The sequence below is a fragment of the Halobellus captivus genome (genome assembly GCF_003697845.1).
Taxonomy (GTDB): Archaea; Halobacteriota; Halobacteria; order Halobacteriales; family Haloferacaceae; genus Halorubrum; species Halorubrum glutamatedens.
The window spans coordinates 1-111,416 of record NZ_RDQE01000005.1 but is presented as its reverse complement, the minus strand read 5'-3'; the positions used below and the strand labels follow the sequence as shown (position 1 = coordinate 111,416).

General features: G+C 65.9%; 108 protein-coding genes, 1 tRNA gene, 2 pseudogenes and 1 CRISPR repeat array (1 of these 112 running past the window's edge). Of the genes and pseudogenes, 65 read left to right on the top strand and 46 right to left on the bottom strand.

The features are described 5' to 3' along the window. Together EAO78_RS07355 and EAO78_RS07350 are read left to right on the top strand one after the other, a co-directional pair. Window positions 1-496: the 3' portion of a DoxX family protein gene (locus EAO78_RS07355; RefSeq protein ID WP_122105207.1), read on the top strand. 29 nt of this gene lie to the left of the window's left edge; only the last 496 of its 525 coding nucleotides appear in the window; the start codon falls outside the window, past its left edge; the stop codon is at window positions 494-496. Between the two features lie 13 nt (window positions 497-509). Beyond that, on the top strand, window positions 510-800 hold the full coding sequence (locus tag EAO78_RS07350; protein ID WP_122105206.1) for a hypothetical protein: 291 nt from the start codon (window positions 510-512) through the stop codon (window positions 798-800). A 107-nt stretch (window positions 801-907) separates the two neighbouring features. Here the strand turns inward: EAO78_RS07350 and EAO78_RS07345 are convergent, their stop codons facing one another. From EAO78_RS07345 to EAO78_RS07335, 3 genes are all read right to left on the bottom strand, one after another. Beyond that, window positions 908-1,546 (bottom strand): class I SAM-dependent methyltransferase, encoded by a 639-nt coding sequence (locus EAO78_RS07345; RefSeq protein WP_122105205.1) that lies wholly within the window; start codon window positions 1,544-1,546, stop codon window positions 908-910. A gap of 82 nt (window positions 1,547-1,628) precedes the next feature. Then, complete coding sequence (locus EAO78_RS07340) at window positions 1,629-3,773, bottom strand: type II secretion system F family protein (RefSeq protein ID WP_122105204.1); 2,145 nt, start codon at window positions 3,771-3,773, stop codon at window positions 1,629-1,631. Next, entirely contained in the window at window positions 3,770-5,464 is a 1,695-nt protein-coding gene (locus tag EAO78_RS07335) for a type II/IV secretion system ATPase subunit (RefSeq protein WP_122105203.1), read from the bottom strand. The genes EAO78_RS07340 and EAO78_RS07335 overlap by 4 nt, the downstream gene beginning before the upstream one ends. Window positions 5,465-5,630: 166 nt before the next feature. On the opposite strand from EAO78_RS07335, the gene EAO78_RS07330 reads away from it, so the two are divergent. After that, window positions 5,631-6,098: a DUF5793 family protein gene (locus EAO78_RS07330; RefSeq protein WP_122105202.1), complete on the top strand. Its 468-nt coding sequence runs from the start codon at window positions 5,631-5,633 to the stop codon at window positions 6,096-6,098. Between the two features lie 36 nt (window positions 6,099-6,134). On the opposite strand, the gene EAO78_RS07325 is transcribed toward EAO78_RS07330, so the two are convergent. Together EAO78_RS07325 and EAO78_RS07320 are read right to left on the bottom strand one after the other, a co-directional pair. Further along, window positions 6,135-7,085, bottom strand: coding sequence for an SAM hydrolase/SAM-dependent halogenase family protein (locus tag EAO78_RS07325; RefSeq protein WP_275263150.1), 951 nt, complete (start codon window positions 7,083-7,085; stop codon window positions 6,135-6,137). Then, window positions 7,082-7,600 (bottom strand): nicotinamide-nucleotide adenylyltransferase, encoded by a 519-nt coding sequence (locus EAO78_RS07320; RefSeq protein ID WP_122105201.1) that lies wholly within the window; start codon window positions 7,598-7,600, stop codon window positions 7,082-7,084. Before EAO78_RS07320 ends, EAO78_RS07325 begins: the two co-directional genes overlap by 4 nt. Window positions 7,601-7,768: 168 nt before the next feature. Between EAO78_RS07320 and lonB the strand changes: the two genes are divergently transcribed. The 20 genes and pseudogenes from lonB to EAO78_RS07215 all read left to right on the top strand — a co-directional run bounded on the left by lonB (window position 7,769) and on the right by EAO78_RS07215 (window position 31,218). After that, on the top strand, window positions 7,769-10,093 hold the full coding sequence (gene lonB / locus EAO78_RS07315; protein WP_122105200.1) for an ATP-dependent protease LonB: 2,325 nt from the start codon (window positions 7,769-7,771) through the stop codon (window positions 10,091-10,093). A 111-nt stretch (window positions 10,094-10,204) separates the two neighbouring features. After that, window positions 10,205-10,987, top strand: a complete 783-nt coding sequence (locus EAO78_RS07310) for a CBS domain-containing protein (protein ID WP_122105199.1) — start codon at window positions 10,205-10,207, stop codon at window positions 10,985-10,987. Between the two features lie 102 nt (window positions 10,988-11,089). After that, window positions 11,090-12,286 (top strand): arginine deiminase family protein, encoded by a 1,197-nt coding sequence (locus EAO78_RS07305; protein WP_122105198.1) that lies wholly within the window; start codon window positions 11,090-11,092, stop codon window positions 12,284-12,286. 51 nt (window positions 12,287-12,337) lie between these two features. Then, the gene (locus EAO78_RS07300) at window positions 12,338-12,580 is read left to right on the top strand and encodes a hypothetical protein (protein ID WP_122105197.1); all 243 of its coding nucleotides are present in this window, start codon (window positions 12,338-12,340) and stop codon (window positions 12,578-12,580) included. 48 nt (window positions 12,581-12,628) lie between these two features. Beyond that, window positions 12,629-13,048 carry a hypothetical protein gene (locus tag EAO78_RS07295; protein ID WP_122105196.1) on the top strand — a complete coding sequence of 140 codons (420 nt, stop codon included), beginning with the start codon at window positions 12,629-12,631 and terminating at the stop codon, window positions 13,046-13,048. A gap of 94 nt (window positions 13,049-13,142) precedes the next feature. Next, window positions 13,143-13,403: pseudogene (locus tag EAO78_RS07290) on the top strand (NOP5/NOP56 family protein); the annotation flags it as partial. A 513-nt stretch (window positions 13,404-13,916) separates the two neighbouring features. Further along, entirely contained in the window at window positions 13,917-14,723 is an 807-nt protein-coding gene (gene cas6, locus EAO78_RS07285; RefSeq protein ID WP_122105195.1) for a CRISPR-associated endoribonuclease Cas6, read from the top strand. Beyond that, window positions 14,710-16,863, top strand: coding sequence for a type I-B CRISPR-associated protein Cas8b/Csh1 (gene cas8b, locus EAO78_RS07280; protein WP_122105194.1), 2,154 nt, complete (start codon window positions 14,710-14,712; stop codon window positions 16,861-16,863). Before cas6 ends, cas8b begins: the two co-directional genes overlap by 14 nt. A gap of 1 nt (window position 16,864) precedes the next feature. Then, window positions 16,865-17,947, top strand: coding sequence for a type I-B CRISPR-associated protein Cas7/Csh2 (cas7b, locus tag EAO78_RS07275; RefSeq protein ID WP_122105193.1), 1,083 nt, complete (start codon window positions 16,865-16,867; stop codon window positions 17,945-17,947). Window positions 17,948-17,949: 2 nt separating this feature from the next. Beyond that, window positions 17,950-18,747 (top strand): type I-B CRISPR-associated protein Cas5b, encoded by a 798-nt coding sequence (cas5b, locus tag EAO78_RS07270; RefSeq protein ID WP_122105192.1) that lies wholly within the window; start codon window positions 17,950-17,952, stop codon window positions 18,745-18,747. After that, window positions 18,747-21,380, top strand: coding sequence for a CRISPR-associated endonuclease Cas3'' (locus EAO78_RS07265; protein WP_122105191.1), 2,634 nt, complete (start codon window positions 18,747-18,749; stop codon window positions 21,378-21,380). The genes cas5b and EAO78_RS07265 overlap by 1 nt, the downstream gene beginning before the upstream one ends. Further along, the gene (locus tag EAO78_RS07260; RefSeq protein WP_122105190.1) at window positions 21,377-21,925 is read left to right on the top strand and encodes a CRISPR-associated protein Cas4; all 549 of its coding nucleotides are present in this window, start codon (window positions 21,377-21,379) and stop codon (window positions 21,923-21,925) included. The genes EAO78_RS07265 and EAO78_RS07260 overlap by 4 nt, the downstream gene beginning before the upstream one ends. Window positions 21,926-21,927: 2 nt before the next feature. Continuing rightward, a complete protein-coding gene (cas1b, locus tag EAO78_RS07255) occupies window positions 21,928-22,923 on the top strand; it encodes a type I-B CRISPR-associated endonuclease Cas1b (RefSeq protein ID WP_122105189.1) in 996 nt (331 codons plus the stop codon). Window position 22,924: 1 nt separating this feature from the next. Next, window positions 22,925-23,185, top strand: coding sequence for a CRISPR-associated endonuclease Cas2 (cas2, locus tag EAO78_RS07250; RefSeq protein WP_122105188.1), 261 nt, complete (start codon window positions 22,925-22,927; stop codon window positions 23,183-23,185). A 104-nt stretch (window positions 23,186-23,289) separates the two neighbouring features. Then, window positions 23,290-26,660: a CRISPR direct-repeat array (repeat unit 30 nt; unit sequence GTTTCAGACGAACCCTCGTGGGGTTGAAGC). A gap of 78 nt (window positions 26,661-26,738) precedes the next feature. Beyond that, window positions 26,739-27,053, top strand: a complete 315-nt coding sequence (locus tag EAO78_RS07245) for a hypothetical protein (protein ID WP_122105187.1) — start codon at window positions 26,739-26,741, stop codon at window positions 27,051-27,053. Window positions 27,054-28,320: 1,267 nt separating this feature from the next. Then, window positions 28,321-28,530 carry a hypothetical protein gene (locus tag EAO78_RS07235; protein WP_122105186.1) on the top strand — a complete coding sequence of 70 codons (210 nt, stop codon included), beginning with the start codon at window positions 28,321-28,323 and terminating at the stop codon, window positions 28,528-28,530. Between the two features lie 215 nt (window positions 28,531-28,745). Next, on the top strand, window positions 28,746-29,099 hold the full coding sequence (locus EAO78_RS18670; RefSeq protein WP_343032408.1) for a hypothetical protein: 354 nt from the start codon (window positions 28,746-28,748) through the stop codon (window positions 29,097-29,099). Between the two features lie 52 nt (window positions 29,100-29,151). Then, on the top strand, window positions 29,152-29,613 hold the full coding sequence (locus EAO78_RS07225; protein WP_122105185.1) for a hypothetical protein: 462 nt from the start codon (window positions 29,152-29,154) through the stop codon (window positions 29,611-29,613). A gap of 53 nt (window positions 29,614-29,666) precedes the next feature. Continuing rightward, window positions 29,667-30,122, top strand: a complete 456-nt coding sequence (locus EAO78_RS07220; protein WP_122105184.1) for a hypothetical protein — start codon at window positions 29,667-29,669, stop codon at window positions 30,120-30,122. A gap of 4 nt (window positions 30,123-30,126) precedes the next feature. After that, window positions 30,127-31,218, top strand: coding sequence for a tyrosine-type recombinase/integrase (locus EAO78_RS07215; RefSeq protein ID WP_122105183.1), 1,092 nt, complete (start codon window positions 30,127-30,129; stop codon window positions 31,216-31,218). A gap of 23 nt (window positions 31,219-31,241) precedes the next feature. Here EAO78_RS07215 and EAO78_RS17670 read toward each other — a convergent pair whose 3' ends face one another. Beyond that, window positions 31,242-34,055 carry a TrlF family AAA-like ATPase gene (locus EAO78_RS17670; protein WP_136516490.1) on the bottom strand — a complete coding sequence of 938 codons (2,814 nt, stop codon included), beginning with the start codon at window positions 34,053-34,055 and terminating at the stop codon, window positions 31,242-31,244. Between the two features lie 113 nt (window positions 34,056-34,168). Between EAO78_RS17670 and EAO78_RS07205 the strand changes: the two genes are divergently transcribed. Together EAO78_RS07205 and EAO78_RS07200 are read left to right on the top strand one after the other, a co-directional pair. Then, window positions 34,169-35,089, top strand: a complete 921-nt coding sequence (locus tag EAO78_RS07205) for an NOP5/NOP56 family protein (protein WP_122105181.1) — start codon at window positions 34,169-34,171, stop codon at window positions 35,087-35,089. Beyond that, window positions 35,082-35,720 (top strand): fibrillarin-like rRNA/tRNA 2'-O-methyltransferase, encoded by a 639-nt coding sequence (locus tag EAO78_RS07200; RefSeq protein WP_122105180.1) that lies wholly within the window; start codon window positions 35,082-35,084, stop codon window positions 35,718-35,720. Before EAO78_RS07205 ends, EAO78_RS07200 begins: the two co-directional genes overlap by 8 nt. Window positions 35,721-35,751: 31 nt before the next feature. Here EAO78_RS07200 and EAO78_RS07195 read toward each other — a convergent pair whose 3' ends face one another. Then, window positions 35,752-36,060 carry a transcription initiation factor IIB family protein gene (locus tag EAO78_RS07195; RefSeq protein WP_122105179.1) on the bottom strand — a complete coding sequence of 103 codons (309 nt, stop codon included), beginning with the start codon at window positions 36,058-36,060 and terminating at the stop codon, window positions 35,752-35,754. A gap of 107 nt (window positions 36,061-36,167) precedes the next feature. On the opposite strand from EAO78_RS07195, the gene EAO78_RS07190 reads away from it, so the two are divergent. Next, a tRNA-Leu gene (locus tag EAO78_RS07190) sits at window positions 36,168-36,252 on the top strand. 260 nt (window positions 36,253-36,512) lie between these two features. Here EAO78_RS07190 and EAO78_RS07185 read toward each other — a convergent pair. Both EAO78_RS07185 and EAO78_RS07180 read right to left on the bottom strand, forming a co-directional pair. Then, the gene (locus EAO78_RS07185; RefSeq protein WP_122105178.1) at window positions 36,513-36,830 is read right to left on the bottom strand and encodes a 2Fe-2S iron-sulfur cluster-binding protein; all 318 of its coding nucleotides are present in this window, start codon (window positions 36,828-36,830) and stop codon (window positions 36,513-36,515) included. Window positions 36,831-36,836: 6 nt separating this feature from the next. Further along, complete coding sequence (locus tag EAO78_RS07180; protein ID WP_122105177.1) at window positions 36,837-38,240, bottom strand: selenium-binding protein SBP56-related protein; 1,404 nt, start codon at window positions 38,238-38,240, stop codon at window positions 36,837-36,839. 145 nt (window positions 38,241-38,385) lie between these two features. Between EAO78_RS07180 and EAO78_RS07175 the strand changes: the two genes are divergently transcribed. From EAO78_RS07175 to EAO78_RS07155, 5 genes are all read left to right on the top strand, one after another. Continuing rightward, window positions 38,386-39,102 carry a helix-turn-helix domain-containing protein gene (locus EAO78_RS07175; protein WP_122105176.1) on the top strand — a complete coding sequence of 239 codons (717 nt, stop codon included), beginning with the start codon at window positions 38,386-38,388 and terminating at the stop codon, window positions 39,100-39,102. A 103-nt stretch (window positions 39,103-39,205) separates the two neighbouring features. Beyond that, on the top strand, window positions 39,206-41,599 hold the full coding sequence (mutL, locus tag EAO78_RS07170) for a DNA mismatch repair endonuclease MutL (RefSeq protein ID WP_122105175.1): 2,394 nt from the start codon (window positions 39,206-39,208) through the stop codon (window positions 41,597-41,599). A gap of 86 nt (window positions 41,600-41,685) precedes the next feature. Next, complete coding sequence (locus tag EAO78_RS07165) at window positions 41,686-42,846, top strand: thiolase family protein (protein ID WP_122105174.1); 1,161 nt, start codon at window positions 41,686-41,688, stop codon at window positions 42,844-42,846. Further along, window positions 42,843-43,298: a hypothetical protein gene (locus tag EAO78_RS07160; protein WP_122105173.1), complete on the top strand. Its 456-nt coding sequence runs from the start codon at window positions 42,843-42,845 to the stop codon at window positions 43,296-43,298. The genes EAO78_RS07165 and EAO78_RS07160 overlap by 4 nt, the downstream gene beginning before the upstream one ends. Before the next feature lie 88 nt (window positions 43,299-43,386). Beyond that, a complete protein-coding gene (locus EAO78_RS07155; protein ID WP_136516489.1) occupies window positions 43,387-44,127 on the top strand; it encodes a hypothetical protein in 741 nt (246 codons plus the stop codon). A gap of 35 nt (window positions 44,128-44,162) precedes the next feature. On the opposite strand, the gene EAO78_RS07150 is transcribed toward EAO78_RS07155, so the two are convergent. Continuing rightward, on the bottom strand, window positions 44,163-45,182 hold the full coding sequence (locus EAO78_RS07150; RefSeq protein ID WP_122105171.1) for a lysylphosphatidylglycerol synthase transmembrane domain-containing protein: 1,020 nt from the start codon (window positions 45,180-45,182) through the stop codon (window positions 44,163-44,165). A 170-nt stretch (window positions 45,183-45,352) separates the two neighbouring features. Here EAO78_RS07150 and EAO78_RS07145 point away from each other — a divergent pair, with 170 nt between their 5' ends. Genes EAO78_RS07145 through EAO78_RS07135 form a run of 3 tightly spaced genes read left to right on the top strand, consistent with a single transcriptional unit; the run spans window position 45,353 to window position 48,311 of the window. Continuing rightward, a complete protein-coding gene (locus tag EAO78_RS07145) occupies window positions 45,353-46,219 on the top strand; it encodes a hypothetical protein (protein ID WP_122105170.1) in 867 nt (288 codons plus the stop codon). Window positions 46,220-46,229: 10 nt separating this feature from the next. Continuing rightward, the gene (locus EAO78_RS07140; RefSeq protein ID WP_122105169.1) at window positions 46,230-47,216 is read left to right on the top strand and encodes a glycosyltransferase family 4 protein; all 987 of its coding nucleotides are present in this window, start codon (window positions 46,230-46,232) and stop codon (window positions 47,214-47,216) included. Beyond that, window positions 47,217-48,311, top strand: coding sequence for a glycosyltransferase (locus tag EAO78_RS07135; protein ID WP_122105168.1), 1,095 nt, complete (start codon window positions 47,217-47,219; stop codon window positions 48,309-48,311). A 36-nt stretch (window positions 48,312-48,347) separates the two neighbouring features. Here the strand turns inward: EAO78_RS07135 and EAO78_RS07130 are convergent, their stop codons facing one another. From EAO78_RS07130 to EAO78_RS07120, 3 genes are read right to left on the bottom strand one after another with little or no spacing between them, the layout of a single operon-like run. Further along, complete coding sequence (locus tag EAO78_RS07130) at window positions 48,348-49,145, bottom strand: metallophosphoesterase (RefSeq protein WP_122105167.1); 798 nt, start codon at window positions 49,143-49,145, stop codon at window positions 48,348-48,350. Continuing rightward, window positions 49,145-50,794 carry a hypothetical protein gene (locus EAO78_RS07125; protein ID WP_122105166.1) on the bottom strand — a complete coding sequence of 550 codons (1,650 nt, stop codon included), beginning with the start codon at window positions 50,792-50,794 and terminating at the stop codon, window positions 49,145-49,147. Before EAO78_RS07125 ends, EAO78_RS07130 begins: the two co-directional genes overlap by 1 nt. Next, entirely contained in the window at window positions 50,791-52,065 is a 1,275-nt protein-coding gene (locus tag EAO78_RS07120; protein WP_122105165.1) for a Single-stranded DNA binding protein, read from the bottom strand. Before EAO78_RS07120 ends, EAO78_RS07125 begins: the two co-directional genes overlap by 4 nt. A 112-nt stretch (window positions 52,066-52,177) precedes the next feature. Here EAO78_RS07120 and EAO78_RS07115 point away from each other — a divergent pair, with 112 nt between their 5' ends. Next, window positions 52,178-52,519, top strand: coding sequence for a DUF7510 family protein (locus EAO78_RS07115; RefSeq protein WP_122105164.1), 342 nt, complete (start codon window positions 52,178-52,180; stop codon window positions 52,517-52,519). Between the two features lie 50 nt (window positions 52,520-52,569). On the opposite strand, the gene EAO78_RS07110 is transcribed toward EAO78_RS07115, so the two are convergent. Further along, window positions 52,570-53,598: a glycosyltransferase family 4 protein gene (locus tag EAO78_RS07110; protein WP_122105348.1), complete on the bottom strand. Its 1,029-nt coding sequence runs from the start codon at window positions 53,596-53,598 to the stop codon at window positions 52,570-52,572. 128 nt (window positions 53,599-53,726) lie between these two features. Next, complete coding sequence (locus EAO78_RS07105; protein ID WP_122105163.1) at window positions 53,727-54,005, bottom strand: DNA-directed RNA polymerase subunit L; 279 nt, start codon at window positions 54,003-54,005, stop codon at window positions 53,727-53,729. Between the two features lie 430 nt (window positions 54,006-54,435). Here EAO78_RS07105 and EAO78_RS07100 point away from each other — a divergent pair, with 430 nt between their 5' ends. Beyond that, window positions 54,436-55,200: an enoyl-CoA hydratase/isomerase family protein gene (locus tag EAO78_RS07100; RefSeq protein ID WP_122105162.1), complete on the top strand. Its 765-nt coding sequence runs from the start codon at window positions 54,436-54,438 to the stop codon at window positions 55,198-55,200. Window positions 55,201-55,238: 38 nt separating this feature from the next. Here EAO78_RS07100 and rdfA read toward each other — a convergent pair whose 3' ends face one another. Continuing rightward, window positions 55,239-55,895 carry a rod-determining factor RdfA gene (rdfA, locus tag EAO78_RS07095; RefSeq protein ID WP_122105161.1) on the bottom strand — a complete coding sequence of 219 codons (657 nt, stop codon included), beginning with the start codon at window positions 55,893-55,895 and terminating at the stop codon, window positions 55,239-55,241. 148 nt (window positions 55,896-56,043) lie between these two features. Here rdfA and EAO78_RS07090 point away from each other — a divergent pair, with 148 nt between their 5' ends. After that, window positions 56,044-57,822, top strand: coding sequence for an archaea-specific SMC-related protein (locus tag EAO78_RS07090; protein ID WP_122105160.1), 1,779 nt, complete (start codon window positions 56,044-56,046; stop codon window positions 57,820-57,822). Between the two features lie 155 nt (window positions 57,823-57,977). Here the strand turns inward: EAO78_RS07090 and EAO78_RS07085 are convergent, their stop codons facing one another. Next, entirely contained in the window at window positions 57,978-59,297 is a 1,320-nt protein-coding gene (locus EAO78_RS07085; RefSeq protein ID WP_122105159.1) for an RNA-guided endonuclease InsQ/TnpB family protein, read from the bottom strand. A 196-nt stretch (window positions 59,298-59,493) separates the two neighbouring features. Here EAO78_RS07085 and EAO78_RS07080 point away from each other — a divergent pair, with 196 nt between their 5' ends. From EAO78_RS07080 to EAO78_RS07065, 4 genes are read left to right on the top strand one after another with little or no spacing between them, the layout of a single operon-like run. Beyond that, window positions 59,494-59,991 carry a hypothetical protein gene (locus EAO78_RS07080; RefSeq protein ID WP_122105158.1) on the top strand — a complete coding sequence of 166 codons (498 nt, stop codon included), beginning with the start codon at window positions 59,494-59,496 and terminating at the stop codon, window positions 59,989-59,991. Continuing rightward, window positions 59,988-61,490, top strand: a complete 1,503-nt coding sequence (locus EAO78_RS07075; protein ID WP_122105157.1) for a UbiD family decarboxylase — start codon at window positions 59,988-59,990, stop codon at window positions 61,488-61,490. Before EAO78_RS07080 ends, EAO78_RS07075 begins: the two co-directional genes overlap by 4 nt. Then, window positions 61,487-62,935, top strand: a complete 1,449-nt coding sequence (locus tag EAO78_RS07070; RefSeq protein WP_122105156.1) for a UbiD family decarboxylase — start codon at window positions 61,487-61,489, stop codon at window positions 62,933-62,935. Before EAO78_RS07075 ends, EAO78_RS07070 begins: the two co-directional genes overlap by 4 nt. Next, window positions 62,932-63,900: an MBL fold metallo-hydrolase gene (locus tag EAO78_RS07065; RefSeq protein ID WP_122105155.1), complete on the top strand. Its 969-nt coding sequence runs from the start codon at window positions 62,932-62,934 to the stop codon at window positions 63,898-63,900. The genes EAO78_RS07070 and EAO78_RS07065 overlap by 4 nt, the downstream gene beginning before the upstream one ends. Here the strand turns inward: EAO78_RS07065 and EAO78_RS07060 are convergent. From EAO78_RS07060 to EAO78_RS07050, 3 genes are all read right to left on the bottom strand, one after another. Then, window positions 63,864-65,306: an OB-fold domain-containing protein gene (locus EAO78_RS07060; RefSeq protein ID WP_122105154.1), complete on the bottom strand. Its 1,443-nt coding sequence runs from the start codon at window positions 65,304-65,306 to the stop codon at window positions 63,864-63,866. The two genes, EAO78_RS07065 and EAO78_RS07060, sit on opposite strands and share 37 nt — an antisense overlap. Further along, complete coding sequence (locus EAO78_RS07055) at window positions 65,303-66,472, bottom strand: thiolase domain-containing protein (RefSeq protein ID WP_122105153.1); 1,170 nt, start codon at window positions 66,470-66,472, stop codon at window positions 65,303-65,305. Before EAO78_RS07055 ends, EAO78_RS07060 begins: the two co-directional genes overlap by 4 nt. Before the next feature lie 88 nt (window positions 66,473-66,560). Further along, entirely contained in the window at window positions 66,561-67,670 is a 1,110-nt protein-coding gene (locus EAO78_RS07050) for an NAD(P)-dependent alcohol dehydrogenase (protein ID WP_122105347.1), read from the bottom strand. A gap of 232 nt (window positions 67,671-67,902) precedes the next feature. Here EAO78_RS07050 and EAO78_RS07045 point away from each other — a divergent pair, with 232 nt between their 5' ends. After that, window positions 67,903-69,354, top strand: a complete 1,452-nt coding sequence (locus tag EAO78_RS07045) for an aldehyde dehydrogenase family protein (RefSeq protein WP_122105152.1) — start codon at window positions 67,903-67,905, stop codon at window positions 69,352-69,354. A 49-nt stretch (window positions 69,355-69,403) separates the two neighbouring features. Here EAO78_RS07045 and EAO78_RS07040 read toward each other — a convergent pair. Further along, window positions 69,404-70,677: pseudogene (locus EAO78_RS07040) on the bottom strand (RNA-guided endonuclease InsQ/TnpB family protein). Window positions 70,678-70,733: 56 nt separating this feature from the next. Here EAO78_RS07040 and EAO78_RS18600 point away from each other — a divergent pair. Beyond that, window positions 70,734-70,865, top strand: a complete 132-nt coding sequence (locus tag EAO78_RS18600) for a hypothetical protein (RefSeq protein ID WP_275263148.1) — start codon at window positions 70,734-70,736, stop codon at window positions 70,863-70,865. 145 nt (window positions 70,866-71,010) lie between these two features. Further along, on the top strand, window positions 71,011-72,165 hold the full coding sequence (locus EAO78_RS07035) for an acyl-CoA dehydrogenase family protein (RefSeq protein ID WP_122105151.1): 1,155 nt from the start codon (window positions 71,011-71,013) through the stop codon (window positions 72,163-72,165). 54 nt (window positions 72,166-72,219) lie between these two features. Here EAO78_RS07035 and EAO78_RS07030 read toward each other — a convergent pair whose 3' ends face one another. The 6 genes from EAO78_RS07030 to EAO78_RS07010 form a co-directional block, all read right to left on the bottom strand. Continuing rightward, window positions 72,220-73,062, bottom strand: a complete 843-nt coding sequence (locus EAO78_RS07030; RefSeq protein WP_122105150.1) for an enoyl-CoA hydratase/isomerase family protein — start codon at window positions 73,060-73,062, stop codon at window positions 72,220-72,222. A gap of 159 nt (window positions 73,063-73,221) precedes the next feature. Continuing rightward, on the bottom strand, window positions 73,222-73,386 hold the full coding sequence (locus EAO78_RS18125) for a PaaD-like zinc ribbon domain-containing protein (RefSeq protein ID WP_203227846.1): 165 nt from the start codon (window positions 73,384-73,386) through the stop codon (window positions 73,222-73,224). A 3-nt stretch (window positions 73,387-73,389) separates the two neighbouring features. Then, window positions 73,390-74,154 carry a Phenylacetic acid catabolic protein gene (locus EAO78_RS07025; RefSeq protein WP_122105149.1) on the bottom strand — a complete coding sequence of 255 codons (765 nt, stop codon included), beginning with the start codon at window positions 74,152-74,154 and terminating at the stop codon, window positions 73,390-73,392. After that, window positions 74,151-74,366 carry a phenylacetic acid degradation PaaB family protein gene (locus EAO78_RS07020; RefSeq protein WP_122105148.1) on the bottom strand — a complete coding sequence of 72 codons (216 nt, stop codon included), beginning with the start codon at window positions 74,364-74,366 and terminating at the stop codon, window positions 74,151-74,153. The genes EAO78_RS07025 and EAO78_RS07020 overlap by 4 nt, the downstream gene beginning before the upstream one ends. Further along, the gene (locus EAO78_RS07015; RefSeq protein WP_122105147.1) at window positions 74,363-74,755 is read right to left on the bottom strand and encodes a metal-sulfur cluster assembly factor; all 393 of its coding nucleotides are present in this window, start codon (window positions 74,753-74,755) and stop codon (window positions 74,363-74,365) included. The genes EAO78_RS07020 and EAO78_RS07015 overlap by 4 nt, the downstream gene beginning before the upstream one ends. 2 nt (window positions 74,756-74,757) lie before the next feature. Next, window positions 74,758-75,678 carry a Phenylacetic acid catabolic protein gene (locus EAO78_RS07010; protein WP_122105146.1) on the bottom strand — a complete coding sequence of 307 codons (921 nt, stop codon included), beginning with the start codon at window positions 75,676-75,678 and terminating at the stop codon, window positions 74,758-74,760. 167 nt (window positions 75,679-75,845) lie between these two features. Here EAO78_RS07010 and EAO78_RS07005 point away from each other — a divergent pair, with 167 nt between their 5' ends. Both EAO78_RS07005 and EAO78_RS07000 read left to right on the top strand, forming a co-directional pair. Beyond that, window positions 75,846-76,340, top strand: a complete 495-nt coding sequence (locus EAO78_RS07005) for a GNAT family N-acetyltransferase (RefSeq protein WP_122105145.1) — start codon at window positions 75,846-75,848, stop codon at window positions 76,338-76,340. A 6-nt stretch (window positions 76,341-76,346) separates the two neighbouring features. Then, entirely contained in the window at window positions 76,347-76,631 is a 285-nt protein-coding gene (locus EAO78_RS07000; RefSeq protein WP_122105144.1) for a 2Fe-2S iron-sulfur cluster-binding protein, read from the top strand. A 697-nt stretch (window positions 76,632-77,328) separates the two neighbouring features. On the opposite strand, the gene EAO78_RS06995 is transcribed toward EAO78_RS07000, so the two are convergent. The 3 genes from EAO78_RS06995 to EAO78_RS06985 all read right to left on the bottom strand — a co-directional run bounded on the left by EAO78_RS06995 (window position 77,329) and on the right by EAO78_RS06985 (window position 80,757). Continuing rightward, window positions 77,329-78,951 carry an acyl-CoA synthetase gene (locus tag EAO78_RS06995; protein WP_122105143.1) on the bottom strand — a complete coding sequence of 541 codons (1,623 nt, stop codon included), beginning with the start codon at window positions 78,949-78,951 and terminating at the stop codon, window positions 77,329-77,331. Between the two features lie 149 nt (window positions 78,952-79,100). Further along, window positions 79,101-79,871 carry a CoA-transferase subunit beta gene (locus tag EAO78_RS06990; protein ID WP_122105142.1) on the bottom strand — a complete coding sequence of 257 codons (771 nt, stop codon included), beginning with the start codon at window positions 79,869-79,871 and terminating at the stop codon, window positions 79,101-79,103. Beyond that, the gene (locus EAO78_RS06985) at window positions 79,861-80,757 is read right to left on the bottom strand and encodes a CoA transferase subunit A (RefSeq protein ID WP_122105141.1); all 897 of its coding nucleotides are present in this window, start codon (window positions 80,755-80,757) and stop codon (window positions 79,861-79,863) included. Before EAO78_RS06985 ends, EAO78_RS06990 begins: the two co-directional genes overlap by 11 nt. A gap of 108 nt (window positions 80,758-80,865) precedes the next feature. On the opposite strand from EAO78_RS06985, the gene EAO78_RS06980 reads away from it, so the two are divergent. From EAO78_RS06980 to EAO78_RS06950, 7 genes are all read left to right on the top strand, one after another. After that, window positions 80,866-82,110: an ABC transporter substrate-binding protein gene (locus EAO78_RS06980; protein ID WP_122105140.1), complete on the top strand. Its 1,245-nt coding sequence runs from the start codon at window positions 80,866-80,868 to the stop codon at window positions 82,108-82,110. A gap of 66 nt (window positions 82,111-82,176) precedes the next feature. Continuing rightward, on the top strand, window positions 82,177-83,055 hold the full coding sequence (locus EAO78_RS06975; RefSeq protein ID WP_122105139.1) for a branched-chain amino acid ABC transporter permease: 879 nt from the start codon (window positions 82,177-82,179) through the stop codon (window positions 83,053-83,055). Beyond that, on the top strand, window positions 83,055-84,134 hold the full coding sequence (locus EAO78_RS06970) for a branched-chain amino acid ABC transporter permease (protein WP_122105138.1): 1,080 nt from the start codon (window positions 83,055-83,057) through the stop codon (window positions 84,132-84,134). The genes EAO78_RS06975 and EAO78_RS06970 overlap by 1 nt, the downstream gene beginning before the upstream one ends. A gap of 31 nt (window positions 84,135-84,165) precedes the next feature. Beyond that, window positions 84,166-84,918, top strand: coding sequence for an ABC transporter ATP-binding protein (locus EAO78_RS06965; protein ID WP_122105137.1), 753 nt, complete (start codon window positions 84,166-84,168; stop codon window positions 84,916-84,918). A gap of 1 nt (window position 84,919) precedes the next feature. After that, a complete protein-coding gene (locus EAO78_RS06960) occupies window positions 84,920-85,633 on the top strand; it encodes an ABC transporter ATP-binding protein (protein ID WP_122105136.1) in 714 nt (237 codons plus the stop codon). A 2-nt stretch (window positions 85,634-85,635) separates the two neighbouring features. Further along, complete coding sequence (locus EAO78_RS06955; RefSeq protein ID WP_122105135.1) at window positions 85,636-86,427, top strand: enoyl-CoA hydratase/isomerase family protein; 792 nt, start codon at window positions 85,636-85,638, stop codon at window positions 86,425-86,427. Between the two features lie 132 nt (window positions 86,428-86,559). Continuing rightward, complete coding sequence (locus tag EAO78_RS06950) at window positions 86,560-87,090, top strand: MaoC family dehydratase (protein ID WP_122105134.1); 531 nt, start codon at window positions 86,560-86,562, stop codon at window positions 87,088-87,090. An 18-nt stretch (window positions 87,091-87,108) separates the two neighbouring features. Here EAO78_RS06950 and EAO78_RS06945 read toward each other — a convergent pair whose 3' ends face one another. The 7 genes from EAO78_RS06945 to EAO78_RS06915 all read right to left on the bottom strand — a co-directional run bounded on the left by EAO78_RS06945 (window position 87,109) and on the right by EAO78_RS06915 (window position 92,463). Next, the gene (locus EAO78_RS06945; RefSeq protein WP_122105133.1) at window positions 87,109-87,936 is read right to left on the bottom strand and encodes an enoyl-CoA hydratase/isomerase family protein; all 828 of its coding nucleotides are present in this window, start codon (window positions 87,934-87,936) and stop codon (window positions 87,109-87,111) included. Then, window positions 87,936-88,820, bottom strand: coding sequence for a 3-hydroxyacyl-CoA dehydrogenase family protein (locus EAO78_RS06940; protein ID WP_122105132.1), 885 nt, complete (start codon window positions 88,818-88,820; stop codon window positions 87,936-87,938). Before EAO78_RS06940 ends, EAO78_RS06945 begins: the two co-directional genes overlap by 1 nt. A gap of 91 nt (window positions 88,821-88,911) precedes the next feature. Further along, on the bottom strand, window positions 88,912-89,313 hold the full coding sequence (locus EAO78_RS06935; protein ID WP_122105131.1) for a universal stress protein: 402 nt from the start codon (window positions 89,311-89,313) through the stop codon (window positions 88,912-88,914). A 474-nt stretch (window positions 89,314-89,787) separates the two neighbouring features. Beyond that, window positions 89,788-90,429, bottom strand: coding sequence for a 30S ribosomal protein S3ae (locus EAO78_RS06930; RefSeq protein ID WP_122105130.1), 642 nt, complete (start codon window positions 90,427-90,429; stop codon window positions 89,788-89,790). Further along, on the bottom strand, window positions 90,426-90,803 hold the full coding sequence (locus tag EAO78_RS06925; RefSeq protein ID WP_122105129.1) for a KEOPS complex subunit Pcc1: 378 nt from the start codon (window positions 90,801-90,803) through the stop codon (window positions 90,426-90,428). Before EAO78_RS06925 ends, EAO78_RS06930 begins: the two co-directional genes overlap by 4 nt. After that, complete coding sequence (locus EAO78_RS06920) at window positions 90,800-91,960, bottom strand: exonuclease RecJ (protein ID WP_122105128.1); 1,161 nt, start codon at window positions 91,958-91,960, stop codon at window positions 90,800-90,802. The genes EAO78_RS06925 and EAO78_RS06920 overlap by 4 nt, the downstream gene beginning before the upstream one ends. 35 nt (window positions 91,961-91,995) lie before the next feature. Further along, window positions 91,996-92,463: a 30S ribosomal protein S15 gene (locus EAO78_RS06915; protein WP_122105127.1), complete on the bottom strand. Its 468-nt coding sequence runs from the start codon at window positions 92,461-92,463 to the stop codon at window positions 91,996-91,998. A 345-nt stretch (window positions 92,464-92,808) separates the two neighbouring features. Between EAO78_RS06915 and EAO78_RS06910 the strand changes: the two genes are divergently transcribed. Continuing rightward, window positions 92,809-93,492: a PHP domain-containing protein gene (locus tag EAO78_RS06910; protein WP_122105126.1), complete on the top strand. Its 684-nt coding sequence runs from the start codon at window positions 92,809-92,811 to the stop codon at window positions 93,490-93,492. Further along, window positions 93,489-94,682, top strand: a complete 1,194-nt coding sequence (locus tag EAO78_RS06905) for an asparagine synthase C-terminal domain-containing protein (RefSeq protein WP_122105125.1) — start codon at window positions 93,489-93,491, stop codon at window positions 94,680-94,682. The genes EAO78_RS06910 and EAO78_RS06905 overlap by 4 nt, the downstream gene beginning before the upstream one ends. 325 nt (window positions 94,683-95,007) lie before the next feature. On the opposite strand, the gene EAO78_RS06900 is transcribed toward EAO78_RS06905, so the two are convergent. Further along, window positions 95,008-95,703: a uracil-DNA glycosylase family protein gene (locus tag EAO78_RS06900; RefSeq protein ID WP_122105124.1), complete on the bottom strand. Its 696-nt coding sequence runs from the start codon at window positions 95,701-95,703 to the stop codon at window positions 95,008-95,010. Window positions 95,704-95,983: 280 nt separating this feature from the next. On the opposite strand from EAO78_RS06900, the gene EAO78_RS18120 reads away from it, so the two are divergent. Together EAO78_RS18120 and psmB are read left to right on the top strand one after the other, a co-directional pair. Next, a complete protein-coding gene (locus EAO78_RS18120) occupies window positions 95,984-96,157 on the top strand; it encodes a hypothetical protein (protein ID WP_203227845.1) in 174 nt (57 codons plus the stop codon). A 181-nt stretch (window positions 96,158-96,338) separates the two neighbouring features. Beyond that, complete coding sequence (psmB, locus tag EAO78_RS06895) at window positions 96,339-97,070, top strand: archaeal proteasome endopeptidase complex subunit beta (protein WP_122105123.1); 732 nt, start codon at window positions 96,339-96,341, stop codon at window positions 97,068-97,070. A 131-nt stretch (window positions 97,071-97,201) separates the two neighbouring features. Here the strand turns inward: psmB and EAO78_RS06890 are convergent, their stop codons facing one another. Next, entirely contained in the window at window positions 97,202-97,945 is a 744-nt protein-coding gene (locus EAO78_RS06890; RefSeq protein ID WP_122105122.1) for a protein sorting system archaetidylserine synthase, read from the bottom strand. Window positions 97,946-98,069: 124 nt separating this feature from the next. Here EAO78_RS06890 and EAO78_RS06885 point away from each other — a divergent pair, with 124 nt between their 5' ends. Both EAO78_RS06885 and EAO78_RS06880 read left to right on the top strand, forming a co-directional pair. Continuing rightward, the gene (locus EAO78_RS06885; protein ID WP_122105121.1) at window positions 98,070-99,206 is read left to right on the top strand and encodes an SPFH domain-containing protein; all 1,137 of its coding nucleotides are present in this window, start codon (window positions 98,070-98,072) and stop codon (window positions 99,204-99,206) included. Between the two features lie 75 nt (window positions 99,207-99,281). Next, window positions 99,282-99,884 carry a winged helix-turn-helix transcriptional regulator gene (locus EAO78_RS06880; protein WP_122105120.1) on the top strand — a complete coding sequence of 201 codons (603 nt, stop codon included), beginning with the start codon at window positions 99,282-99,284 and terminating at the stop codon, window positions 99,882-99,884. A 28-nt stretch (window positions 99,885-99,912) separates the two neighbouring features. Here EAO78_RS06880 and EAO78_RS06875 read toward each other — a convergent pair whose 3' ends face one another. From EAO78_RS06875 to EAO78_RS06865, 3 genes are all read right to left on the bottom strand, one after another. Beyond that, window positions 99,913-100,167: a DUF7123 family protein gene (locus EAO78_RS06875; protein WP_122105119.1), complete on the bottom strand. Its 255-nt coding sequence runs from the start codon at window positions 100,165-100,167 to the stop codon at window positions 99,913-99,915. A 167-nt stretch (window positions 100,168-100,334) separates the two neighbouring features. Beyond that, window positions 100,335-100,868, bottom strand: coding sequence for a DUF84 family protein (locus EAO78_RS06870; RefSeq protein ID WP_122105118.1), 534 nt, complete (start codon window positions 100,866-100,868; stop codon window positions 100,335-100,337). A gap of 20 nt (window positions 100,869-100,888) precedes the next feature. Beyond that, on the bottom strand, window positions 100,889-101,653 hold the full coding sequence (locus tag EAO78_RS06865) for a cobalamin-binding protein (protein WP_122105346.1): 765 nt from the start codon (window positions 101,651-101,653) through the stop codon (window positions 100,889-100,891). Between the two features lie 257 nt (window positions 101,654-101,910). On the opposite strand from EAO78_RS06865, the gene EAO78_RS06860 reads away from it, so the two are divergent. The 3 genes from EAO78_RS06860 to EAO78_RS06850 are packed head-to-tail and all read left to right on the top strand — an operon-like array spanning window position 101,911 to window position 104,075. Then, window positions 101,911-102,882: a transcription initiation factor IIB gene (locus tag EAO78_RS06860; protein ID WP_122105117.1), complete on the top strand. Its 972-nt coding sequence runs from the start codon at window positions 101,911-101,913 to the stop codon at window positions 102,880-102,882. Window positions 102,883-102,931: 49 nt separating this feature from the next. Further along, complete coding sequence (locus EAO78_RS06855) at window positions 102,932-103,339, top strand: hypothetical protein (protein ID WP_122105116.1); 408 nt, start codon at window positions 102,932-102,934, stop codon at window positions 103,337-103,339. A 25-nt stretch (window positions 103,340-103,364) separates the two neighbouring features. Further along, window positions 103,365-104,075: a type I 3-dehydroquinate dehydratase gene (locus EAO78_RS06850; RefSeq protein ID WP_122105115.1), complete on the top strand. Its 711-nt coding sequence runs from the start codon at window positions 103,365-103,367 to the stop codon at window positions 104,073-104,075. Between the two features lie 5 nt (window positions 104,076-104,080). On the opposite strand, the gene purN is transcribed toward EAO78_RS06850, so the two are convergent. Then, window positions 104,081-105,685, bottom strand: coding sequence for a phosphoribosylglycinamide formyltransferase (gene purN, locus EAO78_RS06845; protein WP_122105114.1), 1,605 nt, complete (start codon window positions 105,683-105,685; stop codon window positions 104,081-104,083). Window positions 105,686-105,853: 168 nt separating this feature from the next. Here purN and purB point away from each other — a divergent pair, with 168 nt between their 5' ends. Beyond that, on the top strand, window positions 105,854-107,302 hold the full coding sequence (gene purB, locus EAO78_RS06840; protein ID WP_122105113.1) for an adenylosuccinate lyase: 1,449 nt from the start codon (window positions 105,854-105,856) through the stop codon (window positions 107,300-107,302). Between the two features lie 39 nt (window positions 107,303-107,341). Here purB and mce read toward each other — a convergent pair whose 3' ends face one another. After that, window positions 107,342-107,728, bottom strand: a complete 387-nt coding sequence (mce, locus tag EAO78_RS06835) for a methylmalonyl-CoA epimerase (RefSeq protein WP_122105112.1) — start codon at window positions 107,726-107,728, stop codon at window positions 107,342-107,344. Between the two features lie 130 nt (window positions 107,729-107,858). On the opposite strand from mce, the gene EAO78_RS06830 reads away from it, so the two are divergent. Beyond that, window positions 107,859-108,662, top strand: coding sequence for a formate/nitrite transporter family protein (locus EAO78_RS06830; protein WP_122105111.1), 804 nt, complete (start codon window positions 107,859-107,861; stop codon window positions 108,660-108,662). 85 nt (window positions 108,663-108,747) lie between these two features. Continuing rightward, entirely contained in the window at window positions 108,748-109,062 is a 315-nt protein-coding gene (locus EAO78_RS06825) for a YbjQ family protein (RefSeq protein ID WP_122105110.1), read from the top strand. A 75-nt stretch (window positions 109,063-109,137) separates the two neighbouring features. On the opposite strand, the gene EAO78_RS06820 is transcribed toward EAO78_RS06825, so the two are convergent. Together EAO78_RS06820 and EAO78_RS06815 are read right to left on the bottom strand one after the other, a co-directional pair. Next, window positions 109,138-109,599, bottom strand: coding sequence for a hypothetical protein (locus EAO78_RS06820; protein ID WP_122105109.1), 462 nt, complete (start codon window positions 109,597-109,599; stop codon window positions 109,138-109,140). Beyond that, a complete protein-coding gene (locus tag EAO78_RS06815) occupies window positions 109,596-111,272 on the bottom strand; it encodes an acyl-CoA mutase large subunit family protein (RefSeq protein ID WP_122105108.1) in 1,677 nt (558 codons plus the stop codon). Before EAO78_RS06815 ends, EAO78_RS06820 begins: the two co-directional genes overlap by 4 nt. Between the last annotated feature and the right edge of the window lie 144 nt (window positions 111,273-111,416).

Below are 111,416 nucleotides of genomic sequence, written 5' to 3'. Positions count from 1 at the left end.
GACGGACGTCGAGTTCGCGCTGGACGGCCCGTGGACGGCCTACTGGGTCGCGTTCCTGCGCGTCGCCACCGGCTGGTGGTTCTTCCACGCCGGCGTGACGAAACTCATCGAGGACGGGCTCGCGTACACCTACGGCCCGGCGTACATGCAGGAGATGACGGGCACGGCGCTCGGCCCCATCCCGGTCTGGATGGGGAACAACCTCGCGTGGCTCATCGAGCCCGGCGTCCCGCTGTTCGAGACGCTGATCGGGCTGGCGCTCATGGCGGGGGCGCTCACCCGCCTCGCCGCGTTCGGCGGGGTGATCTTCATGGTCCTGTTCTGGGTCGGCAACGCCGGCTTCGGCAACGGGGTGGTCAACGGCGACTTCATGGGCCTGCTGTTGTTCATGACGGTGATCGTGTTGGCCGCCGGCCGGTACTACGGACTCGACGCGGTCCTCGAGCGCACCGCGTTCGTCAAGCAACGCCCGAAGCTGCGGTACCTGCTCGGCTGAGAGGTGACATCCAATGACCGAACCAGACATCATCGACAGGGCGGCGATGGCACTGAGTGCCGGACTGATGCTCACGGGGATCGTCGTGCTCGGCGTGGTCGAGATCCTCGCCGGCCAACCCTACAGCCCGGTCCCGATAACCAACGACGCCGGCGAGGTCGTCGCGACTCCGCTCGTCGACCCGACGCTCCGGACGGGGCTCGTCCTCGCCGGTATCGCCGTGCTCGGCCTGTACGCGGCCTACAGGCTCGTGACGCCGATGCCGGAGGAAACGACGACGCGGAAGGAAGTGCCGGCCGACTGATCCGAACCGGGTCGGATCTCCGATCCCGTTTTCCGACGCTTCGACGGACGTCCCGAGCGACGCCTTCCGTGAGCCTGAAGGACGCCTTCTGCGACCTGAACGACGCCTCACGCGACCGGATCCGGCGCTCGGACGGTTCCGTAGCAGTTCCCGCTCGAGACCTCGACGTCGACGGCGACCAGGTCGCTCTCGGCGAGGTCCGCGGCGAACTCCTCTGGGTCGTATATGTGGAAGTACCGCGGGACCGTCTCGCCGCCGGGGAGCGTCCAGTCGACGGTCGTGTCGAACCCCTCCTCGCGGTCGAACCCGTCGTGAGCGGTGCTCCACGCGCTCACGAGCGCGACGCCGTCCGACCTGAGGACCCGAGCGAGTTCGTTCAGGCTCCGGACTCGCTCGGATCGCGGCGAGAGGTGGTGCAGCGTGGCGACGTACACCGCCAGATCGACCGCGTCCGCCCCGATCGGGAGGGCCGCGGCGTCGCCGTGGACGAACGTCGCCCGATCGTCGAACCCCCGGTCGCGCGCCCGACGACCCGCCTCCCGGAGCAGCCCTCGACTGAGGTCGACGCCGACCGTGACCGGCGCGTGATCGGCCAGGAGTTCGGTGTGGCGTCCGTTCCCGCAGCCGACGTCGAGCGCACGGTCGCCGGTCCGTCCCTCGAGGAACGCCTCGACCTCCGGCCAGGCGTACTCCCGCGTCTTCGAGAAGTGCCCGGCGATCCGGTCGTACGTCGACTGCGGGTCCATACTCGTCGGTCGAGCGCGAGGAATATAGCTCCGATGTCCTCGGTACCGCAGTCGGCTTCGGAAGTCTCCGATCTCCTCTCGCTCACGGACTCCCCATCGCCGCGAAGGCGACGAGCGTGAGAACGAGGAGGATCGCGGCGTGTTTCGCGCCGTCCCGGGCGGAGCCTTCGCCGAGCTGGCCGGCGACGATCCCCGAACACAGCGCCTGGATCGCCGCCGAGTGGAAGAACAGGCGCTCGTAGGCGTCCGCGTCGATGTCGCCGAGGCCGGCCGCGATCCCGCCGCCGGCTCCCGCTCCGACGCCGGTTCCGGACCCCGTGGCCGCCCCCGAGACCGACGCCCCCTCGACCGCGGGGATGAACGACACCGAGAGCGCGGCGATCACGCCGAGGAACACCAGAAACGAGATGTAGATGACGATGAGGTACGTCAACATCACTTGCCGCCGCTCGCGCCGGAGCGTCCACGTCGCCCGCGCCTCGTCGGCCGCGATCCGGAGCACCGGCGCGACGTCGCCGCTCGCATGCATCGCGTTCGTCACGAGCACGACCGCCCGCGACGTCATCGGCGAGGCGACCCGCCGTTCCATGCGGTGGAGCGCCGAGGTCACGTCGGCACCCCAGTCCATGTCCCGGCGGGTGCGCTCTAGGTCGACCGTCAGCGCTTCGAGGTCCGTTCCGGCCACGCGGCGGATGCTCGCCACGACGGAGGTCCCCGCCTCGTTGACGCTGGCGAGCCGATCGAGGAAGTCGGGTATCGCCCCCTCGATCCGGCGTACTCGGCGTTTTCTGACCTCGTAGACGACGGCATAGGTCGCGAGGACGAACGCGGACGCGGCCACGATCGGTGCGTCGATCCGTGCGACGAACTCGGTCGGACTCCCGGGGGACAGCGGATGGACGGCCGCGATGACCCCGAGGATCGCGACCGGAACGGCGACGGCGAGGACGGCCTCGGGCGACCGCAGGACGTGTTCGACCGGCGAGTTCGCCCACGCCCGGACCGAGCGGAACCGGTCGTAGGCTCGGAGCCGCTCGCGGCTCGCCTGCCACCCGTCGGAGACGATCCCCCCGTCCGAACGGGTGGACGCCGCCGTCGCCGCGGACCTGCTCGAGGATCGGTCGTCGCGATCGCCGCCGTGACCGGCACCGCGACCGTGCGGCGTCTCGGACGTCCGAACCTGCTCGGTGCCGCCGATCCCCTGCGTGATGCTGTCGACGTACACCGCGAATCCGAACGTCGCAAGCGGGATCGCGACGTAGACGACGACGCGCAGGAGCGGGAGCGTGTCCTCTAAGACGAGCCCGATCACGACGAGGATGGTGATGAAGAACAGCGGGCCGGCGACGAGGGTCGTGACGTACGCCTCCGCGAACGTCGAGAGCAGCTCGAGGTACTGCTCCTGTTTGGTCTCCGCCTCCTCCTGGTACCGCTCGTACTGGTCGTTGAGGAACGCCGACAGCGACCGACCGGTTCCGAGGACCGACGCGAGGTTCTCGGCGAACTCGGAGAGGTCGTCGCTCGGCGTCCGCCGCGCGGTGTGTCGGAGCGCGGTCAACACGTCGGTTCCGAACGCGTTCATCTCGCGGACCGCGACCGACAGCTCCGTGGCGGCTTCGCCGTACACCGCCTCGTTCTCGGCGAGCGTATCCATCACCCGGGGGAACGCCATTCCCGACCGCGAGAGCGCGTACACGAACGCCACGGTCCGCGGGAGGGTTGCGTCGATCCTCGCGGCGCGGGCGGTCGCCCGCTGGCTCAACAGCATCCAGCGGGCGTAGTACGCACCGACCGCGAGCGCCGCGCCCACGGTCGCCGACGCGACCACGAGGAGGACGAACAGCCCGGGGAGGCCGACCTCCGTCAGCCGCGTCACCCCGGCCAGGAAGGACAGCTGGGCCGGGAGGAGTTCGCTCAGGCCGTCGCCGCCGACCTCGAGCGCGGTCAGGGCCGCGGCGGCGAGGTACACGCCGCTCACGCTGCCGGCGACCCCGAGAACGCCGGCGTACAGCAGGGTTCGTGAGGCGTACTCCCGATGGGTTCCGCCGACGTGCGCGGCGCGCATCAGGTCGCGTTCGCGCCGTCTGCGGTCCCGCCCGGCGACGTAGTCGCCGAAGAGCGACAGCGCCAGTCTAGTGACCACCAGATCTGCCTTCGGAGACGCCCGTGACGCCGCGAGCGCGAGACAACAGGCGACGGCGACGACGAGCGGGAGATACGCGATCATCCGTCGCCGATCCCGTCTCGATCGGGGCCCTCGCCGTCTCCGTCGGAGAGATCGGGCCCCTCGCCGTCTCCGTCGGCGACGTCCGCCCGTTCCTCGAGTCGTTCCATCACCCGATCGGCGTCCGCGTAGTACTCGTTGACGAGCGCCGTGAACCGCTTGTATCCGTTCACGCCGAGCCGGGAGAGCAGTTCGAGGAACCGCTCGCGCCGGTCGACCTCCCGAAGCAGCTCGGACCGGTTCCAGCCCCGTTCCGTCTGTATCTCCTCGAGAAGTATCGAGTCGTTGCGGCGGAACTCGTCGGTCCCCGCGCGCCACTCGAACGCGGAGGAGTAGTCGAGCTCGCCGGTTCGCTGGTCGATCCCGCCGATCTCGCCGATCGTCTTCGCCCGCCGAACCCGCTGGTCCTCCGAGCGCGTCAGCGTCTGGACCGAGAGCATGTCGAGCGACTGGACCATCGCGCGTGGAACGTTGATCGGCTCGTTCTCGAGCCGGTTGATCACGGTCTCGATCGAGTCGGCGTGCATCGTCGAGAACGTGGTGTGTCCCGTGTTCATCGCCTGGAACAGCGTGATCGCCTCCTCGCCGCGGACCTCGCCGACGATGATGTACTCCGGACGGTGTCGGAGCGCCGACCGAAGCAGGTCGTACATGTCGATGTCGGTCCCCTCGTAGCGTCGCTCGCGGGTGACCGATGAGAGCCAGTTGTCGTGGTACAAGGAGAGCTCGCGGGTGTCCTCGATCGACAGCACCTTCGCCCGCGGCGGGATGAACATCGAGACCGCGTTCATCGAGGTGGTCTTCCCGGAGGCGGTCCCGCCCGCGAAGATGAGGCTCTTGTTGTGCTCGATACAGAGCCAGAAGTACGCCATCTGCTCGATCGAGAACGTCCCGTACTCGACGAGGTCGATCGGGGTGAACGGCTCGTCGGCGTACTGGCGGATGGTGAACGCCGACCCGCGCGGCGTCACCTCCTCGCCGAGCGCGAGTTCGGCGCGAGACCCGTCCGGGAGCGTGGTCTCCACCATCGGGTCGCCGACGGAGACGTGCCGGCCGGACTGCTGGGCGAGCCGGATGACGTAGTTGTCGAGCTCCGACTTCGGGAACGAGACGTTCGTCTCGATGTCGGTGTACTCGTCGTGATAGACGAAGATCGGGAGGTCGTACCCGTCACAGGAGACGTCCTCGATGTGGTCGTCGTTCAGGAGGGGGTCGACCTTCCCGAACCCGCGGAAGTCGCGGTAGAGGTAGTACGCGAGCGAGTGGAACGTGTCCATTCCCGCGTCGACGCCGTATCCCTCGAGCAACGACTCGAGCTCCGTCCGGAGCGTCTCCTCGTCGGTTCGACCGGTTCCCTCGCGGTAGAGGAGGGGGTCCCGGATGTCGTCGGCGACGCGGTCGAGCAGGTCACGCTCGAAGCCGTCGAGGTCGGGTTCGACCGCGTAGTAGCGATGTTCGCTCTCGATCTCTTCGTAGGTGATCACGACGTACGCGTACGGCGCGTTCACCCAGTAGCGGTCGACCTCGCGCTCGTCCGGCGGCACGGTGAACGAGGCGAGCGGGCCGTCCTCGCCCGGCCTGAACGGACGAACCGCGAGCTCCGACCCCTGGAGCATCTCCCACGTGCGCCGGAGTCGCTGCCGGAACGCCTCGACTGCGTCCCCGAACTCCTCCGCGCGAGCGTCCCCCGCCATTCTCTCGTCCCCGTATACACGGTGCCGCGGTTTAAAACGCACCCGTCGATTATCAGCGACGAGTTCGGCGGTTCGCGGTCGCCGAGCGGGGTCCGTCGGCCCGTGCTACGCACCGGGAAGCGCCCGTTACGTTGATACGGCATGACCGCTAAGTGTCGGACAGGAAATGCGGCGTGACTACTTCGAGTTGACCGTCGAGGGCGTCGGGGACGACGCCGGCGAGCCGACGACCCCGCGGGTCCGCATCGACTTTCACGGACCGGAGGGACTGCTACGCGACCGGCTCTCGAACGCGGACGGCGACCTGCTCTCCGCGGACGAGATCGACGTGGCCTTCCGGCTCCGCGAGCCGCTCGAGGTCGGCACCGCCGAGGGCGTCGTGGGCGTGACGAACCGGTTCACGGGCGACTTCGTCCTCGAACTCAACGAGACCGCCGACGACGTCCTCCCGTTCATCCGCGCCGCGCGAGAGTCCGTCGACGCCGGGGACGGCGACGACGCGCGCTACCGCGTCGACATCGACCTCGACGGCGATCGGCTCGTGAGCTACGACAAGGAGACGTTCCTCGTGTACGACCACGAGGGGAACCTCCTCCGGAGCGAGAGCCTGATCCCCTCGGGCGTCGAACTGTAGGTCGCTTCGTCCGCCGGTTCATCGGCCCGATGGTGCCTACTCGAACTCGAACGCGACCGCGTCACGGGGCGAGAGCCCGAACGCCTCCGACCCCCGGCCGTCGTTGACGTCGCACTCGACGTAGCCGTGGCTCCCCACCGTGACGAGCCGGTCGCCGACGGGCACGTCCGCGAACGTCTCGCCGATCGGGACCGACTCGCCGTTCACGCTTACCCGCTCGCGACCGCGAACGTACTCTCCGGGAACGTTGGTGATCGCGTTCCCGAAGTCGTCGACGACGACCACTTCTCCCTCGACGACCACCTCCCCCTCGATGGCGACGGGCTCCACGTCGAGATCGGTATCCGTGGCGGCTCCGTCGCCCTCCTCGCCCTTCCGGATCGTCGGTTCGGGGATCTCGACGTCGACGTAGTCGTCCGTTCGGTCCAACCAGTCGGCGTCGTCGAGGGTCCGACGGACCGTCCGGGCGGTGACGGTCGACGCGTCCGACCCGTCGAGTTCGTCGACGATCGTCTCCCGGAGGTCCGCGGCCGCGGGCGCGAAGACGTCGCGCCCGTGGAACGTCGAACTCGCCGGGTCGAAGCCGTCGATCCGGTACACGTCGACGTCCCCGTCGTCCCTCCCATCCTCCTCGGTCTCACCGTCCCCGTTCCCTCCGGCGGCGGCCAGCGCCCGCGCCGGCGGCAGCGCGAGCCCGTTGTCGGGAGCGACGATCGCGTGTGCCCCGGCGCGAACGGCGAGCGCGGCGCGGTCGGTCCCGACGCCCGGGTCGACGACGGCACAGTGGACCGCCGGCGGGAACTCCGGGAGGACGAACCGTAGCCAGAAGGCGGCCGCCAGGGGATCTCCCCGCGGGAGATCGTGATCCACGTCGAGTATCTCGGCGTCGCTCCGTCGACGGACGACGCCCTTCATCGCCGCCGGATACGGCGAGCCGAAGTCGGACGCGAGCGTGAGGGGGAACCTCCCCGGGGCGGTCCGAGTCACTCGCCACCCGTCGCGTCGGTCTCGGCGATGCGTCGGATCCGCTCGACGCCGTCCACTTCCTCTATCACTTCGACGACGGCCTCGGGGACGAGTTCGACCCAGTCGCGGCCGCGGACCATTCGCTCGCGGAGCTCCGCGCCCTCGAGGACCTCCCGCCGGAACATCGGCGATCCCTTGACCTCGACGCCGGCCTCCTCGAAGAGCCGGACGACGAGCGGGTTGTTCGAGTACGCCACGTCGAACCGCGGGGTCATGCTCCGGACGTGGCTCACCCACACCGAGTTTCGGTCGAGGTCCTCGATGGGGACGACGTAGGTGGTGACGTCGAGGTCCTCGACGGCCTTCGTGACCATCATCACGCGCTCTCCCGCGGTGAACGGGTTGCGGGTCGTGTGCGAGTCGCCGGCGGAACCGATCCCCAACACCAGCTCGTCGACCTCCTCGGCTATCTCCTCGACCATGTGTCGGTGGCCGTCGTGAAACGGCTGGTACCGCCCGATGTAAAAGCCCCGCATGGATACACGATGCGACGGCTGGATTTATAAACCTCGTGGGACCGGAACGCCGACGTATACGGGCGTTATATGCCGATATCGGCGGTCTAACGCGTTGGGGAGCGATGGTCGCGGGGAGAAAGTATATCAGTAGCCGACCCTTCCGTCCCGATAACGGATACCGATTCTATGAGCAACGAGAAGGACACGAACGACCCGCCGGAGGAGGACGCCGCGCCCCCCGACGACTCCGCGCCCGACGGGGCGGGCGAGGACGTCCGAAGTCCGTCCGGGAACGGCGAGGACGCCCCCGACGAGGAGCGTCGGGGCCGCTCCGGAGACGAGGCGGACCACACGGAACCCATCGACGACGGGTTCCGAGAGCCCGAGGTCGCTCCGGTCACGGGAGACGACCCGGCCGACGGGAGCGAACCCGAGGACGATCTCGAGAACGACGACCTCGAGAACGACGACCTCGGAAAGGGCGATCTCGAGAACGGTGACCGCGAGGACGACCAGGCGATCGTTCCCGGCGACGGGGGGATCGACTCCGAAGACGGCGGGATAGACGACCTCGGGAGCACCGTCGAGGTCGAGGGTGCGGAGATCGATGAGGACCCCGACGAGGACGACCTGCTCGGGGGACTCAAGATCGACACCACCGCGGAGATATCCATCCCCGACCGGCTCGTCGACCAGGTGATCGGCCAGGAGCACGCCCGCGACGTGATCATCAAGGCGGCCAAACAGCGCCGTCACGTGATGATGATCGGCTCGCCCGGGACCGGGAAGTCGATGCTCGCGAAGGCGATGTCCGAGCTCCTCCCCAAGGAGGAGCTCCAGGACGTCCTGGTGTACCACAACCCCGACGACGGCAACAAGCCGAAGGTCCGGACCGTCCCGGCCGGCAAGGGCGAACAGATCGTCGACGCACACAAGGAGGAGGCCCGCAAGCGCAACCAGATGCGGTCGCTCCTCATGTGGATCATCATCGCCGTCGTGCTGGGCTACGCGCTAATCATCGTCGGCCAGATCCTCGTCGGCATCATCGCCGCCGGGGTCGTCTACCTCGTCTTCCGCTATCTCAACCGCGGCTCCGACGCGATGATCCCGAACCTGCTCGTGAACAACGCGGACACGAAGTCCGCGCCGTTCCGTGACTCGACGGGCGCACACGCCGGCGCGCTGCTCGGCGACGTCCGGCACGACCCGTTCCAGTCCGGCGGGATGGAGACGCCGAGCCACGACCGCGTCGAGGCCGGCGCGATCCACAAGGCGAACAAGGGCGTGCTGTTCATCGACGAGATCAACACGCTCGACATCCGCTCACAGCAGCACCTCATGACGGCGATCCAGGAGGGCGAGTTCTCGATCACGGGCCAGTCCGAGCGCTCCTCGGGCGCGATGGTCCAGACGGAGCCCGTCCCGACGGACTTCGTCATGATCGCGGCCGGGAACCTCGACGCGATGGAGAACATGCACCCGGCGCTGCGGAGCCGTATCAAGGGGTACGGCTACGAGGTGTACATGGAGGACACCATCGAGGACACCCCGAAGATGCGCCGGCAGTACGTGCGCTTCATCGCCCAGGAGGTCACGAAGGACGGCCGTCTGCCGGAGTTCACGGCCGAGGCGATCGAGGAGGTCATCCTCGAGGCGAAGCGGCGCTCCGGCCGGAAGGGACACCTGACGCTTCACTTCCGGAACCTCGGCGGGCTCGTCCGGGTCGCCGGCGACATCGCCCGCGGCGAGGACGCCGACTTCACCACCCGCGAGCACGTGTTACAGGCCAAAGGGCGGTCCCGCTCCATCGAACAGCAGCTCGCCGACGACTTCATCGAGCGCCGGAAGGACTACGAGCTCCAGGTCTCCGACGGCTACGTCGTCGGCCGCGTCAACGGCCTCGCCGTGATGGGCGAGGACTCCGGGATCATGCTCCCGGTGATGGCCGAGGTCGCGCCCTCGCAGGGGCCGGGCGAGGTCATCGCCACGGGTCAGCTGAAGGAGATGGCCCAGGAGTCGGTCTCGAACGTCTCGGCGATCATCAAGAAGTTCTCCGACGAGAACATCTCGGAGATGGACATCCACATCCAGTTCGTCCAGGCGGGCCAGCAGGGCGTCGACGGGGACAGCGCGTCGATCACCGTCGCGACCGCGGTGATCAGCGCGCTGGAGAACGTCGGCGTCGACCAGAGCCTCGCGATGACCGGCTCGCTTTCGGTCCGCGGCGACGTGCTTCCGGTCGGCGGCGTCACCCACAAGATCGAGGCGGCCGCGAAGGCCGGCTGTACTCGGGTGATCATCCCGCAGGCGAACGAGCAGGACGTGATGATCGAGGAGGAGTACGAGGACATGATCGAGGTCATCCCGGTGAGCCACATCAGCGAGGTGCTCGACATCGCGCTGGAGGGCGAAGCCGAGAAGGACTCGCTCGTCTCCCGGCTCAAGTCGATCACCGGCTCGGCGCTCAAGGACCAGGGCGTCTCCGGGCCCTCCAGTCCGAGCCCGCAGTAGTCGGTCGTCGCCGGCGGGTCCCGCGTCGCGGTCGACGGTTCCGCGGTCCATCCGTCGTCGGCCCCTGCCGGTCCCGCCCCTTTTTGTACGGTCGAGGACGTACGAACCGTCATGACCGGAAAGCCGACGGTCGGCGAGTACATGACTCGGGACGTCGAGACGGTCAGCCCCGACGACACCGTGGCGGCCGTCGCGAAGCGGATGGTCGAGACGGCCGGTCACAAGGGATTTCCCGTCACGCAGGGGCGAACCGTCGAGGGGTTCGTCTCGGCGGGTGACCTGCTCCTGGCCGACGACGACGCCCCGGTGTTCACGGTGATGTCCGAGGACCTGATCGTCGCCCATCCCGACATGAAGGTCACCGACGCCGCCCGCGTGATCCTGCGGTCGGGGATCCAGAAGCTCCCGGTCGTCGACGACGCCGACAACCTCGTCGGGATCATCTCGAACGCGGACGTCGTTCGCTCACAGATCGAGCGGGCGACTCCCGGGAAGGTCGGCAAGCTGATGCGAACGCTCGAGCAGATCCACGGCGTCGAACTCGATGAGGAGCGCCGTGAAGTCCGCCTCGAGGACCTCACGCCCACGCAGGCGCGGGTGTACGCCGACGAACTGGAGGGCAGACAGTACGAGCTCGAGCGGGGACTTGCCGAGCCGCTCGTCGTCATCGACAACGGCGGCGTCCTCCACCTCGCGGACGGACACCACCGCGTGATGGCCGCCCACGAGATGGGGATCGAGTCGATGGACGCGTACGTCATCGTCACGAGGACCCCGGTGGACCTCGGGATGGCCAAGACCGCGAAGAAGGAGGGATTGGAGTCGATACGCGACATCGACGTGGTGGATTACGCGCGCCACCCGCTCGTCGAGACGACGAAGCGGCTCCAGTGACGGCGACGCGGCTCCGTCGACGTCGAGGGTGACTCACGACGGCGACGCGGCTCCGATGACCGGCTCCGGGAGCTTTTTCGAGCCCGGTGACGACTCGACACCATGTCCGAGTATTCGGTGCGCGCGGAGTGGGAACGGCTCTCGGCGGTCAGGGTGCACACGCCCGGGCTCGAGCTGTGGTCCGGAAGCCTCGCGCCCGAGGCGAACCTGTTCGAGGACCACGTCCCTCCCGAACAGGCGCGACGCGAGCACGAACAGCTCGTCGAGACGCTGGCGTCGACCCACGTCGAGGTCCACCGTCTCGCCGACGACCTCGCGGCCGGGGACGCGCTCGACGACCTGACGCGGGACGTCCTCGAGGACGGCGGCGTCGACCGGGTCGACGACGTGCTCTCGACGTTCTCGCCCCGAGAGAAGCTCCAGGTCGTCCTCTCCCGGCCGAGTCTCACGCCGGAGACGACGGCGGACGGCGGGACCGACGGGGCGTCGATGACGCTCGACGCGCCGATCTCCAACGTCTACTTCCAGCGGGACACGACGATCGTCGGGGACCAGGGGCCGATCCTCTGTCACATGTCGAAGCCGATCCGGCGGCGCGAGGAGCCGATCGTGAAACGTGCCTGGGAGGCCATCGGGGCGGAACCGTGCTACGAGATGACGGGCGAGCCGCTGGAGGGCGGCGAGTTCATGCCCGCCGGCGAGTTCGCGCTGCTCGGCGTCTCCGCCGAGGTCGACGGCGAGGAGCACGTCATCCGGACCAGTTACGAGGCCGGCGAGCGCCTCATGCGCGAGGGCGCGGTCTCGTACGACGAGTTCGGACTGGTACGTGCCCCGCTGGAGGCGGACCGGCGACTGCGGCGGGATCGCGGGCTCGGCTCCCGAGTCATGCACCTGCTCGGCTGGTTCAACATCGCCGCCGAGGGGCTGGCCGTGCTCGACGCCGACCTGGCCGAGGCGGCCGAGGTCGACGTCTACCGCAAGGACGGTGACGTCTACGAACACAGCCACGCGACCTCGACGCTGGAGTACGTACGCGACGAGAAGGGGTTCGACGTGATCGACGTCGCCGACGGCGAGCGGTGGCCGACCAACTTCCTCGCGATCGACGACGGCACCGTGATCCCGCTCTACGAACCCGACGAGGAGGGGACGTATCGACCCGAGGACAACCCGACCATCGAGGCGCTCCGCGACCGGGGAGTGGAGGTCCTCCCCGACGGCGTCGGGATCCCGCGGGCGGCGCTCACGAACGGAGCCGGCGGCCTCCACTGTATGACGACGCCGATCGCGCGAGAGTAGCCGGCCGATCCGACGGACACCTTTTTGTAAACGAACCGAGTAGTTCGACCCATGGGACGAATCAGAACTGCGGTCTCACGGGCGAAGTACGCCGCCGTCGGAGCGGCCGTCGGCGCGGCGATCGGCGGACTGGTGAATCGAAACGCGGCGAGCACCGGTGGCGCGCTGGGCGGGCTCGCCGGGGCGACCGTCGGAGAGATCCGGGCCGGCGATTCCAGGCTCTTCGAGGGCGTTCTTTCCGGAAACGACGAGACGGACGATGACGTGGACTTGGAACCGCCGTCCGACGACTAAGGTCGCCGACTCGGGACCGTCGCCGAGGGATCCCCCACTATCGACGCAATGAATCCCCGTCGCTGGACGCCGTTCACGTTCCTCGCGCCCGACCGCTACGTCGACCGCGGCGAGCGGTGGGCGGAGTTCGATCTCGAGGAGTGGTCACGATCGGAGTACGACTGGACGCAGGACCCCTGGAACGGATTCCGGGATTTCGCCCGCCGCCCGCACGAGTGCGTCGAGGCGGGGCGCGGCGACTGTGAAGACTACGCGCTCGTCGCCCTCTCCTGGGCGGTCGCACACGAGCGCGAGGGGGTCGGCATCGCGTTCTGTTGGGACCTCCCGTACCCCTGGCCGCGACACGTGATCGCCTTCGACGACGAGCGCGTGTACTCGTCGGGCGATATCGTCGAGACGAGCGTCGACGAGTGGGTGGCCGACTCCAAGTACGCGTTCTCGGTCAGGCGACACGTGAGCGTGGAGTGACCGACGAAGTCACGGGCGGGGGCGGCGAGGGTTCTACCGAACGAGCACCGACACACCGGGATACCTATACGAGTTCGCCCGCAGTGCTCCGAGTATGACGACCGACGAGAGCGACGCGGGCTGGTTCGCGTCCGTTCCGCCCGACGACCCCGCTGCCGCCCGCGACGCGATCGAACGCGGGAGCGCGGCGTCACCCGCGGACTGGCCGCGTCTCGCCGTCGAGTCCGGCTTCGCGGACGACGTCGACGACTACTACGACCGGCTTCACGAGGCGAGCCTCCACGCCACCCGCGAGGCCGTCGCGGAGCGCGAGCGCGCGGACGACCAGCAGCTGATCCATGCGGTCCGCGCCCTCTGGACGATGGCCAGAATACTAGTATAGATAATTCCGATTAGCTCTATTGAAATATCAATCGGTTAATAGAATCCAGCATAAATCGCCAAGTACAGCAAGCCGAACGGTCTGTTCCACATAATTCAGGAAGGCGTCTCATAGTGATTACTGCGAATAGTTTCTGGACGGTGTCGAAAGACGTCATTTCAACAGCTCTCACCAAAGATGCAGATCGTCACAGCGGTAAAGACTCGAAGTAATCACTATCGGTCATGCTCAACCGCCATTCTTCAGGAATTCAACCCGAGAAGTTTTGCTTCCCGTTAGGGGTGTGCCTAAGTAACTGGCCGTAGAACTCCGGTCGTATTCATCACGGGCACTAGCAACTGATCTAAGCGAGTTAGTTTTACAGTCCATAGACGACCCGTGTGTAGATTTACTTTCACTGACCTTTGCGTCCCTTTTTGTATTCGTTGTTTGAATGATAGGCCGTATGCTTTCCCGCTACAGAGGTGAGTCATCCGGGTGCGTATAATGGCACATCTGTCCGCACGCGCGGATGCCGCTTACCAGAACGACTACCACCACAAGCTGCGCAGCCGTCTCTGGGACGCACTTGAGGGGACCACCTACGGCGAACGACACGACGACGGCGAGCCGCCAGGGTTCGCCTACTCAAACCCGTTTCCCCCCTACGACATGGAGGAGGGTGACGACCGTAAACTGTTGGTCGCTTCGCCAGAGGAGGAGCTACTGGCTAACGTCGCTGCCGATCTGCTTGAAGAGCCGGAGCTGAACATCGGTGAGATGCCGTTCCACGTCGATGACGTGACTTCGCTCGACCCCGATGTTGGCGAACCAGGCACGCGAGGGACGATCGAAACCGGCACTGGCCTCTTGGTTCGGATTCCGCCGTGGCGATGCGAGGAGTACGGGATCGACCATCCCGGCGGCGACACTGCCGTGTTCTGGCGACCAGAGCACTCGATGGAGCCACTGCGTAAGCAGCTGGAGGACAACCTCGATCAGAAACACGACCGCTTCGCCCACGACCACCTGCCGGGGCCGAGCGATGTCGATGGCGATCTGTTCGACGGCTACGAACTCATCAAGACGTTCGCCGTTCCGGTGACCGTCACCGAGGGTCAGGAGATGACCTACGTCCTGAGCAAGTGGGAGTTCTCCTATACGGTTCGGGACGATCATCATCGCCGGCACCTCAATCTCGCGTTGGATTGCGGGCTTGGTGAACGGAACTCGCTGGGACTCGGGTTCGTGAATATCACGGAGAAAACGCGACCAGGCGAGAGCGAACTGGAGGGAGCCGATGCTTTCGCCTGATGAGTTTCGGGAGAAGTACCCAGCAGAGGTATTAGAAGACGAACTTCCGAACTCGCCAATCGGGTCACTTCGAGATCTACAATACCTCTACGGTAAGCTCTACACGCTCGCCACGACAGGTGGCGGCGAGTACGCACCGTATCTCACGCCCGACGCAGCTAGCGATCTCGTTGACACCGATGATAGCCTAATCGTCGTCCGGGTGGACATGTCAGGTGACGAGCCACGGCTGGCTGCTGATCTCGATCCAGTGCTGATAACGAGGTACTCTGACGACCTGATTCAGCAGGTTGGCCACTGTAAGTATTCGGCAGCCGCCGGAATTGATCATAGCGTGACCCACCAAGCCGGTCAGGACAGTGACCCAGAAAAGCTGGCACGCTACGCGAAAGAACGGCTGACAAGGTGGGCTGTCGATGAAGTCGTGACGAAAGCAGCCGACGACCACACCGATGGATGGATTATCGAACGATTAGCTGAACTCGGTGAGGACGAGACCATACTCGAAACGATCGAAGAGACGATCACGCGGAAGCTCGGCGGCGAATCGGCCACATCGCTGTTAACGGTCCAAGTCAAAACCGCGTCGGACGGAGACTACCAGTGGCCCGGTGATCTCGACGTGTTCAACGAGGCGATGCGACAGCGGAAGCTTGCAAAGCTCGTCACGAAGAATAAGGCAGACGATTCGTCGGGAGATGCGACCGACCTCGTTACGGGACTGCCCGCTCGGACGGTCGGAACTTCTGAAGATCCGCAGAACTACTTCCTCGGCAAACAGCTGGAAAAATTCCCTGGACTCGACATCGAAGAAGCGTGGCGTTCACATCCGATTTCGGAGGACGCCGCAATCACCGTGATGAATGCCGGGACGTTCGTCGAAGCCTGTACCTACCGGACGTTCGGCGCGAAGGTGTACTACCTGCCATACGTGTTCGGTCGACTGACAGCCAACAAGGTACATCGGCTGTATGGACTGCTATACCATGCAGTGGAAAACGATGATACAACACCAATCGAAGATGCCTACAAAGATGAACGGGATGCTGATATCAACACCCGAGACCTTCGGTTCTACATTTCGGCAGTCATGCCGCACCAAATGTCTCGATACGACGTGTTCGGCGAGACGCTAAACGGACGTCTCCACTACCCGAAAGAACTCGCGTTTACTCACAACCGTCTTGTCGAAAGTGTCTCGGCATTCAATATGAAATCTGAGGCGGAGTGGACCGCACCGCTTCCAACAAACGAGAAGTGGGGGCTGCTCTCAACGAGCGATGAACAGTTACACGCCGTCTCGACAGGCTGGTACTTCTATCAGACGTTCTCCGAACGCGACGATGACGAAGCCGATGCAGACGATCCACGAATTAAGGCACTCATCAGTGTTCTGAGTGGCGAGCCGATTGCAGTCGACATGCTCCTCGAAGAGTACGTCAACCGAATCGTTGACGAGCAGACCGATGACGACGAACACGAGGGTTTCCCGTCATTTTTGATCGCCAGCCAGTTCGCGCAACTCTGTGCGCTGGCAGACAACGAACTTCAGCTATTGAGACCGACCGATCCGAGTAACGAACCGATTGCACACGAACCAACCTATGACAGATACATCATGCCATCACTAGATGAAATACCAATCGCGGATGGGGGCCACCCTGCCGCACCGAAACTCGAATCGTTCATCAACGAAACGCCTGCACTGTCGCCAGCCCATGACGACGATCCGGATTCCGTGACGAGCCAACGCCGCGGGGCGTTCCTACTCGGCGCACTCGTTGGCGACATCGGAAGTTATCAAGAATATAGCGAAGATCGGTCGACGACACTCGTTGACCAGTATCCAGTCAAATCGATCACTCGATCCCGAATCAAGAAGGTAACACAGGAGACTGTCGCTAAGACGTTGACCTATACGCGTCAGGAAAAGAAACAGCAAGGGAATTATCCCGGCACGAAGGCGGATCACATCGTCGATCGGCTTCGGGATACAATCCTCAAACCCGATCCGGAAGAGTGGGAGATCGAAACCGACGATCTCCGCTTCTACTACGCCCTTGGGGTGACGTATGGAATGAACGACCACCCGTGGAACCGGGACGAAAGCGATGTAGACGAAATCGAGGAGGAACACTAACATGTCCGACACACCTGATCCAGTAACGAACCGCTCAGAAATCGTCTTCCTGTACGATGCCGTTGATGCAAATCCAAACGGCAACCCACTGTCCGGTGCTAACCGGCCGCGAATCGATCCACAAACCCAGCAAGCAATCGTTACCGACGTTCGCCTGAAGCGGTATCTCCGCGACCAACTCGACGATGACGGCCACGGCGTCTACATCCGAAACGTACAGGAAGACGGCGATCAGTACACACGCGGGCAGCTCCTCGAAAATCGGCTCAAGGCTGTCGAGCCCGACGACTACGATCTCGATGATGACGAGGGAGCCGACGAGTTCCGCGACGACGTGTTCGGGGAGTTCCTGAATGAAAGCGTCGACGTGCGATACTTTGGTGCGACGATGTCAGTGGATACCGACGAGGTATATGCCAAGCACCTGCCGGATCACTTCACTGGCCCCGTTCAGTTCTCACCCGGCAAATCGATACACGCCGTCAACGAAAACGAGGAGTACGACAGCCTGACGAGCGTGATCGCCACACAGGAGAACAAACAGCAGGGCGGGTTCGATCTTGACGACCATCGGATTCAGTACGGGCTGATTCGGTTCCACGGACTCGTCGACGAACACGGTGCGGCGGACACAAACCTCACTGAAGCGGATGTCAAACGGCTCGATACGCTGTGCTGGCGCGCGATCAAGAATCAGACTATTAGTCGTAGCAAAGTCGGACAGGAACCGCGGATCTACTTCCGTGTCGAGTACGCCGACGAGAGTTTCCACCTTGGCGGTCTTGACCGTGATCTCGAACTCGACGACGAACATTCGAAACCTGACGAGGAACTTCGAACGGTTCGTGACCTCACGCTTGACGTGACAGGCCTCGTGAATCGACTCGATGGGGCGAGTGACAGAATCAACCAAGTTCGGTTTGTTGCCAGCGACGTATTAGAACTCTCCTACGATGGCGATCTTGGTGGACCAGCGGTGCTTCACGACGCACTCGAAGACGCCCTCGGAGCGGATGCCGTCGAGAAAATCGATGTCTACGACGAACAGACTGCGACACTCCCAAGTGACGACGACACGGCCTAACGATGTCCCAACAATCGCTGGACGGCTGGACGGACGACGAAGACGACGACCAGCCTGATCGCTGTCTCTCGTTTACCGTTCGGGGCCCGTGGGGGCACTTCCGACGGATCGAGGGCAACATCGTCAAGCAAACCTATCGGATCATTCCTCGTACAACCGCTGCTGGACTCCTCGCAGCAGTCCTTGGAATCGAACGGGATGGTTACTACGACCTGTTCGGGCCTGATAACTCAGCAGTCGCAATTGAGCCTGTTCGTGAGATTCGAACGGTTAACATGCCGATGAACACGCTCTCGACTGCTGCTGGAAACTTACAGTCACTCAATGGTCGCGGAAAAATCAGCATCAAACTACCTGACCCGACGACCCTCCGGCAGCAGCACAACTACGAGGTACTGGTCGATCCGGCCTACCGTATCGATATCGCACTCGCTGACGATCAATGGTATTCCGAGCTGCGTAAAACGCTTGCTTCAGGGGAATCTCACTATGTGCCGAGTCTCGGTCTCTCCGAACACCTCGCAGATATCGAGTATCACGGTGAGTTCGATATTGAGGATGGCCCTCAGACCGGCACTATCGAGGTCGATTCGGCCGTACCGAATGCGGTCGACGATGTCGTCCTTGAGGCAGGCACACGCTGTCAGATCGAAGAATCACCAGCGTTTATGAAAGCTGACTCTGGTGGTCGGACAACAACGAGATTCACCAACTACGCGTATAATCCTGATGCCGAGTCTCTCAAAGTTACAAACACGTCAGCTGCCAGTGTCGACGGTCGAACTGTGGTGTTCGTCTGATGTCTGTTCGGTACTCCCACCCACCCGAAGACGGTCATGATGGTGTCCATCTTCAAGAGCATCTGGATGATGTCGCCCGACGAGCCAGTAAAATCGTGCCTGACGAGGCATCAACGCCTGCGGATAAATCGCTACAGCGAGTCGTTAAGACGCTTGCTTACGTTCACGACTTCGGAAAAGCGACGACGTTCTTTCAGGAGTACCTTCGACACAACACCGAACCTGAGTACAAGCCGTGTCGATACCATGCCCCAATCGGCTCGTTCGCAGCGTATTACGCCCTCGACACACAGGGATTTGAAACTGAGACCTGCCTAGCCGGCTTCGTCGCGGTTGCCAAACACCACGGTCGGCTGCCGGATGTGACTCAGTACATCCACAACCGTGCGTACAACTCGGAGAACTCAACGGGGGGTGCCCAGACCAATGCCGAACAGCAACAGGCAGCAATCGCCATGCAGTTGAACGACATCGAAGAACACGTTCCTGAGCTTGCGACCGATATTTTCAACGGTGCAACTGATAGCCACGGGTCGTGGGACGATTTTCGGTATTCGTACAAAGAGCTTCTTGACGAGATTGCCGCTGCTGTTGCCACGGAGAGCGGGACGACAATCAGTCGTGACTCGCTGTCCGATTCCTGTTATGGACTGGTTCTCGAATGCTGGGGATCGCTCGTGCTTGCGGATAAGACGAGTGCAGCGAGCCGGAGCAAGGATGCTAGCTCGGGGGAACCCTACAAAGCAGAACGGCCATCGATGCGGGTATTAGACGAGTACGTTGACGATCTCGAATCGTCATCGCCTGCTGATCCGGATGGCTCCAGAACAGAACGATTGAATCACTACCGGTCACGCGCACGATCAGCTGTCATAGCGAATGCGGAGGAGTTTGCCGAGGGGGGCGGCGGTGTAGCGACGCTCACACTGCCAACCGGTATGGGAAAAACACTCTCCGGGCTGTCGGCCGCACAGACGATCCGTGATAAACTCGGCGGCGAGCGTATCGTCTATGCGTTGCCGTTTACCAGTATCATCGATCAGGTGGTCAATGAGGTCGAAGAAATCTACGAGACTGACACCCTCGGTCGGTTACTGACGGCTCACCACCACCTCTCGGAAACCAAAATCGTCGACGAAGACGACGTAGACGCCGATAAGGCAGACAGGAACGACGACGTGGCCGGGATGCTCGCCGAAAGTTGGCGTGCGGGGCTTACCGTGACAACCTTCGTCCAGCTGTTCGAAAGCCTCGCTGGCCCGGCCAACAAGCAGTCGATGAAGATCTCTGCACTCCGTGACAGCGTTGTGATCCTCGATGAACCACAGAGCCTACCACTTGACTGGTGGAAGCTCATCCCTCGCCTCGTTACAATTCTGACCGAGCAGTACAACGCGACGGTGATCGCTATGACTGCCACGCAGCCACAGCTGTTCGATGCAGGAACCGAGCGAATAGGCAACGTAAGCGAACTGGTCGATGATCCGGATGTATACTTCGAGGCGACCGAACGCGTTCAGTACGAACTCGATGTATCGGCCGAACGGTATCTCGAAACCCAATCCGAGCCGAAAGCATACCCCGACGCAGGAGCCGAACTGCTCAGTGCGGTCGATGCTGGAGCGTCAACCCTTGCCGTCTGTAACACAATTGATAGTGCGCGCACACTCTTTGACGAACTCACTGGTCCCCGACGTTCGCTCCTGAGTGTTGGGGATGTCTATGCCAACGAACTCGAAGCTGCCGATACGACAGCTGACATCGATCCGGAGGCACTCGCTACTCGTATCAAAAACCAAAGCGATGTATCGATACTTCATCTCTCGACGCGTCTTCGTCCGCTAGATCGGCTCAAACTTATCGAAACAGCGAAAGAACTCACTGACGACGAACACGGTCTTATTACAGTCTCGACGCAACTCATTGAGGCCGGTGTTGACATCAGCTTCGACCGCGTCTACCGCGACTTGGCCCCAATCGACAGTATCGTCCAAGCGGCCGGTCGCTGTAATCGGTCGTTTGAACGAGAACAAGGGCGGGTCATCATCTGGTGGCTCGATGTTCCAGACGAGCAGAAAAAAACGCCGGCAGAAGCAGTCTATAATCGCGGAGCGACACTGCTTCCCGTTGCAGCCGAAACGCTGGATTCCATCCGTGAAGCTGATACACCTCTTTCGGAGACAGCGGTTGCCCGCACAGCGGTCACAGAATATTATCGACGACTACATGCCGACAAAAATGTCGGTAAACAGGAATACGTTGAGTATGTCGACGATCTACGTGGAGATAAATTGAGAGAGCTATCGCTGATCGATCAGCGAAACGCAGTGGACATCATCATTTGTCGTACTGAAGCTGAACGGAGGCAGGTAGAACAGGTACGTGACGCGTGGAAGCACTACGAGTTTGACCGTGTTCGTCGACTGATGGATGAGCTCAAAGAGCTACGCGTGTCGATGCCGATCTACCGCGGTGAATCCGATAAGAAGGAAAAAATCGGACAACTGAATCCGGTTCATGAGGACACGGATGTCCTGTGTCTCGATACCCGTGAACACGGATTGAGCCAGTATTTCGACCAGAACACAGGATTCGTTATTCCGGACAGTACCGCGGAGAGGCGAATTATATGACCGACGCTGATCCGGTCGATCGACTCCTCGCCACAGCTCGCGGCAAGCCGGTTGACGACCCGTTCCGCGTGACGGGCGTCATGATACAGTACTACTACGTCTGTAAGCGCGAACTTTGGTTCGAGAGCCGGAATCTCGAAATCGACCGCGAGAACCCGACTGTCGTTCGTGGCACTCGCGTCGACGACACGGCCTACAGCGACAAGCGGGAAAACCTCCACCTCGGGATGATCTCACTCGATCTGTTGGACGACGGCCGCGTCGTCGAGGTCAAACCCTCCTCAACGCTGACTGAACCGGCCGAGATGCAGCTGTCGTACTACCTCTGGTATCTCGACCGTGTGGCCGACATCCAGCGAGATGGCGTCTTGGCCCATCCCCGAGAACGCAAACGAGAGCCTGTCGACCTTACTGACGAACGAAGAGAGAAAATCAAAACGGCGATCCGTGGGATTCATGACATCGTCAGTCAGTCCTCGCCGCCACCGGCCGAGGAAAAACCGTTCTGTGACTCGTGTGCGTACCACGACTTCTGTTGGTGTTAACCATGGACCGAAACTACCACGTCTTTTCGGACGGCCGACTCGAACGAAGCGACGACACGCTCAGACTCGTTCCCGACGACGGGGGCGACAAGAAGTACATCCCAATCGAGAACGCCGAGGCGTTCTTCCTCCATGGCCAGATCGATTTCAACACGCGGCTGATGTCGTTTCTCAACGACCGCACAGTCGCACTCCACGTCTTCGGGTGGGAGGATTACTACTCGGGTTCAGTGATGCCGAAACGCGGGCAGACCTCCGGAAAGACCGTCGTCAACCAAGTACGCGCCTACGAGGATAGCAAACATCGACGACAGCTCGCCGCCGCGATTGTGAGGGGAAGCATCCACAATATGCGGACAAATGTCGTCTACTACAACGGCCGGGATTGCGATCTCGACGATGTCATCGATGATCTGGAAGCGGCAGCCGCACGTGTCGACGACTCACTTCCTATCGATGAACTACTGGGTACCGAAGCGACGGCGAGAAAAGCCTACTACCGGAGCTTCAACGAAATCCTTCCAAGCGAGTTCCAGCTCAGCCGACGAAAGTACAACCCACCACCCAACGAGATCAACAGCCTCATCTCGTTCGGTAATTCGCTGGTCTATGCCAACTGCGTCTCGGCGATCCGGGCGACCGCACTCGATCCGACGATCAGTTACCTCCACGAGCCAGGGGAGCGACGGTACTCGTTGTCGCTCGATATCGCGGACCTGTTCAAACCCGTGCTCGCTGATCGGGTCCTATTCCGGTTGGTGAACCGAAACCAGATTTCAGATGCCGATTTCGAGACGGAACTAGGCTCCTGTCTGTTGAACGAGTCCGGACGAAAGACGTACACGAAGGCATTCGAAGAAACGTTGGAACGGACTGTTGAGCACCCGAACCTGAACCGGAAGGTCAGCTATCAATACCTGATGCGGCTCGAAGCGTACAAAATGAAGAAGCACTTGCTCACTGGTGAGGAATACGATCCGTTCCAACGGTGGTGGTGACATGTACGTTGTGATGGTCTACGACTTGGAAGCCGACCGCACGCAGAAGGCTCTCAAACTCGGTCGGCGGTACCTGACCCATGTCCAGAACTCAGTACTCGAAGGGGAGATCTCAGAAGGTGATCTGGCTACGCTGAAAGACGAGATTGATGACCTGCTAATCCCCGGTGAGTCAACGATTATCTATGAGCTATCTTCCGATACACTCCTTAATCGGACGGTATATGGTGACGATCCAACCGAAGGCCAGCGGTTTCTATAACCAGTTCCGTCGACCCCCACGGGTGACGCGGCCTATTGAGGGTTGACGGAAGCTCTTTACTGTATCCACACGTTAGCAGGCGTATGCCCCGGAAATCGGGCATGGTTTCAGACGAACCCTCGTGGGGTTGAAGCTCCGCGTCTCTCCCGTTGTTTCCGTGTCTCATAGGTGTTTCAGACGAACCCTCGTGGGGTTGAAGCGATCCCAATATCACGGACACGGAAATCGAGTCGGTTTCAGACGAACCCTCGTGGGGTTGAAGCGATCCCTAACCACACCCACCCACAAGAACCCGGTAGTTTCAGACGAACCCTCGTGGGGTTGAAGCTGGTCCGCGATCTATCGCCTCGTCGCTCACGACAAGGGTTTCAGACGAACCCTCGTGGGGTTGAAGCGACGTCGACGCGTGGCTCGACAAGCCCTATCAGGAGTTTCAGACGAACCCTCGTGGGGTTGAAGCACTCGCTCGCGACGCGCCCCGTTGAGGTGCGACACCCGTTTCAGACGAACCCTCGTGGGGTTGAAGCACGACGTGCGGACTAAACCCGTCCCGTCGCAGTTGCTCGTTTCAGACGAACCCTCGTGGGGTTGAAGCGGCACGAACGAAGAGGACGCCTAACGCCGTGGATGGGGTTTCAGACGAACCCTCGTGGGGTTGAAGCTCTTGCGGGAGTACCGCGAGTCGTTCGACGCGCATAGTTTCAGACGAACCCTCGTGGGGTTGAAGCGGGCAACTCGGCCTCGCCACGCGCATGGGCCTGTTCGTTTCAGACGAACCCTCGTGGGGTTGAAGCCCACGCACCGACGACACACCCGAGACGGCCGCGGGTTTCAGACGAACCCTCGTGGGGTTGAAGCCAGTGGCGAACGGCCTCGGAATGGACGCGGCTATGTTTCAGACGAACCCTCGTGGGGTTGAAGCTTGCCCGTATCTCCGTCCCAGTCGCATGCGACGCCGGTTTCAGACGAACCCTCGTGGGGTTGAAGCGAGGACCAACTCGCGGAGGACACCGACGCCGTGGGTTTCAGACGAACCCTCGTGGGGTTGAAGCGGTACGGACGGACCAAGCACAGGCGCTCAAGGACAGTTTCAGACGAACCCTCGTGGGGTTGAAGCGCGCTCTACGTCCGACCCACTCCCCGAGACACTACGTTTCAGACGAACCCTCGTGGGGTTGAAGCTGGAGAACGAGCCACGTCGGGATGACGACCGCGACGGTTTCAGACGAACCCTCGTGGGGTTGAAGCTTGGCCATCGGTGTCGCGGGCTTGAAACTCTAACGTTTCAGACGAACCCTCGTGGGGTTGAAGCGGACCGCGCGGCAAGAAATCGTCCGCCAACTCCGCGAGTTTCAGACGAACCCTCGTGGGGTTGAAGCCCGAGTCGGCCGCTTTGATGGCAGTCTTGATGTGCTCGTTTCAGACGAACCCTCGTGGGGTTGAAGCAGAACGCGGCGACCCGGACGATCGACGAGGCGGTTGTTTCAGACGAACCCTCGTGGGGTTGAAGCGATGACATCGACGCCATCTGGCTCTCCGAGCAGCCTGTTTCAGACGAACCCTCGTGGGGTTGAAGCGCGTAACGCTCGTGGAGCGTCACCAGCACGTCGATCGTTTCAGACGAACCCTCGTGGGGTTGAAGCAGGTCTGATGGTTCGATGTTGCCCGATTGCCTCAGGTTTCAGACGAACCCTCGTGGGGTTGAAGCTCGGGGCTCTCGACCGGGCGTAGCGTCGCGTCGATCGGTTTCAGACGAACCCTCGTGGGGTTGAAGCCCCGCGCGCTCGGAGTAGTCGACTTCGTATAGCGGGTTTCAGACGAACCCTCGTGGGGTTGAAGCGATCGGGGGGACTGGAACGACGTATATCGGCAGACAGTTTCAGACGAACCCTCGTGGGGTTGAAGCTGTACGTGGTGTAAAAGCGCGACTCCAGAAACAGCGGTTTCAGACGAACCCTCGTGGGGTTGAAGCCTCGCCCGGCTGGCCGAGCGTGACAGCGATCCATAGTTTCAGACGAACCCTCGTGGGGTTGAAGCGATGTCCAACACGCCGTAGTCCGAGTTGGGGACGGGTTTCAGACGAACCCTCGTGGGGTTGAAGCGAGACGACGGCAAAGCGCTCGCTGTCTCCGGCGAGTTTCAGACGAACCCTCGTGGGGTTGAAGCCCCTTCCAGGAGGCCGAGGCCGCCGCGGGCGGCAACGGTTTCAGACGAACCCTCGTGGGGTTGAAGCCGTCCTGGTGTCTTGTACTGCGTGTCGTCTGGTGAGCGTTTCAGACGAACCCTCGTGGGGTTGAAGCCCGTCGATCTCGGAGTGGTCGGTGTCGACGGCGTCCGTTTCAGACGAACCCTCGTGGGGTTGAAGCCTCGCGTGGGGGCTAACGGCCTTGCTCGGCGGAGCGGTTTCAGACGAACCCTCGTGGGGTTGAAGCCGCCGGCTCATCGACGAGCGGGCGAAACGCGAGACGGTTTCAGACGAACCCTCGTGGGGTTGAAGCCGCCGGCTCATCGACGAGCGGGCGAAACGCGAGACGGTTTCAGACGAACCCTCGTGGGGTTGAAGCGGGCGAGGAACATCCACTTTGGAAACCCGAACAAGTTTCAGACGAACCCTCGTGGGGTTGAAGCCCCCGGCGTTCGATCCACCGGCGGCGGTCGAACCGCGTTTCAGACGAACCCTCGTGGGGTTGAAGCGACAGCTCGAATCTCGATGAGGGGCTCTACGACTGTTTCAGACGAACCCTCGTGGGGTTGAAGCGGGCCAACTCCCCGAGTCGATCCGGTCGTCCAGTTTCAGACGAACCCTCGTGGGGTTGAAGCTTGTCGATGTCGTTTAGGTCGATAGCCTCTCGGTTGTTTCAGACGAACCCTCGTGGGGTTGAAGCCCCGTCGGAGATCGTGAACTCGGAGAACGTCGCGGTTTCAGACGAACCCTCGTGGGGTTGAAGCGGGGTGGCCGTCCGCGTCCCCCGCGTCTCTGCCTGGTTTCAGACGAACCCTCGTGGGGTTGAAGCGACTCCGCGGGTGGGTGTCCCCTCGTGTGGGGGAGTGGTTTCAGACGAACCCTCGTGGGGTTGAAGCACGCCGCGACGTTCGACGAAGGCGCGGAGCTGGTCCGGTTTCAGACGAACCCTCGTGGGGTTGAAGCGAGGTACCACGTCGAGGACGGCGCTCGCATCGGGCCGGTTTCAGACGAACCCTCGTGGGGTTGAAGCCCGTTATCATGGAGTAGCGTCCACTCAAACGCCGGGTTTCAGACGAACCCTCGTGGGGTTGAAGCGCCCGTCACCTCCCCCAGCGTCACCTGCTCGTGGGCCGTTTCAGACGAACCCTCGTGGGGTTGAAGCGATCCACGTCGACACGGTCCGGTCGAGCTCGCCCGTTTCAGACGAACCCTCGTGGGATTGAAGCAGGAACCATCCGATCCGAGTCGCCGACCGCAATAGTTTCAGACGAACCCTCGTAGGATAGAAGTTTGACGGAACCTGCGGCTCGACGGAGGTACGAACACGAAAAGAGGTCATCATATACTCGACCGGCCAAAACGGAAGGTGTGACTCACGAGATCAGGTTCACCATCCAACTCCTCGCATACCTGGATATCGGGGTTGTTACACAAAGCGAAGACGAGTATCGAGTTACCACCGACTACGAGAACGAGGTCCAGCTGGTGCGGTCACTTGAAACACTGTCCAATCTTCTGCCGAAGATGGGGGCAGCTAACAACCTGATCGACCGTTTTCGGCGTTTCCGATCGATCAACGCTGTCGAATCCAAGTATTATGCGTATTCCTTCTCGCCGGGGCCTCTCCTCCAAGAACCGAGTATCGCCGGCGCACTCCACCAAGGAAGTCACACTACCCTCTAGTATTGTCGATAGTAGCTGACCAATATATTGACCGATTTCGACATCTCTGCTGGATCAAAATCGTTGAATCCGGATGTTATGAAGATTTTCCAACCTCCGGTTTTCGGAGTTCAAATGATTTCCAATCCTCGCTAGGGTCACTCCCCGGAGCAGCCTCGGGGTCTCCGACCAATTCTTGGGGGATTGCCAGAGTCTCTTCCCAAAGAACCGAGACCGTTGGCACGTCCCTCGAAGATGTCGTACTGTATCCTAGTATAGTTAGTAGCTGCTGATTTGGATACCTCCTGATTTCGACGTTTCTGGTCGATCAAAACTGCCAAATTCAGAGATATTGATTCCTCCCCTCTCTCGTCTCCGGAAACCCAAGTGATGTCCGGTTCGTACCCGGATGATCTCCCGACGTATCCCCGGAATCCCCGACCAATTCTTCCGGACAGTTGGGGACTGTTTCCCTCAGGATCCACGTACTATCTGTAAGGCTCCTCAAGGATACCAAATTACGCCGGCCCCTGATCGGGAGCAACTGATCATCGCTTCGCGTGATTTCACTGTTTTAGGCCGAGCAGAACTGCCAAATTCGGATATTTAGAAGGCCTCCTGTTCGTGTTCTCGACGTGGGAGGGAATGCTCCCGGCGTCTGTCGGGACTATCCCAGGGTAACAGGGAAAAGCTCCGAGCAATATACCTGGGAAGTACTCGAGGTCACTTCCCCCGAGATCCCCGACCAATTCTCCCGGGGCGTTACCCGTGAAGTCCGGCGGACTCGAAAGCGTCGTCGACAACGGAGGGTGTAGAGGCGTTGAGATAGGGTTGATGGCTTGAAAGAAATCTCACCTGCCGACCTACATTACCACCGTGGTTTCATCGACTGAAACACTTCTTTGAGACCGACTGATGGGATCGCCAAGAGGTCGCCGTCGATGAGACGAAAATCAAAATCGACGGCGACGAGCATTTCGTCTGGGCGGCAGTCGATTGTGAGGCGTTCTACCTTGACACCATTCCACACCTATATCGAGAAAGATAACCAATTCCTCGACGGTGAGCTTGGTTTCCAGTGAATTACCAATTCCGAGATCTCGTCACCAATTCTGCCTACAGAATACCCAGAGGAGTTGGTAGAGGTGTTTGAAAAATATACTTTTATCCATCAAAAAGTCATATACATACAATAATATACCACAAGTCTCACGGGATTGGTGATATAATCTCCACCAACCACCAATTCGCACTAATCTATATATACACTACTGACCAGACGGCGAACGTGGAGACATCACCGACAAAGGCGTTCGCCACCCGCATCACCGCCTCAGAAGCAGCACAGATCGAAGACGCACTTGAGGATACAAACTGGACAAAGTCGGGGTTCGTTCGACGAACGATTCGGTATTACGTCAAACAGAACCCCGACGAAATTCGAGCGTTCTACGCCGAGGATTCGCTGGAGCAGTTCGTTACAGAGTTGGTCGAATAATGGCGACAAACGTGATCCCGGCAATTGTCCGCGAAGAGCCAGAAGGTCGAACGGCACGTATCGCACGCAATGCGAAGGGCGATCTATCGGCGTTGCAGTATTCCTCACGTCGGAAGAAATCGAATCATTGGGAGTCAATACAGCTGTAGCGGATGCAGTAGAGCTCCAAATCAGGGACGATGAAGCTCATTTCCTCCCGATCAGCTGGAAGGATGATGAGTAGCAAGGAAAGCAGTTCCAAGTCAATAGTGGGAACCGAATATGGTAACATAACCGCATGCGGTTATTTTATCACAGATGAACCACATACGGTAAGGTACATGGCGATAACTGGCTTCCAATCAATGGCAGACGAACGCAGGGGCCTGTTGACTGAACGGGAGCGTGAGATCATCTCTGGCGATGCGGACGTGAACGACGAGTACTACTACTCAGTCGTAAGTCGGGTCCGGCGAAAAATTGATAACCTCTCTCGGGACGCAGCACTCCTTGAAGAGCATCACCCGGACCTCAGTGAGGAACTTCGAGAGGCTGTCTCTGACGACGACAGTGAGGAAGACGATGAGTAGCCCCTCCAGAATCACCATCGCGCACTTGCTTCAGCTAGCCCACAAATAGACGATGGGGGACGACTACAAACAGGCTGCGACCTACCCATCTGAGGAGCAGTACGACCGATGGGAAAATCAGTGCGAAGAACTCGGGATGCGATCAATGTCGGAGTTCATGGAGGCGATGGTCGAAGCCGGGCTGAAGAAGTTCGACACCAGCAACGTAGAACCAGACGAAACGAATCGGGAACTACGTCAGCAACGGAACGAACTGAAGACCGAACTGGACCGGGCCCGTGAGAGGATTGGCGATTTAGAGGAAGCAGTCTACAACAGCGAGCGGAGAGAAGTCAAGGAATACGTTGCTGAGAATCCGGGAGCGATCTACGACGAAATTATCCAACACCTAGTTGAGACAGTCCCCGCCCGAGTTACGACACACTTGGATGAGATGGAGGGTGATGACCTCCGCGTAGAAGACGAACAGTACTATCTCCAGGACGAGATCGCCCGAGACGTTGAGGAAGCATAGTCATGGCTGCACCGAAAAATCGTCCCCGACTTTCGAACGACGTACGCCAGCGAATGGGCGTGTACAAGGATATTGATAGCGTCCCGACGAAATATCGTCTCCAAAACCACGAACCTGCCTATGCAGATCGGGATGTGTGGGCGAACTACTTCGAAGAGAAGACTGCGGTATTCAACACTAAATCTACTCGGGACCGCTACGAGAAAGCAGGTCGGTACCTTCAGAACTTCATGCAGAAGGCTGGCCGACATCACGCGTTGGCCGCTCCCGAACACATCGAGGGATATCTGACTGGTCTGCGGGATGGCGAAGTCGGGAGGCGTAACCAACCTCGGAAGCTCCAGACGGTGTATTTCGAGTACTTCCAGCCGCTGGAAGAGTTCTACACCTGGCTCCAGTGGCATACCGACCACCCGCACGTGTATCATCCCGTGTTGATGGCCGTCGCAGCTGGGGGATTCGCCCGAAAGGTGTGGGATCGAAAGTTAGAGCAAAACGACAAACGTTGAATCCATGTCCGAAAACGACCGCCAAGCACTAGCAGACGCCTTCGACCGAGAGATAGACCCATTAGCAGACCACGCTTCGACGTTCGATCACGTCGATGTCGACGTGTTCGGCTTGTTCATTGAAGATGTACTGAAACCAAAGGATCCCGCAGAGGGGACCATAGTCTCCTATGAGCGAACGATCGAGGAGTGGAGCGAGTTCATGCAAGGAGAGGGTCGCCACCCTGCCTGTCCCCATGAAGACCACGTTAAGCGATTCGTTCGTCGGGAACTGGATGAAAAGGGGAACACCCGACGGACGGCGAAGAAGAAGCTCTGGGAACTGAACAAAATCTACAAGTACTGGCAGAACGGGGCGGAGTTTCCGCATCCAGTAGATTACAACCCGTTCATGATCGCGAAAAAGAAACTGTCTCTCTCAACTCGGCGAGTGAAGGAACCGCCCCGAATTCCGGTTGAGGACCTACGGGGGATAGTCCGAGACGTGAAGCACATTCGGGACCGCGCGTTCATCGTAACACAGCTCAAACTAGGTCTGCGCGCCAGCGAGATGGCGAACATCAAGATTAGCGAGCTGAACATCACCAACAGCGAGGTGGCCGATCATTACCCGGAGATGGGAACCTCACCGCAGGTCTCTCGGTTTGAGAATGCTGTCTACATCCCCCACGATCGTAAAGGGAATAAATCAAAACGCCCCCGAATTCTCCCTGTTGACGAGGAACTTCGCCGACTTTGGATGAACTATCTACTCATCCGGCCTGACAATGAGCAGCCATGGTTGTTCCTCTCTCGTACGAGCCACTCACAGGTAGACGACGAAGCAATTAACCTCGCTTGGAAGCGCCACTTCCATCCGGAGTATGAGGAAACACAGCAGCACAGGGCAGTTACCTCGCACTACGGTCGCCACCGGTTCACTACGTTCTGGCGTGTTGAGCAGGACCTGAATCGGGAATTAATCAAGTACATGCGAGGGGATACCTCAGCTGGTGGGACTACGGATCCCGCTGGTGGGATTGACCACTATATACACAGCTACTATGAGGATATCGAACCTCTCTACCGCGAGCGTATCTACAAATTTGGAATATAGCCAAAAAGAATTCTATTCTTTAGTTACTCAGCAAGCCCGTACTTCTCCTCGCGCTGAACAAAGGCCTCTTTACCCCCTTCCAATACGGTCGTAACTTCCTCTCTGATGCTCTCATCTTCCAGAGGACCGGACTTGAACGATATCTCATTTTCCTCATACTGCGCCACAACGACCTGTTCAGCGTCCGTATTCACCACCAAATTAGCATTATGGGTCGCAATAATAACCTGACGCTTCTTTTTTGCCTCCTTGAACGCGTCTTTGAGGGTTCTGTAGACGAACCGATTGTCGAGATTCTCTTCGGGTTGGTCGATAATCAGCGGCTTCTCATCTTGAGCGAGGAGGATCTTCAATAGTACCGTTCCCTTCTGTCCAAGAGATAGATCTTCCATTCGAGTTCCTTCTAGCAGAATCTGCTCTGATAGCTTGAAATTGCCAGTAAACACGCGTCGCTCAAACTCCGCAGTGGAAGCGTTAGCTAACAACTGATCTTTGAACGACAGAGCTGCCTCAAGATACGCTTCAGCATTATGTTCTGACTGTTCACTGCCTTCGATCGCATCTAGTGCAATTTGGATTATTGGCTGAATTTCAGCGATATTCACACTCCGCCCATCAAGTAAGTCATATAACTTGGATTGTAGACCGTCAATAACGTCTAAATTAGCATCGAATTTGACTTCGTCAAGAATTGCTGACTGATCCGCTTCGAATTCAGAGATTACTAATGAATAGAGGTTCCTCAAGTCGTGATATGCATCTACATAATTAACGAACTCGCTCCGTCGTTTAGTTCGTAGCTCTTGGATTTTTTGGGAGTCCGTCTCTATTGACTGGACGTTATTTTCTTCTTCCTCGACGACTTTCTGCTGTTCTCGTTTCTCTTTTAGTAGTTGAGAAAGTTCTTGATCAAAATCTTCTAGATCGTCTAGCTGGTCTTGGACACGCTCTCGTTGATCTGTTATTCTCAAGATGTCGTCATCAATCGCTTGTTCGTAATCACGCAATTTTGAACGGGCTTCCTCTACAGAGAATTGGGTTATTTCGAGATTCTCCTCAATCTCTGTTTCTTCAGATAAGGATCTAAGCTTCCCAATATCCCGATTGAAATCCTCAATCTCACCAAGCCGTTCGAGTTGGTCCGATAGAATAGATTTAATTTCCTCTACTGTTTGCAGCTCTTTATCATAAGTATCTAATTGGTTCTGGAGTTCTGTGGAGTTTTCGTCCCGCAATTCATCTCCGTGCTCTTCCCTAAACTCCTCAATCTCCCGTTCTTTATCTTCTAGTTTGCCGCGTGCGGCGTTTAGATCCGATTTCGCATCACTAATTCGCTCATCAATTGTTTCCGGGTCATACTCGTGAATTCGGTTCGTTAATTCCTCGAGTTCCTTCTCGATATGGCGGATACTATTGCGTTTCTCCTCAAAACGTTCCATCAGTTCTGAATCAGTCGTTCGAACTGATTGCTGGATTAATTCCAGAACCTGATCGTGCATCCGATCTTCATCCCGGCAATATTCAGATATCTTCCCTTGAGGTAGATACTCAACATTCGAATGCGAGATACACTCTTCATCAAGTACTGACTTCTCAAATGGATCTACGTCTTCTCCATTGAATTCGAGTTCTGTCGTAATGCCCGGATTTTCGTCCTGAATCCGTTGGATGAATGAATTAACATCGATCTCTTCATCTTCCCCAGAAATGTGCCTGTTTTGATAAAAATTGGCAATTAAATCTAGTAACGCAGTTTTTCCTGCCCCCTTACCACCGATTACTGTAACGAGATTTGGATTAAGAGGGAGAGTGGTATCTGACACAGTCAGCCGGTCATTTATTACACCCTCTCGAATATTCACGTTATTTGGCGTATGGATTGAGACACGCCGCTGAGGGTCGTACTCACCAATATAAACTCGATCTCCCGGTTCGTACTTGATCTGCTTTAGTCCTTCAAAAGTCGTGTCCGCCTTAATCCAGCAGTAGCGATTCTTATCGGGGACGCAAAAATCGTCAAAGTCGTGTGAGTCTGATCCTCTAAGTGCCGGTTTTAGACTACCGAACGCTTTCCGAAACTCAGCAGTAGACATCATTTCGGTCCGGCCAAGTAACCAATCCCTCGTATCTGAATTACTGATAAATACAGCGTCGGCCTTGCCCAAGAGACTTCCTCTAAGTGTACCTGCCCGACCTTCCCAAGAAATCTTTTCCCAGTTGTCTTCGACTAAGACAGTGAGATACTTACCTTCAAAGACATCGCTGTCCAGCGCTTCATAGATCGTATCAACGTCAACGGTGATTCTGTTACAACCAGCAATATACGGGTCATCGTAATCATCATACGTATCGAACTCAGAATTTTGACCCAGCCGTTCAAGGTTTTCCCGAGTGGGAGGCATTGTATTTCCGTCGGGCTTTTTTGCTTCGAGTTGATTTATGAAATTCTCTCGAATTCTGACAGGGTCTAGTTCGTCACTAAAGAGAACATGCATTTCGACGGCTTCCGACGAATGACCGCCTGAACGACTAGTGACGAAATGATCTACGCGTAGTTCAACATTTGGAAGAACTAGGTCGAAGTTCTGTAACCGGTCATCTTGTTCAATCGCCTCTTGAACTCGTTCATAACCCTCAACAGAGAAGTAGTCCGTTATTCCGATACAGGATATATCGTCTATGTCTTCTAATTCGTCAAGGTAGCGCTCCCAGACAGCATCTTCATGGTCTTCCTCAGCTCCGAGTGATCGCTCCAAATTGAAATTTTCGTGGAACGAGGAAGGAGAATGTACATGTAAATCCCATTTGTTCCATCTGGATCCATGCGAAGTATCCATACTCTGTGTCTATTATTGACAAGTGATATTCTTTGCTAAAATGTCTAGACTAAAAACTAAGCGAGACCACCACATCGGGATACATATACGAATTCGAGTCCACCATCCTGTATATGACAGACGCCGATGCCGACTCAGGATGGTTTGAATCAGTCCCACCTGACGACCTAGAAGCCGCTCGAAAAGCCATCGACAGCGGAAACACAGAATCGCCAAAGGATTGGCCCACAAAGGCCGTTGAGTCTGGTTTTGCGGAGGACAAAAACGAATACTACGATAAACTCCACGAAGCAGCGACTTACACTACCCGAGAAGTCGTTAAAGAACGAGAGAGGGCAGATGACCAACAGTTAAAACATAGTATTCGTGCTATGGACGACTGCGAGCGCGTCGCGAACGAACTGGCCGAACGGGCGACCGAGTGGGCGGGGAGCCGCTTCGACGACGTCGATACGGGGATCGCGGGGGCTCGCGATCTCGCCGAGCGGGAGCCGAGCGGCGACCTCGACGGACGGGTCGTCTCGCTTTCGGCGCGGGCGGCCGCCCTCGCCGACGAGCGGGACGCGTTGGCGGCGACGATCGACCGGATCGCGCCCGCGGTCGCGCCGAACCTCGCGGACATGGCCGGCCCGGAGCTCGCGGCGCGGCTGATCGCGCTCGCGGGCGGGCTGGAGCCGCTGGCGAAGAAGCCCTCGGGGACGGTTCAGGTGCTCGGCGCGGAGGACGCGCTCTTCGCGCATCTCTCCGGGCGAGCCCCCTCGCCGAAACACGGGATCATCTACACCCACGAGTTCGTCAGGGGAACCCGCCCCGAGGACCGCGGGTCGGCCGCGCGGGCGCTCGCCGGAAAGCTGGCGCTCGCGGCGCGCGCCGACCACTACTCGGGGGAGTACCGCGAGGTGCTCCACGAGGACCTCCGCGAGCGAATGGCGACGATCCGGGCGCGGGCGGAGCCGGCGGGCGTGGACGGAGATGCGGACGACGCGCCGGGTCCGGGGGGCGACTCGGCGGCCACGGAGGGAGACGATGCCTGACTCCGCCCTCCCGGACGGGGTCGAGCGACGCGAGTTCGGCGGCGAGACGCGGCTGGCGACGCGCGGACCGCCCGTCTACGGCGAGCCGACCGATGGCGAGTGGCGCGCGTGGGACCCCGAGCGGTCGAAGCTCGGGGGGATGTTCGAGCTCGGGTTCGACACCGGCCTCTCGGGCGGCGAGACGGTGTTGTACCTCGGCGCGGCCGCGGGCACGACCGTGGGCCACGTCGCCGACTTCGCCGGGCCGACGTACGCGGTGGAGTTCGCTCCGCGGCCGACGCGGGACCTGCTCGACGTGGCCGAGTCCCGCGACCGGCTGTTTCCCCTCCTGAAGGACGCCCGGAAGCCGGAGACGTACGCGCACGTCGTCGAGAGCGACGTCGACGCGATCGTCCAGGACGTCGCGACCCGCGGGCAGGCGACGGTCGCGAATCGAAACGCGCGCTTTCTCGCCGACGACGGGCGGCTGCTGCTGGCCGTGAAGGCCCGTAGCGAGGACGTCACCGCCGACCCGGACGACGTGTTCACGGACGTGCTCGCGGAGCTGGATGGAACCTACGAGGTGCTCGAGAGCGGGCGGCTCGACCGGTTCCACGAGGACCACCTCGGGATCGTGGCGACGCCGCGGTGAGACGGGGCGGAGGAGGACGGGATCTGACCCCTCACCACGTCGGCGGCGAGAACCCGGCGTTCTCGAGGAGGGGCTTCCACCGTTTCTGGACGGAAAGTCGCGAGACGTCCATCGCGTCGGCGACGGCGGACTGGGGGCGCTCCTGGCCGCGGATCAGCGCGGCGGCGTAGAGGCTGGCGGCGGCGGCGGCGGGCTTCGAGCGTTCCTCGTCGGGGACCGCAGAGAGGAAGACGTCGGTCGCGGTCGAGCACGCCTCGTCGTCGAGGCCGAGGTCGGCGCAGGCCTCCTCGAGGCGCTCGATCCACTCGGCGTTGTCGACGCGGTCACTCGCCCGGTACATGCGTCTTCGTTGGCGGCCGACGTACAAAAGCGGTGCGTGCGGTCGGGTGGCGGTGGGCCGTGGTCGGTCGTCAGGTTCTTGAGGCGGTTCCGCCTACGAGTGGTCGCGCGCGGGTTGCCGAGCCAGGCCAAAGGCGTAGCGCTTAGGACGCTATCCCGTAGGGGTCCGCCGGTTCGAATCCGGTCCCGCGCATACCGTCTCGAACGAACGTGAGAGGCGTGTATGCGCGACGAGGATTTGAACCCTGGAAACCGAGCGAAGCGAGGTTTCATCCGGTTCGAATCCGGTCCCGCGCATTGCGAGGCGTTCGCTTCGATCGCGCCTCGAAACAGGAACGGCGAGCGAAGCGAGCCGTGAGTTCGGAAGTGAAACCAAAGAGCAGGACTGCGATCAACGGCGGATCTTCCAGGCGACCTATCGGCTGCTCCGGCCGATGAAAAACGGAACGTGAGTCACTTCCACGGGTTCGGCACGAGGTCGGCCTGTATCTCCGCGCCCACCTCGATCCGGCAGTCGGAGCGCGGCTCGGCCACACAGAGCAGGACGTACCCCTCCAGTCGGTGGTCGGGTTTCAACCCCCGCGGTCGTTCGACGTGGGCGAGGTCACCCTCAAGCAAGCGTCCGGTACAGGTGGCACAGGCACCGTACAGACAGCCGTAGGGGACGCCGAGACCGGCACGCTCGGTCGCGTCGATGACCGTCTCGGACTCCCGGACGTCGACGGTCGTCTCCCGGCCGTCGCGCCACTCCAGCGTGACCGTGTGGGACATCGGCGGCTACTGCCAGACGTCGCTGGTACAGTCGCCGCCGGGCCAGCGGATCTCGTGGGCGCGGGCCGGGCCGCCGGGGGCGTCGCCGAAGTCGACGACGAACTCCTCGTCGAGTTCCATCCGTCCCTCCTCGGGGTATACGTCCGCTTTCATCATCAGCGACCCCTCTTCGCTCATCTCGGGGTAGAACTGGTTGTCCCACGAGGAGAACAGCGACGTGGTCCAGTAGAGCCGTCTGCCGTCCCGGGAGAGCTGGAGCATCTGCGGTGCGCCGCGGACGTCGTGGCCGCCGACGGACTGGCGCTCGGCGAAGTTCCCGCCGACCCAACACTGATCGACCAACCGCGGGCTCCCCGTGTCACTGATGTCGTACATCCGCACGTCGCCGTGTAGCCAGTTCGAGAAGAACATGTACTGGTCGTCGAGCGAGAGGAGGACGTCGGTCACCAGTCCCGGCACGGGCATGTCCCAGTCGGGGTGTTCGCGGTCCTCGACGTCGATGACCTTCTCCCACTCCCAGCGTCCGTCCTCCGCCTCCCAGAACCGGAGGATGTTCGAGGAGAGCGCGGCACCGACGTAGCCTTCGGTCTCCTCGGGGTTGTGGGGCATCCGGATCTCGAGCGGGATGAGACCCTCCTCGCCGAAGGTCAGCGTCTGTTCGTGTTCCTTCGTCTCCCAGTCCCAGACGTGGATGCTGTCGCCGTACTTGCCGGCTTCGACGTCGTCCAAGTCGAAGCCCGGATAGTAGGTCTCCGGCGCGGCCCACTCCGTCGACAGCATCACGCCGTGTCGAGGCTGGTACCAGTAGTCGTAGTTCATCTCCATGTCGCCGCGGTCGATCTCCCAGTGGCCGTCGATGGAGAAGTCGTCCTGATCGAGCTGAAGGAAGCCGCCGGGGAGTTCGCCGTCGGCGTTGCCGAGCATGCTGATGACGATCTTCCCCTCGGGGACGCAGTGAACCGTGTGTGGCGCGGAGAGGTCGTGTTCGAACACTGCTTCGGGTTCGATCACTTTCTCGATCGCCGGATTCCGCGGGTCCGAGGCGTCGATGATGTGGATGCGCGAGGATCGCTGGCCCGGGACGATCAGGTGGTCCCGCATGAGACCCTCGGCGTGACAGGAGGACGAACAGCTGTTCCAGCCGAAGTGGTGGAGTTCGTCACCCTTGTTCGGCATCTCGACGGTATCGATCAGCTCCGCGTAGGTGTCGGAGTCGGGATCGACGTCGACGACGCCGACGAAGTCGGGACCGTCCACGTCCATCCCGACCCGGAGCGACATGACGAAGGCGGTCTTCTCGCGTTCCGATTCGGTTCGCATCGCAGCCGGGGTTGGATATCCCGGCCCCTCTACCCCGTGGTGTTCGTGGCCGTGCGCGTCGGTCGACTGGCTGGGTTCGTCGGTGCTCATGGTAAGCACCCACACAGTCATATCCATAATGAATAATGATATGCTTGTCGAACGACAATCCACACCTGATGGGGATCCGTCCGCGCTCGTCGACGGCGTTCGAGAGTGTGTCCTCGAGTTCTCGTGACGAACCGGAGAGTGGGTGATGCGCGAGTTCACGTTCAGCATCGACTACGAGGCCGGCGTCGATCCGATGACGGACGTGTTCATCGACCATCCGTCGCTCGTCGCACGGGGATTACACGGCTGTGTGAACGACGACGACTTCTGGCGTATCGAGCGCTTCAGCGGGCCGATGGCGGCGCTCGACGCAGTCGAACGGCTTCGCCTCGACGGGGACGTACGAACGGAGTCCGTGACCGAGACGGACTTCCTCGCCACCGAACACCACGAGATCCTGGAGCGCTCCGACGGGGAGCGGGTGGTCTACACGTACGTCGAGCGAGTCGGCGGCGGCAGATCCGTCCAGACGCTCGCCGGTCGGTATCTCCCCCGAGGATCGCTCCTCTGTTCCCGCCGGTCGGAGGATCGGCACGAGTGGCGCATCCTGATGCGGTCGGACGAGAAGGTCGGTCTGCTCTACGACGCCCTCGGCGCGAACCTGCGGTCCGGGCTCTCGTTTCACATGGGCCACCTCCGGGACGCCCGCCGGTGGGGACACGACTCGCTCGGGACGGTCTCGCTCGACCCCGAGCAGCGGACGGCGTTGCGCGCGGCCGCCCGGAACGGGTACTATCGATCGCCGAGCGAGATCACGCTCGAGGAACTGGCGTCGAAACTGAACGTGCCACGCTCGACGCTCTCCTACCGGCTCCGGCGGGCCGAAGAACAGCTGGTCATGGAGTACGTGAACGACGTGTGAAACGTCCCACGCGATCGATCGGGATCGCGCCGTGCCGCCGACACGGTCTCCGTCACCGACGGGGACGGTTTCAAGTACTCGCTTCCCCCACCCACGAGCAGCCATGGAGCCGCCCGAGATCGAACGGTTGGACGAGCGGACGATCCAGCGGATCGCGGCGGGCGAGGTGGTCGAGCGGCCGGCCAGCGTCGTGAAGGAGCTGATCGAGAACAGCCTCGACGCGGGCGCGAGCCGCGTTGCCGTCTCGGTCGAGGCCGGCGGCACGGAGGGGATCCGCGTCCGCGACGACGGCGTCGGGATCCCGGCGGACCAGCTCGAGGCCGCCGTCGCCGAACACGCCACCTCGAAGATCGCCGACATCGAGGATTTGGAGGCCGGCGTCGGAACGCTCGGTTTCCGCGGCGAGGCGCTGTACACGGTCGGCGCCGTCTCGCGGCTGACGGTCCGATCGCGGCCGCCCGACGCCGAGGCGGGAGCCGAGATCGCAGTCGAGGGCGGCGACGTCGGCGCGGTGCGCCCCGCTGGATGTCCGGTCGGGACGACCGTCGAGGTCGCGGACCTGTTTTACAACACGCCAGCTCGCAAGAAGTTCCTCAAGCGGGTGACCACGGAGTTCGACCACGTCAACACGGTGGTCACGGGGTACGCGCTCGCGAACCCCGACGTGGCCGTCTCGCTCGAACACGACGGCCGCGAGACGTTCGCGACCGAGGGCAACGGGGATCTGCGGTCGGCGGTGCTTTCGGTCTACGGCCGCGAGGTCGCGGAGTCGATGGTCGAGGTCGACTGGGAACCCTCGTCGGCGGCGGAAACGGATGAAGGGAGGAAGGGCGGAGATCCGGCCGTGAAACGCGTCACCGGCCTCGTCTCGCATCCGGAGACGACCCGGTCGGCCCGGGACTACCTCGCGACGTACGTCAACGACCGATACGTCACGGCGGGCGCGCTCCGCGAGGCGGTCCTCGAGGCGTACGGCGGACAGCTCGCGCCCGACCGGTACCCCTTCGCGGTGCTGTTCGTCGAGGTTCCGCCCGACGAGGTGGACGTGAACGTCCACCCGCGGAAGCTGGAGGTGCGGTTCGACCGGGAGGCGGGCGTCAGGTCCGCGGTCGAGTCGGCCGTGGAGGCGGCGCTGCTCGACCACGGGCTGATCCGATCGACCGCGCCGCGCGGGCGGTCCGCGCCCGACGAGGTCGACGTCGCTCCCGAGACCGTCGACGGCGAGGTGGTCGGCGGAGCGGGGACCGCGGACCGACGGCGTGAACGTGTGGACGGCGCGGTCGACGCGGACGGCGATCCCGATGTGGATGACGACGCGGACGATGGTCGTGGCAACGCCGGTGACGGAGACGACGCGAAACCCGCCACGGCGACCGGGTCGGCGACCGAACTCGACCCGGACGACGAGGACGCATGGGCGGTCGAGGGGCTCGCCGGCGACGCGGATCCCGCCGGAGGGTCCGACCGTGATGAGGACGGCGACCCCCACGACGACACCGGTCTCTCGGGATCCGACCGCCCCTCTCCGCGGAGTTGGCAGTCCACCGACGCGGCGTCCGGTCCCGACTCGGAGCCGGACGCCGACGCGGGTGGGAACGGTCGATCCCCCGACGAAGCGGACGGTACCCTCGTCGATCCCGACTCGTCGGGCGAGCCCGATCCGGTCGTCGGCTTCGACTCCCCGTCCGACTCCGATCCGGTCGCCGACGCCGGTTCCGATTCCGATCCGGTCGCCGACGCCGCGCCGCCCGCCGACGCGGACCCGACGCCCCGGCGCGCCGCGACCAGCCAGCACACCCTCGCGGGCGAGGAGACGAGCGACGAGCGCGCGTACGACTCGCTCCCGTCGTTGCGCGTGCTCGGTCAGCTTCACGACACGTACGTCGTCGCGGAGGCTCCCGACGGGCTCGTGTTGATCGACCAGCACGCCGCCGACGAGCGGGTGAACTACGAGCGGCTCAGACGTGAGTTCGCCGACGGCCCGCCCGCGCAGGCGCTCGCGGAGCCGGTGACGGTCGAGTTGACGGCGCGCGAGGCCGCGCTGTTCGGCGAGTTCCTCGAGGAACTGTCGGGAGTGGGGTTCCGCGCCGAGCGAGCGGGCGAGCGCGAGGTCGTCGTCAAGGCGGTTCCCGCGGTCTTCGACGCCGCGCTCGACCCCGAACTCCTCCGTGACGTCCTCACGGAGTTCGTCGCGGACGCGGCGGCGACCGCGGAGGCCGGAGCGTCCGACGACGCCACGGCCGCTTCGCCGGCCGGGAACCCGGTGACCGACGCGGTCGACGACCTCCTCGCGGACCTCGCGTGTTACCCCTCCGTGACCGGGAACACGTCGCTCACGGAGGGTCGCGTCGTCGACCTCCTCGACCGGCTCGACGCCTGCGAGAACCCCTACGCCTGTCCGCACGGCCGGCCGGTCGTGATCCGGTTCGACCGCGAGGAACTGGAGTCCCGTTTCGAGCGCGACTATCCCGGCCACGCCGGTCGGCGCGCGGAGTGATCCCCTTCCCGTAGCGGTCTCTCGACTGTGCCGGCTGAACGGTCGCGGAGAGGTACGCTTTTGCCACGCCGGGGCGACCCCGACGCATGGAACGCGTAGCGATCGTCGGCGCGTCGATGACCCGGTTCGGGCAGCGCGACGCCTGGGTTCGGGAACTGCTCGCGGAGGCGGGCGAGGCGGCGCTCTCCGACGCCGGGATCGTCGGCGACGACCTCGACCACTTGTACGTCTCGAACATGGCCAGCGGCGAGTTCGAGGGGCAGACCGGCGTCCCGAACGCGCTCGCTCACGACCTCGCGGCCACGCCCGCCTACACCGCCCGGATCGACCAGACCTCCTCCTCCGGCGGCGCGGGCGTCTACGCCGCCTGGCAGTCGGTCGCCTCGGGCGCGAGCGATCTCACGATGCTGGTCGGCGGCGAGAAGATGACCCACCGGAGCACCGCGGAGGCGACCGACGTGATCGCCTCGCTCACCCACCCCGTCGAGTACAAACACGGCGTGACGCTCCCCTCGTTCGCGGGGCTCACGGCGCGCCTCTACCTCGACGAGTACGACGCGCCCCGCGAGAGCCTCGGCAAGGTCGCGGTGAAGAACCACGCCAACGGCGTGGACAACCCCCACGCCCAGTTCCGCAAGGAGGTCGACCTCGAGACCGTCCTCGAGTCGCCGGTCGTCGCCGACCCCCTCCGGCTGTACGACTTCTGTCCGATCACGGACGGCTCCGCCGCGCTCGTGTTCTGTCCCGAGTCGGTCGCCGAGGAGTACGCGCCGGACGGAGAATATGCCGTGATCAGCGGGATCGGCGGCGCGACCGACACCCACGTCGTCCACGAGCGCGCGGATCCCACCACGATGGGCGGGGTCGTCGACTCCTCGGCGATCGCCTACGAGATGGCCGGGATCGCCCCCGACGACGTCGACGTGGCGGAGCTCCACGACATGTTCACCATCCTCGAGTTCCTCCAGAGCGAGGACCTCGGCTTCTTCGAGAAGGGCGAGGGGTGGAAGGCGGTCGAGGAGGGCGTCACCGACCGCGACGGCGAGCTCCCGATCAACACCTCCGGCGGGCTCAAGTCGAAGGGTCACCCGCTCGGGGCCAGCGGCGTCGCACAGGTGTACGAGATCTACAAGCAGGTCACCGGGGACGCCGGCCCGCGGCAGGTCGAGGCCGACACGGGCCTCGCGTGTAACGTCGGCGGGTTCGGGAACTGCGTGACCACCGCGATCCTGGAGGGAAGCCAATGAGCGACACGAACGCCGACGACGACACGCACGAGGAACCGACCGACGAAGCGAGAGACGAACCGACCTTCGAGGCCGCGGAGTACGCCGACGGGAGCGTCTCGTATCCGCCCCATCCCGTCGGGCCGAACGGCGCGGAGCGAGTCGGGTCCGTGGACCTCCGCGAGCACGAGGCGCGCGTCGTGACGTGGACCACCTCGATGGCGACGCCGCCCGGCGTCCGAGCGCCCAACACGCTCGCGATAGTCGAGTTCGAGATGGGGGAGGAGTACGACGGTCCGCCGGTCCGCGCGCTGGGGCAGGTCGCGGCCGACCCGGACGGCAACGCGTTCGACGTCGTCATCGGTGACCACGTCGAACCCGTCTACGCCGACGAGCTCCGCGAGCCCGGCGCGGGAATACGCGAGCCGGCGAGCCAGGCGTGGGACGGGTTCCGGTTCCGGCCGGTCGAGTAGGCGAGGTCCACGTCGACCGCGTCGGAGCGGTATCCGCGACGGGCGGTCCGGCCGAAGACACTTGTCGCGGGCGCGAAACCGTGGGCGTATGCCCTCCATGGAAACCGACGACGTACACGGCGGTCCCGTCGCGGGTCGGGGTCGGGTCGGGGGCGTCCTGATCCTCGTCGGCCTCGGCTGGATCGCTCTGGGGTTCGCGCTCCGAACGGGCGTCGTGGACCTCGCCGGACCGTTCGCTCACTCCTCGGTGCTCGGACTGTATCCGGGTGAAGCCGCCCGTATGTTCGAGACTGACCTCGTGGGCGTGCTCACTGCCGTCGTCGGTGCCAGCGTGATCGGGACGGCGGCGAACGGTCCGGCGTCGGACGACGCCGGACGCGACCCGGCACCGATCCGCTTCTCCACGGCGCTCGGGTCGGCGGGGCTCGGGTTCGCGGTCGTCGTCGTGGCGCTGCCGCTCGGGCCACCGCCGGGCGGTCCGATAGCCGGGCCGCCGGTCATCGAGCGACTCGTGGACGTTCGGTTCCTGCTGAGTTACGTGGCGGCCTGGTCGTTCCCGCTCGGCGTGGCGGCGACCCGTCGGGAACGGGCGGTCATCGGGGCCGGGATCGCGACGCTCCCGCTCGCGGCGGTCGCGTTCACGGCGTTGCTCGTCGTTTCGGGGGGTGGCCTGGCGGTCCTGGCGGGGATCTTCGCGGTCGGCGTCGCGGTCTCGTTGCTCGCAGTCGGGTCGATCGTCGGGCTACCGTTGTACCTGGCCGGACGGGCCCTCGGCCCCCGCGACACGCCTGACCGGATCGTCGGCCGCTTCCGTCGGATCACTCGATGAGTGACCCACGAACGCTCCGGTACCACCCCCTCGCCTTACCGCACCGCCCGAACGCCGAGGGTGGACGTGGCTATCCCGCCGATGGCGACGGGCATCCAGTAGGTGCCGCCGCGGAACACGAGCACGGCCGCGGTGATCGCCGACGCCTCTATCCCCGTGGTCGGCACGAGCAGCGCGACGTAGGCGGCCTCGATCCCGCCGAGCCCGCCCGGCATCGGCGTCGCGCCGGCGAGGTTGGCGAGCGGGATCGCGAAGAGCACGACGTACGGCGGGATCGCGTGGCCGACCGCGGCGAACGCCGCCGTCAGCGCGACCGCCTGCGCGAGCCATCCCAGAAGCGACAGCCCGACGACGGCCGACAGCCGGAAACGGTTCGTCCCCACGCGTTCGATGTCCGCGAAGAACCGGTCCAGCCGTCCCGCGAGGTCCGACTCGAGGTCCGCCGCGTCGTACCGTCCGCGCCCGAGCCGTCCGACCCACGGGGCGACGACCCCCGGAACGCGGTCGACGAGCGTCTCGCGGTACCGCCAGACGACGGCGATCGCGACGACGATCCCCCCAACGAGGACGACCGCCGAGGTAACCGCCGTCTCGAGACGCTCGCCGACGGCGGCGATGGTCGCGTAGTAGCCGACGCCGACGAAGACGAGGGAGAGCGACGGGATCACGTTGAGCACGTCGACGCTCGCGATGCCGGCGAGCCCCGTCTCGTATCGACAGTCGGACACCTTCGAGATGAGCAGCGCGGCGACTGGCTCCCCGCCGGCCTGCCCGAACGGGGTGACGTTGTTCGCGAACACCGCGCCGGCGTAGACGAAAAAGGACGTGACGACGGGGATCGAGACGTCGAGCGAGCCGAGGACGGTCCGGAGCATCAGGCTCCACGCGGCCAGCCAGCAGAGCGCGAACGCGACCGTCGCCGCGACGAACGTGGGGTCGGCCGACCGGAGCGTGTCGACCACGTCCCCCGCGCCGACGAGGTAGAACAGGACCCCGAGGACGGCGACCGCCGCGATCGACCCGAGAAGCAGCGCGCGGCGGTTGCCGTCGGCCATGCCCGACTTACCGCGGTAGCGAACTTGAAACGTCTGATCGACCACGAGCGCCCGGCGGATCCGCGCGGGCGATGGCCGACGGCCACTGGATTTGACGACGACACGGATCGCCACGGCGATCCACGGACCAATAAGAATACAACGGTCGATCCGAAACGTACCCGCAACCGATGGAAGACCAGCGTTTCCTCGAATCGGAGTGGGACTACTGTCTGGTGCTCGATGCGTGCCGATACGACGTCTTCCGGGACGTCTACGACGACTATCTCGAGGGCGATCTACAGAAGCGCTGGAGTACGGGTTCGTCGACGCCGGAGTGGGCCTACCGGACGTTCACCGGCGATCACGACATCGCGTACTTCTCCGGGAACCCGTTCATCAACGACCTGGGAATCCCGCTGAACGAGCTCAAGTGGGGCGCGAGCTGTGACTACGAGTGGACCGCCTCCGAGCACATCAGCGACGTCTTCGACGTCTGGAAGAGCGGTTGGGACGACGACCTCGGAACCGTCCCGCCCGAGGGGATCGCGGAGGCGTTCCGAAACGAGCAGGCGGCCGTCGAGCGGGCCGACCGCACCGTGCTCCACTACATGCAGCCGCACGCGCCGTACCTCTCCCGCGGTAAGGGCCAGAAGCTCAAACAGATCCAGAAGGGGATCAAACGACAGGAGGAGGAGGCGGAAGCCGACGGGGACGGCTCCGACGACGGGCTGCTCTCCTCGATCAGCGACTCGATCCGGCCGAAGATCGAGAGTCGGCTGGACGACAGCGAGTTCGCCCAGAAGGCCGGGCTGTGGCTGGAGCTCGATCCCACCGACCTCGTGACGGACGGGACCCGCGTCACTGCGCTCCGGCTGTACGAGGAGAACCTGCGGATCGCCCTGGAGTCCGTCGCCGACCTGGTCGACGAGCTCGACGGGACGGTCGTCGTCACCGCCGACCACGGGGAGGCCTTCGGCGAGGAGGGCGTCTGGGAACACCACATCGAGACGCACATCCCGCCGCTGATGGAGGTGCCGTGGCTCGAAGTGGAGTGACCGCCGGACGATGAAGGTCAGCCACTACTTCGAGTTCGAGTCGCGGGTCACCGGGGGGATCCGCGAGTCCGTCGTCCACCAGCGGAAGATGCTCGACCGGCTCGGGATCGAGTACACGACCGAGCCGACGCTCGAGGCCGACGTGTTCCACTGTAACCTGCTCGGACCTCGGTCGGCGTGGTACGCGCGCCGCGCGGCCCGCCGAGGCGTGCCGGTCGTCGCGAACACGCACGTCACCGCGGAGGACTTCGGCGACAGCTTCCGCTTTACGAACGCCCTCGCGAAGCCGCTCCGACCGTATCTCGAGTGGGCCTACGGGCTCGCGGACGCGCTCGTCTGTCCCTCCGAGTACAACCGCGGGGTGATCAAGTCGTACACCGACGTCCCGACGACGGTGATCTCGAACGGCGTCGACCGCGAGAAGCTCGCGGGCTTCGAGGAGCTGGAGGCGACCTACCGCGACCGGTACGACCTCGAGGAGCCGGTCGTCTTCCTCGTCGGTCACGTGATCAAACGCAAGGGCCTCGAGACGTTCGTCGAGACGGCCCGCCGGATGCCCGACGTCGACTTCGCGTGGTTCGGCCCGCTCGACCTCTCGTTGAAGGGGCGGGAGACGACGGCGCTGATCGAGGGATCGCCGGAGAACTGCACGTTCACCGGCTACGTCGACGACGTTCGGGGAGCCTACGCCGTCGGCGACGTGTTCTGTTTCCCGACCCACGAGGAGAACGAGGGGATCGCCCTGCTCGAGGCGATGACGGCCGGAAAGCCCGCCGTCGTCCGCGACATCGAGACGTTCTCCTGGCTCGAGGACGGCCGGGAGTGTCTGAAGACCGCGGCCGACGCCGGCGTCGACGCCTTCGTCGAGGCGATAGAGCGGCTCGCGGACCCCGGCGTCCGCGACCGGATCGGCACGAACGCGGCGGAACGGAGCGAGGAGTTCGCGCTCGAGACGGTCGCGGAGCGATACCGGTCGCTGTACGGGGAGGTGATCTGAGTGCGGATCGGCTTCTTCACCGATAGCTACTTTCCCGGGATCGACGGCGTCACCTACACGATCGACCTCTGGCGCGAGGAGCTCGAGGCGCGGGGCCACGAGGTGTACGTGATCTATCCGGACGGCGACTACGAGCCCGACGAGCGGGAGATACCAGTTAGATCCCTACCGAACCCGTTCTATAAGGGATACCGCATCCCGACGTATCGCCGCCTCTCGACGCTGCCGGAGCTCGACGTGGTCCACTGTCACGGCCCCGCCCCGGTCGGGATGCTCGGACGGTACTACGCCCGGAAACACGACCTCCCGTCGATATACACCCACCACACGCCGCTCGAGGAGTACTTCCACCAGAGCATCGGTATTGCCTCCGTCGCGTCGGCCCTCTCGCGGCTGTACGTCCCGTTCGAGAACGCGTTCCTCCGGACGTTCGACGTCGTGACCGCCTCGACGAAGCGGATCGACCGCGACGTCGAACACGTCCCGCTCCCGGTCGGGATCGACATGGACTTCTTCGAACCGACCGCCGAGGACTGGTATCCCGAACGGACCGTGATCGGCTACAGCGGCCGGCTCAGCATGGAGAAGAACGTCGAGGAGATACTCCGTGTGGCCGAGGTGCTCCCCGAATACCGGTTCGTCGTGGTCGGCGAGGGGCCGCGCCGCGAGGCGCTCGAGCGCGACGCTCCGAACAACGTGGAGCTCCGTGATTTCCTCCCGCGGGAGGACCTCCCGACCTTCTACTCCTCCATCGACGCGTTCGTCACGGCCTCAACCGGCGACACGCTGGGGCTGTCCACGCTCGAGGCGAACGCCTGCGGAACCCCGGTCGCCGCCGCCGACGTTCCGCCGTTCGACCAGACGATCGGCCCCGACAACGGCGAGCGGTTCGAACGCGGCGACTTCGGGGGGATGGCCGAGGCGATCGAGACGTGTCTCTCGACCGATCGCGACACGCGCGGCGCGGTCGAGCGGTTCGACGTCGACCGCACGCTGGAGAACCTCGAGCACCTCTACCGGAACGCGCGGACGCCGACCGACCGCGCGACGGGCGTCGAGGGCGACTGGCCGCTCTCCGAGGACCCCGTCGAGTGAGCCGACGGCCGCGACGACGCGGGCGAGTCTGCCAGGTCAGATCCGTCGAAAGTCCCCCAGTCGAGTCCCGTCGAGGAGGTACGCGTCGCCGGCGGCGAGCCCCTCCGGGAGGAACGGCGAGAGGAACGACCCCCCCTCGACGTTGATCCACGTCCCGCCGGAGCGCTCGTTGAACGCCGGGAACACGACGAGTTCGGGACCGGAAGCCGCGGTCTCCCCCCCGCCGTCCGAGGCCTCCTCGTCGCCGAAGACGGCGGGCTTCAGCGGGCCGCGAAGCCACGCACGCTCCGTCCGCGACCCGCCGACCGCGTCCTCGAGTCTGACCTGCGGGTGTTCGTGGCCCATACAGACCACGTCCGCGGACCGGATCGCGGGATCGGGTCGGGTGTGCCCGTGGAGGACGGCGAGGTCGGACTGGCGGGCGTCCGGACGGGGGCCCTCCCGCAGGATGCCGCCCTCGGGTCCGATCACCTGGATCTCGTCGGCGAACGCCTCCGCGACGCCCGCGTCGTGGTTCCCCTCGACCAGCGTCAGCGGGACGCGGTCCGTGACCGCCGACACGAGCGTCTCCAGCTCCTCGCGCTCCTCGCCCTCCGGCGCGCCGATCCGGTGTGCGAGGTCGCCGAGGACGACGATCCGGTCGGCTCCGGTCCCGTCGATCAGCGAACACAGCCGGTCGACGCGTTCGTCCGCGCGGCTCTCGAGTTCCACCCCACGCTCGTAGCGGAGGCCGACCTCGATGCCGGCGTGGACGTCCGCGACGAGCAGCGCCCGCTCCGCGCCGAGGTCGGCGACGGCCGCCGGCTCGTCGACGACCGGCTCGACCGCGGCCATCAGATCGCTTTGAGCAGTCCGTCGCCCGGCTCGTAACACTTCCCGCCCATCAACGCGTCCTGGACGGCATCCTCGACGGTATCGGGGTCGACGCCGTGTTCGGACGCGACCGCCTCGACGACCGCCTCGCGGTCCGCGCCGTCGCCGTCGTCGAGCGCTTCCATCCTCTCGACGGCGGCGGCCTCGAGGTCGACGTCGGCGGCCGCGTCGTCCCCCTCGTCGTCCCCGCTCCCTCCGTCGTCTCCCGCGGACCCCGGCCCGTCGTCGTCGCTCGTGGCCGCGGCCCCGTCTCCGTCGTCGACTCCGACGCCCTCGGACATCTCCTCGGGTCCGGGCACGTCGATGTCGGCCTCCCCCGGATCGTCGACCTCGGAGCCGGTCGCGAAGTCGGTCCCGAACTCCGACTCTATCTCCTCGCGCTCCGCATCGTCGAGTTCGTACATCTCGTCGGCGGCGTCGGGAGCCGTCGTCTCCGGGTCCGCATCGCCGACCTCATCGTCGTCGGCTCCACCGGAATCGACCCCATCGCCGTCGGCTCCACCGCCGCCGATCCCGTCGTCATCGAAGTCCCCGAGGCCGGTTTCGTCCTCGGCGTCGCCCGGACCGTCGGGACCGTCGAGCGCATCGGACTCGACGGGATCGTCGAGACCGTCGGAACCGTCGAAGTCGCCGATCTCGTCGCCAGCACCCACGGCACCGACTCCGTCCTCCTCCGTTCCGTCCTCGAACGGTTCGGTCGCCGTGGCTGCGTCGGGCGAGGACTCGTCCGACTCCGCGTCGTCGATAGTCGGCTCGTCCGATACGTCGGCCGATCCGGTCGTCGATTCGGCCGGCTCGTCCCGCGTTTCCGCCGATCCTGCGTCGTCGCCCGTCGACTCGGTCGCCGCCTCGCTCGTTCCGTGGGTCGCCGTCGGTTCGATCCGCACGTCGGTGTCCGGAAGGGGACCGATCGTCGCGTCGCCGCCGGCGTCGGGGGCGATCTCAGGGGCACGAACGTCGTCGCGATCGCCGGCGATCATCTCCAGCGCGTCGACCGCGAGCCGCCGGACCGCCTCGACGTACGCGGGGGACGTGTCGTAGTGGGCGATCGCCTTCGGGATCCCCGCCGCCAGCGACGCGGGTGCGCCGCCGGCCTCGAGCGCGCCGCGAAGGTCGTCGCCGCGGAGGTCCGACGCGAGCGCCCGGTCGAGGACGGCGAGCCGGTCGAGGGTCCGCTCGGCCGCGGAGACCACCCACCGGTCGCGGACGTCGGCGTCGACCTCGTTGAGGCTCTCGGGACGGACGGAGGTGAACACCCGGTCGGAGTCCTCCGGCTCGAACGTCCGGGCCTTTCCCGTCAGCGCGACGAACGTGGGCGGCTCAGCGCGCTCGAGGAACGCCTGCTCGTCCGGCTGGTACTGGCCCGCGTAGGTGACGAACGCCCCGGAGGGATCGACCACTCGGCCGCGGCTCGTCCGGTCGTTGACGCGCTCGACCTCGGTGAGCACGCCCGCGACGAACAGCCGGTTGACCCGCGCGCCCGTCGGCGTCACGACGTAGTTCGGGGCCCGTTCCTCGTCGCTCTCGGAGTACGACAGCGAGGCGTCGTCGAACTCCGCGGCGAACAGCCGGTGGGCGACCTCGCGGGTGCCCGGCCCGTCGTCGCTCATCGGCCCACCTCCGCGAGCGCCGCGCGGGCGGACTCCGCGGGGTCGTCGTCGGCCTCCTCGAAGGCGGTCGCGTCGAGCGTCGCGCCGTACTCGTCGACCGAGAGGCTCCCGCGGACGCGGTAGGCCCCGCCCACGAGCGTGTCCGCTATCGACTCCGCGACCACGTCCTTGTCCATCGCGTCCTTCGCGGCCGCGAGCGCCTCGTCGAGCCCGCCGCCGTACACCTCGGCCGTGAGCTCGTCGTCGAGCACGACGGTGACGGTGTCGGTGCCGTCGTCGAGTATCGCCTTCACGCGGAGGTCGTCCTCGCCGTCGACCTCGCCGTGGCTCCGACACTGGCCGTTCTGGGTCACCCGACCGCACTCCGGGCAGCGCTCGATGAGTCCCGAGCCGTCGCGCACCTCGAGGACGTTTCCGACGAACTCGACGTCGAACATCCCGCCGGAGGCGACCGCCTCGCCGACCGAGAGCCGCGGCGCGCTCTCGGCGACCGAGACGGGCTCCGAGAGCGGCGTCACCGTCGTGAACTCGGTGAGGTTGATCGAGGGAACCCCCCGGAACTCGCGGGCGTACACGTCCTCGATCCGGAGGTCCGCGCCGACCTCGAGATCCGGGCGCGGGTCCCAGTCGGTGAAGGGGAGCTTCGCGGTCTCGTCGCCCACGACGCCCTCGCGGATCTCGGTCTCGCCGTCGCGTCCCGAGATGGTCTTCGACTCGACCTCCAGGACGCGCACCTCCACGTTGCGGCCGCGGTCGCCCGCGGCGATATCGACGAGGTCGCGGTCGCCGCCGACCTCGTGGTCGACCGCGACGGGCTCGTCCGCGATCGCGACCGTCGTCGACTCGTTGAGGTTGAGCTCGGGCTCGCCGTCCCACTCGCGGACGCCGGCGTTGCCGATCGTCAGTGAGTCGCCCGGCTCGAACCCGAAGTCCTGCCAGGCGGTGTAGGAGATCGTTCCGGTTCCGTCGGCGAGCTCCCCCTCCCGGATCGTGAGGTCGTCGCCCTGGTATCGGATCGTTCTGGTGCCACGGGTGAGCACGCGGACGGTGGCCGTGACGTTGCCGTGGTCGGTCGTGATCTCGACGAGGTCGACCGACTCGGGCGTCGGACTCGACCCGCCGCCTCCGCCGCCGTGCTTCCGGCGGACGCTCTGTTTGGCCTCGTCGATCGGAACGCTGTACTCGAGTAGGTTCTCCAGGTCCGCTTTGACCTCCGCCTTGTCTACGCCGAGGTCGGAGGCGAGCTCCTCGGCATGGCTGTTGACGTCCATCGGTCGCGAGTTCGACGCGACCGCACAAAAGGGTTCACCCGGGGGTTCCGATCCGCGACCGAGCGTCCGAACGTCCGGCACAGCTAAACCGTTCCCGTCCACAGAGGGGCACATGGCCGACATCGAGACGAGCGAGGTCGGGATCGACACTCGCGTCACTGCGGAGCGGACCGTCATCGAGGTGACCGGGACGCGTGACGTGGCCGTCGTCGTCCGATCGCCGGGCGGCGAACGGATCTACCTCCCGCCGGAGGACTTCGACGAGCCGGTCTCGGAGTCGTCGTACGCCTCACCGTACACCTCGCCGTATCAGGGCGCGGCGGCCCGCGAGGACGACGGAACCCCGTACCGCGGGGCGGTCGAGAGCACCCGCGGCGTGATCGAGACGGCGGACGGCTTCCGGGTTCGGCATCCGGAGCCGGTGACCGAGATCGACGTGTTCCGGGAGGAGTAGACGAACGCCGCTTGGCGACCGGATCCGAGCGCAGACGTCTCAGGGACCGCCTACGCGACGTCCTCGTAGACCGCGAGCGTGTCCTCGGCGACCGCCGACCAGTCGCGGCGCTCGTACTCCGGCGGCGACTCCCGGTCGAGCGCGGCCGCCAGCCCGTCGACGATCGACTCCGAGTCCGGGGTGACCTCGATCAGACAGCCCTCGGGGAGGATCTCCGCGGCCCCGCAGCGCGTCGAGACGACCTGCGTTCCCGCCTCGAGCGCCTCCGTGATCGTGATCCCGAACGGCTCGGCGAAGGAGGGGGAGACGAACGCGTCGCTCGCGGCGTAGTAGTCGCCCAGTTCCGCCTCGGGCACGTAGCCCACGAACTCCACCTTCTCCTCGATGCCCACCAGCTCGACGAACCGCTTCAGCTGTTCCGTCTGGTGGCCGGAGCCGCCCACGACGAGCGTGACGTCGCGTCCGCGGAGCTTCTTCATCGCGTACAGCAGGTGTGAGATCCCCTTCTGGTCTGTGTGTCGCCCGACGAAGAACAGCATCTCGCCGTCGATCCCGAGGTCCTCGCGGACGTCCTTCCCGGAGAACTTCGGCGTCGAGAAGCCGTTGTAGACGACGCGCGAGTCGGCTCCGTACAGCTCCCGGATGTCCTCGCGGACGATCTCGCTCACGGCGATGTTCGTGTCCGCGGCGTTCGCGAGCCGTCGCTCGGTCTCGACCTCGCGCGTGGGCGGGTCGATGTTCCGGTCGCTCGCCAGCGAGTGGAACGAGGACACCCACGTCGCGTCCGAGGCCCGCGACGCCTCCCGTCCCGGTCCGTATCCGAACCAGTCGTGGGTGTGGATCACGTCGTAGTCGGGGGCGAGCTCGACGAAGCGGTCGCTGAGACGCCCCACTCGGGTCGCGACGTCGCCCTCGCCGGTCTCGACGCCCTCCAGTCCCGGCTCGTCCTCGGGCGCCAGCTCCGCCGGCAACACCAGCTTGGCGTCGACGTCGAACTCGTCTCGCAGTCCGGAGAACAGCTCCCCGACGTGGACGTCCAACCCGCCGGTGACGTTCGGCGGATACCCCCATCCTAACATGAGTACGCTCGGCGGCATACGTCCACGATCGGAGACTCGCTACTTAGCTATGGTCCCTCGCGGCTCGCGGCCGAAACGGGAGTCGATAGAACGTGGGGGATCGGGGGAGAACGAGGCGACCGACGCGCTCAGGCCGCCGTGACGGCGTCGCGAAGCGCGGTCGTCCGGTCGGTGATCGCCCCTGCCGCCGCCTCGACGGCGTCGAGGGGGTCCCCGGACTCGGATTTCACCGTGAGCACGGGGTCGGTCTGGCCGCCGGACTGCTCGGGGTTCATGTCGTAGGTCGCGGCGGCGACGTCCTCGGTCTCCAACAGCGCGCCCTTCAGCACGTTCATGAACGTGTGGTCCTCGCCGGCGATCTCGATGCGGAGTTCCGTGTCGGTCTTCTCGATTACCCGCAGTTCCATACCCGTGATTCGCCCGAACGGCGTTTCAACGTTTCGTCTCCCGGATATCGTCGTTCGCCTCCGATCGCCGTCGAGCGTCGCCGTTCACGACCGAAATAATACAGTTGTTCTGATAGTATATGAGTAATACCAAGAAGTTTGTATATCGCACTAGTCCGTCTATTTCGAACTAATTGGAATATAAACCCGCTGAATGTACGATAGACGCGATCTCTAGTCGTCATCAACGATATCTCGAATCTCTGGGAAGCAGACCTCAAAGCAGTTTATAGTACTTTAGATGTAATTTATTCACGCCTCTTGGATAAATATCTTTCAAATCACATATTTTGTCTATACATACTGTTATTCCGATGTTTCTTTCCCGAGCGTCCCTGCCCGCCCTTCCGACCGGCAACCCATATATACGCGCCGGTCGGACGGTACGCACATGCACGTTCGCGACGAGGACGCCGTCAGACACGTCACGTTCGATCGCCCCGACTCGAAGAACGCGCTCACCGCCGACGTCGCCCGTGAACTGGCGGGCGTGCTGGAGGAGCTCGATCCCGATTCGCTCGACGCCGTCGTGATAACCGGCACGGGCGACGCGTTCAGTGCGGGCGGGGACATCCAGGCGATGGCCGAGCGGGAGGAGAGCGCCCGGGAGGCGCACGACCGCGTTCGCGCGACGCTCGGTCGGGTCGCCGAGGCCGTTCTCACCGCGCCGCTCCCCGTGGTGGCGAAGGTGAACGGCGACGCGGTCGGCGCGGGGCTCTCGCTCGTCGCGGCCGCGGACTTCGCGTACGCCGCCCCCGACGCGCGGTTCGGCGCGTCGTTCATCAACGTCGGCCTCGTCCCCGACCTCGGCGGAACCGTGACGCTCCCCCGACTCGTCGGGCTCAGAACCGCCAAGGAGCTCGCCTTTACCGGCGAGCTGATCGACGCCGAGCGCGCCGCGGCGCTCGATCTGATAAACGAGGTCGCGCCCGACGGCGAACTCGAGGCGGCCGTCGACGACCTGCTCGAGACGCTCGCCGCCCGCCCGACCGAGAACCTCGCGTTGGCGAAGGAGGCGATCCACGAGAACCTCGGACGGTCGATCGACGACGGGCTCCGGCGCGAGGCCCACTTTCAGACGCTCGCGTACGACACCGACGCCCATCGCGAGGGCGTCGAGGCGTTCCTCGAGGGACGCCGTCCCGACTTCGACTGACGCGCGGCGACGACGGACCGGTTCGTCCGTTCTCGGTCCTAGTCGGTCCGACCCTCGATCGGCTTCGGGTCGCCTTCGGTTCGGCTCTCCGCGTGTTCCCGACAGACGTACCCGCGGTCGACGGCCTCGCGGAACGGGGTTCGGACGTGACAGACGGGACAGGTCAACTGGACGTCGACGTCGACCTCGGCGGTCTCGCCGTCCACCAGTTCCCCCTTCGACGCCAGCGACCCGACCGCCTTCTCGGCCTTCTCCGCGGCGCGGTCGGCGGCGATCCGAACGCTCTCGAGTTCCCACTCCGACGTCGCCGTCTCCGTCGGCTTCGCTCCGTCGAGGCAGTCCTTCAGGTGGTGTCGCATCGTGCTCCACGAGGGCATGCTCGCGGTCAGCGCCTCGACGTCGATGCCCTCTCCCCGGAGGTCGTCGGCGACCTCCCGGCGGACGAGGTCGTCGTCGGACCGCAACGCCTCGTACTCGCCGTCGAGCCGAACCCCGGTCGCCGCGCGGTTGTGGTCGTCGTACACCCGCTTGAGCAGCCGCTTGTTGAACCAGTCGGTGAGCGTCCGGTAGCCGTCGGCCGGCCGACCGTCGTCGCCCCGCCACCGTCGGAGCAGATAGTCGTCGACGTCGTCGTATTCCGGCTGGGCGACGTCGATCCCGTACTCCTCGATCGCGGCGTCGATCTTACAGCTCATGCGGTGAGCGCTCGTCCCGTCGGACGTGTCGTTTCGTTCCCGGGAACGGGACGCCCGCCCGGTCGATCCGCCGTACTCGTGCCATCGGTTGTCCGACCGTCGGGTTCCGGAGTAGTAAAACTTAACGCGGCCCCTACGAAGGGCCGCTATGGGTTGGGAGCTCACGATCGAGAACGTCGCCGGCATCCGTCGGGGTTCCGCGAGGATCGCCCCGGGGAACAACGTGGTGCGCGCCACGAACTGGCAGGGGAAATCGAGCTTCCTCCAGGCCATCGAGACGGCGATGGGAACGGCGGCGCCGCTCACCGAGGGCGCCGACGCGGGCAGGGTCGAACTCGAGACCCCGGACGACTCCTACGCGGTCGAACTCCGGCGGCAGGACGGAACCGTCGTCACTCGCGGATCCGGGCTGCTCGAGGACGAGTACGACCGGATCCGGGCGGACCTGTACGCGTTTCTCGACGAGGACAACGCGATCCGGGACGCGGTCCGGCGCGGCGACGACCTCGCGGACCTCCTGACGAAACCGTTGGAGTTCGAGAACATCGAGGAGCGGATCGCGGAGCTCCGGTCCGAGCGCTCGAGCGTCGACGCCGAACTGTCGAACGCCGAGGACGCCGCGAACCGGCTTCCGTCGGTTCAAGAGGAGGTGACCCGGCTCGACGATCGGCTCGAGGAGCTGACGGAGCGCCGGAACTCCCTCGCGGACGCCGACGACGCGGACGGCGAGGAGGCCGAACGCGAGGAGCTGAGCCGTCTGCGAGCGGAACGCTCCCGAACCGACCGCCGCGTCGACCGCCTGTCCGACGCGGTCGATCGCATCGAGGGGACGCTGTCGGAGCTCCGGGAGGAACGCGAGTCGCTCACCGTCCCCGAGGAGGACGTGAGCGAGGAGCTCTCGCGGATCCGCGACCGTCGGGAGTCGATCCGGACCGACGTGGAGCTTCTGCGCGCCGTCTACTCGGCGAACCGGCGAGTGCTGACGGAGGGCCGCGTGGAGCTGCTCACCGACCGCGACCGGGGGCTTCTCGGCGACGACGTGGCCTGTTGGCTCTGCGGCACCGAGACCGACGAGGAGACCCTCCGCGAGCACCTCGAGGCGCTCAGCGACCGCATCTCCGAGCTCACGGCCGAGCGCGCCGAGTACGACGACCGCGTGGAGGAGCTCGAGTCCCGTCGCGACCGGATCCGGAACGCGACGCAGCGCCGCGACGAGCTCGACCGCCGGATCGGCGACCTCGAGGCCAAACTGGCCGACAGAGCCGAGAGCCTCGAGTCCGCGCGCGACCACCGCTCCGAGCTCGACGAGCGGATCGAGTCGCTCGAGGAGACGGTCGCGGAGCGCGACGAGGAGGTCGCCGACGTCGCGAGCGAGCTCGCGCGGGTGGAGACCGAACTCGAGGAGCGCCGCGACGAGCTGGAGGACCTGGAGCGTCGCGCCGACAAGCGCTCCACGCTGGCGGACGAGCGGGAGGCGCTGAGCGAGGAGATCGAGACGCTGCGGAACCGGAAGACGGAGATGAAACGCCGGACGCGGGAGGCGTTCGACGGGGCGATCGCCGACCTCCTCGACCGGTTCGACACGAGCTTCGAGACCGCGCGGCTGACGAGCGAGTTCGAGCTGGTCGTCGCGCGCGACGGCCGGACCGCCTCGCTCGACGCGCTGAGCGAGGGGGAGCTGGAGCTGCTCGGGATCGTCGCCGCGCTGGCCGGTCACGAGGCGTTCGAGGTCGGCGAGGACGTCCCGGTCCTGCTTCTCGACCGGCTCGGCGGCCTCTCGGCGGGGAACCTCTCGACGCTCGTCGAGTACCTCGACGGGCACGCGGAGTACCTCGTGTTCACGGCGTATCCCGAACACGACGCCCTCGAGGCGTCCGTCGTCGATCCCGCGGAGTGGGACGTCGTCAGCGCCGACGCGTCGACGTGAGGCAGAGGGCGGGCGGGAGCGGTGCCGGACCGTCTCGGTGCTGGACTGTCTCGGTCCGCTGGCCGGGTCGGTCCGCTGGTCGGGATCGGCGACGCCGGACAGGTTGACATCCTCCCCGCCCTGAAGGGCGAGGATTCCCGACAGCAATTGGGATATTAAGGTTTGCAGTCTACCACTTGTTCCCGCGGTAAGAATCCCCTGGACAAGTCGTAAAGGTAGACTCCGGGCTGTGCCAACCAGCCGGTACTCCTATCCCCACCCAAACCGGGTACAGACTCGGAGTTACTTTGAGTGATGTCGAGACGGATATTCTCCGCCCCATTCACGTCAGCGTTGAACGCAGCATCACACGCTTCACATACGTACAACCCACGCTCGACACGCTGACTCTCGTCTTCTCTACCGCAGACGCAACACGTCTTACTCGTGTCGCGCTCTGAAACTTCTACGACTTCGATGCCTTCGACCTCCGCCTTGTATTCGAGGATGTTCGAGAATCTGTCGAACGCCCAGCCATGCAGGTCGAGGTTGCCGTGTTTACCCCAGTTCTTCGACTTGCCGTTGTCGTCCTCGCGGACACCAGCGAGTTTTCCGACGTTGATACGGCCAACCCCCCGCTCAACACACTTCTCAACAATGTGTTTTGCGAGGCTGTGGAAGAAGTGGGTCCGGCGCTCCGACCATTTCGCGTGGAGACGAGTCGCTTCAGAACCGCCTGAATCATCGCACTTGGCGATTTCTTTCGGGAAGTAGTACCCGTCCTGCTTCAAGCGATTACCGGGGTAGAGGTCAGCTTCTTCGGTGCTGTACGCGACCGTGGCGAAGTTACAGATTCCAAGGTCGATACCCGCCGTCTCCTCGCCGGGTGCGTTAGGCGTCTCGATTTCGTCTTTGCAGACAAGGTGGAGTTCCCAGCGTCCCTTTGCCTTGTCGTAGACTGCACGAACTTGTTGCAGGTTCTCGACAGTGACTCCGGGCCGAGTTTCATACTCGACAAGGATGTATTCCCACGCTTTCGGGTGTTCCTTATGATTCGCGCCTTTCGAGAGACGGACGCGGTTGTTCTTCGAGTCGTGTTTGATGCCGTTCTGTTTCCACGTCACGGTTGAACGCGGGTGTTCTTCGTGGACGCGATTATCGTTGTCGTCGTAGTAGTTTTTCTTGCGGTAGCCGGGTGGATTCGCACGGTCATCGGATTTCCTCTTCTTGTACCATGAGTTGAAGGATTCAGCGAGCTCCTCCAGAACGCGCTGACTGGACTGACTGTGTAGTCCCTTGTATTTTGGATGGGTCTTCAACTCGTTTTTGAGGTCGCCGTGGTCGGGAATCTCGCCGGTTTCGTCCCACACGTTGCGGGAGTGGTAGTTGGCGACGTTCCAGAGTTTGCTGGTGCTCCACCCGTGGTGGTCGAGCGGTTCCTCTACTTGTGAGTGGTTGAGGATGTTCGCTCGGTGGGTACGGTGGACTTCCAGCATCTCGAAACGCCTGTATAATCACTTATACTCTCATATATGTATATGTTCGGGTTGAGAACGTGGAATATTCGGCCTTGCTATCGGCAGTAGGTTGTAGGGGATTGTCGGCTGTATCCCCACCCTGAAGGACGGGGTTTTAGCCTCGAATACTCAATAGTACTTTACGCGGGGGATTCGAGTAGGGACATATCTCAGCATGCCCGACGAATACGTCACGTCCGAGACCAACCTCCCGCCCGATCCCGAACGGGGGGAGGTCAGCATCCAGGTGACCGACGCCGAGACGAAGGAGATCTTCAGCACGCGAGCGTACGTGAGTCGGGACGCCGATGAGCTGTCCGACCCCGTCCCGTTGACGGTCGTCAGCGGTCCGCACGAGAACACCGAGGAGCGGTGGTACATCGAGGTGTTGGAGACCGACATCGACGCGAAGGGCGTCGACAGGGAGACGCTCGAGCGGGTGATGGAGGAGACGGCCGAGGGGGCGAACGTCATCAACACGCGCTCCGACGAGGTGAAGACGCTTCTGGCGTACCTCGTCGAGGTCGGCGTCTACTCGTCCATCTCGGAGGCCAGTCGAAAGGTGATGTACGAACACCTCTCCGAACGGTACCCGGAGCTCGTCAACGAGTACGTCGACCTGAAGGTACAGCGCGAGCAACGCGAGCTGACGGGCGGGAGCGACGGCGGATGACGGTCGACGGCTTCCGCGGATACCTCGGAGAGGTGGAGATGCGAGACGACCTCGTCCGGATCGACGACCCGGTGTCGTGGAACCTGGAGGCGAGCGCGCTCACGATGCTCGCGAACGAGAACGACGGCCCGATCCCCCTCTTCGAGTCGGCGGACGGCGCACGCCTCGTCGGCGACCCGTATCGGGGGTCACAGCGCCGGCCCTGGGACCGGATCGCCCTCGGCATGGACATCCCGCCGGACGCCTCGCGCCGGGAGTTCTACGACGAGACGATCCGGCGGCTCAAGGACCAGCGGTCGCCGGAGACGGTCGATCGGCGCGACGCACCGTGTAAGGAGGTGATCGAGACCGGCGAGGACGTGGACCTGCTCGATTACCCGTGGCCCTACATCCACGCGGGCGACGGGGGCCGGTACTCGAACCTCCACACCCTCGTGGCGCCGGACCCGGACTCGGCGTGGATCGACTACTCGTATCACCGCGTGATGGTCCACGACAGCCGGACCGCGAGCGTGCTCCTGCTCGCCGGCGAGCAGACGCCGAACCTCTTCTACTACAAGTACGAGCGGCGCGACGAGCCGATGCCGGTCGCGATCGTCGTCGGGGCCGACCCGGCGGTACAGTACAGCTCGGTGATGTGGATCCCGACGGGCCGCAGCGAGGCCGAGTTCGCCGGCGGCCTGAAGGGCGCGCCGATCGACCTCGTCCCCTGCGAGACGAACGACCTCCTCGTCCCGGCCGACGCGGAGCTCGTCATCGAGGGCGAGATCCGTCCCGACGTGCGCCGCGACGAGGGACCCTTCGGCGACTACTTCGGGTACATGCACGGGCCGCGGCGGTCGATGCCCGCCCTCGAGGTGACCGCGATCACCCGACGGACGGACCCGATCATCCCCTTCTGCGTCGAGGGGACGGGCGTGGGTCACACGGAGAACTCCACCAGCTCGATGGAGATCGGCTGTGTCGGGCCGGACGCGACGCTCGGGCTGCGCGCCGGCGGGTTCGACGTGGACCGCTGTGTCCCCTGGCAGTCGACGCCGCGGACCGTCTACGTCATCTCGACGGACGCGACGGCCCCCGGCGAGCTCCACGAGCTGGCGAACTTCATCTTCACCACCTGGGGCATGCTCCACGTCGACTTCTTCGTGTTCGTCGACGGCGACGTCGACCCGCTCGACCAGCGCGCCGTACTGGAGGCGCTCGCGCTGTACGCGGACCCCGACGAGGACTTCCACCAGTTCGGCGTCGCGTCGATGCCGAAGGTGCCGTTGAACATCTACCAGACGCCGGACGAGAAGGGGAACGCCCAGACGGGCACCTCGAAGGCGAAGACCGCCAAGGCGTACATCGACGCCACCCGCGACCGCGACGACGACGCGGAGGCGGCCGCGGAGGCGGCCGACGGGGAGACGCGGTACTGGGCGCGGACGCTGCTCGCCGGGGCGGGCGCGGACCCCGACGGGCTGCCGGGGATCGACCCGACGGAGGTCGAACCGTGACGACCCTCTCCGATCACCTCGACGACCTCCGCGAGCGCGGGGACCTCCTGGAGATAGGCGACCGCGTCCACTGGGACACCGAGGCGGCGGTCGTCGCGACCGAGGCGCTCCGGCACAACTGCGCCGCGCTCCGGTTCGACGAGACGGCCGGCCGGGTCGCGTACGCCAGCGGCGTCTACGCCGGCCCCGACCAGATATCCGGCCGGGAGAACCGCCCGTGGCGACGGATCGCTGCCGGCCTCGGGCTGGGTCACGACGTCGGCTGCGTCGACCTCCTCGACGTGCTCTCGCGGTGGGAGACGACCCCGCTCTCGGACGCGGTCCTTCTCGACCCGGCCGCCGACCGCGACGCGGGGGACGACCTCTACGCGCTCGGCCTCCCGGGCGTCGACGACGCCGGACGACAGGGCGTCACGCAGGGCGTGATCGCGGTCGAACGCGACGGGACCACGACGTGGGCGCCGGTCCGGGGGACCGTCCACCGGGGATCGACGCTCAGGGTGGTCGTTCCGGGGGCGGTCGACGAGTGGTTCGAGGGCGGGCGGGCCGCGAGCGTGTCGCTCGGCGTCGAGGCGGCGACGCTCGTCGCCGCGCTCCAGGGATGGACGCAGGACCGGACCGTTCCCGCCGTGCCGGAACGCGCCGCCGGGCTCGCCGACGTCCCGCTCGCGCGGGTCGACGGGCGTGTCGTGCCCGCGAGCGCGGAGGTACGGATCGACGGCGTCGCCGATCCCACCGACGCCCCGGTCTCCGGCCCGGAGGCGACCTGGGAACGGGCGACCGAGACCGCCACGCTCTCGTTCGAGGCGGAGGGGATCCGCCTGCGGGAGGATCCGACGGTGCCGTTCGTCCCGCTCGGCGCGCCCCTCGCGGACGACGTCCACCTCATGAGCCTCGTCGAGGCGGCGACGCTGTACCGCCGCGTGAACGGCTACTGGGGGGTCTCGCCCGTCTCCTGGGTACAGCTCCCCGTCGAGAGTCGGCTCGGCCTCTGTCTCGTCTCGAGCGAGATCCTGTACGCCGGCTTCGACTGGCAGCTCGCGAACGCGCTGTTCTCGTTCTCCGACTACTTCGACAAGGTGTTGGTGCTGGACGAGTACGCGCGGCCGACCGACCTCGCCCGCGCGCTCGACGACATGTGGGTGAAGGCGCACCCGGGCAACGACTGGGTGTTCAGCGACCCCAACGCCCCGGCGGCGACCGCGCCGGTCTACCGCCGGGACGGCGAGACCGGGTCGCGGCTGTACATCAGCGCCATCTGGGATCCACGGTGGGACGAGGACTACATCGCGCCGCGCGTCACGTTCGAGTCGTCGTTCCCGGAGGGGATCCGCGAGTCCGCACTCGAACGATGGGAGACGCTGACGGCGTCACGGGCCGGGGACGACGGGATCGAGGACCCGCCGCCGTACGACGACGCCGCGTCGAGAGGTGACGGCGCGTGACGGACGCGGTTCGCGTCGCCGTCGGCACGGGATCGCCGGAGGGCGTCAACGGCGCGTACGTCCTTCCCGACGCCGGCGTCGTCGTCGATCCCGGACCGCCGGGGGACGAGCCGTGGGGGGCCCTGCGTGCGGGGATCGCGGACGCCGACCTCGCGCTCGACGACGTCGAGCACGTCCTCGTGACCCACTGGCACGCCGACCACGCGGGGCTGGCGACCCGGCTCGCGGACGCCGCGGACGCCCGGATCGCCATGCACGCGGCCGACGCGCCGCTCGTGGCGTCGTACGCGGACGAACGCGCCCGCAGACTCGACCGCGACGCCGCCGCGCTCCGACGGTGGGGGGTGCCGAGGGACGTGCGAACCCCGCTCGTCGAGGCGGACCGCCCCTCGCCGCTCCCCGACACCTACGACGTTCACGAACTCTCCGACGGGGACGTCGTCGCGGGCGTCGAACTCCTCTCTACCCCGGGTCACACCGCGGGTCACGCCTCGTTCGTGTACGACGGATCGCGCGGCGACACGCTGTTCCTCGGCGACCTGCTGTTGCCGACGTACACGCCGAACGTCGGCGGAAGCGACACGCGGACCGACGACCCGCTCGCGGCGTATCTCCGCTCCGTCGACCGCGTCGCCGACGCCTTCGACCGCGGCGAGCCCGGTCACGGGACGACCGTCGACGTGGCGAGCGAGGCGGCGTCGGTTCGCGAACACCACCGCGAGCGCGCACGACGGGTCCTCGACGCGCTTCCCGCGGCGGGCGCGGCCACGCCGTGGACGGTCGCGCGGGAGCTGTTCGGCGAGATGCGCGGGATCCACGCGAAGTTCGGCGCGGGCGAGGCGTCGGCACACCTCCGTCGGCTCGCGGCGATCGGCGCGGTCGAACGGTGCGAGGACGACCCGGTCGCGTACCGGGTCCGCCCGGGCACTCACTCGGACTCGATCGGCTCGAACTTGACCCCGTAGCGGGGGACGCCCTCCTGCTCGTAGATCCGCCGGACCGTCGCCCGGACCTCGTCGCCGACGTCGACGTCGGCCGGGTCCGCGTCGGTGACCTGGGCGGGGAGCCGGACGCGTCCCGCCGCGGCCTCGAGCTCGACGATCGCCACGGCGTACGCGCCGTCGCGCTGCTGGAGCTCCGCGAACTCCGGCGGCGCGCCGCCCTGCCCGATGACGGTCAGGGCCCGGACCGTCCCGGTCCGGGGGGCCTCGAACTCCTCGAACTCGATCCGCGAGTGACACGACTGGCAGGCACCCTCCGGCGGGAACGAGACGCCGCCGCACTCCGGACAGACCCCCGCGACGAGCCGGTAGCGCTGGTCGAGCGACCGCCGCCAGTTCGGCAGGCTGACGTGGGCCCCGCCGCCGGCGACGTCGCCGCTCACGACGTATCCCCGCTCGCGGAGGTACGAGGCGTAGTCGATCGTCGTCCCGTCCTCGAGGTCGTCTATCCCCTCGACGGCGAGTCCGCCCCCGACGGCGACCGCGGCCGCGGTGCCGCCGCCGAAGAAGGCCGCGATCGACGTCCCGGCGCTCTCGGCGTCGCCCTCGTCACTCCCCGTGTCGTCCGCGTCGAGGGCGGCGAGCAGTCCGAGCGGGACCGTTGCGGCCCCGGCGTCGCCGATCCGGTCCACGACGGTCCCCGCCGCGACCGCCCCGTTCGAGACCGGGAGGTCCGCGGTCGCCCGGTACGGGAACCGGCCGTCCGGCTGGTGGACCGACGCGGCGTCGGCGTCCGCGGGGTCGACCGGAAGCGACGAGACGGCCTCCGTGACCGCCTCGCGGATCGCGTTCCGCTGATAGGTCGTGACGTCGAGCGACGCCACCTCCTCCCCGCCGCGCTCGCGGAACCGGACGCCCGGCGTCTCCTCGGTATACCAGGCGGTGCCGGTCACGGTCGCGGGCGCGTCGTCGTCGACGACGAACGCCGCCGCGCCGGCCCCGAGCGGGTGGTCGCCCTCGGCCGGCTCGCCCGCCGGACAGTCGGCGGCGACGACGAGCGCCGGCCCCTCGGCGTCGAGCGCCCGTGAGAGCGCCTCGGCTCCCGCCGCCGTGTGGCCGCCGACCGTCGCCGTCGCCACCGATCGAGGGAGGTCGAGCGCCCGCGCGAGCCGCGGGAGCAGCTCGCCCTCCTCGGCCGGCGTCGTCGTCGTCGCCACGGCCGCGAGCGTCAGATCGTCGCGGTCGACCGCGTCGCTCGACAGCGCGCGCTCGGCCGCTTCGACGGCCATCGTCAGGGCGTCCTCGTCGGCGGCGGGCACCGCCTTCCGCTCGATACCGCTCGCGTGGCTCGTCCCCCACGCCTCCGCGAGTTCGTCCGTCGTGAGCCGGAACCGGGGCACGTACGCCCCGGCGGCGGCGATCCCCCTCACGCGAACTCACCCCGTTCGAGCACGTGGACGGTAACGCCGCCCCCGCTCCCACCGACGTTGTGTGTCAGCCCGTACTTCGGGTCGTCGACCTGGACGTACGCCTCCCCGCGGAGCTGTTTGAACGCCTCGACGATCTGGCCGGTCCCGGTCGCGCCGATGGGATGTCCCTTCGATTTGAGCCCGCCGGAGGTGTTGACGGGGAGTTCGCCGTCGGGATCGGTGACGCCCTCCCGGAGGAGCCGGCCGGCCTCGCCGCGCTCGCAGAACCCGAGGTCCTCGTAGGCGAGCAGCTCGGCGATGGCGAAGCAGTCGTGGACCTCGGCGAAGTCGAGGTCGTCGGGGGCGATCCCCGCCTGCTCGTAGGCCGACTCGCCCGCGGTGACGCTCGCGGGGACGCTCGTCAGCGACTCCCGCTGGAACAGCCCGACCCGCCCGCTCGCCGCGCCCGCGCCGGCGACCTGGACCGCCGCGTCGCTCGCCTCCCGGGCGACCTCCTCGCTCACGACGATGGCCGCGCTCGCGCCGTCGGTCGTCGGACAGCAGTGGTAGAGGTTCAGCGGGTCGGCGACGCTCGGCGCCGACACGGCGTCCTCGAGCGAGCACTCGAACCCGAGGTGCGCCTTCGGGTTCTTCGCCCCGTTCGCGTGGTTCTTCACGGCGACGCGGCTCAGGTCCTCGGCCGTCGTCCCGTACTCGTCCATGTGCGCGCTCGCCATCTGGGCGTACACCCCGGCGAACGTCGTGCCGCTCGTGCGCTCCCACTCGGTCTCGCCGCTGACGCCGAGCCACCAGCGGGTGTGATCGGAGCTGGCGTCGGTCATCACCTCGTACCCTCCCGCGAGCGCGACGTCGACCACCCCCGACTTGACGGCGGTGACCGCCTGCCGGAAGGCGAATCCGCTCGCGGCACACGCGTTCTCGACGCGCGTCGTCGGCACGCCGTGGAGCCCGAGGTGTTCGGTCACCGCGGGGCCGCTCAACCCGATCTGTCGGCCGCCGACGCCGAGGGTACCGAGGTACGCCTCCTCTATCTCCCCCGGGTCGAACTCGCCGTCGACGCTGTCGAGCGCCGCGTCGAAGGCGTCGTCGAACAGCGTGAGGTACGTCTCCTCCGGAAACGAGCCGAACGACGACTGCCCGGCTCCGAGCACATACACGTCTCGCATGGGTCCCCGTTTCGGTCCTACAGTAAAAATCCATAGGGATCCGGACGAGCGGTTCCGACCCGCCGGCGGCGGCCCGGAGCCTGCCCGCCTACGGCTCGCTCACGCGAAGGACCGGCTTGATCGCCTCGCCCGCCTCCTGCTCCGCTATCGCCCGCTCGATGTCCTCGAAGTCGTAGTAGGTGACGAGCTCGTCGAACGGGAACTTCCCGGCGCGGTAGAGCTCGATCAGGTCGGGGATGAAGAGGTCCGGCATGGAGTTCCCCTCGATGACGCCCTTGACGTTCCGTCCGAACAGGACGTTGTTCACGTCGAGTTCGACCTCGGTTCCGAGCGGCGGCGCGCCGACGACCGCGCAGTCGGCGTTCTGGCGCAGGCAGTCGACCGCCTGTCGGAGGACGTCCGTGTTCGCCGTCGTCTCGACGCTGTAGTCCGCGCCGCCGCCGAGGTGTTCGTGGATCGCGTCGACCGTGTCGTCGACGCTCGTCGGATCGATCGCGTGGGTGGCGCCCAACTCGAGCGCCTTCTCGAGTCTGGACTCCATGAGGTCGACGGCGACGACGTCGGTACACCCCTTCAGGTCCGCGGCCATGACCGCGCTCAGGCCGACCGACCCGGTCCCGAACACGACGATGGAGGAGGCCGCCTGCGGGTCGAGCGTGTTGATGACCGCGCCCGCACCCGTCTGGACCCCGCAGCCGAGCGGTCCGAGTAGCTCGAGGGGGACGTCGTCGCCGACGGGAACGACGTTCCGCTCGGTGGCGATCGAGTGGGTCGCGAAGGAGGACTGGCCGAAGAACATCCCGCTCACCTCCTCGCCGTCGTCGCGGATCGGCGAGGAGCCGTCCGTGACCCGCCGTCCCGCGAAGTTGTGCGCGAAGAAGTCGTCGCAGTACGCCACGTCGCCCTCCCGGCAGTTCCGACAGGTCCCGTCGTGATCGAAGGTGAGCACGACCCGATCGCCGGCTTCCACCTTCGTGACTCCCTCCCCGACCGCCTCGACGACGCCAGACCCCTCGTGGCCGAGCACCGCCGGCAGCGGGGTCGGGTAGTACTGGTCCCTGACGGCGATGTCCGTGTGACACAGCCCCGCGCCCACGACGCGGACCAACACCTCCCCGGGCTGGGGGTCGTCCAGCTCCAGCGTCTCGATCTCGAACGGCCCGGACTCCTCCCGTACGACTGCGGCGTCTATCTCCATGTCCACGAACATCATGGGTAGTGTTACACATAAACGTTCGCTCATCCGCGAGCGTCCTCGCGACTCGATCGACTCCGAGTCCCCCGACCTCCGCCGTCTCCGCTCGTCTCCGTCTCCGCTCGTCTCCGTCTCCGCTCGCCTCCGAATCGGCTCGGTTCCGGAACCCCATCTCGATCCCATCGAGTTCCGGCGTCCACAGCGTTTTATCCGCGCGGAAGCGATCCCGAGCCGCATGAGCTACGCCGGCCCGACAGAGCTGTATATCGACGGCGAGTGGACCGCGGCCGAGGGAGGAACGACGTTCCACACCGAGGACCCCGCGACGGAGGAGCCGTACGCCGAGGTCGCGGAGGCGGCCGAGGTCGACGTGGACCGCGCCGTCGCCGCCGCGGACGACGCGATGGCCCGCGACGGCGAGTGGCGGTCGCTCGACCCGCGCGAGCGCGGCGCGCGCCTTCACGCGATGGCCGACGCCATCGAGGAGCGGCAAGACGAGATCGTCGCGGTCGAGTCCCACGACAACGGGAAGACCCCGTTCGAGGCGTCGCTCGACGTCGAGATGGCGATCGAGACGTTCCGCTACTACGCCGGCTGGACCGACAAGATCGAGGGCGATCAGGTCCCCGTCCCCGGCGATCGGCTGAACTACACCGTCCGCGAGCCAGTCGGCGTCACCGCCCACGTGATCCCATGGAACTACCCGTTCCAGCTGGCCGGCCGGAGCCTCGCTCCCGCGCTCGCCTGCGGCAACACCGCGGTTCTCAAACCGTCGAGCACCACGCCCCTCTCGGCGCTCTACTACGCGGTCGCGGCGGAGGAGGCGGGCCTTCCGGACGGCGTCGTGAACGTCGTTCCCGGCCGCGGGAGCGTCGCGGGGAACCGCCTCGCCGAACACCCGGACGTGGCACACGTCGCGTTCACGGGCAGCACCGGCGTCGGGAAGGGCGTGATGGAACGCGCCGCCGCGAACGTGACCGGCGTCACGCTCGAACTCGGGGGGAAGGGGCCGAACCTCGTCTTCCCCGACGCCGACCTCGACGCCGCGGCCGCCGGCTGTCACTACGGGATCTTCATGAACGCCGGACAGATGTGTTGGGCCGGCTCCCGGCTCCTCGTTCACGAGTCGATCCACGACGAGGTCGTCGAGTGCGTCGTCGAGCGCGCCGAGTCCATCCCGCTCGGCAGCGGAATCGACGACGACGGGCGGATGGGACCGACCGTCAGCGGGAGCCAGCAGGCGGAGGTGCTGGAGTACATCGAGGCCGGCCGTGAGGAGGGCGCGACCGTCGCATGTGGCGGAGGCGTCCCGGCGGGCAAGGAGGCCGGCCACTTCGTCGAGCCGACCGTCCTCACCGACGTGACCAACGACATGACGGTCGCCCGCGAGGAGATCTTCGGGCCGGTGCTGTCGGTGATCGAGTTCGCCGACCGCGAGGAGGCGATCGAGATCGCGAACGACTCGCCGTACGGGCTCATGGCGGGGGTCTGGACGAGCGACCTGGAGACGGCTCACACCGTCGCGGACCGGCTCGACTATGGGATGGTGAGCGTCAACGAGTACCCCGTCACGCAGCCCCAAACGCCGTTCGGCGGGTTCAAGGAGAGCGGACTCGGCCGCGAGCAGGGCACCGAGGCGCTGCGCGAGTACACCCAGACGAAGAACGTCAACGTCAACCTGGAATGACATCCTCCTCGCCGTAAACGGCGAGGTTTCCTCACGCTGGGGGTACCGTTTACCGGCCCACGGAGGCAACTTGCGGGTTCGTGCGCTCCTCGTTGGAACAAGAGCGTGGTGACTCTGACCATTCGTGGTCGTTCCACTTGAGGCGCACAGGCCGTGCCATCGGCCGTGTTACCGTCGTCTGCCGCTTCAGGAACGTCTCTGACGCCGTAAGGTCCGCGTGTCCCTCGAACCCGCACAAACACGTCAGCGTGTCTCGGTGGCGCGTCGTCCGGTCGGTTGACCCGCAGTTCGGGCACTCTTGTGAGGTCCATGCTTCCGATCGCACCTCCACCGAAATACCGTACTCCTCGGCGGTACACGCGAGGCGGTCTATGAACGCCCGGAACGCCCGGAAATTGTGCGTCTTCGCGTTCGTCTCCACCGACCAGTGTGTGTCGAGTACGTCCGTCAACGCGCCGACGTACACCGTGGCGACGCCGTCCTCGTACAGGCGTTCGATGAGGTCGCGAGCGAGTGCGTCTTGAGCGTGATCGCGTCGTCGCGTTCGCCGCCGATACAGCGAGCGTATCCGGTGGCTGCTGTACCGACCGTCGTCCAAGAGCGATTGTAGCCGGGCGATCTCTCGGGTCGTCTCGCGGAACCGCTCGAACAAGTCGCGCCCCTCGTAGAGATACCGCTGGCCGGTCGTAGTCGTACAGGCGACGAGGTTGTTCGCACCAATATCCAGCGCGGCCGTTTCGTCGGCCAGTGGGTGTACCAGTCGAGAATTGTCGATAGTGACTGGCTGAAAGGCCCTGAATGTCTGTGCGTTTTCGTCGTAGAACAACTCCAACCGACCCTGCTTGTCGTACTCCGTCCAGTTGGGCTCGCCTCGGACTTCGAGCCGCAGGCGCTCTTGACGCCCAAGCCCGTACTCGTCTTTCAAGTCTTTTCCGACCAGAATTTCGAGCCGAGAGTAGTCGCCCCACTCGACCGAGTATGACGTATTGCGGATGTACGTTCTGAGTTCCCGCCCGTCTTCGGCGTTGCCCAGAAACTGGGTTTGCCGTTGGCTTTGCCCTTCTGTTGGAGCGCGAAGAACGACCGCCACGCTTCGCGGTTCTTCCGTTCGATTTGCTGAACGGTTGACGCGCCGAGCGTCCCGCCGTAGCGGCCGCGGTACTCGCTTATCTCCCACACGTCGGCGTCGGGATCGGCGTAGTTCTCGCGACGCTCGTAGTTGATTTCGTTCCAGAGAGCGGCAGAAGCGTCCAACAGGCGTCGAAGCAACTCCTCGTCCTGCTCGGACTGAGGAACCACGTCGAACGTGTTGGTCCGCTTCATCGATCACTTCAACGGGAGAGCAAAACATAAATCTATGGTTATTCATAGATCAAAGTGTGACGAACATCCACATCGAAGTGCCGGACGAGGAACAGTACGAGCGGTTGAGAGACGTGAAAAACAAGTATGGGCTAACGTGGCGCGGGATGCTTGTTCACGCGGCCGACGACTTGGATACCCAGGACTGAGCGACGTCAACGGTTATTCTACAGTTGTCGGATTCACGCCCGTCGTAAACGGCGGGACTCTCTCCTTGATTCAGGTAGGCCCGTCCCGATCGGCGCGTACCGCTCCGGGAACCTTTATCCGCCCTGCCCGCGCGTGTAGGCCCGTATGAGCCTCATCGAGAGCGCGCTCACCGACGAGCATCGGGAGATACGCGACCGGGCCGCGTCGTTCGCGACGGAGGTCGTGGAGCCGGCGGCCGACCGCATCGAACGCACCGACGAGTTCCCCCGGGAGGTGATCGAGGAGGCGGGCGATCGGGGCCTGCTCGGGATCCTCCTCCCGGAGGCGTACGGCGGCGAGGGCTCCGACTTCCTCTCGTACTGTCTCGCGATCGAGCGGATCGCCGAGGCGTCCGGCGCGGTCGCCGAGACGATCCAGGGCCACACCTTCGCCGCGCTTCCCGTCGCCGAGTTCGGCACGGACGACCAGAAGGAGCGATACCTCGAACCCATGGCGCGCGGCGAGACGGTCGGCTCGATGCTCCTGACCGAGCCCGACGCCGGCAGCTCGCCGAGCGAGCTGTCGACCGTGGCGGCCGCTGACGACGAGGGGTACCTGCTCTCCGGCGAGAAGGCGTTCGGGACGAACGCGGGCGTCGCCGACCTCCACCTCGTCGTCGCCCGGAAACGCCCCGCACCCGAGGAGGGCCACGGCGTCAGCGTCTTCCTCGTTCCCGGCACCGACGACCGGGAGGGGTTCGACTTCGAGCGCGTCGAGTACATGGGGATGCGCGGGCACGTCACCGGGGACTCGACGCTCTCCGACGTGCGCGTCGGCGACGACGCGCTGCTCGGCGAGGTCGGACGGGGGTTCCGGATCGCGATGGGCACCATCGACATGGCCCGAACCGGGCTCGGCGCGATCGGCACCGGGATCGCGCGGGCGGCCTTCGACGACGCGATCGCGTACGCGGGCGACCGCGAGCAGGGCGGCCAGCCGGTCGGGAACTACCAGGCGGTCCAGGTGCTCGTCGCGGACATGGACGCCGAACTCGACGGGGCCCGGCACCTGGTGTACGACTCCGCGAAGCGGATCGCCGACGGCGAGGGCGACACGCGGACCTCGAGCAAGGCGAAGTACGTCGCGAGCGAGGCCGCCGAGTTCGTCACGCGAAACGCGATCCAGGTCCACGGCGGGAAGGGGTACCGCACCGACCTCCCCTTGGAGCGGTACTACCGGGACGCGAAGATCCTGAGCATCATCGGCGGCACGACGGAGATACAGAAGACGACGGTCGCGGGCGAGGCGCTCGGCCTCTAGTCGGTCCCCGCTCGTTCTCGGTCCGTCCGATCGACCCTCGCCGGATCGGTCGCCCTACTCCTCGCCGGGCGCGCCCGGTTCCTTGTCGCCGAGTTCGACGCCGAGGAAGTCGGGCTCGTGGTCGCCGAGGAAGGCGTCGACGCCCTCCTTCGCCACGTCGGAGCCGAGCAGGCGGTTCTGGAGCTCCCGCTCGTGTGCGAGCGCGTCCCAGAGCGGAAGCTCGAGACCCTCGTTGACGGCCAGCTTGTTGTGGCCGACGGCCATGTGCGACTTCTCGACGATCTGCGCGGCGAGCTCGCGGGCGGCGTCCTCGACCTCGTCGGGCGGGTGGATCTCGTCGAAGATGTCCCGGTCGGTCGCCTCCTGGGGCGTGAGCGTCTCGCCGGTGATCATCATCTTCAGCGCGGTCGACCGGTCGATGTACCGCGGGAGCAGCTGTGTGCCCGCCTCGCCGGCGATGAGCCCGAGGTGGATCTCGGGCATCCCGACGTTGTAGCCGTCGTCGTCGCCGACGAACCGGAAGTCACACGCGAGCGCGAGCTCCAGGCCGCCGCCCATGCAGTGACCGTTCACCATCGCGATGAAGATCGTGTCGGTCGTCCGCATCTTCATGATGATCTCCTTGCTCGTCTGGCTCGCGTAGCCGACCTGCTTGCCGGACTCGGTCTGGAGCTCCTTGATGTCGAACCCGGTCGAGAAGAACTTCTCGCTCGCGCTGCCGAAGAGGGCGGCGCGAACCTCCTCGTCGAACCGGACCGTCTCGACCACGCGCTGTAACTCGAGCAGTACGTCGATGTTGTGCGCGTTCGCCGGCGGGCGGTCGAGACGGATGGTTCCGATGTGGTCCTCCAAGTCGGTCTGGAAGTACTCTAGATCCAGCTCGCTGAACGATTTCATACGATCCACCGATCGAATTCGTCCTATATGTATGTTCTCATTACGATCGTTCGTGAGGATCCGATAGATCCGCCGATAGCGGGCGTCTCGGCGGTTCTCTCGCCGTCGACGGTCTTTCGTTCGAGTACCCGGGCAGCCGCTTCGGCCGCCCGCCGGGCCCTACTCGGGCTGTCGTCCGTCGTACTTGATCCGCTCGAAGACGGTGTGACAGCCGTTACAGTAGTACTGCGTCTTCGAGATCTCGCTGCCGAACGCGGACTCCTTGTCGACGTCGGCCGACCCGCAGTGCGGACACTCAACGACGGTGTCTTCGGACTCGCTCATGGGTCACTCGATCGCGAACTCGGCGTTCCGTTCGCCACGGATCTGGACGAGGTCCTCCTTCCGGATCCCGCCGCCGCCGACGCGGCGTCTGGTCTCGTCCCACGCGTCGGCGTCCGGCGCGTCCCAGTCGACGTCCTCGAGCGACACGTCCGTGTCGGCGAAGAGGTCGCGGTAGTGGTCGACGAACCGCTCACGGATCCCCTCGACCGACTGGCTCGTGAACCCGGCGTCCACGAGCGGATCGGCGTCGTCGTCGAGGTTCTCGGGACCGATCAGCGCGAGCGCCGACGGGAGCGTCTCCGCCAGCGTCGACCGGAGCTTCTCCGGGCTCTCGTCGGCCAGCGTCTCGAGGCGGGCGTCGTGATACTCCAGGTGGAAGTACTCGTCCTCGCCCATCTTCGTGATCATCCCGTCCATGTCGTCGCGGTCGACGGCGTCGAGCATGTACCACGCCGCGCGGTCGACCGGGGCGATCGTGGCCATGTACTCCGTCCAGTCGCCGTCGATGGCGTCGAGACACGAGGCGTTGGCGAACTCCTCCGGGTCGCGGTCGCCCCGGAGCCAGTCGCCGTCGCGGCCCTGTGACTCCAGCTTCCGGAAGAGCTGTCGGACGTGGCCGACCTCCTCCTGGGCGGCGCTGGAGCCGCCGATGTCGTCCTCGAGCGAGGGGCCGGCGAGGCTCCACTGTGCGTAGCGGTGGCCCAACACGAGCTTCGTGTCCGTGATCGCCTGTACGTAGTCGACCGCCGCCGCGGGCCACTCGCTCATTGTGGCACCTCCCGGCGGACGTTGCCGCCCTCGACCTCGAGTAGGTCCTCCTCGCGCACGACCGCGAGGTAGTTCCAGTCCTCCTCGTCGTAGGTGTTGTACGCGTACGTCTTCGCCAGCCGGTCGCTGTGGGCGGAGACGGTGCCGAGGTGGAGCGTGTCATCCCCCTCGTTTCGCCGCCCGAACACCGCGTACTTGGTGGTTCCCGTCATAGGCTGATCCCCGAGTTCCGCATTTTCTCGCGCACCGGCTCGGTGAGCATGTCCTTCGACCACACCGGGTCCCATACCACGTCGACGTCGACTGAGTCGACGCCGTCGACCACGCGGAGACAGCTCCGGACGTCGTTCTTGATCATGTCGTAGGCCGGACAGCCCATACACGGGAAGGACATCTCCACGTCGACGTGGCCGTCATCGGCCGTCACGTCGTAGACCATCGCCATCTCGACCAGGCTCACCGGGATGTGCGGGTCCGGGATCCCGTCGAGCTCCGTCCACAGCTGCTCCTCGAAGGTCGAGGCGCCGGCTCGACGCCGCTGGACGAACTCGCTTTCGTGGGACGGTCCCGAGGCGCCGCCGGTTCGTTGTTTCGCCGACATCGTTACACCTGCACGCTCACTTCACCGGACTGGATCATGTTCACGTACTTCTCGTTGGCCGGCCCGCGGTTGCGCCAGCGGTCGATCACGTCGTCCCAGGAGATCGGCTCGTCGAAGCGCCACTCCTTGTTCTCCTGGTCGAACGCGACCGGCATGTCGTACTCGAGGACGTACTCGTCCGCCTCCTCGTCGTAGTGGGCCGGCACGTCGAGTTCGAGCTCCTCCATCAGCGGGAGCGTCCGCGAGAGCCAGTCCTGTCTGAGCTCGTCGTTCGATTTGCCCTTGATGCGGTAGTCGAGCTGCTCGGTGTTGCGCTTCTGTTCGTCGGACATGCCGAACCACTCGACGCCCATGGGGAACATCCAGTCGACGGCGTCCTGGAGCCGCCCGTGGGTCTTGTCGCTCTTGTTGGCGAGTCGACGCATCCACGTCTCGCCGTGCCGGAGGTGGAACTGCTCCTCCTTCTCGACCTTCGTCAGCGCGCGCTTCCAGGGCGCGTACGACGTGTTCTCGTAGATGTCGCCGAGAAGCACCATCCCCGCGCGGTCGAAGATGCCGTGAGCGGTCACGAGCTCCGCGAAGTTCTCGAGGTGCTGGTCGAACCCGTACGTGTTCCGGAACTCGTGGGGCTCGCGCTCGTAGATCAGCTCCTGGCGGTCCTCGCCGAGGTCCTCCAGCAGGCGGTAGGCGATGTGACCGTGGCCGAGCTCGTCCTGGACGACGCTGATACACGACGCGCGGGCGTCGATCGACGGCGCGTTCAGCGACTGGTCGTAGTAGGCGGGCGCGCTCATCAGCTCGGTGTCCCCGGAGACGAGCAGGATCCGTTTGAGGGCCTTCTTGTAGCCCTCGGTCATCTCCGCCTCGCTCTCGATCATCTTCCCGTTTTGAAGCTGCTTTTTCAACTGTTTCTCTGTGGGCATGGTCGGATCGGCTAATTACCCGTTCGGAGGCCAGCATTATAATTGTTTTCTGTATACGATTCGCGTATCGATGACGCCCTCCGAGGCCGATCCGCCGATCGCCTCTCGAGGGTCGAGTGAACCCGTCGACACGATCTTTTTTATCAGTCGGGGCCGACGGAGCGCACATGGCATACGAAGTGCGGCACGCGACGAGCGAGGACGCGGAGGAGCTGATCGAGCTCTGGCACGGGTTCACCGATCACCTCTCGGAGTACGACGACCGATACCGTCACAAGGAGAACGCGGACGAGCGCTGGATCCGCTACTTCGAGAACCAACTCGTCGACTCCAAGTACGGCACCGTCGTCGTCGCGGAGGCGGAGTCCTCCGGGGAACTGATCGGCGTCCTCGAGGCCCGCGTGATGGGCGATCACCCGATCTTCCGGCTCCAGGACCACGGCTACATCAACGGCCACTACGTCGATCCCGACCACCGCGGCCAGGGCGTCGGGAAGGCGCTCCTTGAGGCGGCCGAGGAGTGGTTCGCCGGACCCCCCCACGAGGTGGAGTTCTTCCGTATCGACGTGCTCGAGGGCGACGACGAGGCCGCGGCGCTCTACGAGGAGCTCGGCTTCGAGCCGGTCGAGCACGTCTACGAGACGTCCGCGGGGAACCGGTAGAGCGCCATGGTGGAGACGTACACGGTCGAGCTCGCCGACCGCGGGAAGACCATCGAGGTCCCGGCCGACAAGTCGGTTCTCGAGGCCGCCGAGGAGGTCGGCATCGACCTGCCCTACCAGTGTCGAATGGGCGTCTGCGGCGTCTGCTCGGCGAAGTGTGAGGGCGACGGCGAGGTCGACCAGACCGAGGGGATGTTCCTCTCGGACGGCGAGAAGGAGGAGGGCTACGTGCTGACCTGTATCGCCCGGCCCCTCTCGGATCTCAAGTTAGAGACCGACGAAAGTCCCTGAACGCGCGCCCCCGTCCGGATCCGCCTCCTTCCTCCGATCTCTCTCCTGGCAGTCCGTGCCGCCGCCAGCGATGTCGCAAGCGACGCGGTCGCGAGCCGAGCGGGAGTTCGACGATGGCTCGACGCGGACCCTGATCGGTGAATCACGAGAGTGTATACGGTATCGTATACGAAAATCGAATACGGGTCCGGCCAATTGAAGACACGCCCTTAGTCCGTGTTACGAGTCCACCATCGCCGGCGAAAGTATAACACATACTTAGTCTGTGTTATTACTGGCCGGCGAACCACGTTCCGACGAGATCCCGCCTTCGTTCCAACCCTGAGTGTCGTTCGTTCACAAACGACTCGCCTGCCGATCACGATGTATACGAAAATGTATACGGCATCCTAGGGGATGACGACCCGGAATAACGGCGTTCTCTCGTCCGAACACGGGTCGATATCGACGACCTTCTCCCTTGGTTGGACGACGTGAACCGACGGAACGCGACCGTCGATCCGAGCGGTGGGATCTCTGTATACATGTTCGTATACGTCCGGTCGGGGGGACGGAACCGCGTCGGGGGGGATGCCGTCGCTCTCCTGGCTCCTCGGCGAGACCGAAAAGCGACGAAACGGCGGCGAGACGGAACAGTGAGGAAACGACGGCGAGAAGACAGCGAAGCGGCGGCGAGACGGCAGCGAAACGGCAGCGACTATTCGCGGAGTTCCTTGCGACGGATCTTGCCGGTCTCGGTCCGGGGCAGCTCCGACACGAACTCGACCGCACGCGGGTACTTGTACGGTGCGAGCGTGTTCTTCACGTGGTTCTGGATCTCCTCCACGAGCTCGTCGTCACCGGTCACGCCGTCGGCCGTGACGACGAACGCCTTCACGATCTCGCCGCGCTGTTCGTGGGGAGCGCCCACGACGGCGACCTCGGCGACGTCCTCGTGTTCCTCCACGACCGCTTCGACCTCCGGACCGGGAATGTTGTAGCCGCTGGAGACGATGAGGTCGTCCGCGCGCGACTTGTACTCCAGCCGACCGTCCTCGCGCTGGGCGAAGATGTCGCCGGGGAACGACCAGCCGTCCTCGACCGCGTCGTCCTGTTTCTCCGGGCGGTTCCAGTACTCGATGCCCGTCGGTCCGCGGACCGCGAGCATCCCGGGCTCGCCCCGGTCGCACTCCTCGCCGGTGTCCGGGTCGATGATCTTACACTCGTAGCCCGGTACCGGGAACCCCGTCGCCGTCGGGTCGACCTCCCCCTCGTGGTGGTGGCTCACGAAGATGTGGAGCATCTCGGTGGTTCCGATCCCGTCGAGCAGTTTGATCCCGTACTCCTCGCGGAACTGCTCGAACGTCGTCGGCGTCAGCGGCTCGCCGGCGCTCATCCCGACCCGCAGCGAGGAGACGTCGTACTCCTCGGGCCCGTCCGGGAACTTCGCGAGCATCTGGTTGAACGCCGTGGGGATCGAACACAGCACCGTGATCCCGTGGTTCTCGACCGACTCGAGCAGATCGCCCGGGCTCGCGTCCTGCGTCAGGCTCGTGCTCGCGCCGAACCGCAGTGGGAACGTGACGAGATCGCCGAACCCGTACGCGAACGGGAGCGGCGGGTTGCCGCCGAACACGTCCTCCTCGGTCGGCTCGAGGCAGTACCGCGCGTACGTGTCCGCCGTCGCGAGCATCTGCCGGTGGGTGTGGATCGCGCCCTTCGGACGACCCGTCGTCCCGCTCGTGTACAGCATCAACGCCAGGTCGTCGCGCTCGGTGTCCGCGGCCTCGAGCTCCGGACTCGCCGCGTCCGTCAGCTCGTCGTAACCGTGGTGGTCGTGTTCGATCCCGTTCCGTTCCGCGACGACGACGTCCTCAACGGTGTCCAGATCGGGCAGCGCCTCGTCCACCTCGTCCAGGAGGTCGTCGTAGACGACGATCGTGGTCGCCTCGGCATTGTTGACGATGTACCGCAGCTCCTTGGCGCGGAGCAGCTTCATCGACGGCATGGCGACGCCGCCGATCTTCTGGACCGCGAGACACGTGATCAGCGGCTCGGGCCGGTTCGGGAACCGGACCAGGACCCGGTCGCCCGACTCGACGCCGAGGTCCCGAAGGGCGTTGCCCATGCGGTTCACCCGCTCTTGAAGCTCCTCGTAGGTTATCGTCTCGTCCTCGAAGTGGACGGCGACGTTGTCCCCCCGTCCCTCGCGGACGTGCCGATCGACGAGCTGGTCGGTCGTGTTGACGTGCTTGGGATAGTGCGCCTCGGGGAGGGTGTACACGTAGTCCGGCGAGTCCGATTCGTCTGGCAGGTACTCCGTCGGGACGTTGGACTGCATCTGTGAGTCTATCCTCACGATCTTATATGGAACACTTAACGGTTGCTATCGCGTCACATCGTGTTCGAACCGCGTTCCGGGCGATCCCGATTCGCGGGACTTCGACGTGCGTGGTCGGCCCGCTTTCCCCGGGGTTCGGCCGGCCGCGTTCAGGTCCAGAACCCGTCGGGGTCGAACGTCCGGATCAGCTCGAGCTCCTCGTCGGTCGGTTCAGGCGTCGTCGTCACCGGTCCCTCGCCGATCTCGGGTGCGGTTCGAACGGTCCACGGGAAGTCCGCGAGCATCGCCTCGCGGTCGACGCCGGGATGGACGCTCCGGAGGAACAGCTCGCCGTCGGCGAACCCGAAGGTCGCCTTCGAGGTAACGAGCGCGTCCGGACCCCCGCCCGGTGCCGGGTGGTTCCCGCGCCCCGAGCCGTCGTCGGCGTGGCCCGGACTGGTGACGTAGTTCACCTCCTCGACGAACCGGCGGGACTCGTGTGGCATCAGGAGGACGGTCCGTCCGGCCATACAGGCGATGTCGCAGGCGCCGCCGCTACCGGGAAGCCGGATCTCCTCGTCTCCGGCCCGGACTCGCGTCGTGTTCAGGTTGCCGTATCGGTCGACCTCCGCCCCGCCGAGGAACCCCACGTCGACGTCCCCGCGCTGGAGCCGGCTCATGATGTCGATCATCCCGGTCGTCGAGACCGCGTGGTTCAGGTTCGGAAGGTCACACATCGTGTGGATGAACCCGTCCGCCGGGCCGTCCCGCACCACGCCGCTCTCGTAGACCGCCATCGAGTCGGGAGCGTGCGTGCTGACGGCGAGCTGGAAGGCGATGAGCGGGAGACGCATCCCCACGAACGCGGTGTCGCCGTCCTCGATCTCGGCGGCCGCCGCGCTCACCATCAGCTCCCGGGGCGCGTACGTCTCACTGGCCATAGCGCACCTCCGCGGCGACCGTCGGCTCGGTTATCGACAGGTCCGCGTCCACCAGTCCCATGTATTCCTCGCGGTCTTCGACCCCGTACACCCACTCGCCGGCCCACTCGTCGAAGGCCGCCTGGGTGTCAGTCGCGCCGTGATAGCGGAGGTAGTACTCGTTGTCGCGGTTGTAGTGGCCGGCGACCGGCGAGGGGTGAGCCCCCCACGGGCACTCCACCACCGCCGACACCTGCTCCCTGGTGATCGCGGTCCGGCTCGGGTCGCTGTGGATCACCGCCGGTTCGACGACCTCCTCGGCGGTCACGAGCACGTTCTCGGCCGCGCCGACCGCCGGGTCGACGATCCCGGTGTTCCCCCAGAGGTGAACGTCGCCCTCGGGGCTGGCCCGCTGGGCGTGGACGATCGTCCAGTCCGGTTCGATCGCCGGGACCAACGCGACCTCCTCGCCGCCGAACGGGTCGGTCCCACGCTCGAACAGGTCGCTCTCGGCGAAGACGTCGCTTCCGAGGAGCGACCTGGTGGGGAGGTACGGAACGCCGAGCGCGCCGGCCCGGAGCGCGAGCGCGACGCTGAAGTTCGAGTGGTTCTCGACGTCGATCCCGTCGTTCTCGACGGCCTCGCGGAACCGGTAGCCGGTACCCGCGCTGACGTTGCCGACCCACGCCGCCCGGACCCGCGAGACCGCGCCGCAGCCGATAAGCTGGTCGAAGAGGAGGTCGCTTATCGGACCGATCAGGGTGAGGTCGTCGGTCCCCTGTCGGACGAGTTCGTGTCCCGCCGCGAACGGGATCGCGTGTTCGAGCGCGAGACCGGTCGCGACGGAGCTCCCCGACGGGATCCGCGACACTGCGTCGGAGAGCGTCTCCGAGGGTTCTGTTGACATGTGATCCCTCCTCCACGATCGTTTCATATAAATCCTATCAGTATCGAACCGTCAGAAGCGATCATCTGTAACGAAAAATATAAACGTAACTTCGACGAGGGTGAGGACATGTCTCACGATTCAGGGACCAGTACGGGCAGTCGGGAACCGACGAACCGATCGGCGTCGACGACGTCGCGCCGCCGCTTCCTCGCCGGCAGTGCCGCGGTAGGGGCGACAGCGCTCGCCGGCTGTGCCGGTGACGGCGGCGACGACACTCTCACGGTCGGCCACGTCCTGCCGACCTCGGGGACGTACGCGCTGCTCGGCGAGAGCATCATGAACGGCTTCGACCTCTACCTCGAACAGAACGACGGTCAACTGGGCGGCTACGAGGTCGAGACCGTCCAGCGCGACACGAGCGGTGACACCGACACGGGCGTGTCGATCACCCGGGAGTTCCTCGTCGAGGAGGGCGTCGACGCCCTGGTCGGTCCCGTGTCGAGCGCGGTGGCGATCGCGATGATGCAGACCGTCCAACAGGAGTCGAGCGCCATCTGGCTCAACGCCAACGCCGGCGACTACCGCGTCACCCAGGACGGCTGTATGGACCTCCACTTCCGGACCTCGTTCAACGACTGGCAGACCTCCGCCCCGCTGGCCCAGTGGGTGTACGACAACGTCGCCGACAACGTCGCGTTGTCGTACGCCGACTACGCGTTCGGGCAGAACTCGAAGACCTTCTTCCAGGAGGCGTTCGAGGAGGTCGGCGGCGAGGTCGTCGACGAGGTCGCCGCTCCGCTCGGGACGGAGGACTACTCGCCGTTCCTCGGCGACATCGAGGACAGCGGCGCGGACGCCGTCTTCTCCTTCTTTGCCGGCGGCGACGCGGTCAACTACATCACCCAGTTCAGCGACTTCGGGCTCGACGAGAACCTCACACAAACGGGGAGCGGCTTCCTGCTCTCGGAGGACACCCTGCCCGCACAGGGGGAGGCGGCGCTGGGGAAGTACTCGCTTCTCCACTACACCGCGACGAAGGAGACCGACCGCAACCAGACGTTCGTCTCGAACTACAGCGGGGAGTTCGACCGCCAGCCGAACGTCTACGCCTGCCAGGGGTACGACTCGGCCCAGGCGCTCGACGTCGCCGCCAGCAACGCCGACTCGACCGACGCGTCCGACCTCGCCGCGGCGCTCTCGGGCGCGGAACTCGACAGCCCGCGCGGGGAGTTCAGCTTCGACCCCGGCACGAACGAGCCGCTCCAGAGCATGGACGTCCGGGAGGTCGTCGAGGGCGACGACGGGGTGGAAAACGAGGTCGTCGCCACCATCGACGACATCGAGCTCCCCGATTGGGGCTGCTCGCTCTAGATCGATGGAAGGACCATGGAATCGGGACGGCGACCCGACCGCGTCCGCACACGGGGGCGATCCCTGATGCTCGCCGAGTTCTCGAGCGTCCTCAGGGCGACCATGCTCGGCGTCCAGCTCGGCATGACGCTCGCGCTCGTCGCGGCCGGACTGACGCTGATCTTCGGCATGCTCGACGTGATCAACTTCGCGCACGGCTCGCTGTACATGATCGGCGGATACCTCGGCGTCACCGTCGCCTCGCAGTTCGGGAGCTTCTGGCTGGCGCTTCTGATCGCGCCGCTCGCGGTCGGCGTCGTCGGCGCGGCCATCGAGGTGTTCGGCCTCCGCGCGCTGTACGGCCGGAACCCGCTGTATCACATCCTGTTGACGTTCGGGATCGCCATCATGGTCCAGGGGCTGGTCGTCGAGATCTGGGGCGGCCAGTCGCTTCGGATCGAGGCCCCGGAGATGCTCTCGGGAACGGTCTCGGTCGGTCCGGTCCAGTACCCGGTCTACTGGCTGTTCGTGCTCGCGATCAGCACGGTCCTCATCGCCGCCGTCTGGCTGATGATCGACCGGAGCGACCTCGGGATCCTGATGCGTGCGAGCGCACACGACACCGAGATGGTCGACGCGCTGGGGATCGACGTCTCGAAGGTGTTCACCGGCGTCTTCGTCTTCGGCGCGATCCTCGCGGGAATCGCGGGCGTTCTCCTGGGAGCGTCCCGGTCCGTCAGCCCGGGCATGGGATTCGGCGTGATCATCGAGGCGTTCGTGATCGTCGTCATCGGCGGCCTCGGTAGCTTCAAGGGCGCGGTGTACGGCGCGCTGTTGGTCGGGCTCGTCACCGCCTACGGGGCGCTCATCGCGCCGTCGGTCACGGACATCTTCCTCTTCGCCATGATGGCCGTCGTCCTGATGGTCAGACCGAACGGACTCTTCGGCGCCACGGAGGCCGCATAATGGGGCTGCTCGATGCCTTCGACCCGCGCGAGGCGTCCCCGACTACCGACGGGATCCTCACGAACCGCGGGCGCTTCGGGATCCTCGCGCTGATCGCCGCACTCGCGGTTCTCGGGCCCATCGCCGCGTCCGTCCGGCCCTTCTGGCTGTACCTACTCGTCCAGATCCTGGCGTTCGCGCTGTTGGCGCTCAGCCTCGACTTCGTGTTCGGCTACGCCGGCCTGCTGTCGTTCGGCCACGCGGCGATGTTCGGCGCGGGCGGCTACGCGGTCGCGCTGTTGGTCACCCACGTCACCCCCAACGCGCTCGTCGTGTTGCCCGCGGCGGTCCTCACCGGCGTGGTCGTGGCCGCCTTCATCGGCTGGTTCAGCGTCCGGGCGCGGGGGATCTACTTCGCCATGTTGACGCTGGCGTTCGCACAGATCTTCTACGTCGCCGCCTTCGCGGACCTGCCGGCGTCGATTCTCGGCGTCGAGACGATCACCGGCGGCGACAACGGGCTCGTCGGGCTCGCGGCGCTCGAGGCCTTCGGCGTCGTCGACCTCTCCAGCCGGTTGAACTACTACTTCCTCACGCTCGCGCTGGTCGCGCTCTCGCTTCTGGCGATCGTGCGGATCGCGAACTCCCCGTTCGGCCGCGTGCTCCAGGGGGTCCGCGAGAACGAGGACCGAATGGCGTTCATCGGCTACGACGTCGAGCGCTACAAGGTGATCGGCTTCGCGATAAGCGGAGGGTTCGCCGGGCTTGCCGGCGGACTGTACGTCCCCTTCCAGAGCCTCGCACAGCCGCAGCTGCTCCACTGGACGCTGAGCGGAGAGCTCGTCGTGATGCTGCTCCTCGGCGGTCTCGGCACGCTGTGGGGGCCGATGCTCGGTGCCGGCGTCGTGATACTGCTCGAAGAACAGCTCAGCGGGTTCGCGGCCTGGGAGGTGATCCTCGGGGCCGTCTTCGTCGTCGTCGTCGTCTTCGCCCCGCAGGGGCTCGCGGGCGTGCTGGTCTCCCTGCGGGACGACCCGAAGGACGCGCTCGGGAACGTCCGTGACGCGCTGGCGAACTACCGCGAGAAGGTTCTGAAATGACGGGGAACCCATCACACGGAGGGGACCGGCGATGAGCGAGCCGCTCCTCCGAACGGACTCGGTGACGAAACGGTTCGGCAAACTGACCGCCGTCAGCGACGTGTCGCTGTCGATCCCGGAGGGCGGGATCAGCTCGATCATCGGCCCGAACGGCGCAGGAAAGACCACGCTGTTCAACCTCTTCACCGGCAAGCACGCCCCGACCGAGGGGTCGATCGAGTTCCGCGGCGACCCGATCGGCGGGCTCGAGCCACACGAGATCGTCGGGCGGGGGATCGTCAGGTCCTTCCAGATCACGAACTTCTTCGCGGAGCTGTCGGCGCTCGAGAACGTCCGGCTGGCGACGCAGGCCGACCGGACGGGGTTCGCTCCCGACGACTTCCTCGCACACCACGCCTCGCTCTCGGAGGCGACCGACGAGGCGGAGGCCGTGTTGGAGCGGATCGGCCTGCTCGACGTCGCCGACCGGACGGCGGCGAACCTGGCGTACGGACAGCGCCGGCACCTCGAGATCGGGATCGCGCTCGCGACCGGTCCGGACCTCCTGCTCATGGACGAGCCGACCGCCGGGATGGGACCGGAACAGACGGACGCGACCGTCTCGCTCATCGAGAACATCGCCGAGGACGCGACGGTCGTCCTCATCGAACACGACATGGAGATAGTGATGAACGTCTCGGAACGGATCGCGGTGATGAACAACGGCGAACTGATCGCCCGCGGAACGCCCGACGAGATCAGTCGAAACGAGGCGGTTCAGCGCGCCTACCTGGGGGGTGAGTGAGATGTCGGAGCTGCTCTCCGTCGACGGGATAGACACCTACTACGGCGAGAGCCACGTCCTCTTCGACGTGTCGATGTCGGTCGATTCGGGGGAGGTCGTCGCCCTCGTCGGCCGCAACGGGGCCGGGAAGACGACCACGCTTCGGAGCGTGATGTGTCTCACCCCCGCCGCCGAGGGGACGATCGAGATGGACGGCGAGGAGATACAGGACCTGGACCCGCACGACGTGCGACGACGCGGGATCTCGTGGGTCCCCGAGGAGCGACGAGTGTTCGGCGGGCTGACGGTCGCCGAGAACCTTCGGCTCGCCGCCCGCGGCGGTGAGGACGACCGAACGACGCAGATCGAACGCGTCTACGAGAGGTTCCCCCGGCTCGACGAGCGCCGCGACCAGCACGCGGGCACGATGAGCGGCGGCGAACAGCAGATGCTCGCCATCGCCCGCGCGCTCGTCGGCCCCGAGACCGATCTGTTGCTCCTCGACGAGCCGAGCGAGGGACTCGCGCCCCAGATCGTCGAGGACGTGGCCGACATCATCAGGGAGCTCAACGACGAGGGGGTCACGGTCCTCCTCGTCGAGCAGAACGCCGAGATGGCGCTCGGGCTGGCCGACCGTGCGTACGTCATCGAGACGGGCGAGGTGGTCCACGAGTCGCCCGCGGACGAGCTGTTGAACGACCGCGAGGCGATGGAGACCTATCTGGGGGTGCGGTGACGATGTCGCTCGACGACTACGAGTTCGAGACGGTCGACGTCGACGTCGAGGACGGCGTCGCCACGATCCGCCTCTCGAACCCCCCGGTGAACGCGATCAGCCAGGAGATGCGCGCGGACCTCGCGGAGGCGGTCGCCGTCCTCGACGAGGAGTCGGTCCGTGCCGGGGTCGTCGCCGGCGACGGCGACGTGTTCTCGGTCGGGGCCGACGTCGGCCTCTTCGAGACGGCCCGCGAGTGGACCACCGCCGAGTTCCGGACGAACTCCCGCGTGCTCGGCCGCGCGTTCGAGCGGATCGAGACGACGGAGACGCCAGTGCTCGCCGCAGTCGAGGGCACCTGCGTCGGCGGGGGGCTCGAGCTCGCGCTGGCGTGTGACGTCCGTATCGCGGCCCCCGACGCCACGCTCGGGTTTCCGGAGCACAACATCGGGCTCATCCCCGGACTCGGCGGGTGCTCGCGGTTCGTCCAGCTCGTGGGTCCCGGGCGGGCCAAGGACCTGATATTCAGCGGCGAGCTGATCGACGGCCAGCGCGCCCACGACGTCGGGCTCGTCGAGCGCGTCGAGGCGGATCCCGAGGACGCCGCCCGCGAGTACGCCGCGGACCTGGCCGACGGCCCCACGCAGGCGATCGGCCTGACGAAACGCGTGATAAACGAGGCCCGCGACAGCGACCTGCGGACGGCGGGGGTTCTGGAGTCGCTCGCCCAGAGCACGCTCCTGCGGACGGCCGACCACGAGGAGGGCGTCGATGCCTTCCGCGAGGACCGCGACCCGGAGTTCTCGGGAGAGTGAGCGTCGGGGCGGACGGTCCGCTCGCACCACTCGCCCCTCCGTACCGTTCACGTAATCCACCTTCCGCCGCATCGTCCGCCTCCGCCACGATAAAGGGAAAGACGCATGCGACCCCGACGTGACCCGTCTCCCATGAGCCAGGACGCGGATGCCGTCAACGGGGACGCGGACGACGCGATCTACTTCGAGGACGTGGAGCCGGGAACCGTCATCGACTGCGGGAGCACGACCGTCACCGAGTCGGAGGTGATCGAGTTCGCCGAGCGGTTCGATCCGCTTCCGATGCACACCGACCCCGATGCGGCCGCCGAGGGACGGTTCGGGGGACTCGTGGCCAGCGGCTACCACACCCTTTCACTGTCGGTCCGACTGCTCGTCGAGGCGGTCCGACGCGACCGCGCGGTGATCGCGGGACTCGGGATCGACGACGTGCGGTGGCACGCGCCGGTCCGCCCGGGCGACGAGATCGGCGTCGTCGACGAGGTGCTCGACACCCGTCCGTCGGAGAGCGACCCGGAAACCGGCATCATCCACGAGTCGATCACGGTCACGAACGACGCGGACGAGACGGTGTTGACCCTGGAGAATCACGAACTGATCGAACGGCGCGAGCGTAGGGACGGGAGAACCGAGCGTGGAGACGGAAGCACGGAGTCGGTGTAGGGCGCGCGGTTTCCGAGCCTACCGACCCTTCCACTCCGGCTCGCGGTCCTCGAGGAACGCGTCTATCCCCTCGTCCTTGTCCGCGGTCGCGAACAACTGGGCGAACAGCTCGGCCTCGTAGTCGATGCCGGTCTCGAGGTCCATCCGTTCGCTCGCTTTGACCGCGGTCTTCGCGAACTCGAGGGCGACCGGGCTCTTCTCGGCCATCGATCCGGCGAGGTCGTAGACGCGGTCGTCGAGCTCCTCCGCGGGATACGCCTCCTCGACGATCCCGAGGTCGGCGGCCGCCGCCGCGTCGACGAGTTCGCCGGAGCAGATCAGCTTCATCGCCTGTCCCGTCCCCACGAGACGGGGAAGCCGTTGCGTACCGCCGCCGCCGGGGATGATCCCGAGGTTGATCTCGGGCTGGCCGATCTTTCCGCCCTCGGCGGCGATCCGCACGTCGCAGGCCATCGCGAGCTCGAGTCCGCCGCCGAGCGCGTGGCCGTTCACGCGGGCGATGGTCGGCTTCGGGCAGTCCTCGACGTGCTCGAAGACCCGCGGCCGCTCGCTCGCCTCGCGCTGTCCGAGCGCGTCGCGCTCGCGGAGTTCGGTCACGTCCGCGCCGGCGACGAACGCGCCGCTCTCGTCGTCGCCGGTCAACACGACGACCCGGACCGCGTCGTCGTCCGCGATCGCCTCGAACACCGCGACCAGGTCCCCTCGAAGCTCCGCGTTGAGCGCGTTGCGCGCCTCCGGCCGCGAGAGCGTCACCGTCGCGACGCCCTCGACGCGGTCGCCCACCGAGACCGAGACGGTGTCGCTGTCGGCCGCCGCCGACTCGGTCGCCGTCGACGTCCCCGCCATCACTGCTCACCCCAGTCGCCGCTCACGCCGACGACCTCGCCGTCCTCCCAGACGTAGAAGCCCTCGCCGCTCTTCCTCCCGAGCTTGCCGGCACGGACCTTGCGTTTGAGCAGCTGCGGCGGGCGGAAGCGCTCGCCGAGCTCCTCGCGGAGGTACTCGAGGATGTCGAGCCGCACGTCGAGCCCGACCACGTCACACAGCTCGATCGGCCCCATCGGGTGGTTGTAGCCGAGCTCCATCGCGGCGTCGATGTCCTCCGGTCCCGCGACGCCCTCCTCGAGCATCCGGATCGCCTCGACCCCGACCGCGACGCCGAGCCGGGAGGAGGCGAACCCGGCCGAGTCGGTGACCGTCACCGGATCCTTGTCGATCGCCTCGACGAACTCCGTCGCCGCCGAGAGCGTCGCCTCGTCGGTCTGCTCGGCGACGACGACCTCGACGAGCCCCATGATGTGGACGGGGTTGAAGAAGTGGAGGCCGATCGCCCGTCCGGGCCGGTCGAGGACGCTCGCGATCTCGGTTATCGAGAGCGAGGAGGTGTTGGTCGCGATCACCGCCTCCGCCGGTGCGTTGGCGGCCACCTCCTCGAACGTCTCCCGTTTCAGGTCCATCCGCTCGGGGACCGCCTCGACGACGAACTCCGCGTCGCCGACGGCGTCGGGAAGCGAGGTCGTCGTGTCGATCCGCTCCAGGGTCGCCGCCTTCTCCGCTTCGGTCACTTTGTCCCTGTCGACGCCGCCCTGGAGGTTCGACTCGATCGCCTCGACGCCCGACTCGAGGATGGACTCCTCGATGTCGCGGATCGTCACGTCGTATCCCGCCATCGCGGCGACCTGTGCGATACCGTGGCCCATGGTCCCGGCTCCGAGTACGCTTACACGCATCGTTCACACCGTGAGTAACCACGTACATTAGCGTGTCGAGTGACCGTGGATCGTCGCGATCGCTCGACGGTCCTCGGCCGGGACGAGGCGGCTACGACCCCGATCCGCGTCCGCAGACTAGGACCGGTCGTTCGGTTCCGAGGATCACGTCCTGGGTGACGCTGCCGAAGAGCGCCTTCCCAGTCGGCGACCGCTTTCGCCCGCCGACGCAGATCTGGTCGACGTCCTCCCGCTCGGCGTGTTCGAGGATCTGCGTCGCCGGGTCGCCGCTGGTCTCCTCCGGATGAACCGTGATGCCGCGCTCTCTCAGCCGTTTGATCGCCTCGCGGGCCGAGTCGACCTGCGTGACCGACGCGCCGGTCGGGTTGTCGGTGAACACGTGAAGGAGGTGGACGACGACCTCGTCGGCTTCCTCCGCTATCTCCCCGATCGCGTCGATCTGAGCGCCGACTCCGTCCGCGTCCTCGTCTATCGCGGCCAGGATCTCGTACATACCCTCCGTTTTCGCGCCCGCACAATAATGGTTTCCGGCGATCCCCGATCCGCGGGGTTCCGCGGGCCAGCGTCTCCCTCTCTCTCCGTGACCGTCCGTGACCGCTCCCCGCTTCCGGACCGAACGCGTGAGGGATCCGGATGAGCGTCTCATAAGTATTTTATATCTGTTATGTTAGTGAAAACACTTGATAGTTTATCTATATTAGAGATCCGTCAAGGTAAGAATAATATCTCTATTTTCATTTCTATCGCTCTATATTGGATCTAGATCACTATTTCGTGCCGATAAATTCCGATATATGCCGTCTTCATCAACCACTCGATTCGATCTCGATATCTTATATATGAATAGATATATAAATGTATTTCTGATGTTTCCGTCGTGTCGATGGCGGATCGGCACCGTCGCTCACCGGGGATGATAAACGAAGGAAACGGGTGGTCGTCGACCGCGACCGCTCGTCGATCGCGACTACTCGTCGACCGCCACGTCGTCGGCGTCGACCTCGACGGCGGCCTCCTCCTCGGCGGCGATCTCCTCGGGGCGCGCCTCGAGGGTCAGCTTCTGGACCTCGACGCGGCGCAGCGGGTAGATAGTCTTCGCGTCGGCGTAGACCGCCGACGAGAGGTTTCCGTCGACGATCGCGTCGACGAACGACTCGAAGGTGCGCTCCTCGGCGGCGTCGTGGACCTTGTCGATCATGACGCGCCGGATCGCCTTCTCCTGGGAGCGGTCCGCCTTCTTGGTCGTCAACGCGACGGGCTGGACGCGGATCCGGTAGTCGTCGGTCGTCACGACCGTGATCGACGCCTCGACCTTCGAGGCGCCGCGGCGGACGAGAGAGCGCAGGTAGTCGCGCGTCAGTTCGTACTTGATGAACTCGGTGTAGGCCGTGTCGCTGCCCACGTCGGTGATCTTGAACGTGAGCTTCGTGTTGTTCGCGCTGGAGTCGCCGGTGAGCTCGCCCAGCGTGGTCGTGATCGTGCGGCCGATGACCTGATCGGGCTCCTCGGCGAGGGTCTCGCCGAGCTCCGCGCGGTCGAACTGTTCGGGTGCCAGTACGTCGTACCAGCGTTTCTGTTCTCTGCTCTTGGAAACTGATCGTTCGCTCATGTGTTGGTGTCGGTGTGTCGTGTGTCCGTGTCGGTGTCTCGTGTCTCCGCCGCGTCGGCGGTCGACTCGTCGGTAGCCGTTGCGTCGACGGCCGTCCCGTCGGCGGTTCGGTGTTCGCGTGCCCGTTCGATGACCCGCTCCGCGACCCGCAGGTTCACCACGTAGTCGCCGACGGTCGAGCGCAACCCGCCCGTCGTCGGCCGCTCGATCCGGCAGTCGATCGCGTCGCCGTCGACGCGTACCGCCATCGAGTCGGTGTCGTCGGGGGCGAGCGCGTCGGCGACGAGTTCGGCGTCGGCGTGGGTCGTCCGGACCGCCGCGGTCCGGGATCCGGGGCCGGCGGTGCCGGCCTCCGCTTGCTCGTCGCCCGTCATAGCGCCCCCCGGATCGCGGCCAGCGCGTCCGTCGGGTCCCCGTCGACGGCGATCCCGCCGCGGGTTCCGCCCCCCCAGCCGTCGCCGCCCGCCTCGTTGGCGGCCGACCGGCAGGCGTCGCCGATCCCGCGGTCCTCGGTCGCGGCCGCCGCGATCCGTCCCGACGACTCGTCGAGAACGATCGCGACGGGCTCCGGCGACCGGAAGTCCCGGAGTATCCGGGCGACCGTGGGGAGCGTGCTCGCCGGCGCGTCGACGCGGGCGACGAGACAGCCGTCGTATCGGCCGGTCGTCGCGTCGTCGAGCGCGCGGTGGGCGGCCGTTCCGTGGGACCGCCAGGCGTCGACCGCGGCCGTCCGGAGCCCGTCGCCCGGGTCGGCCGCGAGCGCCAGCGCGACGCCCGTTCCCGGCTCCTCGCGCGCGAGGGCCTCGAGGACGTCGGCGTGGCCGCCGACCGTCTCGAACGGGCCGGCCGACGAGTCGATCGCGTACGGTCGAAGCGCGCGCTCGACCGCCGACGCGCTCCGCGTGCTCGCGTCCTCCGCGCCGGCGACGTCCACGGCGACCAGCGAGGCGAGCCGCCTGTGGGCGTCCTCGTCGAGTTCCGCCGGGAGGTCGAGCGCCGCGAGGGCGGCCCGGGTCGCCTCGACGTCGCCGGAGTACGGCGTCCGGAGAAGCGTCGAGGCCGCGATCCCGTCCGCCAGGTCCGCGGTCGGTACCGCCACGCCGGGACGCCGGGTGACGGCTCCGACGCGTTCCGCGGCCTCGAGCACGTCGCCCGAGCCGTCGGTCCCGGGCACGGAGCCCGCGGCGACGACGCCGGCCAACGCGATCACCGGGTCGGGATCGACGCCCAACTCGCGGGCGACCGCGAAGGCGGTCGTGCTCGCGGGTCGTCGACCAGCCGGTATCGCGTGTGGACCTCGGTCGGCTCCGAGAGCCACTGCGACATCGTCGCCGGCGGCGTCGGTGACCGGATCGCGTGCGATCCGGACCTGAAACGGCACCGCACGCTCGCGGAGCGCGCGGGCGAGCGTTCCCGCCGCGGCAAGCGCGTCGCCGTCGTCGGTCGCGACGAGCCGGACGAACGGCGCGTCGGCGAGGACGCTGGCGAGCGCGTCGGGGGCGGGCCCGGGTTCTGCGGTGGTCTCGGTCACGAGCGTGTGTCGGTGAGTTCGGGTCGATGCGGGCCTTACTCCTCGAGGAGTTCGGCGGCGTTCTCGTAGGTGTAGACGAAGTCCTCGTCGATCTCGTCGCCGCGGTAGTAGTTCGCGAGGCGCCGGATCTTCGACTCCGTGTTCTGGAGCGCGCGCTTGTTCTGGTGGTCCTGTCCGTTCTCGGCCATGTGCTCGCGCAGGCGAACCGCGCGGGCCAGCAGGTGCCGCAGGTCCTCGGGTAGGTCGGACTCGGCGTCGTGTTCCTCGAGGATCTCGGTGATCTTCTTGCCGGTGGCGAGTTTGACGTCGGGTACCGGGACGCCCTTGACGCCCTCGTCGCGCAGCTTGATCCCGATGACGCTCGGGTCCTCGCCCTGTTCCGCCAGTTCGACGACGCGGGACTCGATGTCCTCGGCGTCGACGTCGCTCCACTCCGGGTTCTCGTCCGTCGCCGGCTTGTCCGAACCGGACGAACCGCGACGGCGCGTGTGCATTCGTGCCATTGTCTTGAAATTGGAACGGCACAACCGCGAGTACGTGACCGCGACTCCGCACGACCCGGACCTCGGAACGCTTGCGAACGCGAGCGGTTCCGGCGAGGGCCCGCGAAACGGGCGTCTCGGCCCCGGTCGTCGGAGGCGGCGGTGCACCGCTACGTTCCCAAGCCGTGGGTGAAGAGGCCCCGGCGAGTCGGATCCGCAGCTGTGCTGTTCCCACCTGGAGGTCGCCGTCGGGGTTCTTAAGGGTGTTCTTGTCCGCGCGAACGGGTTTCGTTACCGTCGGCGGCGAGGATCCGGGATCCCGCTCGTATCGGGGTGCTTTTTATCGACAGCCACGAACGTCCGGGCGTGCTATCGGTCGAGCTGCACTCCCACTCGGCGCTGTCCCACGACGGGCGTGACCCGGTCGACCTCCTCCTGGAGCAGGCCGCCGCGGTCGACCTCGACGCGCTCGCCGTCACGGACCACGACGAGATCGACGCGAGCATCGAGGCGGCCGAGAAGGCCTCCGAGTACGGGCTCGTGGGGATCGTCGGCATGGAGGTGACCTCCGCCGCGGGCCACGTGCTGGCGTTCGGGATCGACGAGCTCGTTCCCAGCGGACTCCCCTTCGACGAGACGCTCGACCGGATCCGCGAGGCCGGCGGGATCGCGGTCGTTCCACATCCCTTCCAGAAGACGCGCCACGGCGTCGCCGCGCACGTCTCCGACGATCAGCTCGCGCGCGCCGACGCGATCGAAGTATACAACTCCCGGCTCTTCACGGGCCGAGCGAACCGCCAGGCGGAGACGTTCGCGGTCCGCCGGAACCTCCCCATGACCGCCGGCAGCGACGCGCACATCTCCGAGATGGTCGGCCAGGCGGTCACCGAGGTCGGCGCGGACGAGCGCTCGGCCGACGCGATCCTCGAAGCCGTCGCCGACGGCCGGACCAGCGTCGTCGGGAAGCGCACCCCGTGGCGCGTCTCGTTGCGACAGTTCGCCGGCGGGGCGAAACGCCGGGCGTTCCGGACGATCGCCGAGTTCCGATGACTCCCGATCGAGACGGTGAGACCGGCGAGAGCCGCCTCCGCGGCGCGTCGGCGAGCCTCGTCGCCGGCGCGGTCCGCGACCGTGACCCGCTTCCCGGGACCCGCGGCTTCGCCGGCCTGCTCGCGAGTCCCCCGGCCTCGGAGGACGACGCCGACGATCCCGTCCTCGTCCGCGACGTGCTCGGCCGCCAGCCCCTGTTCGTCGAGGCCGACGCGACCGACCCGACCGATCCCGACGCGTGGAGCTTCGATCGGGGGTGCCTCCGGGATCCGGACCCGGTTCCGGCCGGATCGGTCGTGTCGGCGACGGAAACCGGGCGTCGCTGGTCGCTCCCGACGTTCCCCGCCTCGGATCCGGAACCCGCACGGGCCGCCGTCGACGACGCGATCGAGACGGCGCTGTCGGACCTCGCCGTCGAGGACGCTGCCACCTCGAGCGGTCGGCTCGCCGTGGCCTTTTCCGGGGGGGTCGACTCGGCGCTCATCGCGAGCGCGGTTCCCGACGTGCCCTGCTACGTCGCGGGATTCGAGGGGTGTCACGACGTCGCGGCCGCCCGAGAGGCCGCGGCAGCGATGGACCGTGATCTGCGGACCGTCGAGCTCACCCACGACGACCTCCGGCGGGCGATCCCCGAGATCGCGGCCGCGACCGGTCGACGGAACCCCATGGACCTCAACATCGCCGTTCCGCTGTACCTGACCGCGGAGGCGGCCGCGGCCGACGGGATCGAACGCCTGACGGTCGGCCAAGGGGCGGACGAGCTGTTCGGCGGCTACAGCAAGGTCGTCGACCCCGCGAACGACCACCGCGTCGAGGCCGACACCGTCCGGGGCGCGCGAGACGAGACGGTCCGGACGCTGCCCCGTCAACTCGAACGCGACGTGCTCACGCTGCGGGCCGCCGGGGTCGAGCCCGTCGCGCCCCTCCTGGACGACCGCGTCGTCGACGCCGCGCTCCGCCTGCCCGGTGACCTGCTCGCGACGGCCGACGAGCGGAAGGTGGCGCTCCGTCGCGCCGCGACCGGACGCGTTCCCGAGTCGGTGCGCACGGCCGACAAGAAGGCGGTCCAGTACGGCACGTACGTCTCTCGAGAGATCGACCGACTCGCACGGCAGAACGGGTTCAAGCGGCGGATGGACGACCACGTCGGACAGTACGTCGACGCGCTGCTCGAGGGGCACGCCGTCTGATCCTCGACTCCGTCGGAAAACCGGCCCGCGCGGGCCGGTCTGACCAAGCCGCGCGTTGGAGTACCAGTCCTGCGGCCGACGCCCGATCGATCCGGGCGTCGTCGATACGAAAGTCGGGTATCGTATAAAATACGCGCAGTGGTGTCAAATATATCCACCCGAATCGCGTGAAGTTCATCGATCGTCGAGTAGATATCGGGCTCTCCGGGACGAACGTCCGATATTGTCCTCGTATTCGAGTCGAAATTCGACGCTTCCGCGGCGGGGCTCGTGTCTCGCGTGTGGGAGCGTCACCTCCCTCGACTCATCTCACGACGCCCTCGACTCATCTGACCAGGTACGGGTCGCTGCCGGCCATGAAGCGGCCGAGGTCGCTCTCTCGCCGGAAGTCGGTCGACTGAAGCCGTCGGAGTGCCTCGATTAACTCGTCCGCGTCGCCGTCGTCCCACGCTGCGGGCTCCTTGATCGGGAGAACGAGCCATCCCGACCCGAGCAGCTCCTCGCCGTGGAGCGCGTCCATGTCGACCTCGGTCTTCCAGGCGCGGGCGGTGTACTGTCGAAGGACGTGGTCGGTGGCCCTCGCGCCCACCGGGAGGAGGACGTGGGCGGCGATCGCCCGAAGCTCCGCGTCGAAGTACCGTTCCATGTCGTCGTACGACGTGGGCGTCGGCTCCCCGTCCGGGAGACACATATGGAGGTACGAGAGGAACGTCCGGTTCGTCACGATCGGGTCGGAGTCGCGGTCCTCGCTCTCCCCGACGTCCTCGTCTTCAACCCTCCTGTCGCCCCCGTCGTCCTCCCCTATCGTCGCGAGGAGGTCGCCGTCGGTCAACGCGCCGAGGAACGCCGACGACCAGGGCTCCCCCGTGAACGGGATCCCTTCCTCGACCCCGCCGTGGACGCCCGGATGGTCGCCGATCACGTGGAAGTCGGCGTTGGCGTCCCCGTACCCCGGGACGAACGACGGACAGTCCGGTCGCATCCCGAACGGGTTTCGCGTGCGATCGGTGACGTTCTGCACGCGACCAGCTATGCGGTCGCCCCGTAATAGCCCGTTCGATACCCGGCGGTATCCATCGGTGAGGCGTCCACAGGTAGGCGCATGCGTCCCGGTGGATTCCCATAAGTTATGGAAACGAGCCGCGTTCGTCGGACTTGGGATACGCGTCCATCGCCGATCTCCGGCGGACGTTTCACGGATCGGGTAAGTCGGGAGAAATCGCATGACTGCGTCGGGGTAGTGACGAGGCGTCTGACACAAGGTATATATACGTCCCTCGACTGCGGGCTATCGAAGACCCATGTTCGACCGCATCCGCACGGCGGCCCTCTTCGGCCTCCACCAGGCGACCGTTGCCATCGGGATCTCCGCGTTCCCCGTGGCCGTCTTCGCCCGCAAGCAGCTCGGCATCAACATCCCCATCCACCGACTCGTCGAGACCACCGGCGAGGCGATCGAGGCCGTCGAGGAGTAACCCGAACGTTCGGTTTTTCCGCCGTCTTTCCGTCCGTCTCGTCACTCCTCAGCGACCGTCTCGACCCCACCAGCGACCGCATCGTCTCTCGACGGCCGTCCGCCCCGGATATGGTCGTCGGAACCGGCGGCGGGTCCCCGAAGGGTTGCCTTTATCAGCGCGAGGGGCCAACGAGGCGGTAATGCGAACACCGACCGACGATCTCTCCGACGGGGCGTCCCTCGAACTCGGCCGCGACCAGCCGGTCTTCGGGCCGGAGCTCGGCGAGTTCGAACACAGCGAGCGCCGCGCCGCACAGGCCGACGGCGAGGGCGAGATGAAGACCGGAACGACGACGGTCGGCATCCGCACTGCCGACGGCGTCGTGATGGCGACGGACATGCGCGCCTCCCTCGGCGGGATGGTCTCCTCGAAGGACGTCCAGAAGGTCGAGGAGATCCACCCCCGTGGCGCGCTGACCATCGCGGGCTCCGTCTCCGCCGCCCAGAACCTCATCTCCACGCTCAAGGCGGAGACCAACCTCTACGAGGCCCGTCGCGGCAAGGACATGTCGATGGAGGCGCTCTCGACGCTCACCGGAAACCTCCTCCGTACGGGCGCGTTCTTCATCGTCCAGCCGATCCTGGGCGGCGTCGACGACGAGGGGGCCCACATCTACTCCATCGACGCGCTCGGCGGGACCACCGAGGAGGAGTACACCGTCACCGGATCCGGTTCGCAGTACGCGCTCGGGGTCTTAGAACAGGAGTATCACGACGACGTCACCGTCGACGAGGCGAGGACCATCGCCGCGAAGGCGATCCAGTCCGCCGTCGAGCGCGACCTCGCGTCCGGCAACGGGATCAACGTCGCCGTCGTCACCGACGAGGGCGTCGACATCACCCGCCACAAGGACTTCGACGGTCTCCTGTAACGGCTTCCGCCTGGATCTGCTTTTTCGGCTATCGTCCGATCGCAGCCGTTAGCAACGGATCGTACCCGTTAGCGGTGGATGTTCACCCGTTGACGGCGAACGTCATCCGTTAGCGACGTTCAAGACGCGCGTCACGCCCGGTCAATGTCGTCCTCGGGCGGTCGGATGCCGTCACCCCAGTAGAAGTGCGGGCCCAGGAGGAGGTAGCCACCCGAGAGGAACAACAGCGCGAACGCGAACCCCTCGCCGATCCACGGGGGGAACACGTCCGTAAGCGCGTGCGCGACCGGCGTCAGGACCACCGCCGCCTGGACGAACCCCATCACGAGCGCGTCCTGCGCGTGGAGGTCGGGATACGTCACCGTCGACCCCATGAGAACCGCGAAGACCGCGGTCGCGACGACGAGCGGAACCGGGTTGGTGTAGCCCGCGAGCACCGCGGCGGCGAGTACCGTCGCCGCGAGCGTCGTCGGCACCCCGACGGTCTCGCGACTCCCGCTGTCGTACGCCGTGTACAGTCCGAGACGGGCGACCGCCAGCGCGACGAAGAGGGCGGCGGCTCCGATCCCGGACGCGACGAGGAGGGTTCCGTCTTCGACCGGCCCGGTTTCGAGGACGATCACCGCGACGAGGGTCGCGGGCGCGACGCCGAAGGACGCGACGTCCGCCAGCGAGTCGAGGTACGGCCCCGCCGGCGTCGACCCGCGGTGTCTGGCGACCACCCCGTCGAGCCCGTCTGCGATGGCGGCCAACAGGATCAGTCGGGCCGCCAACGCGGGATCGACGGTGGCGGCGACGACCGCGAGGAAGCCGACCGCGGCGTTGGCCACGGTGACCGCGTCGGCGAGACCCAACCGACCGACCCGCAGAGACATACCGGATCGGTCGACGACCCCGCTTTTAGGGTTTGTTATCGGCGGTCGGCGGCGGGCGGCGCTCGATCGTTCCGACGTTCGGTCACAGGCGAACTATTAAGCCTCCGATGGCCCAATCAACGCCATGGACCCACTTCCCCTCCAAGCCGGTTTCGGACTGGTGAGCGTCGGCCTCCTGTTTCTCATGTTGGTGGTCGTCACGCTCTGGCAGTCCGTCGCGATCGTCGACGCCTACGACAAGGAGGCGTTGACGGTGTTCGGCGAGTACCGGAAGCTGCTCGAGCCCGGAATCAACTTCATCCCGCCGTTCGTGTCGCGGACGTACGCGTTCGACATGCGGACGCAGACGCTGGACGTGCCGCGTCAGGAGGCGATCACGCGGGACAACTCGCCGGTGACCGCGGACGCGGTGGTCTACATCAAGGTGATGGACGCGAAGAAGGCGTTCCTCGAGGTCGACAACTACAAGAACGCCGTCTCGAACCTGGCACAGACCACGCTCCGGGCCGTCCTCGGCGACATGGAGCTCGACGACACGCTGAACAAGCGTCAGGAGATCAACGCGAAGATCCGCAAGGAGCTGGACGAGCCGACGGACGAGTGGGGGATCCGCGTCGAGAGCGTCGAGGTCCGCGAGGTCAACCCCTCGAAGGACGTCCAGCAGGCGATGGAGCAACAGACCTCCGCGGAGCGTCGCCGTCGGGCGATGATCCTCGAGGCGCAGGGGGAACGCCGGTCGGCCGTCGAGCAGGCCGAGGGTGACAAGCAGTCGAACATCATCCGCGCGCAGGGGGAGAAACAGAGCCAGATCCTCGAGGCGCAGGGGGACTCCATCTCGACCGTGTTGCGCGCGCGGTCGGCCGAGTCGATGGGCGAGCGGGCCATCATCGAGCGCGGCATGGAGACGTTGGAGGAGATCGGCAAGGGCGAGTCGACCACGTTCGTGCTACCCCAGGAGCTCACGAGCCTCGTCGGGCGCTACGGCAAGGCACTCTCCGGCTCCGACGTCCAGCAGATGGACGGCCTCGAGGGCCTCGAGTTCGACGACGACACCCGCAAGATGCTCGGGCTCGACGACATCGACGAGATCCTCGGCCAGATCGACGAGGCGGCCCAGATGGACGTCGAGGAGCTCGAGAAGGAGGCCGAGGCGGTCAAGTCCGGCGACGCGGGCTCGAACATCCGGTCGGCCGACGAGGTCATCCAGGAGATGGACGAGGAGGTCCCCGACGGCGAGGTCGAGCCGGCGGAGGAGACCTGAGCCGTCGGTCGTCGCAGACACCCCGGCGTCGATCCGAACGAAGCGCTTTTGCCGCGTACCCGCTTACCACGGGTGATGACCGAGGAGGTCGACGAACGGAAACGTCGGACGCTGCGGCGGTTCGCCGCCGTCGGAGCGGCCGCCCCGTTCGTCGGATCCGCGAGCGCCGCGGACGACGCGAACGAGACCCGGGAGGCCATCCGCGGGTACGTCCCCTCGACGCCGGGCGCGCACTTCTCGAAGCTCCGTGACGACCTCCGGCTCGGCACGGGCGAGGCGCAGTACCACCTCCGGAAGCTCGAGGAGGCGGGTGAGATCGAGTCGCGAAAGGACGCCGACTACCGCCGGTACTTCCCGGCGGGCCGGTTCGACGACCTGGACAAACGGGCGCTCGGCTACCTCCGCCGGGAGACGCCGCGGGGAATGGTCCTCGCGCTGCTCTCGGACCCCGACGTGACCGGCGCGGAGCTCGCCGACGCGCTCGGCGTCTCCCGGCCGACGATAAGCGCCGCGGCGGGCGAGCTGGCCGCGGCCGACCTCCTCGACCGCACCGACGGCTACGTCCTGACCGAACCGGAGCGGTTGTTGACGCTCGTCGTGCGCTACGCCGACTCCTTCGACGCCGACGCGGTCGCGTTCGCCGACGACGCGGCCTCGCTCGTCAGCTACGATCCCTGACGCGTTCGCGTTCGACGAGCGCTCCTCGCTAGGCCGTCACCATCCACGTCGTGCCCGAGGAGTACCCCCACTTCTCGACGTCTATCTCGCCGGCCGCGTCGGCGACGGCGCCCATGTTCGCGCCGACCTCCTTCGCGGAGAGGCCGAGCTCGTCGGCGATCAGCCGCGATTTGAAGTAGGTCCGATCGTCCGCGTTGGCCCGGAGATACTCGAGGATCCGGAGCTGTTTTTCCGAGAGGCCGGACGGTTCGACCGCGACGGACTCCACGCGTGCCGTGCTCATGTCACCACACAGGAAAGGCGTCCTCAAAAGGCGGTTGGTAGACCGAGTTAACACCGCTACGTCATGCGATTTCGACGCCAAACGGGTCCGTGTGGCCTCCGCCGGCGGTCCGTTTCGGTACGAACTCCGAATCGGCGCTCGATGTCACGTCCGAGGACGCCCCGCCGTCAGTACAGGTCGGAGACGAACGGGCCGAGCGCTCCGGAAACGGCCGCCGAGAGCGCACCGGCGCGGTCGACGCCGCCGTTCGTCAGCACTCCCGCGGCCCCGCCGCGTCTCGCGACGCCCGTGGTGTCGAGCACGTCGTCCATGACGGGGCCGAGCTCCGCCCCGCTCTCGACGCGGTCGGCGACGTCGTCCGGGAGCCGGAGGCTCGGTCCGCTCCCGCGGCCGACGCGGTCGCCGTCGTCGACGGACGCCCACATCACGAGGAAGAGCCCGTCGACGCCCTCGAACCGGGCCACGCCACCCTCGAGGCCGACGCCGAGGTCGTATTCACCCGACTCGAGGACAGCCGCGGCACGGTTCTCCGCGCCGGCGACCGTCTCGGCGTGGCCGGTCGGCTGCTCGCTCACGCCGGAGTCGACCCGGACGGACTCGACCGATCCGACGGTCCCGTGTTCGACGTCTCCGTCCGCCTCGAGCGCCCGTTCGACCGCGCGTCGCTTCACCGGATTTCCGCTGCCGACGCCGACTCGCATACGACGAGTCGGTCGCGGGGTCACGAGTATCCGTCGATGCCGAACAGTCCCGCGAGCCGCTCGATCCCGTCGATCAGCGCGGGACTCGGCTGGTTCAACAGCGCGTCGTCGATCACGTGAACCGGCGCGTCGATCCACTCTCGGTCGGCGACGCTCGCGGGGTCGACCCGGTCGCCGCGCCCGCAGACGTGGACGACGACGTGATCGGGGTCGGCGGCCGCGACGCTCGCGGGGTCGACCTCCCGGGAGCGCTCGCCCGCCTCGACGAACGGGTACCGGCCGCCGGCGGCGCGGACCGCGTCCGGGACCCAGTTGCCCGCGGCCATCGGCGGGTCCGACCACTCCTCACAGTAGACGACGGGACGGGGGCGGTCCCCGGTCGCGTCGGCGACCGCCTCGAGTCGCTCGCGGGCGTCGGCGGCCAGCCTCTCGCCCGCGTCCGGTCGTCCAACTGTCCGGGCGATCCCCCGGAAGTCCGCGAGCACGTCCTCGAGCGTCGCCGGCTCCCGGTGGTCGACGGCCAGTCCCCGCTCCCGGCAGTCGGCGGCGACGTCGGCCTGAAGGGCGTCGCTCGTGAACGCCACGTCCGGATCCAGTGCCGCGACCCGGTCGAGGGAGGGAGTGACCCACCCGCCGACGGCGACGGGGTCGGTCCCGTGTGCCGCCCCGGACTCCGGCGGCGGATCGCAGTGGTGGGTGACGCCCACCAGGCACTCGGCCGCGCCGAGCGCCGAGAGGGTCGAGGTCGCGCTCGGCGCGAGCGAGACGACGCGTGGATCCGACATACGTGACGGATTCACCCCGTCGCTCGAAAACGTTCGGATCGTGACGGGCCACGGCGAGTCGGGATCGGCGGGCCTCCGAGGGATCGCCCGGGCGATCGGCGGGCCTTCCCTCGAAACCCGCCGAAGTCGGTCGTGATCGATCGTGTCCATTCGTCGCCCGCACGGCGACACGTTCCGGGTCCTTTAAGTTACGTTCGCCCGTTTATCGGACAAGACTGCTCCCGGGCGTTCTCGATTAAACCGGGGGACAGAGAGCTATGACCGAACGACTACATACCCGGGGGAGTCGCACCCGTGGGGAGACGGAGGAGGAATCGGAGGGCACTGACGAGACGCTGAGCTGTCCGGAGTGTGACGGACAGGTCGTCAACGACGAGGAACACGGCGAGACGGTCTGTGTCGACTGTGGACTCGTCGTCGAGGCGGACTCGGTCGACCGCGGGCCGGAGTGGCGCGCGTTCGACTCCCGCGAGAAGGACGAGAAGTCCCGCGTGGGCGCGCCCACGACGAACACGATGCACGACAAGGGGCTGTCGACCAACATCGACTGGCGCGACAAGGACGCCTACGGCCGCTCGCTCGGCGCGCGCCAGCGCCAGAAGATGCAGCGGCTCCGCAAGTGGAACGAGCGGTTCCGCACACGCGACTCGAAGGAGCGCAACCTGAAGCAGGCGCTCGGCGAGATCGACCGGATGGCGAGCGCGCTCGGGCTCCCGGACAACGTCCGCGAGACCGCCTCGGTCATCTACCGCCGCGCGCTCGACGAGGACCTCCTCCCCGGCCGATCCATCGAGGGCGTCTCCACGTCGTGCGTCTACGCCGCCGCCCGGATGGCCGGCGTCCCGCGCAGCCTCGACGAGATCGCCGACGTCTCCCGCGTGGAGAAGGCGGAGATCGCGCGGACGTACCGCTACGTCGTCCGCGAGCTCAAACTGGAGGTCAAGCCCGCCGACCCCGAACAGTACGTCCCGCGGTTCGCCTCCGACCTGGAGCTCTCCGAGGAGTCGGAGATGCGCGCGAAGGGACTCCTGAAGAACGCCAAGGAGAAGGGCGTCCACAGCGGCAAGTCGCCGGTCGGGCTCGCGGCCGCCGCCGTCTACGCCGCCGCCCTTCTCACCAACGAGAAGACGACGCAGGCCGCGGTCTCGGAGGTCGCGGACATCTCCGAGGTCACCATCCGGAACCGCTACCACGAACTGCTCGAGGCCGAGGACGGCCTCGTCGCGTAAGTTCGGTTCGAACCGTTCGCTTCTACCGGCCGAACACGACACTACGACCATGCCCCGTTCCCGTGACCTCCTCTCCGGCGTCTCGCTCGTCGCGGTCGCCGGCTGGTTCCTCGTCACGACCGACGCCGGCGGGGACCGCGTCGCCCTCCTCGTCGCCGGCGCGGGATGCGGGTTCGCCGGCGTCGCGTACCTGCTCGCGGGGGCGGGTTCGACCCGGTCGGTCGCGGGCCGTCGCCTGACGCCCGACCGGTTCCGCGGGGTCGCGATGACGGCGCTCGGGGCCGCGATCCTCGCACTCGGCGTCGACGGGGTCGCCGGCGGCCTCGACGCGCTCTCTGCCGTCCTGCTCGTCGGGGGACTCCTCGCGGTCGTCGCCGGGTGGCTCCGGACGACACGCACCGGACCGCAAACCGACGAGCCCCCCGGCGGCGAGCCCCGCTCGGACGGGGAGAGCTAAGTCCCCGACCGCCGAAGACCCGAGCATGTTCGAGGAGTTCGTTCTCGCGGCGAGCACCGGCGACCTGTCCGCGGAGCCGCGCGCCCGCGAGGCCGCCGACGCCGTGGAGTTCCGCATGGACCTCGCCGCCGACCCGCTGGATCAGCTCGCGGCGTACGACGGGGCGCTCCCGCTCGTCGTCACGAACCGCGCCGAGTGGGAGGGCGGGGAGGCGGCCGACCTCGGCCGATACGACGCGCTCGCGGAGGCGATCGCACACGACGCGGTCGTCGCGGTCGACGTCGAGCTCGCCGCGCTCCGCGGGAACGCGCCGACGGGCGAGCGGTCGCACGCGACTGCCCTGCGTGAGAGCGCCCGCGAGGAGGGGGTGTCGGTGATCGCCTCGGTCCACGACTTCGAGTCGACGCCGGAGGTCGGGACGCTCTCGGACCTGCTCGCGGACGCGGCGAGCGAGGGAGACGTGGGGAAGCTGGCGACCACCGCGAACGCCCGCGAGGACGCGCTCGCGATGTTGCGGGCGACCCACGAGGCGACCGCGGCGGGCCACCGCGTCGCGACGATGTGTATGGGCGAGCCCGGTCGACACACCCGCGCGGTCGCTCCGGTGTACGGGTCGCGGATCGGGTACGCCCCGGTCGACGCGGCGGACGCGACCGCCCCCGGCCAGTACCCGCTCGCGACGCTCCGCGGGCTGGTCGACGGGCTGTTGGAGACGGACGCAGAGGCGGACGGGTAGCCCGCTCAGTCGTGGCGGAAGCAGCGCGACCCGGTGAACGCCATCGCCATGTCGTGTTCGTCGGCGGCGGCGATCACGTCCTCGTCGTTGACGGAGCCGCCGGGCTGGATCACGGCCTCGATCCCCGCCTCGGCCGCCTCCTCGATCGCGTCCGGGAACGGGAAGAACGCGTCAGAGGCCATCACCGTGCCCTCCGCGGACTTCCCCTCCGCGTCCTTCTCGGCCTTCATCGCCGCGAGGGTGACCGCGTCGACGCGGGAGACCTGTCCCATGCCGACGCCGACCGTCTCGGTGCCGGTCGCGAACAGGATCCCGTTCGACTTGACGTGTTTGAGCGTCCGCCAGGCGAACAGCATCGTCTCGACCTGCTCCTCGGTCGGCTCGCGGTCGGTGACGAACTCGAGGTCGGCGGCGGTCGGCGACTGGAGGTCGCGCTCCTGGACGAGTCTCCCGCCGACGATCGGCTTCTCGACGAAGCGCTCGGAGAAGCGCTCCTCGCCGTCGCCGAGCGGGCCGGCGTCGAGCACGCGGAGGTTCTTCTTCTCGGTGAGCACGTCGAGCGCGCTGTCGGTGTAGCCGGGCGCGACGACGACCTCCTTGAACGACTCCGCGATCGCCTCGGCGGTGTCGGCGTCACACCGGCGGTTCAGGGCGACGATCCCGCCGAACGCCGATTTGGCGTCGGTCCGGAGCGCTCGGTCGTACGCGTCCGCGAGGGTGTCGCTCGTCGCGCAGCCGGCGGGATTGGTGTGTTTGATCACGGCGGCCGCGGGGTCGTCGAACTCCTTGATCAGTCCGAGCGCGGCGTCGGCGTCGTTGTAGTTGTTGTATCCCATCCCCTTCGAGCCGGGATTCAAGCCCTCCGCGCCGACGACGCTCGCCTCCTCGCAGGCGGGATCGGCGTACAGCGCCGCGTCCTGGTGGGGGTTCTCGCCGTAGCGAAGCGTGTCGGCACGGTCCTCCGAGACGAACCGCCGGGCGGGGAAGGAACCGCCGGTGTCGCCGTCGATCTGCACCGACTCGGGGGTCCCGTCCTCGTCCGTCTCGATCTCGACCGCGCCCTCCGCGAACCACCGGACTGCTCGCGGGTACGCCGTGAACTCCGCCTCGTGGAGGACGCGCTCTTTCAACGATGCGGCGTCGTCGTCGTCGTAGACGGGGACCGGCTCCTGGGTGAGGATCGGGCCGTCGTCGACGGCCTCGGTGACGACGTGGACGGTACAGCCGGTCGTCCTGACGCCCGCCTCGAGCACCTGCTCGTGGGCGTCGGTGCCGGGGAACGCCGGCAGTAACGAGGGGTGGACGTTCAGCGTCGTCGGGGCGGCCGAGAGGAACTCGTCGGTGAGGACCCGCATGTAGCCGTCGAGACAGACGATATCGAAGTCGTAATCCGCCAACCGGTCGAGGATCCGACGCTCGTGGCTCTCCCGCGACTCGCCCTCCTCGCGGGCGACGACCTCGGTCGGGATCCGGCGCTCGGCGGCGGCCTCGATGACCGGCGCGCCCTCGCGGTTCGTCAAGGCGACCGACAGCTCCGCGCCGCCCGGCGCGACGTCGGCGATATGTCGCAGGTTCCGTCCCCGGTTGCTGGCGAGTCCGGCGATCTTCATGTCGGATCCCTCCGACCGGCCGCGTTTATCCGTTACGGTCGCCCGCGGCCGAGTATACACGATCGCGGACAGGTTCGCCGAGAGATCGCCGTTTACCGGGCGACACTATACACCTCTGTGGGTAGCGCCATCGACACGCTTTTGCGCGCTCCGGGGGCACTCGCGGACATGACCGACGATCCGATCTCGGGACTCTCGCGCGCCGATCCGCTCGCGGCCGTCTCGCCGCTCGACGGGCGGTACGCCGGCCGAACCGCGCCGCTCTCGCCGTACGCGAGCGAGGCGGCGCTCATGCGGGCGCGGACCCGCGTGGAGGTCGAGTACCTGATCGAACTGGCCGGCCTCGACGCGACTCCCGTCGCACTCGACGAGGCGGCCGTCGCGGCCCTGCGCGACCTCCACGAGTCGTTCGCCGCGGAGGACGCCCGACTGATCAAGGACCTGGAGGTCGAGGGCGCGGCGGGGTACGCCGCGACCAACCACGACGTGAAGGCCGTCGAGTACTTCCTGCGGGTTCGTCTGGAGGAGCTCGGCGAGGCCGGGACGCTCGAGGACCCGACGGCGCTGTTCCCGTGGATCCACTTCGGGCTCACGAGCGAGGACGTCAACAACCTCGCCCACCGGCTGCTCGTCGAGCCGGCGGTCCGTGAGGTACTCGTGCCCGCGGTCCGGGAGGTGCGCGACGCGCTCGTGGAGCTGGCCCACGAGCACCGCGACACGCCGATGCTCGCCCGGACGCACGGCCAGCCGGCGACGCCGACGACGTTCGGCAAGGAGATGGCCGTCTACGCCGCGCGGCTCGGCCGGACGCTCGGCCGCGTCGAGAGCGCGACCGACGACCTCTCGGGCAAGCTCGCCGGCGCGTCCGGGACCTACGCCGCCCACGTCGCCGCCTACCCCGACGTCGACTGGGAGGGCGTCTCGCGGTCGGTCGTCGAGGGGCTCGGATTCGATCACGTCGCGCTCGCGACGCAGGTGAACCCGTGTGACGACCTCGCCGCGCTCCTCGACGCGCTGTCCGGGGTGAACGACGTCCTTCTCGATCTGGACCTCGACGCCTGGCTGTACGTCTCCGACCGCTACCTCGGCCAGCGCGCCGTCGAGGGCGAGACCGGCTCGTCGACGATGCCGCACAAGGTGAACCCGATCGACTTCGAGAACAGCGAGGGCAACCTCTCGAAGGCGAACGCGGACCTGCGGTTCCTCGCCGACTACGTGACGACCTCGCGGCTCCAGCGTGACCTCTCGGACTCGACGGTGAAACGCAACGTCGGTGCCGCGTTCGCCCACTGTCTGATCGGCTACTCGAAGACCGCCGACGGGCTCTCGAAGGTGGTACCCAACGAGACCGTCATGCGCGAGGAGCTGGAGGCGACCCCCGAGATCATCGGGGAGGCGGTCCAGACGATCCTCCGGCGTGAGGGCGACACCGACGCCTACGAGCGAGTCAAGGAGCTCACCCGCGGCTCGCGGGTCACCCTCGAGGACTTCCGCGCGCTGTTCGACGATCTCGACGTCGACCCGGCGGTGCGCGAGGAACTCCGGGCGTTGACTCCGGCCGGCTACACCGGGATCGCGGCCGAACTCGCGGACGGCGTCGACGAAGACGACGCGTAACTGAAACCGCCGCCTGCGACGATCGGGCCGTCCCGTTCCTCACTTCTCGACGAACTCCACGAGCACCCCGCCGGTCGATCGGGGGTGAAGGAACGCCACCTCGTGGCCCCACGCGCCGGGCCGTGGCTCCTCGTCGACGAGGTCGACGCCGAGGTCGCGGGCGCGGTCGAGCGCTCCCGGGAGGTCGTCCGTCGCGAACGCGACGTGGTGGATCCCCGGCCCCTCGCGGTCGAGGTAGTCGGCGATGGCCCCTCCCTCGGTGGGCTCCAACAGTTCGAGGAATCCGCCGCCGTCGAGTTCGAGGAAGACGACCTCCATCCCGTCGAACGTCTCCTCGTGAACGACCGGGGCGTCGAGGAGGTCCGCGAACGGTTCGGCGAGGTCGGCGGCGTCGCGCGTGGCGATGCCGGCGTGATCGAAGCGCACGGCTCCCCGGTCGTCCCCTCACGACTTATAGGGATCGAGCGGGTCGATCCCCGGTCAGGGTCGTGGCCGGCGGTCGGAACCGCCCCGATGGAAAGACTTGGGTGAGCGGACGAGAAAGTCCGGACGAGCCGTGTCCGACCAGAGCGCCGACGCGTCGACCGAACAGAAGACCTCCCGGAGCATCCTCGACTCGATCCTCGAAACCGCGCTTCACGAGATGAACCGCGAGCGATCCGGCCTTCTGCTCTCGGGACTGTCGGCGGGGCTCGACATCGGGTTCGGGCCGCTGATGATGGCGGTGGTGTTGACGCTCTCGCCCGCGAGTTTCGGCGACCTCACGACCGAGCTACTGTTGGCCAGCGTCTACTCCATCGGGTTCATGTTCGTGATCCTCGGTCGGTCGGAGCTCTTCACCGAACACACCACCCTGGCGGTGATCCCCGTCCTCGACGGGCAGGCGTCGCTCCGCGACCTGGGCCGGCTCTGGGGGCTCGTCTACGCCGGCAACCTCGTCGGCGGGCTGTGTTTCACCCAGCTCGTGGTCCTCCTGATGCCCGGGCTCGGCGTCGTCTCGCCCGACGCGTTCGCGGAGATCGCGATCAAACTCGTCAGCCACGACCTACCGTGGCTGTTCGTCGGCGGCGTCTTCGCCGGCTGGCTGATGGGGCTTCTGGCGTGGCTGATCACGGCCGCCCAGGAGACGACGAGCCGACTGATCCTGGTCTGGGTGGTCGCCGGGACGATCGGCCTGCTCCACCTGCCGCACTCGATCGCCGGCAACGTCGAGGTGCTCTTCGGCCTGTTCGTCTCGCCCGCGGTCACCCTCACCGACTATCTCTGGTTCCTCGGGCTCGCGACCGTCGGCAACGCGGTCGGCGGGTCGGTGTTCGTCGCGCTGTTGAAGTACGGCCACGTCGTTCGCGGCGCGAACTGACCGCGACCGGTCACGGGCCGGTTCTCGAGTGGGGTTCGGAGCGGGCGCCGCCGTGAGTTAAGTGACGTCCCGACGTACGGAGTCCATGGAGCTCTCCAACACGGATTCGGTGGCCGGAAAGGAAGTGACCGAGACGCTCGGTCTCGTCCGCGGGAACACGGTCCGCGCGCGGAACCTCGGCCGCGACATCACGCAGGGTCTCCGGAACCTCGCGGGCGGCGAGTTGAAGGGATACACCGAGCTGATGACGGACGCGCGTGACCAGGCGCAAGAACGGATGATCGAGGAGGCGGAGGCCCTCGGCGCCGACGGAGTGATCAACGTCCGGTTCACCACCTCGTCCATCGCCGACAGCGGCGCGGAGATCCTGGCGTACGGCACGGCGGTACGGCTTCGATAGGACCTCGATCTCGAGGGTTCCGCTCCGAGAACCTGAGAAGGCCTCGATTTCCGTCCCGTCGCCGGCGGCGGTCGTTCAACAGTCGTACCACGGCTCGACCGCGTCCTCCCGGAGGGTGAGGCCGACGTCCTTCGGGTCACACTCGAACTCGATCGGCAGGTTCGGATCGTACTCCCACGCGTGGGAGACGCCGGTCGGGGTGAACGCCCGTATCCTTGCCGGGGTCACCTCCGTTCCTTCACGCGAGGCGATCCGCTCTGGTCCGAGCGCGAACACGTGGCCGAAGAGCGTCCCGCCGTCGGCGTCCGTCACGTGGACCGCGATCTCGGCCGCCGAGGCGGTGGCGTTCTCGACGATCACCTCGTTGGGGTCGTCGTCACCGTCGGAGTCGTCGGAGTCGTCGGAGCTGCGCCCCGGAAACCCGCCGCTACAGCCGGCGGTCGACGCCGATGCGACCGCCCCGAACGCCGCGAGAAACCGCCGTCTGGACGGTGGATCGTTCCGTTCGGTCGTCGCCGACTGGTCGGCTGCCGTCATCGACCCGGCTTATATTCGCCGAACTCGTCACGGAAGACGTCCGATATCTCCTGAACGGTCGCGTACGCCTTCACCGCGTCGACGACGGGGGGCATCACGTTCTCCTCGCCGCGGGCCGCCTCCCTGACGGCCGCGAGCGCGGCCTCGACGGCCTCGTCGTCGCGGTCGTCCCTCACCCCCCGGAGTCGCTCGCACTGTTCGGCCTCCTGTTCGGGATCGACTTCCTCTAGATCCATCTCGGGTTCCTCGTCCACCTGGAACTCGTTGACGCCGACGATCACGCGCTCGCCCTCCTCGATCTCCCGCTGGCGCTCGAAGGCGACGTCCTGGATCTGCCGTTGGACCCACTGGCTCTCGACCGCCTCGAGCGCGCCGCCGCGACGGTCGATCTCCTCGATGATCTCGAACGCCTCCGATTCGATCCCGTCGGTGAGATTCTCGACGTAGTAGCTCCCGGCGAGCGGGTCGATCGTGTCCGCCGCGCCCGACTCGTGGGCGAGGATCTGCTGGGTCCGCAGCGCGGTCCGGACCGACTGCTCGGTCGGGAGCGCGAGCGCCTCGTCCTTCCCGTTCGTGTGGAGGCTCTGTGTACCGCCGAGCACCGCCGCGAGCGCCTGGTAGGCCACCCTGACGACGTTGTTCTCGATCTGTTGGGCGGTGAGCGTGGAGCCGCCGGTCTGCGTGTGGAACTTGAGCTGTTTCGATCTGGGGTCCTCGGCGTCGAACCGCTCGTCCATGATCCCCGCCCACATGCGGCGGGCAGCCCGGAACTTCGCGGCCTCCTCGAAGACGTTGTTGTGGGCGTTGAAGAAGAAGGAGAGCTGCGGGGCGAACTCGTCGACGTCGAGCCCGGCGTCGAGGGCGGCCTCGACGTACTCGATCCCGTTCGCGAGCGTGAACGCCACCTCCTGGGCGGCCGTCGAGCCCGCCTCGCGGATGTGGTACCCGGAGATGGAGATGGTGTTGAACCCGGGGACCTCCTCGGCACAGAACGCGAAGATATCGGTGATGAGCCGCATCGACGGCTCCGGCGGGTAGATGTAGAGGTTCCGCGCGACGTACTCCTTCATGATGTCGTTCTGGATGGTTCCGCGGAGTTCCTCCCGCGGAACGCCCTGCGTATCGCCCATCGCGACGTACATCGCGAGCAGAACCGCGGCCGGCGCGTTGATCGTCATCGACGTCGACACCTCGTCGAGCGGGATCCCGTCGAAGACCGTCTCGAAGTCGTCGAGCGTGTCGATGGCGACTCCCGAGCGGCCGACCTCCCCCTCGGCCATCGCGGCGTCGGAGTCGTACCCCATCTGCGTCGGGAGGTCGAACGCCATCGACAGCCCCGAGGACCCCTCGTCGATGAGGTACCGGAACCGCTCGTTGGTCTCGGCGGCGGTCCCCATCCCGGCGTACTGCCGCATCGTCCACAGTCGCCCGCGATGCATCGTCGAGTAGACGCCGCGGGTGTACGGCTCCTCGCCGGGGAACCCGACGTCCTCTCGGTAGTCGTGGTCCGGGAGGTCCGCGGGGGTGTACAGCGGGTCGACGGACTGGCCGCCGGTGTCGGTCGTGAACGCCGCCTCGCGCTCCCCGAACCGATCGACGGTGTCGCCGTAGGTGCCCGCCTCCCAGGACTCCTTCGCCTCCCGGATCTCGGCCAGCTCTTCGGGGTCGTACATTACCTACACGGTCGACCGACCGCGACTTAACGGTTGACCCGCAGCCGTGGGCGGTGTTCAGATAAGGATTGAAAGGTGAGGCGGTGCGTTTTCAAAGTGATTTATGCCCAAAAACGCCCGCCTCGGCGGCTGTTTAGACGAGAT

Excerpts from the sequence above, each read along its gene's own strand:
- EAO78_RS07005 (WP_122105145.1), top strand. The coding sequence starts at position 75,846 with ATGGCATACGAAGTGCGGCACGCGACGAGCGAGGACGCGGAGGAGCTG.
- EAO78_RS06975 (WP_122105139.1), top strand. The coding sequence starts at position 82,177 with ATGCTCGCCGAGTTCTCGAGCGTCCTCAGGGCGACCATGCTCGGCGTC.
- EAO78_RS07305 (WP_122105198.1), top strand. The coding sequence starts at position 11,090 with ATGTCCGAGTATTCGGTGCGCGCGGAGTGGGAACGGCTCTCGGCGGTC.
- EAO78_RS06855 (WP_122105116.1), top strand. The coding sequence starts at position 102,932 with ATGCCCCGTTCCCGTGACCTCCTCTCCGGCGTCTCGCTCGTCGCGGTC.
- EAO78_RS06875 (WP_122105119.1), bottom strand. The coding sequence starts at position 100,167 with ATGAGCACGGCACGCGTGGAGTCCGTCGCGGTCGAACCGTCCGGCCTC.
- EAO78_RS07030 (WP_122105150.1), bottom strand. The coding sequence starts at position 73,062 with ATGAAATCGTTCAGCGAGCTGGATCTAGAGTACTTCCAGACCGACTTG.
- EAO78_RS06815 (WP_122105108.1), bottom strand. The coding sequence starts at position 111,272 with ATGTACGACCCCGAAGAGCTGGCCGAGATCCGGGAGGCGAAGGAGTCC.
- mutL (WP_122105175.1), top strand. The coding sequence starts at position 39,206 with ATGGAGCCGCCCGAGATCGAACGGTTGGACGAGCGGACGATCCAGCGG.
- EAO78_RS18125 (WP_203227846.1), bottom strand. The coding sequence starts at position 73,386 with ATGAGCGAGTCCGAAGACACCGTCGTTGAGTGTCCGCACTGCGGGTCG.
- EAO78_RS06915 (WP_122105127.1), bottom strand. The coding sequence starts at position 92,463 with ATGGCACGAATGCACACGCGCCGTCGCGGTTCGTCCGGTTCGGACAAG.
- EAO78_RS06980 (WP_122105140.1), top strand. The coding sequence starts at position 80,866 with ATGTCTCACGATTCAGGGACCAGTACGGGCAGTCGGGAACCGACGAAC.
- EAO78_RS07045 (WP_122105152.1), top strand. The coding sequence starts at position 67,903 with ATGAGCTACGCCGGCCCGACAGAGCTGTATATCGACGGCGAGTGGACC.
- EAO78_RS07180 (WP_122105177.1), bottom strand. The coding sequence starts at position 38,240 with ATGAGCACCGACGAACCCAGCCAGTCGACCGACGCGCACGGCCACGAA.
- EAO78_RS06905 (WP_122105125.1), top strand. The coding sequence starts at position 93,489 with ATGACTCCCGATCGAGACGGTGAGACCGGCGAGAGCCGCCTCCGCGGC.
- EAO78_RS06865 (WP_122105346.1), bottom strand. The coding sequence starts at position 101,653 with ATGTCGGATCCACGCGTCGTCTCGCTCGCGCCGAGCGCGACCTCGACC.
- EAO78_RS07195 (WP_122105179.1), bottom strand. The coding sequence starts at position 36,060 with ATGTACCGGGCGAGTGACCGCGTCGACAACGCCGAGTGGATCGAGCGC.
- psmB (WP_122105123.1), top strand. The coding sequence starts at position 96,339 with ATGCGAACACCGACCGACGATCTCTCCGACGGGGCGTCCCTCGAACTC.
- EAO78_RS06880 (WP_122105120.1), top strand. The coding sequence starts at position 99,282 with ATGACCGAGGAGGTCGACGAACGGAAACGTCGGACGCTGCGGCGGTTC.
- EAO78_RS07205 (WP_122105181.1), top strand. The coding sequence starts at position 34,169 with ATGACAGACGCCGATGCCGACTCAGGATGGTTTGAATCAGTCCCACCT.
- EAO78_RS07090 (WP_122105160.1), top strand. The coding sequence starts at position 56,044 with ATGGGTTGGGAGCTCACGATCGAGAACGTCGCCGGCATCCGTCGGGGT.
- EAO78_RS07125 (WP_122105166.1), bottom strand. The coding sequence starts at position 50,794 with ATGAGCGACGACGGGCCGGGCACCCGCGAGGTCGCCCACCGGCTGTTC.
- EAO78_RS07200 (WP_122105180.1), top strand. The coding sequence starts at position 35,082 with ATGCCTGACTCCGCCCTCCCGGACGGGGTCGAGCGACGCGAGTTCGGC.
- EAO78_RS07220 (WP_122105184.1), top strand. The coding sequence starts at position 29,667 with ATGGGCGTGTACAAGGATATTGATAGCGTCCCGACGAAATATCGTCTC.
- EAO78_RS07310 (WP_122105199.1), top strand. The coding sequence starts at position 10,205 with ATGACCGGAAAGCCGACGGTCGGCGAGTACATGACTCGGGACGTCGAG.
- cas5b (WP_122105192.1), top strand. The coding sequence starts at position 17,950 with ATGTCCCAACAATCGCTGGACGGCTGGACGGACGACGAAGACGACGAC.
- EAO78_RS07150 (WP_122105171.1), bottom strand. The coding sequence starts at position 45,182 with ATGGCCGACGGCAACCGCCGCGCGCTGCTTCTCGGGTCGATCGCGGCG.
- EAO78_RS06970 (WP_122105138.1), top strand. The coding sequence starts at position 83,055 with ATGGGGCTGCTCGATGCCTTCGACCCGCGCGAGGCGTCCCCGACTACC.
- EAO78_RS07110 (WP_122105348.1), bottom strand. The coding sequence starts at position 53,598 with ATGTTAGGATGGGGGTATCCGCCGAACGTCACCGGCGGGTTGGACGTC.
- EAO78_RS06825 (WP_122105110.1), top strand. The coding sequence starts at position 108,748 with ATGGAGCTCTCCAACACGGATTCGGTGGCCGGAAAGGAAGTGACCGAG.
- EAO78_RS06935 (WP_122105131.1), bottom strand. The coding sequence starts at position 89,313 with ATGTACGAGATCCTGGCCGCGATAGACGAGGACGCGGACGGAGTCGGC.
- EAO78_RS07330 (WP_122105202.1), top strand. The coding sequence starts at position 5,631 with ATGCGGCGTGACTACTTCGAGTTGACCGTCGAGGGCGTCGGGGACGAC.
- EAO78_RS07055 (WP_122105153.1), bottom strand. The coding sequence starts at position 66,472 with ATGCGAGACGTGTATGTGCTCGGAGCCGGGCAGTCGTCGTTCGGCTCG.
- EAO78_RS07130 (WP_122105167.1), bottom strand. The coding sequence starts at position 49,145 with ATGGCCGCGGTCGAGCCGGTCGTCGACGAGCCGGCGGCCGTCGCCGAC.
- cas1b (WP_122105189.1), top strand. The coding sequence starts at position 21,928 with ATGGACCGAAACTACCACGTCTTTTCGGACGGCCGACTCGAACGAAGC.
- EAO78_RS07025 (WP_122105149.1), bottom strand. The coding sequence starts at position 74,154 with ATGAGCGAGTGGCCCGCGGCGGCGGTCGACTACGTACAGGCGATCACG.
- EAO78_RS07265 (WP_122105191.1), top strand. The coding sequence starts at position 18,747 with ATGTCTGTTCGGTACTCCCACCCACCCGAAGACGGTCATGATGGTGTC.
- EAO78_RS07160 (WP_122105173.1), top strand. The coding sequence starts at position 42,843 with ATGAGCGACACGAACGCCGACGACGACACGCACGAGGAACCGACCGAC.
- cas6 (WP_122105195.1), top strand. The coding sequence starts at position 13,917 with ATGGCACATCTGTCCGCACGCGCGGATGCCGCTTACCAGAACGACTAC.
- EAO78_RS06945 (WP_122105133.1), bottom strand. The coding sequence starts at position 87,936 with ATGGCGGGGACGTCGACGGCGACCGAGTCGGCGGCGGCCGACAGCGAC.
- EAO78_RS07140 (WP_122105169.1), top strand. The coding sequence starts at position 46,230 with ATGAAGGTCAGCCACTACTTCGAGTTCGAGTCGCGGGTCACCGGGGGG.
- EAO78_RS06925 (WP_122105129.1), bottom strand. The coding sequence starts at position 90,803 with ATGACGGGCGACGAGCAAGCGGAGGCCGGCACCGCCGGCCCCGGATCC.
- EAO78_RS07260 (WP_122105190.1), top strand. The coding sequence starts at position 21,377 with ATGACCGACGCTGATCCGGTCGATCGACTCCTCGCCACAGCTCGCGGC.
- purN (WP_122105114.1), bottom strand. The coding sequence starts at position 105,685 with ATGAAGATCGCCGGACTCGCCAGCAACCGGGGACGGAACCTGCGACAT.
- EAO78_RS06955 (WP_122105135.1), top strand. The coding sequence starts at position 85,636 with ATGTCGCTCGACGACTACGAGTTCGAGACGGTCGACGTCGACGTCGAG.
- EAO78_RS07335 (WP_122105203.1), bottom strand. The coding sequence starts at position 5,464 with ATGGCGGGGGACGCTCGCGCGGAGGAGTTCGGGGACGCAGTCGAGGCG.
- EAO78_RS06985 (WP_122105141.1), bottom strand. The coding sequence starts at position 80,757 with ATGTCAACAGAACCCTCGGAGACGCTCTCCGACGCAGTGTCGCGGATC.
- EAO78_RS07295 (WP_122105196.1), top strand. The coding sequence starts at position 12,629 with ATGAATCCCCGTCGCTGGACGCCGTTCACGTTCCTCGCGCCCGACCGC.
- EAO78_RS06870 (WP_122105118.1), bottom strand. The coding sequence starts at position 100,868 with ATGCGAGTCGGCGTCGGCAGCGGAAATCCGGTGAAGCGACGCGCGGTC.
- EAO78_RS07075 (WP_122105157.1), top strand. The coding sequence starts at position 59,988 with ATGACGGTCGACGGCTTCCGCGGATACCTCGGAGAGGTGGAGATGCGA.
- EAO78_RS17670 (WP_136516490.1), bottom strand. The coding sequence starts at position 34,055 with ATGGATACTTCGCATGGATCCAGATGGAACAAATGGGATTTACATGTA.
- EAO78_RS07350 (WP_122105206.1), top strand. The coding sequence starts at position 510 with ATGACCGAACCAGACATCATCGACAGGGCGGCGATGGCACTGAGTGCC.
- EAO78_RS07345 (WP_122105205.1), bottom strand. The coding sequence starts at position 1,546 with ATGGACCCGCAGTCGACGTACGACCGGATCGCCGGGCACTTCTCGAAG.
- EAO78_RS07015 (WP_122105147.1), bottom strand. The coding sequence starts at position 74,755 with ATGTCGGCGAAACAACGAACCGGCGGCGCCTCGGGACCGTCCCACGAA.
- EAO78_RS06890 (WP_122105122.1), bottom strand. The coding sequence starts at position 97,945 with ATGTCTCTGCGGGTCGGTCGGTTGGGTCTCGCCGACGCGGTCACCGTG.
- EAO78_RS07100 (WP_122105162.1), top strand. The coding sequence starts at position 54,436 with ATGCACGTTCGCGACGAGGACGCCGTCAGACACGTCACGTTCGATCGC.
- EAO78_RS06990 (WP_122105142.1), bottom strand. The coding sequence starts at position 79,871 with ATGGCCAGTGAGACGTACGCGCCCCGGGAGCTGATGGTGAGCGCGGCG.
- EAO78_RS06820 (WP_122105109.1), bottom strand. The coding sequence starts at position 109,599 with ATGACGGCAGCCGACCAGTCGGCGACGACCGAACGGAACGATCCACCG.
- EAO78_RS06860 (WP_122105117.1), top strand. The coding sequence starts at position 101,911 with ATGACCGAACGACTACATACCCGGGGGAGTCGCACCCGTGGGGAGACG.
- purB (WP_122105113.1), top strand. The coding sequence starts at position 105,854 with ATGACCGACGATCCGATCTCGGGACTCTCGCGCGCCGATCCGCTCGCG.
- EAO78_RS07185 (WP_122105178.1), bottom strand. The coding sequence starts at position 36,830 with ATGTCCCACACGGTCACGCTGGAGTGGCGCGACGGCCGGGAGACGACC.
- cas8b (WP_122105194.1), top strand. The coding sequence starts at position 14,710 with ATGCTTTCGCCTGATGAGTTTCGGGAGAAGTACCCAGCAGAGGTATTA.
- lonB (WP_122105200.1), top strand. The coding sequence starts at position 7,769 with ATGAGCAACGAGAAGGACACGAACGACCCGCCGGAGGAGGACGCCGCG.
- EAO78_RS07020 (WP_122105148.1), bottom strand. The coding sequence starts at position 74,366 with ATGACGGGAACCACCAAGTACGCGGTGTTCGGGCGGCGAAACGAGGGG.
- EAO78_RS07120 (WP_122105165.1), bottom strand. The coding sequence starts at position 52,065 with ATGGACGTCAACAGCCATGCCGAGGAGCTCGCCTCCGACCTCGGCGTA.
- EAO78_RS06885 (WP_122105121.1), top strand. The coding sequence starts at position 98,070 with ATGGACCCACTTCCCCTCCAAGCCGGTTTCGGACTGGTGAGCGTCGGC.
- cas7b (WP_122105193.1), top strand. The coding sequence starts at position 16,865 with ATGTCCGACACACCTGATCCAGTAACGAACCGCTCAGAAATCGTCTTC.
- EAO78_RS07115 (WP_122105164.1), top strand. The coding sequence starts at position 52,178 with ATGGCCGACATCGAGACGAGCGAGGTCGGGATCGACACTCGCGTCACT.
- EAO78_RS07080 (WP_122105158.1), top strand. The coding sequence starts at position 59,494 with ATGCCCGACGAATACGTCACGTCCGAGACCAACCTCCCGCCCGATCCC.
- EAO78_RS07165 (WP_122105174.1), top strand. The coding sequence starts at position 41,686 with ATGGAACGCGTAGCGATCGTCGGCGCGTCGATGACCCGGTTCGGGCAG.
- EAO78_RS07225 (WP_122105185.1), top strand. The coding sequence starts at position 29,152 with ATGGGGGACGACTACAAACAGGCTGCGACCTACCCATCTGAGGAGCAG.
- EAO78_RS07145 (WP_122105170.1), top strand. The coding sequence starts at position 45,353 with ATGGAAGACCAGCGTTTCCTCGAATCGGAGTGGGACTACTGTCTGGTG.
- EAO78_RS06965 (WP_122105137.1), top strand. The coding sequence starts at position 84,166 with ATGAGCGAGCCGCTCCTCCGAACGGACTCGGTGACGAAACGGTTCGGC.
- rdfA (WP_122105161.1), bottom strand. The coding sequence starts at position 55,895 with ATGAGCTGTAAGATCGACGCCGCGATCGAGGAGTACGGGATCGACGTC.
- EAO78_RS06930 (WP_122105130.1), bottom strand. The coding sequence starts at position 90,429 with ATGAGCGAACGATCAGTTTCCAAGAGCAGAGAACAGAAACGCTGGTAC.
- EAO78_RS06850 (WP_122105115.1), top strand. The coding sequence starts at position 103,365 with ATGTTCGAGGAGTTCGTTCTCGCGGCGAGCACCGGCGACCTGTCCGCG.
- cas2 (WP_122105188.1), top strand. The coding sequence starts at position 22,925 with ATGTACGTTGTGATGGTCTACGACTTGGAAGCCGACCGCACGCAGAAG.
- EAO78_RS07050 (WP_122105347.1), bottom strand. The coding sequence starts at position 67,670 with ATGGAGATAGACGCCGCAGTCGTACGGGAGGAGTCCGGGCCGTTCGAG.
- EAO78_RS07320 (WP_122105201.1), bottom strand. The coding sequence starts at position 7,600 with ATGCGGGGCTTTTACATCGGGCGGTACCAGCCGTTTCACGACGGCCAC.
- EAO78_RS07105 (WP_122105163.1), bottom strand. The coding sequence starts at position 54,005 with ATGGAACTGCGGGTAATCGAGAAGACCGACACGGAACTCCGCATCGAG.
- EAO78_RS07000 (WP_122105144.1), top strand. The coding sequence starts at position 76,347 with ATGGTGGAGACGTACACGGTCGAGCTCGCCGACCGCGGGAAGACCATC.
- EAO78_RS06960 (WP_122105136.1), top strand. The coding sequence starts at position 84,920 with ATGTCGGAGCTGCTCTCCGTCGACGGGATAGACACCTACTACGGCGAG.
- EAO78_RS18120 (WP_203227845.1), top strand. The coding sequence starts at position 95,984 with ATGTTCGACCGCATCCGCACGGCGGCCCTCTTCGGCCTCCACCAGGCG.
- EAO78_RS07010 (WP_122105146.1), bottom strand. The coding sequence starts at position 75,678 with ATGCCCACAGAGAAACAGTTGAAAAAGCAGCTTCAAAACGGGAAGATG.
- EAO78_RS07175 (WP_122105176.1), top strand. The coding sequence starts at position 38,386 with ATGCGCGAGTTCACGTTCAGCATCGACTACGAGGCCGGCGTCGATCCG.
- EAO78_RS06995 (WP_122105143.1), bottom strand. The coding sequence starts at position 78,951 with ATGCAGTCCAACGTCCCGACGGAGTACCTGCCAGACGAATCGGACTCG.
- EAO78_RS07085 (WP_122105159.1), bottom strand. The coding sequence starts at position 59,297 with ATGCTGGAAGTCCACCGTACCCACCGAGCGAACATCCTCAACCACTCA.
- EAO78_RS18670 (WP_343032408.1), top strand. The coding sequence starts at position 28,746 with ATGAGTAGCAAGGAAAGCAGTTCCAAGTCAATAGTGGGAACCGAATAT.
- EAO78_RS06950 (WP_122105134.1), top strand. The coding sequence starts at position 86,560 with ATGAGCCAGGACGCGGATGCCGTCAACGGGGACGCGGACGACGCGATC.
- EAO78_RS07215 (WP_122105183.1), top strand. The coding sequence starts at position 30,127 with ATGTCCGAAAACGACCGCCAAGCACTAGCAGACGCCTTCGACCGAGAG.
- EAO78_RS06940 (WP_122105132.1), bottom strand. The coding sequence starts at position 88,820 with ATGCGTGTAAGCGTACTCGGAGCCGGGACCATGGGCCACGGTATCGCA.
- EAO78_RS07340 (WP_122105204.1), bottom strand. The coding sequence starts at position 3,773 with ATGATCGCGTATCTCCCGCTCGTCGTCGCCGTCGCCTGTTGTCTCGCG.
- EAO78_RS07155 (WP_136516489.1), top strand. The coding sequence starts at position 43,387 with ATGCCCTCCATGGAAACCGACGACGTACACGGCGGTCCCGTCGCGGGT.
- EAO78_RS07035 (WP_122105151.1), top strand. The coding sequence starts at position 71,011 with ATGAGCCTCATCGAGAGCGCGCTCACCGACGAGCATCGGGAGATACGC.
- EAO78_RS07300 (WP_122105197.1), top strand. The coding sequence starts at position 12,338 with ATGGGACGAATCAGAACTGCGGTCTCACGGGCGAAGTACGCCGCCGTC.